The 115,343-nt window shown below is 34.8% G+C and carries 120 protein-coding genes, 1 tRNA gene and 1 other annotated feature (2 of these 122 cut by a window edge); of the genes, 107 read left to right on the top strand and 14 right to left on the bottom strand.

The genetic code is table 11. The features are described from left to right. From purF to spoVAE, 9 genes are all read left to right on the top strand, one after another. Nucleotides 1–451, top strand: the end of a protein-coding gene (gene purF / locus PBV87_RS20440) for an amidophosphoribosyltransferase (RefSeq protein ID WP_271013537.1). The gene continues 950 nt to the left of window position 1, outside the view; only the last 451 of its 1,401 coding nucleotides appear in the window; its start codon lies beyond the left edge, outside the window; the stop codon is at nucleotides 449–451. A gap of 23 nt (nucleotides 452–474) precedes the next feature. Beyond that, nucleotides 475–1,503 carry a phosphoribosylformylglycinamidine cyclo-ligase gene (gene purM / locus PBV87_RS20435; protein WP_334291896.1) on the top strand — a complete coding sequence of 343 codons (1,029 nt, stop codon included), beginning with the start codon at nucleotides 475–477 and terminating at the stop codon, nucleotides 1,501–1,503. Beyond that, on the top strand, nucleotides 1,491–2,069 hold the full coding sequence (purN, locus tag PBV87_RS20430; RefSeq protein ID WP_271013536.1) for a phosphoribosylglycinamide formyltransferase: 579 nt from the start codon (nucleotides 1,491–1,493) through the stop codon (nucleotides 2,067–2,069). Before purM ends, purN begins: the two co-directional genes overlap by 13 nt. Before the next feature lies 1 nt (nucleotide 2,070). After that, entirely contained in the window at nucleotides 2,071–3,327 is a 1,257-nt protein-coding gene (gene purD, locus PBV87_RS20425) for a phosphoribosylamine--glycine ligase (protein ID WP_271013535.1), read from the top strand. Nucleotides 3,328–3,441: 114 nt separating this feature from the next. Continuing rightward, nucleotides 3,442–4,068, top strand: coding sequence for a stage V sporulation protein AA (locus PBV87_RS20420; protein WP_053985489.1), 627 nt, complete (start codon nucleotides 3,442–3,444; stop codon nucleotides 4,066–4,068). Next, on the top strand, nucleotides 4,065–4,496 hold the full coding sequence (locus tag PBV87_RS20415; protein ID WP_053985488.1) for a stage V sporulation protein AB: 432 nt from the start codon (nucleotides 4,065–4,067) through the stop codon (nucleotides 4,494–4,496). Before PBV87_RS20420 ends, PBV87_RS20415 begins: the two co-directional genes overlap by 4 nt. 18 nt (nucleotides 4,497–4,514) lie before the next feature. Continuing rightward, nucleotides 4,515–4,958, top strand: a complete 444-nt coding sequence (gene spoVAC, locus PBV87_RS20410) for a stage V sporulation protein AC (protein WP_053985487.1) — start codon at nucleotides 4,515–4,517, stop codon at nucleotides 4,956–4,958. Nucleotides 4,959–4,968: 10 nt separating this feature from the next. After that, nucleotides 4,969–5,976: a stage V sporulation protein AD gene (gene spoVAD / locus PBV87_RS20405; protein WP_053985486.1), complete on the top strand. Its 1,008-nt coding sequence runs from the start codon at nucleotides 4,969–4,971 to the stop codon at nucleotides 5,974–5,976. Between the two features lie 13 nt (nucleotides 5,977–5,989). Beyond that, entirely contained in the window at nucleotides 5,990–6,355 is a 366-nt protein-coding gene (spoVAE, locus tag PBV87_RS20400; RefSeq protein WP_053985485.1) for a stage V sporulation protein AE, read from the top strand. A 198-nt stretch (nucleotides 6,356–6,553) separates the two neighbouring features. Here spoVAE and PBV87_RS20395 read toward each other — a convergent pair whose 3' ends face one another. Then, complete coding sequence (locus tag PBV87_RS20395; protein WP_271013534.1) at nucleotides 6,554–7,375, bottom strand: pentapeptide repeat-containing protein; 822 nt, start codon at nucleotides 7,373–7,375, stop codon at nucleotides 6,554–6,556. Between the two features lie 338 nt (nucleotides 7,376–7,713). Here PBV87_RS20395 and PBV87_RS20390 point away from each other — a divergent pair, with 338 nt between their 5' ends. Beyond that, entirely contained in the window at nucleotides 7,714–8,199 is a 486-nt protein-coding gene (locus PBV87_RS20390) for an Lrp/AsnC family transcriptional regulator (protein ID WP_053985483.1), read from the top strand. Nucleotides 8,200–8,201: 2 nt separating this feature from the next. Beyond that, complete coding sequence (locus tag PBV87_RS20385; protein ID WP_271013591.1) at nucleotides 8,202–9,362, top strand: pyridoxal phosphate-dependent aminotransferase; 1,161 nt, start codon at nucleotides 8,202–8,204, stop codon at nucleotides 9,360–9,362. Between the two features lie 59 nt (nucleotides 9,363–9,421). Here the strand turns inward: PBV87_RS20385 and perR are convergent, their stop codons facing one another. Further along, entirely contained in the window at nucleotides 9,422–9,841 is a 420-nt protein-coding gene (gene perR, locus PBV87_RS20380; RefSeq protein WP_053985481.1) for a transcriptional regulator PerR, read from the bottom strand. A gap of 131 nt (nucleotides 9,842–9,972) precedes the next feature. On the opposite strand from perR, the gene PBV87_RS20375 reads away from it, so the two are divergent. Continuing rightward, nucleotides 9,973–10,293 (top strand): hypothetical protein, encoded by a 321-nt coding sequence (locus tag PBV87_RS20375; protein ID WP_053985480.1) that lies wholly within the window; start codon nucleotides 9,973–9,975, stop codon nucleotides 10,291–10,293. A 66-nt stretch (nucleotides 10,294–10,359) separates the two neighbouring features. On the opposite strand, the gene PBV87_RS20370 is transcribed toward PBV87_RS20375, so the two are convergent. Beyond that, a complete protein-coding gene (locus PBV87_RS20370) occupies nucleotides 10,360–10,920 on the bottom strand; it encodes a hypothetical protein (RefSeq protein ID WP_271013533.1) in 561 nt (186 codons plus the stop codon). 228 nt (nucleotides 10,921–11,148) lie between these two features. On the opposite strand from PBV87_RS20370, the gene PBV87_RS20365 reads away from it, so the two are divergent. Beyond that, nucleotides 11,149–12,480 carry a DUF4340 domain-containing protein gene (locus tag PBV87_RS20365; RefSeq protein WP_271013532.1) on the top strand — a complete coding sequence of 444 codons (1,332 nt, stop codon included), beginning with the start codon at nucleotides 11,149–11,151 and terminating at the stop codon, nucleotides 12,478–12,480. 97 nt (nucleotides 12,481–12,577) lie between these two features. On the opposite strand, the gene PBV87_RS20360 is transcribed toward PBV87_RS20365, so the two are convergent. Then, complete coding sequence (locus PBV87_RS20360; RefSeq protein WP_053985477.1) at nucleotides 12,578–13,675, bottom strand: hypothetical protein; 1,098 nt, start codon at nucleotides 13,673–13,675, stop codon at nucleotides 12,578–12,580. Nucleotides 13,676–13,748: 73 nt separating this feature from the next. Here PBV87_RS20360 and PBV87_RS20355 point away from each other — a divergent pair, with 73 nt between their 5' ends. Genes PBV87_RS20355 through PBV87_RS20345 form a run of 3 tightly spaced genes read left to right on the top strand, consistent with a single transcriptional unit; the run spans nucleotide 13,749 to nucleotide 15,555 of the window. Further along, a complete protein-coding gene (locus PBV87_RS20355) occupies nucleotides 13,749–13,997 on the top strand; it encodes a GIY-YIG nuclease family protein (protein ID WP_053985476.1) in 249 nt (82 codons plus the stop codon). 10 nt (nucleotides 13,998–14,007) lie between these two features. Then, entirely contained in the window at nucleotides 14,008–14,865 is an 858-nt protein-coding gene (locus PBV87_RS20350; protein WP_053985475.1) for a YitT family protein, read from the top strand. A 12-nt stretch (nucleotides 14,866–14,877) separates the two neighbouring features. After that, nucleotides 14,878–15,555, top strand: coding sequence for a uracil-DNA glycosylase (locus tag PBV87_RS20345; RefSeq protein WP_271013531.1), 678 nt, complete (start codon nucleotides 14,878–14,880; stop codon nucleotides 15,553–15,555). A 758-nt stretch (nucleotides 15,556–16,313) separates the two neighbouring features. Here the strand turns inward: PBV87_RS20345 and PBV87_RS20340 are convergent. After that, nucleotides 16,314–16,925 carry a TetR/AcrR family transcriptional regulator gene (locus PBV87_RS20340; RefSeq protein ID WP_053985473.1) on the bottom strand — a complete coding sequence of 204 codons (612 nt, stop codon included), beginning with the start codon at nucleotides 16,923–16,925 and terminating at the stop codon, nucleotides 16,314–16,316. A 238-nt stretch (nucleotides 16,926–17,163) separates the two neighbouring features. Between PBV87_RS20340 and PBV87_RS20335 the strand changes: the two genes are divergently transcribed. From PBV87_RS20335 to PBV87_RS20325, 3 genes are all read left to right on the top strand, one after another. Beyond that, nucleotides 17,164–17,889, top strand: coding sequence for a GntR family transcriptional regulator (locus PBV87_RS20335; protein WP_271013530.1), 726 nt, complete (start codon nucleotides 17,164–17,166; stop codon nucleotides 17,887–17,889). A 57-nt stretch (nucleotides 17,890–17,946) separates the two neighbouring features. Then, nucleotides 17,947–18,173 (top strand) — a binding site (T-box leader). Between the two features lie 54 nt (nucleotides 18,174–18,227). Then, nucleotides 18,228–19,235 (top strand): aspartate--ammonia ligase, encoded by a 1,008-nt coding sequence (asnA, locus tag PBV87_RS20330; protein ID WP_053985471.1) that lies wholly within the window; start codon nucleotides 18,228–18,230, stop codon nucleotides 19,233–19,235. A gap of 95 nt (nucleotides 19,236–19,330) precedes the next feature. Further along, nucleotides 19,331–19,759: a DMT family transporter gene (locus tag PBV87_RS20325; RefSeq protein ID WP_271013529.1), complete on the top strand. Its 429-nt coding sequence runs from the start codon at nucleotides 19,331–19,333 to the stop codon at nucleotides 19,757–19,759. A gap of 852 nt (nucleotides 19,760–20,611) precedes the next feature. On the opposite strand, the gene nrdG is transcribed toward PBV87_RS20325, so the two are convergent. Further along, nucleotides 20,612–21,124 (bottom strand): anaerobic ribonucleoside-triphosphate reductase activating protein, encoded by a 513-nt coding sequence (gene nrdG / locus PBV87_RS20320; protein WP_271013528.1) that lies wholly within the window; start codon nucleotides 21,122–21,124, stop codon nucleotides 20,612–20,614. Further along, the gene (gene nrdD / locus PBV87_RS20315; protein ID WP_271013527.1) at nucleotides 21,118–23,235 is read right to left on the bottom strand and encodes an anaerobic ribonucleoside-triphosphate reductase; all 2,118 of its coding nucleotides are present in this window, start codon (nucleotides 23,233–23,235) and stop codon (nucleotides 21,118–21,120) included. The genes nrdG and nrdD overlap by 7 nt, the downstream gene beginning before the upstream one ends. A 238-nt stretch (nucleotides 23,236–23,473) precedes the next feature. Here nrdD and PBV87_RS20310 point away from each other — a divergent pair, with 238 nt between their 5' ends. The 9 genes from PBV87_RS20310 (at nucleotide 23,474) to PBV87_RS20270 (ending at nucleotide 34,933) form a co-directional block, all read left to right on the top strand. After that, nucleotides 23,474–24,178, top strand: coding sequence for a 3'-5' exonuclease (locus PBV87_RS20310; protein WP_271013526.1), 705 nt, complete (start codon nucleotides 23,474–23,476; stop codon nucleotides 24,176–24,178). 20 nt (nucleotides 24,179–24,198) lie between these two features. Continuing rightward, nucleotides 24,199–25,041, top strand: a complete 843-nt coding sequence (locus tag PBV87_RS20305) for an alpha/beta hydrolase (RefSeq protein ID WP_271013525.1) — start codon at nucleotides 24,199–24,201, stop codon at nucleotides 25,039–25,041. Nucleotides 25,042–25,138: 97 nt separating this feature from the next. Then, nucleotides 25,139–26,803 (top strand): S8 family peptidase, encoded by a 1,665-nt coding sequence (locus tag PBV87_RS20300; protein ID WP_271013524.1) that lies wholly within the window; start codon nucleotides 25,139–25,141, stop codon nucleotides 26,801–26,803. An 11-nt stretch (nucleotides 26,804–26,814) separates the two neighbouring features. Further along, nucleotides 26,815–28,596: a S8 family serine peptidase gene (locus PBV87_RS20295; RefSeq protein WP_271013523.1), complete on the top strand. Its 1,782-nt coding sequence runs from the start codon at nucleotides 26,815–26,817 to the stop codon at nucleotides 28,594–28,596. A gap of 14 nt (nucleotides 28,597–28,610) precedes the next feature. Next, the gene (locus PBV87_RS20290; RefSeq protein WP_271013522.1) at nucleotides 28,611–30,347 is read left to right on the top strand and encodes a S8 family peptidase; all 1,737 of its coding nucleotides are present in this window, start codon (nucleotides 28,611–28,613) and stop codon (nucleotides 30,345–30,347) included. 15 nt (nucleotides 30,348–30,362) lie between these two features. After that, nucleotides 30,363–30,503 (top strand): hypothetical protein, encoded by a 141-nt coding sequence (locus tag PBV87_RS20285; RefSeq protein WP_271013521.1) that lies wholly within the window; start codon nucleotides 30,363–30,365, stop codon nucleotides 30,501–30,503. Nucleotides 30,504–30,572: 69 nt separating this feature from the next. Then, nucleotides 30,573–31,253, top strand: coding sequence for an ABC transporter ATP-binding protein (locus PBV87_RS20280; RefSeq protein ID WP_271013590.1), 681 nt, complete (start codon nucleotides 30,573–30,575; stop codon nucleotides 31,251–31,253). Beyond that, nucleotides 31,237–33,591 (top strand): COG1361 S-layer family protein, encoded by a 2,355-nt coding sequence (locus PBV87_RS20275; RefSeq protein WP_271013520.1) that lies wholly within the window; start codon nucleotides 31,237–31,239, stop codon nucleotides 33,589–33,591. The genes PBV87_RS20280 and PBV87_RS20275 overlap by 17 nt, the downstream gene beginning before the upstream one ends. Next, nucleotides 33,581–34,933: an ABC transporter permease gene (locus tag PBV87_RS20270; protein WP_271013519.1), complete on the top strand. Its 1,353-nt coding sequence runs from the start codon at nucleotides 33,581–33,583 to the stop codon at nucleotides 34,931–34,933. The genes PBV87_RS20275 and PBV87_RS20270 overlap by 11 nt, the downstream gene beginning before the upstream one ends. 112 nt (nucleotides 34,934–35,045) lie before the next feature. Here the strand turns inward: PBV87_RS20270 and PBV87_RS20265 are convergent, their stop codons facing one another. From PBV87_RS20265 to PBV87_RS20255, 3 genes are all read right to left on the bottom strand, one after another. After that, nucleotides 35,046–36,023 (bottom strand): nucleoid-associated protein, encoded by a 978-nt coding sequence (locus PBV87_RS20265; RefSeq protein WP_053985461.1) that lies wholly within the window; start codon nucleotides 36,021–36,023, stop codon nucleotides 35,046–35,048. 93 nt (nucleotides 36,024–36,116) lie between these two features. Next, complete coding sequence (locus PBV87_RS20260; protein ID WP_271013518.1) at nucleotides 36,117–37,433, bottom strand: peptidoglycan-binding domain-containing protein; 1,317 nt, start codon at nucleotides 37,431–37,433, stop codon at nucleotides 36,117–36,119. 108 nt (nucleotides 37,434–37,541) lie between these two features. Continuing rightward, complete coding sequence (locus PBV87_RS20255) at nucleotides 37,542–38,408, bottom strand: aldose 1-epimerase family protein (RefSeq protein WP_271013517.1); 867 nt, start codon at nucleotides 38,406–38,408, stop codon at nucleotides 37,542–37,544. Nucleotides 38,409–38,539: 131 nt separating this feature from the next. Here PBV87_RS20255 and PBV87_RS20250 point away from each other — a divergent pair, with 131 nt between their 5' ends. The 58 genes from PBV87_RS20250 (at nucleotide 38,540) to PBV87_RS19965 (ending at nucleotide 89,840) form a co-directional block, all read left to right on the top strand. Continuing rightward, a complete protein-coding gene (locus PBV87_RS20250) occupies nucleotides 38,540–41,326 on the top strand; it encodes an insulinase family protein (RefSeq protein WP_271013516.1) in 2,787 nt (928 codons plus the stop codon). Between the two features lie 125 nt (nucleotides 41,327–41,451). Next, entirely contained in the window at nucleotides 41,452–42,522 is a 1,071-nt protein-coding gene (locus PBV87_RS20245) for a metal ABC transporter substrate-binding protein (RefSeq protein WP_271013515.1), read from the top strand. Next, on the top strand, nucleotides 42,515–43,264 hold the full coding sequence (locus tag PBV87_RS20240) for a metal ABC transporter ATP-binding protein (protein WP_271013514.1): 750 nt from the start codon (nucleotides 42,515–42,517) through the stop codon (nucleotides 43,262–43,264). The genes PBV87_RS20245 and PBV87_RS20240 overlap by 8 nt, the downstream gene beginning before the upstream one ends. Beyond that, on the top strand, nucleotides 43,248–44,087 hold the full coding sequence (locus tag PBV87_RS20235; protein ID WP_271013513.1) for a metal ABC transporter permease: 840 nt from the start codon (nucleotides 43,248–43,250) through the stop codon (nucleotides 44,085–44,087). Before PBV87_RS20240 ends, PBV87_RS20235 begins: the two co-directional genes overlap by 17 nt. Before the next feature lie 94 nt (nucleotides 44,088–44,181). Beyond that, complete coding sequence (locus PBV87_RS20230; protein ID WP_053985453.1) at nucleotides 44,182–44,874, top strand: iron-sulfur cluster assembly scaffold protein; 693 nt, start codon at nucleotides 44,182–44,184, stop codon at nucleotides 44,872–44,874. A gap of 17 nt (nucleotides 44,875–44,891) precedes the next feature. After that, on the top strand, nucleotides 44,892–45,893 hold the full coding sequence (locus PBV87_RS20225) for a GGGtGRT protein (RefSeq protein WP_271013512.1): 1,002 nt from the start codon (nucleotides 44,892–44,894) through the stop codon (nucleotides 45,891–45,893). Between the two features lie 309 nt (nucleotides 45,894–46,202). Beyond that, complete coding sequence (locus PBV87_RS20220) at nucleotides 46,203–47,264, top strand: collagen-like domain-containing protein (protein WP_271013511.1); 1,062 nt, start codon at nucleotides 46,203–46,205, stop codon at nucleotides 47,262–47,264. Nucleotides 47,265–47,619: 355 nt separating this feature from the next. Then, a complete protein-coding gene (locus tag PBV87_RS20215; protein ID WP_271013510.1) occupies nucleotides 47,620–49,629 on the top strand; it encodes a methyl-accepting chemotaxis protein in 2,010 nt (669 codons plus the stop codon). 182 nt (nucleotides 49,630–49,811) lie between these two features. Further along, on the top strand, nucleotides 49,812–51,005 hold the full coding sequence (locus tag PBV87_RS20210) for a type II secretion system F family protein (protein WP_271013509.1): 1,194 nt from the start codon (nucleotides 49,812–49,814) through the stop codon (nucleotides 51,003–51,005). Nucleotides 51,006–51,031: 26 nt separating this feature from the next. Further along, a complete protein-coding gene (gene pilM / locus PBV87_RS20205) occupies nucleotides 51,032–52,036 on the top strand; it encodes a pilus assembly protein PilM (RefSeq protein WP_271013508.1) in 1,005 nt (334 codons plus the stop codon). Nucleotides 52,037–52,046: 10 nt separating this feature from the next. Beyond that, nucleotides 52,047–52,613 (top strand): PilN domain-containing protein, encoded by a 567-nt coding sequence (locus PBV87_RS20200; protein ID WP_271013507.1) that lies wholly within the window; start codon nucleotides 52,047–52,049, stop codon nucleotides 52,611–52,613. A gap of 1 nt (nucleotide 52,614) precedes the next feature. After that, nucleotides 52,615–53,313 (top strand): type 4a pilus biogenesis protein PilO, encoded by a 699-nt coding sequence (pilO, locus tag PBV87_RS20195; RefSeq protein WP_271013506.1) that lies wholly within the window; start codon nucleotides 52,615–52,617, stop codon nucleotides 53,311–53,313. A gap of 15 nt (nucleotides 53,314–53,328) precedes the next feature. Beyond that, nucleotides 53,329–53,661: a type IV pilus modification PilV family protein gene (locus tag PBV87_RS20190; protein WP_271013589.1), complete on the top strand. Its 333-nt coding sequence runs from the start codon at nucleotides 53,329–53,331 to the stop codon at nucleotides 53,659–53,661. Nucleotides 53,662–53,675: 14 nt separating this feature from the next. Then, nucleotides 53,676–54,848: a hypothetical protein gene (locus PBV87_RS20185; protein WP_271013505.1), complete on the top strand. Its 1,173-nt coding sequence runs from the start codon at nucleotides 53,676–53,678 to the stop codon at nucleotides 54,846–54,848. Continuing rightward, the gene (locus tag PBV87_RS20180) at nucleotides 54,849–55,427 is read left to right on the top strand and encodes a prepilin-type N-terminal cleavage/methylation domain-containing protein (protein WP_330680499.1); all 579 of its coding nucleotides are present in this window, start codon (nucleotides 54,849–54,851) and stop codon (nucleotides 55,425–55,427) included. 20 nt (nucleotides 55,428–55,447) lie between these two features. Next, the gene (locus PBV87_RS20175; protein ID WP_271013504.1) at nucleotides 55,448–57,139 is read left to right on the top strand and encodes a GspE/PulE family protein; all 1,692 of its coding nucleotides are present in this window, start codon (nucleotides 55,448–55,450) and stop codon (nucleotides 57,137–57,139) included. Nucleotides 57,140–57,149: 10 nt separating this feature from the next. After that, nucleotides 57,150–58,211, top strand: coding sequence for a type IV pilus twitching motility protein PilT (locus PBV87_RS20170; protein ID WP_271013503.1), 1,062 nt, complete (start codon nucleotides 57,150–57,152; stop codon nucleotides 58,209–58,211). Between the two features lie 103 nt (nucleotides 58,212–58,314). Next, complete coding sequence (locus PBV87_RS20165; RefSeq protein ID WP_271013502.1) at nucleotides 58,315–58,779, top strand: type II secretion system protein; 465 nt, start codon at nucleotides 58,315–58,317, stop codon at nucleotides 58,777–58,779. Between the two features lie 153 nt (nucleotides 58,780–58,932). Further along, nucleotides 58,933–59,712: a prepilin peptidase gene (locus PBV87_RS20160; protein ID WP_271013501.1), complete on the top strand. Its 780-nt coding sequence runs from the start codon at nucleotides 58,933–58,935 to the stop codon at nucleotides 59,710–59,712. After that, nucleotides 59,703–60,236, top strand: a complete 534-nt coding sequence (locus PBV87_RS20155; protein WP_271013500.1) for a PulJ/GspJ family protein — start codon at nucleotides 59,703–59,705, stop codon at nucleotides 60,234–60,236. The genes PBV87_RS20160 and PBV87_RS20155 overlap by 10 nt, the downstream gene beginning before the upstream one ends. Before the next feature lie 101 nt (nucleotides 60,237–60,337). Further along, the gene (locus PBV87_RS20150; protein ID WP_271013499.1) at nucleotides 60,338–61,228 is read left to right on the top strand and encodes a hypothetical protein; all 891 of its coding nucleotides are present in this window, start codon (nucleotides 60,338–60,340) and stop codon (nucleotides 61,226–61,228) included. Continuing rightward, the gene (locus tag PBV87_RS20145; RefSeq protein ID WP_271013498.1) at nucleotides 61,225–61,773 is read left to right on the top strand and encodes a hypothetical protein; all 549 of its coding nucleotides are present in this window, start codon (nucleotides 61,225–61,227) and stop codon (nucleotides 61,771–61,773) included. The genes PBV87_RS20150 and PBV87_RS20145 overlap by 4 nt, the downstream gene beginning before the upstream one ends. Next, nucleotides 61,757–62,323 carry a hypothetical protein gene (locus PBV87_RS20140; protein ID WP_271013497.1) on the top strand — a complete coding sequence of 189 codons (567 nt, stop codon included), beginning with the start codon at nucleotides 61,757–61,759 and terminating at the stop codon, nucleotides 62,321–62,323. Before PBV87_RS20145 ends, PBV87_RS20140 begins: the two co-directional genes overlap by 17 nt. 3 nt (nucleotides 62,324–62,326) lie before the next feature. After that, entirely contained in the window at nucleotides 62,327–62,887 is a 561-nt protein-coding gene (locus PBV87_RS20135) for a PilW family protein (RefSeq protein ID WP_271013496.1), read from the top strand. After that, a complete protein-coding gene (locus tag PBV87_RS20130) occupies nucleotides 62,874–63,671 on the top strand; it encodes a hypothetical protein (protein ID WP_271013495.1) in 798 nt (265 codons plus the stop codon). Before PBV87_RS20135 ends, PBV87_RS20130 begins: the two co-directional genes overlap by 14 nt. 105 nt (nucleotides 63,672–63,776) lie before the next feature. Beyond that, entirely contained in the window at nucleotides 63,777–64,277 is a 501-nt protein-coding gene (locus PBV87_RS20125; protein ID WP_053985432.1) for a YqeG family HAD IIIA-type phosphatase, read from the top strand. Continuing rightward, nucleotides 64,258–65,112, top strand: coding sequence for a shikimate dehydrogenase (aroE, locus tag PBV87_RS20120; RefSeq protein ID WP_271013494.1), 855 nt, complete (start codon nucleotides 64,258–64,260; stop codon nucleotides 65,110–65,112). Before PBV87_RS20125 ends, aroE begins: the two co-directional genes overlap by 20 nt. 6 nt (nucleotides 65,113–65,118) lie before the next feature. Continuing rightward, the gene (locus PBV87_RS20115; protein WP_053985430.1) at nucleotides 65,119–65,601 is read left to right on the top strand and encodes a prepilin-type N-terminal cleavage/methylation domain-containing protein; all 483 of its coding nucleotides are present in this window, start codon (nucleotides 65,119–65,121) and stop codon (nucleotides 65,599–65,601) included. Then, nucleotides 65,598–66,095, top strand: a complete 498-nt coding sequence (locus PBV87_RS20110) for a shikimate kinase (protein WP_053985429.1) — start codon at nucleotides 65,598–65,600, stop codon at nucleotides 66,093–66,095. Before PBV87_RS20115 ends, PBV87_RS20110 begins: the two co-directional genes overlap by 4 nt. 27 nt (nucleotides 66,096–66,122) lie before the next feature. Beyond that, on the top strand, nucleotides 66,123–66,563 hold the full coding sequence (aroQ, locus tag PBV87_RS20105) for a type II 3-dehydroquinate dehydratase (protein ID WP_271013493.1): 441 nt from the start codon (nucleotides 66,123–66,125) through the stop codon (nucleotides 66,561–66,563). 86 nt (nucleotides 66,564–66,649) lie between these two features. Then, on the top strand, nucleotides 66,650–67,732 hold the full coding sequence (locus PBV87_RS20100; RefSeq protein ID WP_271013492.1) for a M24 family metallopeptidase: 1,083 nt from the start codon (nucleotides 66,650–66,652) through the stop codon (nucleotides 67,730–67,732). Nucleotides 67,733–67,805: 73 nt separating this feature from the next. After that, nucleotides 67,806–68,366, top strand: a complete 561-nt coding sequence (efp, locus tag PBV87_RS20095) for an elongation factor P (RefSeq protein ID WP_053985426.1) — start codon at nucleotides 67,806–67,808, stop codon at nucleotides 68,364–68,366. A 133-nt stretch (nucleotides 68,367–68,499) separates the two neighbouring features. Then, complete coding sequence (gene spoIIIAA / locus PBV87_RS20090) at nucleotides 68,500–69,444, top strand: stage III sporulation protein AA (protein ID WP_053985425.1); 945 nt, start codon at nucleotides 68,500–68,502, stop codon at nucleotides 69,442–69,444. Then, nucleotides 69,438–69,956 carry a stage III sporulation protein AB gene (locus PBV87_RS20085; RefSeq protein ID WP_271013491.1) on the top strand — a complete coding sequence of 173 codons (519 nt, stop codon included), beginning with the start codon at nucleotides 69,438–69,440 and terminating at the stop codon, nucleotides 69,954–69,956. The genes spoIIIAA and PBV87_RS20085 overlap by 7 nt, the downstream gene beginning before the upstream one ends. Nucleotides 69,957–69,969: 13 nt before the next feature. Further along, nucleotides 69,970–70,167, top strand: coding sequence for a stage III sporulation AC/AD family protein (locus tag PBV87_RS20080; RefSeq protein WP_053985423.1), 198 nt, complete (start codon nucleotides 69,970–69,972; stop codon nucleotides 70,165–70,167). Between the two features lie 9 nt (nucleotides 70,168–70,176). Next, nucleotides 70,177–70,560 carry a stage III sporulation protein AD gene (gene spoIIIAD, locus PBV87_RS20075; RefSeq protein WP_053985422.1) on the top strand — a complete coding sequence of 128 codons (384 nt, stop codon included), beginning with the start codon at nucleotides 70,177–70,179 and terminating at the stop codon, nucleotides 70,558–70,560. A 15-nt stretch (nucleotides 70,561–70,575) separates the two neighbouring features. Next, the gene (locus PBV87_RS20070; RefSeq protein WP_271013490.1) at nucleotides 70,576–71,892 is read left to right on the top strand and encodes a stage III sporulation protein AE; all 1,317 of its coding nucleotides are present in this window, start codon (nucleotides 70,576–70,578) and stop codon (nucleotides 71,890–71,892) included. Between the two features lie 11 nt (nucleotides 71,893–71,903). Continuing rightward, a complete protein-coding gene (locus tag PBV87_RS20065) occupies nucleotides 71,904–72,476 on the top strand; it encodes a stage III sporulation protein AF (RefSeq protein ID WP_271013489.1) in 573 nt (190 codons plus the stop codon). Nucleotides 72,477–72,494: 18 nt separating this feature from the next. After that, the gene (locus PBV87_RS20060; protein WP_053985419.1) at nucleotides 72,495–73,208 is read left to right on the top strand and encodes a hypothetical protein; all 714 of its coding nucleotides are present in this window, start codon (nucleotides 72,495–72,497) and stop codon (nucleotides 73,206–73,208) included. Between the two features lie 16 nt (nucleotides 73,209–73,224). Continuing rightward, on the top strand, nucleotides 73,225–73,935 hold the full coding sequence (locus tag PBV87_RS20055; RefSeq protein ID WP_053985418.1) for a SpoIIIAH-like family protein: 711 nt from the start codon (nucleotides 73,225–73,227) through the stop codon (nucleotides 73,933–73,935). 183 nt (nucleotides 73,936–74,118) lie between these two features. Continuing rightward, nucleotides 74,119–74,529: an Asp23/Gls24 family envelope stress response protein gene (locus PBV87_RS20050; RefSeq protein ID WP_053985417.1), complete on the top strand. Its 411-nt coding sequence runs from the start codon at nucleotides 74,119–74,121 to the stop codon at nucleotides 74,527–74,529. A gap of 51 nt (nucleotides 74,530–74,580) precedes the next feature. After that, complete coding sequence (gene nusB, locus PBV87_RS20045) at nucleotides 74,581–74,982, top strand: transcription antitermination factor NusB (RefSeq protein ID WP_053985416.1); 402 nt, start codon at nucleotides 74,581–74,583, stop codon at nucleotides 74,980–74,982. A gap of 2 nt (nucleotides 74,983–74,984) precedes the next feature. Then, nucleotides 74,985–76,184, top strand: a complete 1,200-nt coding sequence (gene xseA, locus PBV87_RS20040; protein ID WP_271013488.1) for an exodeoxyribonuclease VII large subunit — start codon at nucleotides 74,985–74,987, stop codon at nucleotides 76,182–76,184. A gap of 4 nt (nucleotides 76,185–76,188) precedes the next feature. Next, a complete protein-coding gene (gene xseB, locus PBV87_RS20035; protein ID WP_053985414.1) occupies nucleotides 76,189–76,422 on the top strand; it encodes an exodeoxyribonuclease VII small subunit in 234 nt (77 codons plus the stop codon). After that, a complete protein-coding gene (locus PBV87_RS20030; RefSeq protein WP_271013487.1) occupies nucleotides 76,412–77,287 on the top strand; it encodes a polyprenyl synthetase family protein in 876 nt (291 codons plus the stop codon). The genes xseB and PBV87_RS20030 overlap by 11 nt, the downstream gene beginning before the upstream one ends. An 11-nt stretch (nucleotides 77,288–77,298) precedes the next feature. Further along, complete coding sequence (locus PBV87_RS20025; protein WP_053985413.1) at nucleotides 77,299–77,745, top strand: divergent PAP2 family protein; 447 nt, start codon at nucleotides 77,299–77,301, stop codon at nucleotides 77,743–77,745. Further along, the gene (gene dxs, locus PBV87_RS20020; protein ID WP_271013486.1) at nucleotides 77,746–79,701 is read left to right on the top strand and encodes a 1-deoxy-D-xylulose-5-phosphate synthase; all 1,956 of its coding nucleotides are present in this window, start codon (nucleotides 77,746–77,748) and stop codon (nucleotides 79,699–79,701) included. Continuing rightward, nucleotides 79,701–80,507, top strand: a complete 807-nt coding sequence (locus tag PBV87_RS20015; RefSeq protein ID WP_053985412.1) for a TlyA family RNA methyltransferase — start codon at nucleotides 79,701–79,703, stop codon at nucleotides 80,505–80,507. Before dxs ends, PBV87_RS20015 begins: the two co-directional genes overlap by 1 nt. A gap of 13 nt (nucleotides 80,508–80,520) precedes the next feature. Next, complete coding sequence (locus PBV87_RS20010; protein WP_053985411.1) at nucleotides 80,521–81,381, top strand: NAD(+)/NADH kinase; 861 nt, start codon at nucleotides 80,521–80,523, stop codon at nucleotides 81,379–81,381. 9 nt (nucleotides 81,382–81,390) lie between these two features. Beyond that, nucleotides 81,391–81,843 (top strand): arginine repressor, encoded by a 453-nt coding sequence (gene argR / locus PBV87_RS20005; RefSeq protein WP_053986354.1) that lies wholly within the window; start codon nucleotides 81,391–81,393, stop codon nucleotides 81,841–81,843. 14 nt (nucleotides 81,844–81,857) lie between these two features. Continuing rightward, a complete protein-coding gene (recN, locus tag PBV87_RS20000; RefSeq protein ID WP_271013485.1) occupies nucleotides 81,858–83,552 on the top strand; it encodes a DNA repair protein RecN in 1,695 nt (564 codons plus the stop codon). Between the two features lie 118 nt (nucleotides 83,553–83,670). Next, nucleotides 83,671–84,849, top strand: a complete 1,179-nt coding sequence (spoIVB, locus tag PBV87_RS19995) for a SpoIVB peptidase (RefSeq protein ID WP_271013484.1) — start codon at nucleotides 83,671–83,673, stop codon at nucleotides 84,847–84,849. Nucleotides 84,850–84,970: 121 nt separating this feature from the next. Then, nucleotides 84,971–85,837: a sporulation transcription factor Spo0A gene (spo0A, locus tag PBV87_RS19990; protein WP_053985408.1), complete on the top strand. Its 867-nt coding sequence runs from the start codon at nucleotides 84,971–84,973 to the stop codon at nucleotides 85,835–85,837. A 367-nt stretch (nucleotides 85,838–86,204) separates the two neighbouring features. Further along, nucleotides 86,205–86,768, top strand: coding sequence for a TetR/AcrR family transcriptional regulator C-terminal domain-containing protein (locus PBV87_RS19985; RefSeq protein ID WP_271013483.1), 564 nt, complete (start codon nucleotides 86,205–86,207; stop codon nucleotides 86,766–86,768). Between the two features lie 184 nt (nucleotides 86,769–86,952). Next, complete coding sequence (locus tag PBV87_RS19980; RefSeq protein ID WP_271013482.1) at nucleotides 86,953–87,525, top strand: manganese efflux pump; 573 nt, start codon at nucleotides 86,953–86,955, stop codon at nucleotides 87,523–87,525. A 24-nt stretch (nucleotides 87,526–87,549) separates the two neighbouring features. After that, nucleotides 87,550–88,932, top strand: a complete 1,383-nt coding sequence (locus PBV87_RS19975) for a radical SAM/SPASM domain-containing protein (protein WP_271013481.1) — start codon at nucleotides 87,550–87,552, stop codon at nucleotides 88,930–88,932. Between the two features lie 202 nt (nucleotides 88,933–89,134). Next, a complete protein-coding gene (locus PBV87_RS19970; protein WP_154668845.1) occupies nucleotides 89,135–89,287 on the top strand; it encodes a hypothetical protein in 153 nt (50 codons plus the stop codon). Further along, on the top strand, nucleotides 89,268–89,840 hold the full coding sequence (locus PBV87_RS19965) for a TIGR03943 family putative permease subunit (RefSeq protein WP_198524933.1): 573 nt from the start codon (nucleotides 89,268–89,270) through the stop codon (nucleotides 89,838–89,840). Before PBV87_RS19970 ends, PBV87_RS19965 begins: the two co-directional genes overlap by 20 nt. A gap of 93 nt (nucleotides 89,841–89,933) precedes the next feature. Here the strand turns inward: PBV87_RS19965 and PBV87_RS19960 are convergent, their stop codons facing one another. Then, a complete protein-coding gene (locus PBV87_RS19960; RefSeq protein WP_301335136.1) occupies nucleotides 89,934–91,109 on the bottom strand; it encodes an SAM-dependent methyltransferase in 1,176 nt (391 codons plus the stop codon). A 216-nt stretch (nucleotides 91,110–91,325) separates the two neighbouring features. On the opposite strand from PBV87_RS19960, the gene PBV87_RS19955 reads away from it, so the two are divergent. The 8 genes from PBV87_RS19955 to PBV87_RS19920 all read left to right on the top strand — a co-directional run bounded on the left by PBV87_RS19955 (nucleotide 91,326) and on the right by PBV87_RS19920 (nucleotide 100,464). Beyond that, on the top strand, nucleotides 91,326–92,690 hold the full coding sequence (locus tag PBV87_RS19955; RefSeq protein WP_271013480.1) for an MATE family efflux transporter: 1,365 nt from the start codon (nucleotides 91,326–91,328) through the stop codon (nucleotides 92,688–92,690). A 200-nt stretch (nucleotides 92,691–92,890) separates the two neighbouring features. Continuing rightward, nucleotides 92,891–93,586, top strand: a complete 696-nt coding sequence (gene sfsA, locus PBV87_RS19950) for a DNA/RNA nuclease SfsA (RefSeq protein WP_271013479.1) — start codon at nucleotides 92,891–92,893, stop codon at nucleotides 93,584–93,586. 89 nt (nucleotides 93,587–93,675) lie between these two features. Further along, nucleotides 93,676–95,028 (top strand): [Fe-Fe] hydrogenase large subunit C-terminal domain-containing protein, encoded by a 1,353-nt coding sequence (locus tag PBV87_RS19945; RefSeq protein ID WP_271013478.1) that lies wholly within the window; start codon nucleotides 93,676–93,678, stop codon nucleotides 95,026–95,028. A gap of 89 nt (nucleotides 95,029–95,117) precedes the next feature. Then, a complete protein-coding gene (locus PBV87_RS19940) occupies nucleotides 95,118–95,810 on the top strand; it encodes a response regulator transcription factor (protein WP_053985397.1) in 693 nt (230 codons plus the stop codon). 180 nt (nucleotides 95,811–95,990) lie between these two features. Further along, on the top strand, nucleotides 95,991–97,004 hold the full coding sequence (locus PBV87_RS19935) for an ABC transporter ATP-binding protein (protein WP_053985396.1): 1,014 nt from the start codon (nucleotides 95,991–95,993) through the stop codon (nucleotides 97,002–97,004). Next, nucleotides 96,988–97,692, top strand: a complete 705-nt coding sequence (locus PBV87_RS19930) for an ABC transporter permease (protein ID WP_271013477.1) — start codon at nucleotides 96,988–96,990, stop codon at nucleotides 97,690–97,692. The genes PBV87_RS19935 and PBV87_RS19930 overlap by 17 nt, the downstream gene beginning before the upstream one ends. Before the next feature lie 11 nt (nucleotides 97,693–97,703). Then, on the top strand, nucleotides 97,704–99,128 hold the full coding sequence (locus tag PBV87_RS19925) for a GldG family protein (protein WP_271013476.1): 1,425 nt from the start codon (nucleotides 97,704–97,706) through the stop codon (nucleotides 99,126–99,128). Nucleotide 99,129: 1 nt separating this feature from the next. Next, nucleotides 99,130–100,464 carry a DUF4340 domain-containing protein gene (locus PBV87_RS19920; protein WP_271013475.1) on the top strand — a complete coding sequence of 445 codons (1,335 nt, stop codon included), beginning with the start codon at nucleotides 99,130–99,132 and terminating at the stop codon, nucleotides 100,462–100,464. A gap of 102 nt (nucleotides 100,465–100,566) precedes the next feature. On the opposite strand, the gene PBV87_RS19915 is transcribed toward PBV87_RS19920, so the two are convergent. Beyond that, a tRNA-Pro gene (locus PBV87_RS19915) sits at nucleotides 100,567–100,639 on the bottom strand. 282 nt (nucleotides 100,640–100,921) lie between these two features. Between PBV87_RS19915 and PBV87_RS19910 the strand changes: the two genes are divergently transcribed. The 12 genes from PBV87_RS19910 (at nucleotide 100,922) to PBV87_RS19855 (ending at nucleotide 112,244) form a co-directional block, all read left to right on the top strand. Beyond that, nucleotides 100,922–101,593 (top strand): ATP-binding cassette domain-containing protein, encoded by a 672-nt coding sequence (locus PBV87_RS19910; RefSeq protein WP_053985392.1) that lies wholly within the window; start codon nucleotides 100,922–100,924, stop codon nucleotides 101,591–101,593. Then, nucleotides 101,590–102,300, top strand: a complete 711-nt coding sequence (locus tag PBV87_RS19905) for a hypothetical protein (protein WP_271013474.1) — start codon at nucleotides 101,590–101,592, stop codon at nucleotides 102,298–102,300. Before PBV87_RS19910 ends, PBV87_RS19905 begins: the two co-directional genes overlap by 4 nt. Continuing rightward, nucleotides 102,288–103,061, top strand: a complete 774-nt coding sequence (locus PBV87_RS19900) for a hypothetical protein (RefSeq protein WP_271013473.1) — start codon at nucleotides 102,288–102,290, stop codon at nucleotides 103,059–103,061. The genes PBV87_RS19905 and PBV87_RS19900 overlap by 13 nt, the downstream gene beginning before the upstream one ends. Nucleotides 103,062–103,074: 13 nt before the next feature. Further along, on the top strand, nucleotides 103,075–104,253 hold the full coding sequence (locus PBV87_RS19895; RefSeq protein WP_271013472.1) for a hypothetical protein: 1,179 nt from the start codon (nucleotides 103,075–103,077) through the stop codon (nucleotides 104,251–104,253). An 11-nt stretch (nucleotides 104,254–104,264) separates the two neighbouring features. Further along, entirely contained in the window at nucleotides 104,265–105,116 is an 852-nt protein-coding gene (locus PBV87_RS19890) for an amidohydrolase family protein (RefSeq protein WP_271013471.1), read from the top strand. Between the two features lie 78 nt (nucleotides 105,117–105,194). Continuing rightward, entirely contained in the window at nucleotides 105,195–105,737 is a 543-nt protein-coding gene (locus PBV87_RS19885; protein ID WP_053985387.1) for a hypothetical protein, read from the top strand. Nucleotides 105,738–105,815: 78 nt separating this feature from the next. After that, a complete protein-coding gene (gene pyrE / locus PBV87_RS19880) occupies nucleotides 105,816–106,487 on the top strand; it encodes an orotate phosphoribosyltransferase (protein WP_053985386.1) in 672 nt (223 codons plus the stop codon). A 1,155-nt stretch (nucleotides 106,488–107,642) separates the two neighbouring features. Beyond that, complete coding sequence (locus PBV87_RS19875; RefSeq protein ID WP_053985385.1) at nucleotides 107,643–107,858, top strand: hypothetical protein; 216 nt, start codon at nucleotides 107,643–107,645, stop codon at nucleotides 107,856–107,858. A 449-nt stretch (nucleotides 107,859–108,307) separates the two neighbouring features. Next, on the top strand, nucleotides 108,308–109,867 hold the full coding sequence (locus tag PBV87_RS19870; protein WP_242847687.1) for a DEAD/DEAH box helicase: 1,560 nt from the start codon (nucleotides 108,308–108,310) through the stop codon (nucleotides 109,865–109,867). Between the two features lie 254 nt (nucleotides 109,868–110,121). Then, on the top strand, nucleotides 110,122–110,319 hold the full coding sequence (locus PBV87_RS19865; protein ID WP_053985383.1) for a cold-shock protein: 198 nt from the start codon (nucleotides 110,122–110,124) through the stop codon (nucleotides 110,317–110,319). A 54-nt stretch (nucleotides 110,320–110,373) separates the two neighbouring features. Next, nucleotides 110,374–110,889 (top strand): CarD family transcriptional regulator, encoded by a 516-nt coding sequence (locus PBV87_RS19860; protein WP_082238831.1) that lies wholly within the window; start codon nucleotides 110,374–110,376, stop codon nucleotides 110,887–110,889. A 143-nt stretch (nucleotides 110,890–111,032) separates the two neighbouring features. Next, the gene (locus PBV87_RS19855) at nucleotides 111,033–112,244 is read left to right on the top strand and encodes a GNAT family N-acetyltransferase (protein WP_053985381.1); all 1,212 of its coding nucleotides are present in this window, start codon (nucleotides 111,033–111,035) and stop codon (nucleotides 112,242–112,244) included. Between the two features lie 69 nt (nucleotides 112,245–112,313). Here PBV87_RS19855 and PBV87_RS19850 read toward each other — a convergent pair whose 3' ends face one another. Next, nucleotides 112,314–113,210: a stalk domain-containing protein gene (locus PBV87_RS19850; RefSeq protein WP_271013470.1), complete on the bottom strand. Its 897-nt coding sequence runs from the start codon at nucleotides 113,208–113,210 to the stop codon at nucleotides 112,314–112,316. Nucleotides 113,211–113,411: 201 nt separating this feature from the next. Here PBV87_RS19850 and PBV87_RS19845 point away from each other — a divergent pair, with 201 nt between their 5' ends. Further along, on the top strand, nucleotides 113,412–115,115 hold the full coding sequence (locus PBV87_RS19845) for an ABC transporter ATP-binding protein (RefSeq protein WP_330680485.1): 1,704 nt from the start codon (nucleotides 113,412–113,414) through the stop codon (nucleotides 115,113–115,115). A 76-nt stretch (nucleotides 115,116–115,191) separates the two neighbouring features. Here the strand turns inward: PBV87_RS19845 and PBV87_RS19840 are convergent, their stop codons facing one another. Next, nucleotides 115,192–115,343, bottom strand: partial view of a lysophospholipid acyltransferase family protein gene (locus tag PBV87_RS19840; RefSeq protein ID WP_053985378.1) — the 3' end only. It continues 592 nt past the right edge of the window; the window shows 152 of its 744 coding nt (coding positions 593–744); its start codon lies off the right edge, out of view; it ends in the stop codon at nucleotides 115,192–115,194.

Below are 115,343 nucleotides of genomic sequence, written 5' to 3'. Positions count from 1 at the left end.
AAAAAACCGCTACATCGGTAGAACATTTATCCAACCAACGCAAGCGATGCGTGAAAATGCAGTAAGAATTAAACTTAATCCACTTAAACATAACATTGAAGGCAAGCGCGTTGTGATGACAGATGACTCAATTGTTCGTGGTACAACATGTAAGCGTATTGTAGAACAAGTACGTAAGGCAGGAGCAAGTGAAGTACATGTATGTATTACATCACCTCCAGTTAAATACGGTTGCTACTTTGGTATAGATACACCAGATCGTGAAAAGCTAGTAGGCGCAATGATGTCTGTTGAAGAAATTCGCGATTACATTGGTGCAGATTCATTAACTTACCTTTCATTAGATGGACTTAAAGAGGCTTGTGGTGGAAGTAGTGATTTCTGCCGTGCTTGTTTTAACGGAAACTACCCAATGGAAGTTCCATTACATGAGATTAGTGAAGAAAAATAGGAGGAAATAAGATGTCAACTAAAATTACATATAAAGATGCAGGTGTTGATGTACACCGTGGTTACGAAGCTGTTAAACAAATGAAGGAACATGTTAAGTCTACTTTTACAGATGGGGTATTAACAGACATTGGTAGCTTTGGTGGTTCTTATTCAATTGGTAAATACATGGGCATGGAAGAACCAGTTCTTGTATCAGGTACAGACGGTGTAGGTACAAAACTTAAACTTGCTTTTGATATGAATAGACATGACACCATTGGGATTGACTGTGTAGCTATGTGCGTTAATGATATCCTTTGTGTAGGTGCCATTCCTTTATTCTTCTTAGACTATATTGCAACAGGTCTTATCACTCCAGAGCAAATTGCAGATATCGTTAAAGGTATCGCTACAGGCTGTAAAGAAAGTATGTGTGCACTTGTAGGTGGAGAAACAGCAGAAATGCCTGGTTTCTACAAAGATGGTGAATACGATGTAGCTGGATTTGCAGTAGGGATTGTAGATCGTGCAAAAATGATTGATGGTACAAGAATTAAGGCAGGAGATGCAATTATTGGTCTTCCATCATCAGGGGTGCATAGCAATGGTTACTCACTTGTGCGTAAAATCATTGATACTTATGGGTTAGATCTTGATGCTTATTGTGAAACATTAGGTGAAACTTATGGTGAAGCTTTCCTTAAACCAACTAAACTTTATGTAAAAGCAGCGATGGCAGCAAAAGAAGCTGGAGATATTAAAGGAATTGCTCATATTACAGGTGGTGGATTTATTGAAAACGTACCACGTATGTTACCAGAAGGTGTAAGTGCTAAACTTAACATTAATACAATCGTTGAGCCTAAAGTATATAGTGTGCTTCGTGAATTAAGTGGCTTAGAAGTAAATGAACTTTACAACACATTCAACATGGGTATTGGGATGATGATGGTTGTAAGTCAGGAAGAAAAAGAACAAGTAGTAGCGGCTCTTAAAGAAGCAGGTGAAGAAGCTTACGTTATTGGTGAAATTGTAGAAGGCAATGAAGGAGTTATTTTATGCGAGAACTAAGAATCGCCGTATTGGTTTCAGGTTCAGGTTCTAACCTTCAAAGCATAATAGATGCAGTAGAAAACCACACACTTACAAGTCAAATTGTAAGTGTGATTTCTAATAAAGAGGATGCTTTTGGGTTAGAGCGTGCAAAAACACATCATATTCCAGCCTATTTTATTAATCCAAAAGAAGAAGGATATGACGAAAAACTCTTAGTAAGATTACAAGAAGATCAGGTAGACTTAGTTGTACTTGCAGGTTACTTAAAGATTGTTGATGCCAATCTTATAAAGGCTTATAGAGGAAGAATTATCAATATTCACCCCTCTCTTTTACCTAAGTTTGGTGGCAAAGGCTACTATGGCATTCGAGTACATGAAGCAGTACTTGCAGCTGGTGAAAGTGAAAGTGGTGCAACCGTTCATTTTGTAGATGAAGGTGTAGATACTGGTAAAACCATTTTACAAAAGACTGTACCTGTATATGAAACAGATACGCCGCAGTTACTTCAACAACGTGTACTTCATGAGGTAGAACATAAAATACTTGTAGAAGCAATCAAAAAGCTTGAGGAGGCATAACATGAATATTCTTGTTATAGGAAATGGTGGACGTGAATCTGCTATTTGCGATACAATCAAACGCTTTAGACCAGAAGCAAAACTTTATGTAGCACCAGGTAATGGTGGAACAGCTGTTAAATATACAAATGTAGAAATCGGTGTAAACGAAATCAATAAGCTTGTAAGCTTCGCAAAAGACAATGACATTGACTTAACAGTTGTAGGTCCAGAAGAGCCACTTGTATTAGGTGTAGTAGATGCCTTCCAAAAAGAAGGTTTAAAAGTATTTGGACCAAATGAAGCTTGTGCTACATTTGAGGGGAGCAAAGACTTTACAAAGATTTTCTTAACCAAGTACAATGTTCCAACAGCTAAATACTTAACTTTTACAAAAGAAGAAGAAATGGCAGCAAAAGAAGCTGTACAGAGCTTTAGCTTACCTGTTGTTATTAAAGCAGATGGGCTTGCAGCAGGTAAAGGTGTACTTATTTGTGAATCTTACAAGGACGCAGAAGAGGCGATTAGCGAAATCTTCAGTGGTAAGTTCCAAGAAGCAGGAGATAAAATTGTTATTGAAGAGTTTTTAACAGGGATTGAAGCGTCACTTCTTTGCTTAGTGGATGGCAAGACCATTGTTCCACTTGAAACAGCAAGAGATTATAAACGTGCTTTAGATAACGATGGTGGCCTCAATACAGGAGGAATGGGCGGTTTCTCACCAAACCCAATTATTACACCACAAGTGAAAGCGCAAATTGAAACGGAAATCTTAAATCCAATTATTGAAGGATTTAAAACAGAAGGACTTGACTATCATGGGATTTTATTTATTGGTCTTATGATTGAAGAGGGTAAAGCAAAAGTATTAGAATTCAACGTGCGTTTTGGTGATCCAGAAACACAAAGCATTCTTTCTCGTTTGGAAACAGACTTAGTAGAAGTATTTGAAGCATGTATGAATGGTACACTTGCAGAGCTTAATTTAAAATGGAGTACAAAACCAAGTGTAACGGTTGTACTAGCTAGCCGTGGCTATCCAGAAACAAGTGAAAAAGGTGTGCCGATTTATGGGCTAGATACATTAGAAGTGGATACATATCTTTACCACGCAGGAACAAAGTTAGAAGACGATATCATCAAAACAAATGGTGGACGCGTGCTTGCAGTTACACGCATAGGTGAAACATTAGAAGAAGCACGTTTAGCAGCATATAAAGAAGTAGAGAAAATCAAATTCGATGGCATGCAATATAGAACAGATATCGCAAAAATGTAAAGAGGCTTAGGCCTCTTTTTTTTATTTGTTTGAAAAGAATAATTTTTCATCTCTTAACCATAATAAGGGTATGTATCAATAAATTTTCCATGTGTGATGAAAAGAGGTGAGAACATGCAAGAAGTGTATATAAAACCTTATAAAAGTAATAAAATGGAAGGTAAAAAGCAAATCTTAATTAAAGATATTGCAAGAATAAGTGCACCAAAGAATTTACAAAATGGTATTGAAAATATTTGTTTGATCAAACCTCAAGTAACTAAGGTAACACATTTTGCTGTAAGTGCATTGAAGATTATCGAAGCGATTCAAAAAGAATATCCTGATGTCTCCATACAAAATGTGGGTGAAATAGACTGTATGATCGAATTTAATCCAGTAAAGGCTGAGCCACATCCTGTTTGGGAATGGGTTAAACTTGCTGGTATTTGCGTTATTGTCTTTGCAGGTGCAACGGTAGCCATCATGGCCTATAACACAGACGTTTCCATGGCAAAGACTTTTACCACTTTATATAAGGTCTTAACAGGTGAAGTCAATGAAAGTCCTGCCTGGATTACTATTCCTTATGCAATAGGTATGCCAATAGGTGTTATCGGATTTTATAATCACTTTGGTACGAAGAAAATTACTGAGGACCCTACACCTATACAAGTTGAAATTAATGCATATGAAAAAGAAGTGGAAGATACCATTATTGATACACTAACAGCTGAGAAGAGGGGGCAATATGAGGAATGAAAATACTTATGTTGGGTGTAAGTATCCTATGGGGATTTGCTAGTGGCATTATTATTGCAACAGGTATTCTCGCTTTTATTACTGCCATTGGAGTTATTCCAAGATTGGCAATGAAGTTACAAGTGAAAACCCATTATTTTGCTATAGCCAATGCTTCAGCATTAGGAATTGTAGTAGGAAACATTTTTTATTTGTGGGATGATTTTATTTGTATAGGACTTCCCAAAGTGCTTATAGCTGGTTTTGGCTTGGCTGATGGTATTTTTATTGGCTGTTTAGCTATGGCATTAGCAGAAGTCCTAGATGTTATGCCTATTACAAAAAGTAGACTGAAACTAAAAAGAGGTATGTATATCCTTGTAGTGGCTTTTTCTATAGGGAAAATGGTTGGGACACTATTTTATTACTTATATCCAGGATTTCTTTAAAAATAAGGAGATGATTAAATGGCAGACGTAAACACTCTTAAGAAAGACTATAAAAATATAGTCGATGAACATTCACCTAAAAATAAAGTTGTTCAAAACTCTTTTAAAGCTTTTTGGGTAGGTGGAACCATATGCACAATCGGGCAACTTTTAACCGATGGATTTATCTATATTGGATTTTCGAAAGATGAATCAAGTATGCTTTGTACTATTTTTCTTATTTTAGCAAGTGCGGTACTTACAGCGCTTAACGTATATGACAAAATTGGTAACTATGCAGGTGCAGGAAGTATTATCCCAATTACTGGTTTTGCCAATTCTATGGTAAGTGCTGCTATGGAATTTAAAGCAGAAGGCTACATCTTTGGGATGGGTGCAAAACTCTTTTCTGTAGCAGGGCCTGTTATTGTATTCGGGACTATTTCGAGCGTTGTAGTAGGTATACTTTATTACTTCTTGTAGGAGGCAACTTATGGGACACGTAGGTAGACAAACAATTATATTTGAAAAACAACCAGTTATTCTAGAAACATATAGTACAGTAGGACCAAAAGAAGGACAAGGTCCTATGGGAGGCTGTTTCCATGAGGTATTAGAAGATGAGCTTCTTGGTGAAAAAACATGGGAAAAAGCTGAAGGTATGATGATTAAACGTACTGTACAAGGGTTACTCAATAAATCTGGTAAAAAGCCAGAAGATGTGGATTATATTTTATGTGGTGACTTAGAAAATCAAATCAATAGTACACAGATGGCTATTAAGGATTTTAATATTCCTTTCTTTGGCTTATATGGTGCATGCTCAACAATGGGCGAATCTATGAGTTTAGGTGCTATATTAATTGGTTCAGGTTATGCAAAGCATGTTATTACAGGTGCAAGTAGCCATAACTGTACAGCCGAAAAACAATTCCGCTATCCAATGGAGTATGGTGGGCAAAGGCCGCTTACGCAACAATGGACTGTAACAGGAAGTGGTTATGTACTTTTAGGTGAATCAGGTGCAGGACCTAAGATTCATAGTATTACTACAGGTAAAGTAGTCGATTTTGAAACCAAAGATGTCTTTAATATGGGAGCAGTTATGGCACCAGCTGCAGCAGATACGATCTTAGCTCATCTAAAAGAAACTAATCAAAAACCAGAAGATTACGATGCCATTATTACAGGTGACTTAGGCCAATGTGGTACAGATATACTTTTAGATTTAACAGCTAAATTAGGAACAGATATCTCTAAAGTGCACCAAGATTGTGGGCTTCTTATTTTTGATAATGAGGCACAAGATACCCACTCAGGTGGTAGTGGATGCGGATGTAGTGCTTCAGTGTTTGCAGGGCATTTTTATAAAGCGCTAAAGGATAAAAAACTTAAGAAGGTTTTACTTGTTCCAACGGGAGCATTAATGAGCTTATGTTCCACACAACAAGGTGAAAATATTACAGGCATTGCACATGCTGTAAGTATTTGTGCAGAGTAAAGGAGGAGGTAAAATGGAAATATTATTAAATCTAATTAAAGCCTTTGTAGTGGGAGGCTTATTGTGTGCAATAGGACAAGTATTAATGGATAGAACAAAGCTTATGACAGCACGTATTATGGTTGTATTCTTAGTAGCAGGTGCTATTTTAACAGCTATAGGTGTGTATGAGCCAATTGTTGAATTTGCAGGTGCAGGTGCAACCGTTCCTATTATCGGATTTGGTTATGCATTAGCAAAAGGTGCTATGGATGAAGTGGCAAAAGAAGGCTATATGGGTATTTTAACAGGTGGGTTAAAAGCAACTGCTGCAGGTATTACAGCTGCTATTACCTTTGGTTATTTAGCAGCCTTATTATCACGTCCTAAAAGTAAATAAATGTTGTTGTTATATAAATAGTAGTCAGTATCAATAAAAATAAAGGTTCTATGAATGAGTCATGCTAAACTCATTTTATAGAACCTTTAAATCTAGAAGATATAGGATTCAATTTTTAAGGGGTAATACATTTTAAGATGGTTATTACATAGCAGTAGGAAAAATGTTCAGTTAAAAGTATGTTTAGGAAAACATGATCTAAAGCCAAGTACATGGTTGTGTAAGGTAAGATGGAAGTAGAGTATTATGATTTCCTTTTGCAGAGTTAATTTGCATCTGAGTTAAAAAGAGACTTTCTCTTAGATCAGTATTTTTAAAATTGGCATCTCTTAAATCCGCACTCAAGAAGTTTGTGCCACGAAGGCTACAGTTTTCTAAATTTGCGGCAATAAGTAAAGACATACTAAAATCTTGATGATCTAGATTTTTACCTTTAAAGCTTTTGCCAAGGTACATTTTATTTTGATTATTTGAAGATTTAGAGATCTGTTCAATGATACATTTAAGTATTTTATTTACTTGATTACGGTAGTGATCTATATCATAACTCAAAAGGGTATAAGGCTTTTTGGTTGTTAAAGTAGTTGCTTCTTCTATAAGCCTAGCAATTTCTTGCTTGAATTTTGCACAGGCATCAAGCGTGGAAGCTTGAATAAGGTACCAGAGCATTTGATGTAATTGGAATACGACTAAAAAAGTTTCAAAAATATGTTGGCGTTGTTGCGGATGGGTTTGCCAAGTATGATCTAAGCCATACATCTGAGTAACTTTTTGGCCAGCACCAAAACATTCATAGGTCATGCAACCTTTCATATTTTTTCGAGATAGGTCTTGATGCATATCACATTGAAAATTGGATTGAAGATGCTGACAAGGGATACCAGCCTCCTTATTTTCAGGAAATCCATCTACTTTGGAGCAATATAATGCCACACAGCATAGGCCGCTACAGTTTGTACAATCTATCTTTAAATCATTTAGTAAATTTAAATAGTCATTTTGTTTATCTTGAATAGGCATATTTATTTCTCCTTGGTTCTTTTGAAATGAGTGTATTAGGTTTATTTCTTAATTTGAAAGCGATAAAAAGGCCTGAGAAGTTAAGATATTTCGGCATATTACTAATAAGTATAAGACGAGACTAGATTATTGTACACCTACAATGGACTATTTTATGAATAAAGATACATTAAATAAAGATTACAGATAGATATTATATAAATATATGGTATAATAATAAAATATTAAAATAAATGAATTTAAATTTATTAATAAATTCAAATTTGTACTAGTAATTAAGTTATTCAGTGAGAAAAGAGGTCATCCTCTTAATCCCTATATACAAGGAGGAAAAAGAAATGAGAACAAAAATTCTTGAACTTTTAGAGGAAAATAGTAGATACAGTGTGGCCGACATGGCCCTTATGTTAGGTCTAACTGAAGAGGAAGTCGCGAGCACCATAAAGGCCTTAGAGGATGAAAAAGTTATTTGTGGATATAAAACCCTTATTAATTGGGAAAAAGTAGATCATAAAGAAATGGTAACAGCTTTAATTGAGGTAAAAGTAACACCTCAGCGTGGAGAAGGTTTTGATAAAATAGCAGAACGTATTTATCGATTTAGTGAAGTTAAAGCGGTTTATCTTATGTCAGGTGGCTTTGATTTAACAGTTATTATTGAAGGTAGAACAATGAAAGAAGTTGCACTTTTTGTAGGTCAAAAATTAGCACCTCTTGAGGCTGTACTTAGTACAGGCACTCATTTTGTACTCAAAAAATATAAAGACCATGGAGTTATTTTTGAAGAAATGAAAAAGGATGAGAGGATGATTGTTTCGCCATGAGAATAGAAGAGTTGATTGCTAAGAAGGTTAGCGACATGCCACCTTCAGGAATAAGAAAGTTTTTTGATGTTGCCAATGAAATAGGAGACGCGATTTCTCTAGGGGTTGGTGAACCAGATTTTGATACACCATGGCATATTAGAGAAGAAGGTATTTATTCTCTTGAAAAAGGCAAAACAGTTTATTCAGCGAATGCAGGGCTTTTAGAGCTTAGACAGGAGATTTGTCGCTATACACAAAGAAGATTTGACCTCATTTATTCACCAACCAAGCAATGTCTTGTAACCGTTGGAGGAAGTGAAGGAATCGATTTAGCTATGCGTACCTTATTAGAGCCAGGAGAAGAAGTACTTGTTCCTGAGCCTTCCTTTGTATCTTACAAACCATGTGTTGTACTTGCAGGAGGGGTAGCAGTACCTATTCCAACAAGAGAAGAAGATAATTTTAAATTGACAGCAGAGGAACTAGAAAAAGCGATTACATCTAAGACTAAAATTTTAGTGTTGCCTTTTCCTAATAATCCGACTGGCGCTATTATGGACAGAGAAGATTTAGTGAAAATTGCAGAAGTTTTAAAGGATAAGAACATTATTGTTTTATCTGATGAAATCTATGCAGAGCTTACATATGGTAAAAACCATGTTTCTATTGCTAATATTCCTGGAATGTATGAACGTACCATTGTACTTAATGGATTTTCAAAGAGTTTTTCTATGACAGGGTGGCGCTTAGGCTATGCATTAGGACCAGAACCTATTATTAGTATGATGACTAAAGTGCATCAATATGCCCTTATGTGTGCACCTACCACAAGCCAATATGCAGGTATTGAAGCCATGCGTAATGGGGACGAAGATGTACGTCTAATGCGAGAAGCCTATGATAGACGTAGAAGAGTTATGGTTGAAGGGTTTAGAAGTATGGGACTTTCTTGCTTTGAGCCAGAAGGTGCATTTTATGTATTTCCTAATATTTCAGCAACAGGCATGACCAGCGAAGCATTCTGTGAGAAGTTACTTATGGACCAACGTGTTGTTGTTGTACCAGGAACGGCTTTTGGTGAAAGTGGAGAAGGATTTGTACGTGCATCTTATGCCTATTCTATAGAGGCAATTAAAGAAGCTTTATCACGTATAGAAATTTTTGTAAGTAAACATATTTAGTAAAATAAAAGAGGGCTTAAGTAAAATTTATATCTTACTTAAGCCCTCTTTTTCACATCTTAATGTATTTCAGATTGACAATCTGGACATGTACCATAAAAATAAAGTTGTTCATGTGACAGCCTAAAATGTGTTTTTTCAGCTACAAGTGCTTTAAGATCTGGTAGTTCATCAGTTTCTAAATCATATACTTGATGACAGTGCGTGCAAATGATGTGTGGGTGTGAATCTGTATTTGCATCATATCTAAAAGCATCCTCCCCTACATTGATTTGTTGAATCAATGAAGCTTTTACTAGTGCATCTAAAGTCTTATATACCGTAGCAAGGCTCATAGTAGGATGGGTTTCTCGTAAGCTATTATAGATCATCTCAGCGCTTGGATGAGACTTTGTGTTTGACAACATATGAAAGATAGCTAATCGTTGTGGTGTTACTTTAAGACGATGCTCTCTTAATTGTCCTGCTGCTAATAGCATAAAATCACTCCTAAATGATAATAAATATTACATCTACATTTTATTATACTTTCAGAAGAATTGCAACTATAAAAGGTATATTTAATGTAGAGAGATAATAGATATACATTAAGATAGGAGGAGGGATTGAGATGCCAGATATTAGTGAACTCATGAATTTTAGTTTTGCAGAAGATGTTGAAGCTGAATGGGATATGTATATGGAGGAAGGAGATAGCATTGAAGATGCCACCACACAGATCCTTGATCAGTATATGGGAATGCTTGATGAAAAGGAGAGCGTAGAGCTATATGTAGCCTTAGCATTGATTCAAATGTCTTTAGAAGAGATGGATGATCGTGTCAAAAAAGAAGTAAGTGAGATGATTGGCACGAAAACTTTAGAAGGATGTTTTGATAAAGATGTTAATATACGCCCTTATTTACAGAAACTTAAAAAAGCATGCAGATAAAAGATTGAAAAAAGAGTGAAATTTATAGACAGAGACTATCTATAAATTTCACTCTTTAAATTTTTATTAATTTGTTTGTGATTTACCGGTTAAGTATTGAACAAGCTGAGACACTTCTTTAATAAAACTTTCTGCATTGGTTACTTTAAATAGTGTAGGCAATAGAGTTTCGTCATGAAAATTTGAGTAAACAAGTCTTTTTTGTAGGTGTAAGAAAGAACGATTTAAATGGAATACCTCTTGGGTTGCATGTACTTTTTTTAGTTTAATAAATTGTTTAGAATAAGTAGTATAAAGCATAGGAAATGTCAACTTATATTTACAGGTAGAGTAATATTGAGCACCTTCGGGGTAGAGAGAGGTTTCAAGTCTATAAAGTTGTGATGGAGCAATGCATTCGTAAGGTACTTGTTCAGTAAATGCAAAGTTATTAAGTTTTTGAATGTTTTTAGGATTGTCTTCGTAAAGAAATAAAAAAGATTGTAATGTACGAACAAAAGATTTGTGCGGGATAGAAGTAGGATCTTTAATAAAACGGATATAGTGGTCAATAACTGAAAAGTATGTATACGTAAGAGGGTAAGAAAGTAAGTCGAGTGGATGGCTGGAATACAAAGCAGAATACATAAATACCTCCCCTATGAACAAATTTAATTCTCTATTTTTATTGTATTATAGATTATAACCGGTAACAATAATATATGATGAAAATAATTCTATAATTACAAATTATAATTGCCAAAATGAGAAATTTTATATATCATATATAAAGTTATAGTAATCATTTGAGATAAACAATATATTATGGACTTCAGATAAACAGATGGTAACCATCAGATAAAAGGAGACAAAAATATGAAGAAGAAGACGATTATAGGTGTAGTCACAGCAATTCTTATTCTAGGAGCAGGTTTTGGGTTTTATAAATGGTATCAATTAAGCCAAGTAGAAGCGTTAGATTTAGTGCAACAAAAATTATGTGACTTAACAGTAGAAGCAATTAAGGAGATTAAGATTGAAGGGGAAACGCCTCAAACATTTATAAAAAAGGATAACAATTGGGAAAATGAGAAACATCCTACAGTTTCTTATAACCAAGGTCTAATAAATAATATTGCCTATCAAATTAGTCATTTAGACTCCTATAAAATGGCTAAGAACGTAAAAGATATCACCACTTATGGAATTGATGAAAATTCAAAAAAAGTACGTGTTTTAGATGAAGCGGGTACAAGTGCAACCTACTGGTTAGGACACCGCGTGTTAGAAGAAAATGCAACATTTGTATGGTATGAAGAAAAAGATGAGTTAGCATTAGTATTAGATATAGACTTAGCAAGTGTTATGGTACCCACAAGTGAGATGATAGAACCTCATGTAATAGTACCTTCAGTGGAAGAAATTACGAAAGTAGAGCTTAAACAAAAAGGTGAAACTCAAGTATTACTTACTAAGCAAGATTCATGGATCATGGAAGCGCCTTTTAGTAAGGCTCATAGGGTACAAGCTGAACAAGTTGAGCAAATTGAAACTTACCTACAGGTTTTAGAAACATTAAGAAAAGAGAAATTAGTAGAAGATGAAAATCTTAATTTAGAAAATTATGGCCTTCAAGTGCCAGAATCTCAGATTATATTAAATGATCAATATATATTTGATTTTGGAAATAAGATTGGAAGTAATATCTATTTCAAAATGAATGGTTCGGACGAAGTATTTGAAATTCAAGGTAGTGTAGAAAGTGCACTTCAAGCGATTACACCTTTTGAATGGATTGATAAGCAACTATATAGTTTTGATAGAAAACAAGTGAGCTATATAGAAGTACAATACTTAGAGGATGTTTACCGTTTACAACTTAAAGAAGCAGAGCAAGTACCTACATTAAATGGACAATTAATAGAGCCATCCGTTAAAGAAGAAATTCTTAAACAAGTAGAGGCATTACAAATTGCTAAGAACTTAAAAAATGCCAAGTTTGAAGAAACTAATCCTAGAGCAGCAGAACTTATTATAAGGATTGGTTATTTAGGGGGAGAAGAAGGTAGTACTGAATTTGTTCCTTATGATCCAAGCTTTGATTTAATACGTGAAGATGGTGTTATTGAATTTGCAGCAGAGAAAAAACCACTTTTAGCTTTAGTAGACTACTTAAAAGCACAAGTGAAAGAAGCAAGTAATTCCTAGAACGTAAAAAAGCTATTAGACTCATACTCAGGTATTTAGTCTAATAGCTTTTTTGTTTTAATTAATACATATTTAGGGGTATATTAATTATTCTTACTTATTCTTGTGGTGGAAATAAGGTTTCTATCATTGTATCAAATAAGGTATCTATACGGTTAAAATCAATAGAGCCAACATAGTATTTTTCAAGCTCATCATGAATCTTCTTGGCAGTTGCAATAGTGTTACATCCTTTATCTAATAAATCTGTAAAGCGACGTTTGTCACGCTCAAGATCAATTTCTATAGGTTTTAAGATAGAGTAGTCAAGTAGAGCAGTAAAATCGAAAATAGAAGTTGGGAAAATGCGAGGTTTGTGTAAGAGATGACTTGTTGTAATGGCAAGATCCAGTTCTGGAATCATAATATCTTCGATTTTATCCGTATCTACAGGAGAATGATAACATTCTATATGATAACCTTTTGCAACAGCAGTGTCTGCAATCTTTATCATCAATTCTTTACTATTACAACCTAAGGTTTCTTTAAAGAAATAAATGTTTTTGGTTGTACCTACAATAGTATGGATGTAATCTAAAATACCTTCGCCAGTGATAGCTGTGCTAAATAGGTGGCGTATGGAACCAGGCTCTTCTTTATCTTTAACATTAGCAAAAAGTTGAAACAGGATTTGCTTTTCTAACTTAAATTTTTGAGAAGTATTAATAGCTTTACTTTCTGTAAACACATAAGCATCATAAAGGTTTTTAGCTGCAGCAAGATACATATAAGCTTTAGCAAATTGATCTTTAATACGTGAATTGATAGACATAATATCTTCTTTATAAGGAATTAATTTGTCAGGATCCCAGTTGTTACCGAAGTTTAAAATTTGATCGGTTACACCTGGAGTAATAGGATCTACAACATGAGGTGCTGTACCATCTAGAAAAGCAATTTTGAGACTTGGGATAACAAGGGCATCTAAAGACCCTGGGTCAGAAGAACAATGGAAGAATTCTACATCCAAGCCTTGTTCGGTTGCATAATTACCAACACGTTTCATAAAAGAAGATTTACCAGTACCAGGTCCGCCTTTAATAATATATAGTTGCTTAGCTTCTGTTTGTGGTAAAATATAGTTAAAGAATGAGTGAAAACCATGAGGAGTATTACTTGCAGGGAAAACATGTTTAATAGTACCAGTTTGAGTCATGGAATGACCTCCTTTAGTAACAATTACTTCTTTATTCTATGTGTCAAATTTAAAAATATGAGAGGGGACAAACGTGCATTTTGTATATATTGTAAAATGTTGTGATGAAACTTACTATACAGGCTATACCAATAACATAGAAAAACGATTAAAAGCACATAATGAAGGAAAAGGTGCAAAATATACACGTGCAAGGTTACCTGTAACACTGGTTTATCAAGAAGAGTATGAAGATAAAAGAGAAGCATTAAAAAGAGAATATGCCATTAAGCAATTGACGAGGAAGGGTAAAGAAATACTTATTAAAACAAAAGATAAATGAGGTGATTAAGATGAACCATCAAGTTAAATCGTATATGAAAATTATTTTAGGGTCTATTGCAGTTGCAGTGGGAATTTACTTTTTTTGGGCACCAGCACAGTTTGCAGCAGGTGGTATAAGTGGTTTGGCGATTGTACTTCAATCCATCTTGACTCAAGTGCCTATTAGTGTTTTAGTGTTCTGTTTAGATATTTTAATGTTTATTATTGGGTTTGTTGTGCTAGGAGCAGGGTTTGGCGTAAAGAGTATTACTTCAAGTTTGTCTATAGCGCTTACTATGAGAATATTTGAATATGTGGTGCCAGAAGTAGCTATGCTGAGTCAAGATCATCTTGTGATCCTTATTTTTGGTGCATTATTTATTGCTTTTGGACAGGCAATTATTTTTAACCAAGAAGCCTCATCTGGAGGAACAGATATTATTGCTAAAATTATTTCAAAGTATACACATATCAATATAGCAACAAGCTTACTCATTGCGGATATGGTGGTAGTACTTCTTGCTATTAGCCAATTTGGTATTGAAAAGGGACTCTATGCTGCGCTAGGGGTGCTCATTACAACAACGCTCATTGATTACTTTATTTCTGGTTTCAGTGTAGAAAAATATGTAGTGATTATCCCAAGTGAAGAAAAGCTTATTCAGCCTATAACAGCTTATATTCTAGATAAGCTAGAAAGAGGAGCCACCAAGTACGATGCAGAAGGTGCTTATAGTAATAACCGCAAGACTGTCATTACTACAGTAGTAGATCGAAGACAATTTGTCATGCTCAAAGAATATGTGAGTGAGGTTGATGAAAATGCCTTTGTTACAGTTCAAAATTTACACGAAGTAATGGGAGAAGGCTTTAAAGTAAAAAGTTAAGGAGAAAACATCATGGTAAACTTAAATAACGATTGGGATGCAAAACTAAAGGAAGAATTTGAAAAACCTTATTATCAAGCATTAAGACAATTTTTAATACAAGAATATAATAATTATACTGTTTATCCACCTAAAGAAGATCTATTTAATGCACTACGTGTGACTTCATTTGCAGACACAAAAGTGGTTATCTTAGGACAAGACCCTTATCATGGGCCAAATCAAGCCCATGGAATGGCATTTTCAGTTAACCCAGGTATTCAGACACCACCATCTCTTCAAAACATCTACAAAGAACTACAAGAGTCTTTAGGATGCTTTATACCAGATAATGGGTATTTAATGCACTGGGCACAGCAAGGTGTTTTACTTTTAAATACTGTTTTAACAGTAAGAGCAGGTACACCACAATCCCATCAAAATCAAGGTTGGGAACAGCTTACAGACCGTATTATACAGCTACTCAATGAAAAAGACGAAACAGTAATCTTTTTATTATGGGGTACACCAGCTAAGAAAAAGCAAAGCTTAATTACAAATCCTAAACATGTTGTATTAACAGCTGTACATCCAAGTCCACTTTCAGCATATCGTGGCTTCTTTGGATGTGGTCACTTCAAAAAGGTAAACGAAATTTTAGAAAGCCAAGGTAGGGTACCTATTGATTGGCAGATTCCGAATTTAAAATAAATATTTTATGGAGTGAAAACTTAGTAGTTGAGATAGACCGGTCGGCACTACGTGTGTGCTCTCCCTTTCGCTTTTGCTCAAATGGACTAAGAATGTGTAAACTCATACTCAGTCAGAATGTGCGAAAACTCGCTATCGCTCAAACACTCGCACAAACCCATTCCTTCCTATTCGTTAACCCATTCTAAGTCCATTCTCGAAAAAAGCTCCATGGAGGTCACCCACGCATCACCGCCCTTTTCTACTGAGAAAGTTAAGTTTTCACTTCCAGTGACACGCCGTGGAGAGGAAAGAAGAGCAAACATCTCTTCTTTGGAAAGAAAACTTCCAAGTATTTGATAAGACTTCTTCGTAGTTTGTTCCTGAGTTAAGTAAGATACGCTTTGTAGAATTAATAGTACTTTTGATCTAAACTCGGAAATGATTAGGCACTTTTACATGAAGGATGTTTAGAAAATGGGTCATGTAGTTTTGCTAGTCCTCTACCGGAAGGGTCTATAATGTGATGGGCTGTAAGGTGAGTTATTGTATGGAAACTTTCTCCGCAGACTTTTTAGAGAGGCTTAGTGAGTAGAATCAAACTGGTTTTAGGGAAATGTTTAAAGAAAAGTGCACTTCTTTTCTGAGTTTTGACCGTTAGTTTGATGAAATGAGCTTAGCCTGTCTTAAAAGTCGAGGACTAGAAGTTGGAAGACAATAAGCTTGCCTACATGCCCTCACACCTAACCAAACATTTATTCTAATGAGAAAAGACCATGCTACATAGCATGGTCTTTTAAATAGACTTTTTTTAAAGTTGTATCAACGTGCATGGAGTTATAAAAGAAATCTTGAATAAAGTGTAGGTTATCTTCACGCTCATGAGGATATGAAGCGATTGCATTTTGAATTTGAGTAATGAGAGATTTAGCTAGTCTAATATCTAGTGTTTCTGTACTGCAAGAAAAACTTTTCTTTTCAAAGCTTTCAAATAGACGTTCTAGTTGGAAGAAGATCGTATGGAATAGGTCAATCATTTCAGCTTCTTCCACCATTTGTCGTGCTAAAACTTTATAAATGAGTTTTCCCATTCCTTTACGGTGGGCAATATCATCATAAAGCACTTCGATGCTTTGGGAAAGCTTTTCTTCAGGTGTTAAATCCATAGCATAGATACGGTCTAAAGTATGGGATGTTTCACTCCAACTACACTCTAAAACATGAATAAAAAGTTGCTTTTTATTAGGATAGTAGTTATAAAGTGTACCAACAGCGATATGACATTTCTTTGCGATCATTTTCATATCTACTTGATTATAATCATAAGCGTTAAAGAGTTCGATAGCACTTTGTTCGATCCGTTTATTTAAGTCATGTATAATTTTAGGCATATGGACCTCCTTTTCTATTCTTATTATAGCAAATATCAGATGTATAACAAAGGTTATCTAACGATTAGTAAATGTAATATTATAAGTTGTATAGGTTGATAGTGGTAGATACAAAATATTTATGTAGCTATTTGTATAACCTGCATAGAGGTACAGAATAATTACATTAAAGAAATTTATTTATAAAAAATATGAAAAAATATTATATTTTAGTTAGAAAATTTGGTATAATGTTCCTATGAGTAGCAAATTATATGCGTTAGGTAAGATACAAAATTTCAAAAATATGCCAGATCTTATTGCGGAAGCTTTAAAGGATGCTATATTGCATGGTGAGTACAAGGGGGGGATACAGCTTAAACAGGACGAAATTGCTAAACAATTTGATGTAAGTTTGATTCCTACGAGAGAGGCACTTATTCAAGTAGAGACAAAGGGATTAGTGAAATGTGTACGTAATAAAGGTGCTATTGTAACCTATATGAGTTTTAAGGAAATGCAAGAGGTATTTCAAGTACGCAGGGTTTTTGAAACAGGCTGTATTGGATTGATGCAGCATACCAAAGACGAAGAGGTCTTGCATAAATTAAAATATATTGTAGAGAAGATGGCAGAAAATGAAGGACCAGAAGTTTATTGCAGACATTATCGCTTATTTTATCAATTGTTTTGTGATTTTGCTCATAATGAGGAACTAAGTAAAATGTATGAAGAGTGTTTTGTACGTGTAGAAAGATATCTCATGTATATCTATCATTTAGTTCCTGAGTTAATGAAAGGACACTCTCACCAAGAGGAGATAGTAGAGGCTTTACAAGCTGAAGATAAGAACAAACTTGTACAACTCGTAACGGAACATATTAACCTTATTGAAAGTACCTTTGTAGATTGGTTACATAAAGAAGGAATAAGAGAAGATTTCGATTGGAATAGATTTTTGCCATTTTATAAAGTTGAAGATTAAAAAATATATAGTATTGACAATAAGAATAAAGTTATATATAATTCAAAACATATTATTTGAAAAGCGATGATAAGAAGAGTAAGCTAAGTACAATGTCTACAGAGAGCTGGGATAGGTGAAAGCCAGCGACCTTTGTTTTAGCCGAAGAACATCTTGGAGCTGCTAACCGAAAGCGTAAGTGAGTAGGCTTAGACGGGGTAGACCGTTATATCTAGAGCGTATCGAGAATTCCGTACGTGTATGAATGTAATAGGGTGGCGCGAATTATAACCTTCGTCCCTTTCATAATTTATGAATGGGATGAAGGTTTTTTTATTATTTTAGAAAGGGTGAAGAATATGGATTTATTTTTAAAAGAAGGTTATACTTCTCAACTAGATTTAAGAGAAACTGAGGTAGCAATTAAAAAACTGAAAGATTACTTTGAAACAGCATTAGCTTATGAACTATGCTTAACACGTGTATCTGCACCTTTGTTTGTTAAACCAGAGACAGGACTTAATGATAACTTAAACGGGACTGAAAGACCAGTAAGTTTTGATGTATTAGATGATCATGGAGCAGTTGTAGAGATTGTACATTCTCTTGCCAAATGGAAACGTATGGCACTAGCACGTTATCACTTTGAAGTAGGTGAAGGTCTTTATACAGATATGAATGCTATAAGACGTGATGAAGAAGTAGATAACTTACATTCTATCTATGTAGATCAATGGGACTGGGAAAAGGTCATTACAAAAGAAATGCGTACGGTAGATTACTTAAAAGATACAGTTAGAAGAATATATAATGCTTTTGCTAAAACAGAAAACTATATTATTCATGAGTACCCAATGTTAGAGAGATGGTTACCTGAAGAAATTACTTTTATTACCTCAGAAGAACTCTTACAACTGTACCCTGAATTAAGTCCAAAAGAAAGAGAAAATGCAATTTGTAAAGAAAAGAAAGCAGTATTCATTATGCAAATTGGTGATGTGCTTTCAAATGGAGAAAGACATGATGGACGTGCACCAGACTATGATGATTGGAGTTTAAATGGTGACATTATGTTTTGGAATCCAATTCTTGAAAGTGGATTCGAACTTTCTTCAATGGGTATACGTGTGGATGAAGAGGCATTAGAACGTCAATTAGAGCTTGCAAATTGTAAAGAGCGTAAAGCCTTAGAATTCCATAGCTTATTACTAGATAAAAAATTACCTTATACAATTGGTGGTGGTATTGGGCAGTCACGTATCTGTATGTTCTTCCTTCATAAGATCCATGTTGGCGAAGTACAGGCATCAAGCTGGCCAGATGAAATGATTGAAACATGTGAAAAACATGGTATTCATCTTTTATAGAAGAAGATAAGTGTATAAAAAGTTCATGTTTTCCTCAAACTAACTCAGAATGACAAATACGAGTCATCGGACAAAAGGTTAGTGGAGGCGAAGATGTGGCGAGTATAGTTGCAATAATATCCGGTCTTTTAATGAGTATTCAAGGTGTTTTTAATACACGTGTAAATGAAAAGGCCGGTCTATGGTTTACTAATGCTATTGTAAATGCAATAGGACTTTTAACTTCTTTAATCGTACTTGCATTTGTAAGAGATGCAGATTTAAGTGGATTAAAAAGTGTGAATAAGTTTTACTTATTAGGGGGTGTACTTGGAGCAGGTATTGTGTACACCGTTATTTTATCCATATCAAAGATGGGACCAGCCGGAGCAACAATGCTTATTCTAATTGCTCAATTAGTCGGTTCATACCTTATTGAACTATTAGGATGGTTTGGCACAGAGAAGGCGGACTTCCAATGGACAAAGCTACTTGCTGTAGGTATTATTATAGTAGGTATTGTATTGTTTAAATGGAAAAAATAGAAAAAGGTTATGTAATGGCTTAATCAAGCAATTACATAACCTTTTTCTATTAAAGCATTTATTTTCCCAGGAAAAGCAACACAAGCCAGCCTAAATCTTCCTTCCCCCTGAATAAATATAGGTAGACTTAGGCTGGGTTTATGCTGTTGTGGCAAGTGTATAGATACATGAAGAAAGTCCTATTCATAAGGAAATACCTTAGGATGTCGTATATATTAGATTAGGCTTAAGGTCAGTATACCTGTATTGGGGTTCCATAGGTGAAAGCGCTATTTAGATAGTTATCACGGCAGGTTGCCAAGTTGGTTGGCTGCATTAAGGCATATCATAACAGACGATAATCTATAGAGGCATAATCTAATTGAATATGGCTATAAAAATAATGTATATACAAGATAGATGAACTAACCCAAGAAGTTGCCACCACTTAAAGGGCTAGTACCTAAAAATAAATTCATTCACATTTATCAGAGGGAGGAGTAAAAGTTGCAAAACTTATTTTTAGTGGTACAGCGAGAAGACTTGCCTAGTATGGGTATTCAAGCTGCACTTTTATATTGGTTATAAGATAGTTATACAACAGAATAAAAATCATGTATAGAGATAAAAGTTTACAAAAATAAAACTATTCAATGCGCCAAAAAACTGTATTTTTCGACCAGTTTTCTTCTAGAAATAAAAAAAGTGAATTTCTAAGAAATGAGAAAAATAAAAGAAAATTTGTATAAGATAAATAAAATGGAAAGTATAATTGAGCAAGATGTATAATAAAAACAAAGTAGTAGGTTCAAGTGAAATTGGTTAATATTTCACTTGAACCTACTACTTTAATAGAATAAAAGAAAAATTATATTAGAAGCAGAGTTCTTCTTGAATAGATCCATCTAGAAGTTTTAAAATACGTTGATTAGAGGAGCCGATGTATTTTTTTGTATCTGTTTTATAAGCTTCTTCAAAACGCCCATCAACCAACACATCTATATAGGGAAGTAGTTGACTAAAAGATTCGTTTTCAAGAAGTTGGTCGTAAGTGTAACCGGTATAAAACCAAATAGTAAGTCCAAGTGACTTAATGTTTTCTAAAAGAGGAACCAGTCTTTCACTTTGTTCAAAAGGATCTCCACCTGAGAAAGTTACCCCATTGATAAGTGGTGCATTCTTTTTTATTTTTTCAAAAACGTCTTTGGAGGAAAGTGTATCTCCATAATTAAAGCTTTGCATACTTAAGTTGTGGCAGCCAGGGCAATGGTGATTACAGCCGGAGAGAAAGACAACGCTCCTAAAGCCTTCACCATTAACAAAAGAATGGTCTAAGAAGCCAGCTACTTGTAAAGTAGGGCCGGCTTCTTGAAGTAAATTTAGCATACGGTATAAGTATGTCTTTGGCTACCATCGTGAGCAATACGATCATGACGTTCAGCAGATTTACCAGTGCCAAAACGTTCATCTAAGCTTAAGTAGCCCGTAACACGGCTGATGCCTTGAATATCCGTACTGCCACAATCCGGACATGCTTTAACACCATCATTAATTGTGTTACCACAGTTTTTGCAATAACGTAAGTGGAAGTTAATACCGATATAACTAATATTTGATTCAGAGTATGCGTAATGGATAATACGTTCAATAGTTTCTCCATCTGGATAACCATCTACCTCAATATAACTAATATGTCCTGCATTACACATTTGATGGAATGGTGCCTCGATTTGAATCTTATCAATAATAGATACAGGATAGTTTACCGGTACATGGAAGCTGTTGGTATAGTACTCTTTATCAGTTACACCTTCAATACTACCAAAGCGTGCTAAGTCTTGGGCAATAAAACGTCCGCTTAGCCCCTCGGCAGGTGTAGCATAACAACTCCAGTTAAGATGTGTATCTAGTGTTGCTTTATCTGTAAAGTTACGTATACGCTGAATAATGCGATAACCTAGCTCACGTGCTTGTTCACTTTCGCCATGATGAGAACCAACAAGTGCAGTAAGTGTTTCTGCAAGACCGATAAAGCCAATAGACCATGTACCGTTCTTTAAAATTGGATCGATAGAATCATTAGGTGAAAGGCCTTCAGAACCAAGCATAAGACCTTGACCAGCTACAAAAGGTAAGTCTTTGACTTTAAGGTGTTTTAAGATTTCATAGCGATGCATTAAAGATTCACGTGCTTGGTGAAGACGTTCATCTAAGAGTTGCCAGAAATGGTCTAAGTCTTTATTTGCTAATATACCAAGGCGTGGGAGGTTGATCGTTGTCGGTGCATTGTTACCACGTCTATTTGGACCTTCAGGACCATTGACATTAGAACATACGTAAGTACGGCATCCCATTGTAGCTGGTAAAATGCCTTTCTCGTAATAGTGAAGATTAAAGTCTGCATCAATGTTCATGAAAGTTGGATTCATACGAGATGCTGCTACGCGGCAAGCCAACTTAAAGAGATAGTAATAAGGATCATTCACTTCTCTATTCACACCTTTTTTAACACGGAAGATAATATTTGGGAAAATAGGCTGTTCGTTTTTGCCTAGTCCTTTTTCATATTCGAGTAGAAAGGCCTCACATACAAGTGCTGCATCACTAGAGTCAGGAATACCAATATTTAAGCTGCTAAAAGGTACTTGTGAACCTGCACGTGAATGCATAGTGTTTAAGTTATAAACAATACCTTGCATGGCTTGATGAACTCGTGTATTCAGCTTTTTCTCTACAAAGTTTTTAAAGGCATCTTCATTCATAATATCCAGTAATGGTTTGTATTCTTCAATAATTTCAGTACGTGTATAGTCTACATAAGGTGCCATATCATTGTCGAAATTAACATGGGATTGCCCACCAAACATATCATTTTGTGAAGATTGTAAAAGTATACAGCTTAGTTCAGCAGCGGTTTCAATACGTTTTGGTTTTTTTATAGTGCCATATCCAGTGTTAAAGCCTTGTTCAAACATTGCACCTGTATCAATGTGAAGGCAGTTAGTGGTTAAGTTGTAGCTATCTAAATCGTGATAATATAAATCCCCCAGTTCGTGTAGCTTTGCTAAATGTTTTGGCATAGTAGATAGGTTATGCCATTTGTTTGTTTCACTAGCAATACGTAAGAGTTTAGAAGAGAAGTTGTTACCTACATTTGCATTGTCGCGGTCTGTTTCAATTCCTATCGCATGAACTGTATCCATAAGCTCAGATTTTAAATCTCTGATACGTGTACGTTCTTTGCGGTAGTTGGCATATGTATTTTTTACTGTACTAAGTTCAAGATCATCTAAAGTTTGTTCGATAAGGTCTTGAATTTGTTCTACAGTAATTTCATAGCAACTTGAATCGTAGATACGTTTTTCGACTTCGTTAGTGATTTTTTCAACATCTAGGACTAAGTTTGAGTCAGATGCAGAACGCCTAATAGCATTTTGAATCTTGTCGCGGCAATAACTTGCCTTTCTTCCATCTCTTTTAATTACGTAATACTCCATGATAATCCCCCTTAAGTTATTTCCAGTTATACCCTGTTTAGTACTATATATATGATTTTTATGTTCAGTATATACTATATCTTGCATATTAAAAAAATGCAATTAAGTCTATTTAAAGATTTTTGTCAATAAAATAATCAAAAATAATTGGTGCAAATTTACTGGATGTCATTTTCAATTTGCATTCTAATGAAAATAGAGTAAAATAGACTAAGAAATGACTGTAAGGAGAACGAGGATGAAAAACTACATTGTTTTAGATATAGAAACAACAGGGACAAAACCATTAGAAAGTGATATTATCGAAATTGGTGCTGTATATGTAGAAAATGGACAACCAAAAGAAAAATTTAGTACATTGGTAAAACCTAATGAAACAATTTCAGAATATATTACATCTATTACGGGGATTACAAATGAAATGGTAGAAGATGCTAGAACTATAGAAGAAGTCATGCCAGAATTTATTAACTTTTGTCGTGATTTACCTTTAGTAGGACATAATATAGATTTATTTGATTATAGAATGTTGAAAGTAAAGGCTGAGCGATTAGGCTTAAAATTTAATTATCATACAGTAGATACATTAATTATTTCCAGACAGGTTTTAGCAGATTTACCAAGTAGAAAATTAGGTGATCTTTGCAATCATTATAGTATAGATTTAGTCAATGCACACAGAGCTTATGACGATGCTTACGCAACTTATGAACTTCTTAGAAATTTACAAGAAGGATTTATAGATCAAGCACCACACTTATTTATACCGAAAGTTAATGATTGGAAAGTACCTAAACATTCTCCAATTACAGCAAAACAAAAAAACTACTTATTAAATTTGTGTAAAACACATAAAATAGCATTAGAAAAAGATATTGAAGCTTTTTCTAAATCAGAAGCAAGCAAGATGATCGATTGTATATTAAGAGAGTACAGTAAGTAGAGGGTGAAAAGATGAACCTAATGGAAAGTTATATTTATGGAAAAGATGATGTAAAGATTTTTTGTAGAAAGGATATTCCTTCTAGCTGTAAGGCAATTATTATTATTGCACATGGCTTTATGGAACACTCAGGAAGGTATATAGATTTTGCGAAATTTTTGATTGAGCATAATTATGGTGTATGTGTCATTGACCATAGAGGGAATGGCTTTTCAGAAGGAGATAAGGGAGATATAGAGGACTTTTTTGATTTTGTAGAAGATCTACATTATTTAGTCAAGTCATTGAAGCGCGTTTATAATAAGCCTATTATTACTTATGGACATTCAATGGGGGGATTGATAACTTTTATTTTTGGACTTAAATATGGGAAAGAAGTAGAAGGACAGATTTTAGCATCTCCAGCCTTAGGTGTACCCGTTGGGATGAAAAATTTCCCTGGTGTTTTTTATGAAAGTCTTGGGTTAGTAGCAGGAGACTTAAAGGTTCATCGTATAGGAGAAAGCTTAGCAACAAGAAATGAGATTTATAGAGAATTGTTCAAAGATGATAAAATCAGTAACTCCTTTGCAACGATGCGTTTTATGGATCAGTTTTTACGTATTGGTGTAGATTATGCTAAAGCACATGCACCGGAATATCATGTCCCTTGTCTCTTTTTATTAGGAACGGAAGATCATGTGATTCCTATTAGTAGAAATAGGGAGATTGTACAGATCATTCCGTTTGAAGATAAAGTAATCAAGGAATATGAAGGATGTATGCATGACTTACTTCATGATTTAGATGATGAAGTGAAAAAAATCCAAGAAGATTTGTTAGAATGGCTAGAAAACTTAATGAAAAAAATAATAAAAGAATAAACCTTGTCATATGAATAGTAAGAGATAGCACTTGAGACTGCCTGAAAGTTTTAATATTAAAGCTTGCAGGCAGTTTTTTTGTAGGTGAGGTGAATGAATGGAAGAATATAAAGATTATTTAATAGAAACACCTATTTCTATTGAAAATTTCAAACAGCGCTACCCTAATTTAATTTTTGCGCCCATAAGTTCTAGTCTTATTATTCTAAGTGTACCAGAAAGTGCACAAAATGAATTTGAAGCATTACAACAAGAGATAGGTTCAATCTATTTACCCATATTGCTTGGTTTAAATGCCATTGATGCTGTAGAGCAAAGTAACATTTCAACTTTCCATAATTATCCGTTTGGTGAACTAAGAGGAACGGGTGTATTAATAGGATTTATAGATACAGGGATACAATATACAAATCCTCTCTTTACATATGAAGACAATACAACACGTATTGTAAGTATTTGGGATCAAAGTATACCTGGAACAGGTGGCCCCATATATGATTATGGAACCATTTATACAGAAGAGCAGATTAATCAAGCTTTAAAATCGAATGATCCATTAAGTATTGTTCCAAGTACTGATGAAAATGGACATGGGACCATGCTTGCAGCTATAGCAGCAGGCAATGAAAGAGGTGTACCTGGTGGATATGTAGGTGGAGCCCCAGATGCTTCATTAGCAGTAGTAAAGTTAAAGCCTGCTAAACAGTATTTAAGAGACATATACCTCATTAAGGAAGGAGCAGTAGCCTATCAAGATGATGATTATTTAACAGGGGTAAATTACTTATTAAATCTAGCTAAAGATCTTAATATGCCTATTGCTATTTGCACTGCAATAGGAAGTAATCAAGGTGGGCATGACGGTGATACGGTTTCAGAAAGATATTTACAAACTGCAAGTACTTTTGAAAATGTTATTTTTACTATATCAGGTGGGAATGAAGCAAATCAAGGACATCACTATAGTGGCAAAGTTACACAAGGAGGAAGTAGTCTATTTGAAGTGAATGTAGGAGCAGATGAGAAAGGATTTGTTATGTACTTATGGGCTACATCTCCAGATAAGCTAACGGTTTCAGTTCGCACGCCTTTAGGAGGAAGTACAGGCAAAATTCCAGTTAATAATATTCAAGTTCAAGCATATACCTTTCCATTAGAAAATGCTAGGTTAGAGGTAGAGTATGTTGTTTCAGATGTTACATCAGGAGATCAAAATATACGCTTTAGGTTCTCAAATCCTACGCTTGGGATTTGGTCTATTACAGTATATGGGGAAAGTGTAGTAGCAGGAGATTATAATGTATGGCTTCCTAGACAAGGATTCGTGGGAGAAGATACGAGGTTTTTGCAACCCGATGTCAATATGACGATTACAACACCAGGGAATGCCTATGAGAGTCTGATTGTAGGTGCTTATAATGGAACAGACCAGAGTATTTATGCAGGGTCCAGTAGAGGTCCAACACGTAATATGGTGATACTGCCTACTTTAATAGCACCAGGAGTAAATGTTTTAGCACCTAATTTAGCAGGTGGATATAGTAGGTATAGTGGTACAGGTGTATCTACAGCTGTAACATCGTCAGCATGTGCCTTATTACTAGAATGGGCTATTTTAAAAAAGAATTTTTTCCCGATGAATACCCGTATTGCAAAGACCATTCTTATTAGAGGAGCGAGACGTAGTCCAAATCAAGTTTATCCCAATAACATAGAGGGGTATGGTAAATTGGATTTTCAAAATAGTTTAATACTTGTATAAAGGAGGAGCATATGAATCTTAATAAGCTTAGTCCGCTTTTGCAACTGGTTTTACTGTATGAGCAATATGTTTCTGTAGAGGCTTTTGAGGAAGTGACAGGACAAAATATTTTAGAACAGGAATGGACAGTAATTGTTCAGTACTTTGAACAACTTTCAGAAGTTAATAGCAGGATACCTTTTAGCTATAATGAAATTAGCGATCGATTTGCTTTTGTTAAAATTAATAAAGACTATATAGATGCTTTATCCAATGAGAATAGTGTGTTTTATATTGAATTGCCACGTGTGATGCAATATATTGCTATTGAAAATTCCAATGCAGTTTGTGCCCCTTATAGTATTCATAGGCCTCAAAGTTATAATGTAACAGGCAAGGGTGTACTTCTTGCAGTTATTGATTCGGGGATAGACTATAGCCATCTAGATTTTAGAAATGCAGATGGAACGACACGTATTTTAGCATTATGGGATCAAAGTATAGAGGGAACCCCGCCACAAGGCTTTTCTATAGGAGCCTATTATAGTAACAAGCAAATTGATGAAGCATTGCAACAAGATAGTATAATAGAGCGGTTAGAAATTGTGCCCAGTGTAGATGTATTAGGACATGGAACAGCTGTGGCAGGTGTAGCATCAGGTAATGGGAGAGCTTCAGGTGGGCAGAACATAGGTATAGCTCCGGAGGCAGATTTACTTATTGTTAAGATGAATAGTAGAGGGACTACATTGGAAGATTTTAGAGGGCCAACCAATGCAGATGTTATGAGAGGTATTGCTTTTGCTATCACAGAGGCAACTAGGCTCAATATGCCGTTAAGTTTAGTGGCAGGTGTAGGGCTCAATGAAGGTGGTCATGTTGGATCAAGTAGTTTGGAAGTTTTTATGAATCAGATGAGTTTAGTATGGCCTAGTAATATGACAGTTGGTACAGGAAATGAAGCCAATAAAGAAAGACATACGAGTGGAAGGGTTAGGCAAGGTGAGATAAAAAACGTGCAGATAGCTATTGATGCTGGGCAAAGATTTTATACATCTAATTTATATAAAAATTATGTAGATGGGATGTCCTTTGTAATTATTGCTCCAAATGGAGAAAAAACAGATATTATACCAGATATGAATGGAAATGTAGCTTATGTATTTGGTAATACTTCAGTACTTATTAATATATCTACAGATCCTTTTACTGCACAAGTACAAACGTTGGTTCTTTTATTAGAAGGTTTTGGAACGGCCACAGTGGATTCAGGTATATGGACGATACAAATTATAGGAGATAACATTATTGATGGTCGTTATAATATTTGGTCTACAGTAACCAACCCTGTTATAAGGACAGCTCGCTTTTTAGAACCAGATCCTTTTACAACACTTACAATTCCTTCAACAGCAGAACTTATTACAAGTGTAGCCTCCATTAATGGCAAGACACTACAAATTTTAAATGCTTCTGGTAGAGGATTCACGGCAGATGAAAGAGTTAAACCAGATGTGGCAGCACCTGGATTAAATGTGATGGTGCCAGAGGCAGGAACAGAAGATAAGTATACTTTTTATTCAGGCAGTAGTATAGCAAGTGGATTTGTGTGCGGAGCCTATGCATTGTTTATGCAATATGGGTTGCGTGTGAATCCACAAAGTTACCTTTATGGGGAGGCTTTAAAGGGACTTGTTATTAAATATGCGAAAAGACCGACACAATTTGATAGCTACCCCAACCCAGCTTATGGCTATGGAATATTATGTGTGAGTGCTGTACTAGAGGCACTTAAAACGATTTATAACCAATAAGGGGGAAGATAGCTATGGAACCGAAAACCGATGCCGAACTTAACATACTTTTTACCATGTCAGATGAAGATAGAAACCAGTTACTAGCAAATAGAGACCAGCGGCTCATTGTAAAATATCACGGAGATATTGAAAGAGTTGCTGCCCAGGTAGGTGCATTAGTACAGATAATAAATGAGCAAATTGCTATTATTGTATTGCCATTAGATAAAGCAAAGATTTTGTTAAGTTATCCAGAAATTGAATATATGGAAGCACCAAAAGATTTTGTCTATAATTTAGAACAAAGCTTAAAAGCAAGTTGCATAACAACAGTTCAAAATAATTTACCTTATCAGCTAAAGGGGAATGGTGTATTACTTGGAATTGTAGATTCGGGTATTAACTATGCCCATCCAGATTTTCGTAATGATGATGGAACAACAAGAATAGTAAGTATATGGGATCAAACAATAGAAGGAGAGCCTCCAGCAGGATATTTAGAGGGTAGTGAATATAGCCAAGTACGTATCAATGAAGCACTTAGGGCACCTACACAAGCAGAAAGGTTGCGTATTGTTCCTAGTCAAGATAGTTTAGGGCATGGTACTCATGTAGCTGGAATAGCTGGCGGTAATGGAAGAAGCTCAGGTGGGCGCATTATAGGTGTAGCACCAGAAGCTGAGTTTGTGATTGTGAAGTTAGGAAACCCATCAGTCACCAACTTAGTACGTACAGCAGATATTATGTTAGGCATTCGTTATGTGATTGAGAAAGCTAGACAGTTAAATAAACCTATTGCAATTAATTTAAGCCTTGGCATGAATGAAGGGCCTCATAATGGAACTTCGCTTATAGAAATCTATTTAAATGATGCGGCACAAGAATGGAAAAATAATATTGCAGTTGGATCAGGAAATGAAGGTCTTTCACGCAATCATGTAGGTGGAAAAGTGCAACAAGGGGAAATTCAAACCATTAGTTTTCAAATGGGTCCCAATAAAAGAACTTATAATTTTTCTGTATGGCAAAACTCTGTAGATCAATTATCTTTTCAACTTATTGGACCTGATGGGAAAAGTACACCACGTATTTCTTATTCAACACCAGTTAAAAGATATGTGCTAGGAAATAGTAGAGTATATCCAGCCTTTGCAGGGCCATCCCCACTTAATGGTAATATAGAATTTGCAGTATTTATGGGGGGATTAGAAGATGGATATATTATGCCAGGTATATGGCAGTTGAGAATTATTGGTGATAACGTTATAGATGGAGAATTCAGTGTTTGGGGGCAAACAATTGCTTCTTCTGGAAATGAGACATTCTTTTTAAGTAATACACCAGACCGTACATTGACTACACCTTCTACAGCAAACTATGTGATAACAGTAGGTGCATATGACAGTGTGAAAAATCAAATTGCTCCATTTTCAGGGAGAGGTTATACAAGATCACCTGTTCAGATAAAGCCTGATATCGTAGCACCTGGGGTGAATATAACGGCAGCAAGTTACACAGGGGGATATCAAGCACTATCGGGAACAAGTATGGCTACGCCTCATGTAACAGGTGCAGTAGCTTTAATGATGGAATGGGGCATTATAAATAATAATAATCCATTTTTATATGGGGAAAGTATACGGACTTACTTGTTACGGGGGGCTAATAGAGATGTGGAAGGCGTAAGTTTTCCTGATCCTAGTTGGGGGTATGGGAAACTTTGTTTAAAAAATAGTTTAGATATAGCAAGAAGATCATCTTTTGTATAAAGAAAATAATGGAATATGAAACCAAATGCAAAGGTTATACGTCTAATACAGAGGTATGGCCTTTTAGTTATTTCAAATTACAAAAATGAAAGATTAAGATTTGGGCATTTTGTAGAAAGTAATAAGTATTTGTACTATACTGTAGCTATGCCATAAAATAATTAAAGAAGGAGGGATAAAGTGGGGAAAATCATAGAAGTACAAGGCTTACGCAAAGTCTACCGTATGGGAAAAGAAAAGATTGTAGCCTTAGATAATCTAGACCTTGAGATAGAAGAAGGGGAAATCTGTTGTTTGTTTGGAACATCAGGTTCAGGAAAGTCGACATTACTCAATATGTTGGCAGGTCTTGAAAAGCCAACGCGTGGTACTATAAAAATAAAAAATAAGCGCGTAGAGATGCTTAATGAAACGCAACTTGCAACATTTAGGCAAAAGTACATAGGGTTTGTTTTTCAGTCCTACAATCTGATACCATCTTTAACAGCACTAGAAAATGTATCATTACCCCTTATTTTTCAAGGTATGCCTAAAGTTAAGAGGGACAAGCGAGCTAAAGAAATGCTAAAAGCAGTTGGACTAGAAAAACGTCTTCATCATAAACCAAAAGAAATGAGTGGGGGACAACAGCAAAGGGTAAGTATTGCAAGGGCATTTGTTAATCGTCCTAAAATATTATTTGCTGATGAGCCAACAGGAAACTTAGATACACATACAACACTTGAAGTAATGGATATGATTAGAGATATGGCTAAGAAATATAATCAAACACTGATTATTGTATCTCATGACCCTGAAATTGCAGATTATGCAGATCGTATTATTACTGTAATTGATGGTAACATACATAAAATAGAATTGAAAAAAGAGAATGAGAGGGAAGTTATCTATGAAAGGAAAGAGTAAATTTGCAAGCTTATTGATGGCAGGGATTATCGCTTCATCCTGTGTCTATCCAATAGGAGGGAATGTATGGGCAATAGAAGCAAACCCAGGTGATCAACAAACAGACCCATCTTTAACACTGACAGCAAATGAGGTAACAAAAACATTAGAAAAAGGCGATAAGTTTAATCTATTTATTACAGCAAAAAGTGTAAATACAAACAAAGAACTTAGAGAATTCATTCAATATATTGAACTATCAGGTAGCACAAGCCAAAGTGTAGATAAAAATACAGTTCAGATTAACGGAGATGGTACAATCATTATCATGGACTTAGTATACAATGGTAATGGGAAGAGTGTTAAAGTAGAGATTGGTTATGAAGGAATGAAAAATGGTCCAGCAACAGTAGAGATTCCTTTAACTAATGCGAGTTCAGCTATTAGTGGAGCAGATGGGCTTACTTTAGCTCAAAGTACAATTAATGTAGTCGCAGGAGAAAGCCAGCAAATCATTTTAACAGTTAAAAATGATAGTAAATCTAATGTTAAAGAAAGTAAAATGAAGTTAAAAATTAAGGACTCAACTTCAGCTAAAGGTATTGCTTTAAAGAAAAAAGAGATGACACTTTCAGCAATGGATAAAGGTGCTACAAAAGATTACTATATTACAGTAGACATTGATAAAGATGTAGCACGTGGTATCCATGAGATGATCGTAGATATTGATGGTAAAGAGCATACAGTTAAACTTAAAGTCGATAGTAACTTTATGCCACCTTCACTTGAAGTATCTGTAAGCAATACCTCTGCATTTGAGCAAAATGTAGCAAAAAGTATTCAGGTAGCCATCAAAAATGTAGGACATGTTGCGGCTAAAAATGTTAAGCTTGAAATTGTTCCAAACGAAAAAGTATTTGTAGCAGATGGCAGTAATGTAAAATACGTAGAAAACATTGATAGTGGTAAGACACAAACGATCCCTGTAAGTTTAATTGTAGGGGATACAACAAGTTTTAACTTACCAGTGGAAATGAAATTAAGTTACATAGATGATTTAGGTGAGACACAAACAAGTAGTCAAGTTGTATATTTAAGCACTAAAGGTAGCGTAGCTCAAAAAGAATTAGAACTTTCAACAACAGCAGAACCACAAGGTATTAAGCAAATTGGAGATGTGTTTACAGTTGGATTTAAGGTAACAGCACCTGATGAAGCAAAAAATGTTAAACTCAGTGTCAAGAGTACAGACGGTATTGTTTCAAAGTCAAAAAGTATGTTTATTGAACCTAAATTTACAAAAGGTCAAACAAAAAGCTATATTGTAGACTTTGTAGCAACACAAAGTGTAACAACAGGTACTTATCCAATTGAAATTATTGCAGAATACACTTTAAATGGAAAAGAAGTAGCGATCAAACAATATGCGACAGTATCTATTGACAATAAAGAAGAAACTGAAGAAGAAAAAGGCAAAGGTAAACCAAAAGTTATTGTTGGAACCTATAGCTCTAATCCAGTGGTTGTAAAAGCTGGAGAAGAATTTGAACTCGAAATTGGTTTCCTTAATACACACCAAGATAAAACAGTTAAAAATTTAAAAGCTAACTTAACTGTTAAAGAACAAGGTGAAAATGATACAGGTAGCGTTTTCACACCTGTTAATGCAAGTAATACATTCTTTATTAGTGAACTTACTCCAGGTCAAATGGATGTGAAGAATATTCGTCTTTATACCATTCCAAGTGCAAAACCAAAGACTTATGATATTACACTTGAAATGGAATATGAAGATGCCAATGGCGAAGCCATTACAGCAACAGAACATTTTGGTATTCCAGTTGAGCAAGTGACAAAACTTGAAGTAGCAGAAGTGCAAGTGGAAACAGTAGAAGTAGGTATGCCAGCAGAGCTTACCGCAACCATCTACAATACAGGTAAAACAAGTATTAGTAATGTACGTATTAAAACTATTGGTGAAGGTTTTGAAGTACAAGATAACAGCTTGATTATTGGACAACTTGATAAAGGAAATTCAAAAACATATAACCCAACAATTATTCCACTTCAAGGTGGGGCCTTAACAGGACAAATCCAAATTGAATATGAAGATGTAACAGGTCAAATTCAAACCTATACCCATGACTTCCAAATGGATGTTATGGAGAGTATGATGCCACCAGACGACTTTAATCCTATGCCAGATGATATGATGCCTCCTATGGAAGATGAAAAGCCAGCAAAATGGCCAACAATACTTGGTATGATACTTGGTATGGGAATTGCCGCAGGTATCACAGCATTTGTGATGAAAAAACGCCAACGCAAATTAGAAGAGATGGATTTAGATGAGGATTAATGATTTAATTATGATGAGCGTACGAAGTTTATGGCGGCGTAAACTTCGTACCTTCCTCACCATATTAGGTGTTGTTATTGGTGCAAGTTCCATTATCCTTATGCTTTCTCTAGGGATTGCAATGGATAGCAACTTTAAAGAGCAAATGCAAAATATGCAATCGTTAACTTTAATAGAGGTTTCTCCAAATAACTGGGAGGATCCTAACGCCCCTAAGCTAGATGATAAAGCATTAGAAGCTATGGAAAAAATAGAAGGCGTACAAATGGCTATTCCTATTAGAAGTATTAATGCCTATCTAGAGTTTGGAAAGTATCGTACAAGCTGGCAAGTTGAAGTACGTGGACTTTCAGCAGAAGAAATGCAGATTTTAGGTTATAAAGTAGGTGAAGGTACACTCTTTGGGCCTACTGATACCAATGCAATCTTACTTGGGAAAGAACTTTGCAGAGAATTTGTTAAAAAGGGTCAAGAGATTAACTGGCGTAATCCACCACCTCCAATGGAGTTTGAAGTAGGTGAAGATGTACTCAAAGTAGATATTGGTGAGTATGCTTGGGATACCAATGAACCTGCAAGTGATCAAGATGGTAATCAAATAGAAGTACCAAAGGCAGCCAGAGTTACTGTAATGGGAATGTTCCCAGATGAAGACTGGGAAAACAACTATTCTTGTATTATTCCAGTAGAATTATTTGATAAGTTGAAAGAAGAACAAGAAAAGTATCAGAAAAAGCTTTATGGCGAACAAGGCAATGGTCGTTATGATGATGGAAATAAGTATCGTAATGTACGTGTAAAAGTTATTGATGAAGATCATGTTTTAAGCGTTCAACAAGCTTTAAATGATGCAGGTTATCGCGCTTATAGTCCAATGGAATACTTAGAAGAGATGAAAAAGGCTTCAAATAGTATTCAAGTGATGCTAGGTGGTATTGGTGCGATTTCATTAGTAGTAGCAGCTATTGGTATTACCAATACAATGATGATGTCTATTTATGAACGTACAAAAGAAATTGGTGTTATGAAAGTTATTGGTGCCAAGCTTACAGATATTAAGAAAATGTTCTTAGTAGAAGCCCTTTTAATTGGAGCTATTGGAGGTGCAGTCGGGGTAGCCTTTTCCTATGGATTATCCTACTTACTCAATAAGTTTGGTCCACAAATTGCGGGAGAAATGTTCTCAATGCTAGGAAGTGGAGGAACGAATGTATCCATTATTCCACCATGGTTAGCATTAGCAGCTTTAATCTTCTCAACGATTATAGGACTGATTTCAGGATACTTCCCAGCAAGACGTGCTATGGGACTTTCAGCACTATCAGCTATTCGTACAGAATAATTGATTAAGGTCATGATTCTTAAAAAAGAAGAGACTTAAAGTAGAGGTAGATAAAGTTATTATATATAAAAGGAGTAGTTACAAAATAAAATGTAACTACTCCTTTTATGTTTTATTTATTAATAACGGAACCAATATTTTTGAGAATGATAGAAAGTGTACCATCTACATTGTTGATAAATTCGATTTTATCTGGATCGTTGAGCATTTCAGTTGGTAATTTAAGCTCAATCCCAGTATTAGTTTTAATTTTATGTGAAGTATATTTCTTACCTACTTTTTCAGCATGAGGAATTTCAATTGCTTCTTCTGTGATCCCTTGTTCTTCAAAAACAGCACGACAGGCTTCTTTAATAGGTTCATGGTCAGCAAAAGTTTCATCTAAGACATCGTTAACACGAATGGTACTTGTATGGTCAATACTTTTTGCAATGTTTGTCTTAGCAAAAGAAAGGGCCTCTAATTTATTATCAAAGTTTTCTTCAATAGCGCCTGTAATCACTTGTTCTACAATCTTAATTTTTTGTTTTGTAGAAAGAGAAGTGGTTGTACCAAGTAAGTTGTGTAGATAGTGTTCTTTATGTCCATCTAGTAGAAGAATTTCACAAGTTTCTAAATTAATAATAGCAGCTTCTTGGATTTTGCTTGAAGTCTCAGGGAAAATGGTTTTATGCTTGATAATTTGGTTAACTGGACCTGTCCCATCTTGATCCACAACGTGAGTATAGGCTTCTTTGTAATTCAGCTTAAAGAAAGCAATATAAGGAATTTGATCACGTTTAAACTTTGTAACAATCAAATCTCCATTAGGAATGTTTTCTAAAGTCTGCATATAGGCATAAAATTGTCCTGCCAGTTCACAAGAAAAAGTATAGAAGTCTGGAATGCCTGCACGAATAGTTTCAGCCCAAGATGAAGTTTCTTCAAAAATAGCATGAGAAACACTATGGCTATCAAATAAGTCTGTTAAGTAAGTTGTAATATAAGCTTCAATTTCATCTTTAAGTACAAGCGGTTTAGAGGACATAATAGGTACTCCGTGGCCAAGGTCTAAAAGATGAATAATCGTTTGATCAAATAATATACTCATAAATTTTACTACCCCTTCTAAATTGTCATACACTCTATTATGCTAAACTTTGAGATAAAAGTAAACCCTTCCAGCGTACTGGAAGGGAGCTTTTTAAGGCATAAGTTCAGCGATTTTAGTAACAGCTACGTAAATTTGAGAGATTTTATACCAAGTATCCTTACCTACAATGCCATCTGGATTGAGATGGAAAATCTGTTGGAAGGTCTTAACTGCTTCTTGTGTTGCCTCATCAAAATTACCTGTTGTACGTACTTTGGGAATAAGTGGATAGTTATTAGAAATACGGTTAAGTTGCTCTTGAATCGTACGTACTGCTGGGCCACTATCACCTAGTCTAAGAGGTGTACCAGGATAAGATTCAGGTACACCAGATACAACAGGTGCTTGTGGGAATGTAATATCTGAACCATAATAATAACGTAAGATTTCCTCATAACTTCTACCTTCATCACCAAGTGCTTTACTACCCCATTGGGTCATCCAGTTTGGACAGGTGGATTTTGCGCCATCACAATACTGTGTCAGGAGAGGTTGCTCTACACCTGGACGTTTTACATAGGTATCAAAAATACGGTCAACTTGAAGTGAGATGGTATCAAAAATATCTCGCCCATAGAAGAAGGCATGGTCAAAAGCAGTTGAGTTTGTAATCGTAAAATTCTTCCCTTGATTTCTATACCATTCTGTATAAACACGATTGAGCGTAAAAGATATAATTGCAACAACATTGGCACGGATCGTTTCTAGTGGCCAAGTTGGATAAATCTCAGATGAAGCGACGTTCTTGATATAATCTTTAAAGAGAACGGAGTAGTTAGGCGCACTATTGTTACTTGGTGTACCTGTATGGACGATAACGAATTCAGGCACAACAACTTCAGGTAGTACAACAAATCCGGGAGACGAAGTATCTTTGATAGAGGATTCTGGGATCTTAGGTGGATAGTCACCGTATAGTGTAGGTGGACCAATGGTGATTTCATCAGTTTGTTGCCTCATATACTTTGAACGGTTTGCTGTAAAGAGAATAGGTTGTTCACTACTAATGAGTTGAATAGGTTGAATAGAACGGATATTAGCAAAAATCTGAGTACCATTTACGACTGTAGAAATATATTCTGGTGCATTCACTTCAACAATAAAAGACGAAAATGGTGTCTCAATGGTTTGAGGCGACTGCGTAAGTTCTTCGGAGGGTGCATTAAGCGATAATGGAGGTGTTTGGCCATTAGCATTTGTCTTTAGCTGTGCAATAATACGTTCACCTGTTGAAGTTTGTTGTTTAATAGTAACTGGCACATCTGATATAGGACGTAAAGCAGTTAGTGTAGGATCAGTTGTAACATCTACAACTAAAGTACCAGTAGATTGTCTCGACATGATGGGGGGGTAACGAAAATTTCTCATCTTTATACCTCCTTCAATAAAAAGCATAAGGGTTACTACCTATAATATATGACAGCATTTTATAAAACTATGAATAAAGACAAAAATAAGGACAGCCAAAAGCTGTCCTTATTTGATAGTAATTGTATGGGTACATGTAAAAGTTTTATGAGGCATAAGATGATTTAAATCTGATTTTGTACTGAGTTCACTTGTTTCATCTTCAAAGTCTGCATGGCCATACCATGGTTCAATACATACAAATGGTGAAGGTGAAAGTGGTGACCAAATCCCTAAGAATGGGAAGCCATCAAAACCAACTTCAATTTGTTTATTATGTTTCTTACTTGCTAAGGTTACATATTTACTTGTATAGTCCCCATAAACAAGGGCATCCTTTGCAAAAAGTTCTGTAGAAAGTTCAAGTGGAGTAGTCACACATTTTTGTACATCTCTTTTGAAATAGCCTTCAGGTGTAAGGGGCATGAAAGTGACTTCTTCTTCTTTATCAAAGGTAATGGTGTAGTCTTCCATTGTTTCGTCTTCAAAAAGTGGACATCTAAAGCCAGGGTGTGCACCGATTTTGAAGAACATTTCTTTAGTATCTTCATTAATTACTTCATAGCCAATAGATAATGTTTTATATTCCAGCGTATAAGTTACTTTTAAAGTGAAATTAAATGGGAAAAGTGTTTTAGTTTTTTCATCACTACGAAGAACAAAAGTAATTGCTGAAGTAGTTTGGTGATCTACGTCAAATACAAGGTCACGTGCAAAACCATGTTGTCCAACTGTAAATTCATTACCTTCTACAGTATATTTATTGTTAGTTACTTTTCCAACTAAAGGGAAAAGTATAGGGGTATGTCTGCCCCAATATGTAGGATCAGCAGTCCAAATATATTGTACATGATCTTGATCAATAAGCTCAGTAAGCTCAGCACCAGCATCTTTGATGATGGCAGTTAAATAGTCATTTTGTATACGAAAGTTCACGATATCACATCCTTAAAAAGTCTTTATTAGCATTATAGTATATTCTTATAGGATTCGCTAGTGTGAAATGAGGAGTATGAATGCCAAAAAGTTGCATAAGCTATGAAGTATACTAGAAGGAGATGAATGACATGCCAAAGAAAAATACAAGAAGGATGCTCTATGTAATACTTATCATTTATCTGTTTAGTACGATTTTAGTAAGTGCAAAACCAAGTGCATTTATTGTTACAAATGAAATCGTATGTGGAGAAGAGACACTTCATGAATACAAACATGTATCTAGCGGATTAAGTGTAGTATGGATAGAAAATAAAGATCCTAATAAAAGTTTTACACTAGGTGTAAAGACGCCTACAACAGATAATACAGGGGTTAATCACATTATTGAACATACTATTTTTACAGGGTCCAAGAAGTATCCATCTTCTACCTTATTTTTTGATGCAAGTAGTAAATATCCTAATTTATTTATGAATGCTATGACAAGTTCAGATATGACGGTATTTCCTTTTGCGACATCTCATAATGCTTGTTTTGATACCTTAATGTCAATTTATTTAGATAGTATATTAAATCCTAATATGACATTAGATGCTTCGAGCTTCTATGAGGAATCTTTTCACTACAATCCTACAACGAAGCAGTATGGTGGGGTAGTATATAATGAAATGAAGGGTGCAAATAACGATAAAAATAGACAAGTGTTTAGAGCAATAAGAGGTGGCCTCTATGAAGGGACACACTATGCTAATGATAGTGGTGGTGACCCAAGCTTTATACCAGACTTATCTTATGAACAATTTATAGAAACATATAAAGGTTTTTATTATCCTAGTAATATGATGATTGTTTTATATGGAGATTTACCAATCAATCATGTTTTAGAATTGATTGATGAAGCGTTTAAAGATATTCCATTATCAGATAAACAGATAGATGTAAATGTTAAACCTATACTTGAACAACAAGAAAAGACACTTTATTTCAATCAAAATGGTGGTGGAAGCTATCTTATTAAAAGTTTTGTAATTGAAAAAGATTTGACCAGTGATGAAATGCTGGATATGGATCTTTGGGTAAGTGCTTATTTAGTAGATGAAAATTCTTACTTTATGAAAGAACTCAAAAGACAAGGTATACCACATGTACAAGTGATTAAAGACAGTTATGTTAAGTATCCATCTTACTCCATTGTAGTAGGTGAAATTGAAAAGAGTAAGATAGAATCAACTAAAGCAATTTTGGAATGTGTTTTAAAAGAACTAGAGAGTCAAACAATAGATATTGAGACAGAACGCAATATTATTGCTAAAAACCAACTTGTAGCATGTAGTGAAGAATTATCATCAACTAGAGGAATAGAGATTGCACAAAGTTATTTAGATGCATGGGCACATGACAAGTCTGGAGACTACTATTTTACAGATAAAGCCCATATAAATAGAATAAATCAAGTACCTGAAAGCTGTAGAGAAATTCTACTAAACAGCCCTTCTATGACTATCAAACTGTTACCTAAAAAAGCTGATGTTATACAACAAGACCAAGGAAGATTAGAAGGTGAATGGAGTGAACGTCTAGAGAAAATGGCAGTTTGGCAAAAAGAAACGAAACATTTGCCACTTCCAGACATAAACTTTAAAGATTTAATGGTTCATAAGACTGTACCCTATCAAATTAAAGAAAAAGATGGTATTAAATATGTAATGACTAAAAATGATGGACCATTAAAATGTACTTCATTTTATATACCGACAGGACATATTAAGCAAGAAGATTTACCGAATCTTTTCTTATATGGACAATTTCTAAAAAAGGTATCTGCTGAAAAAACACCTTTTGAGACCATTATGAATGCAGAAATTGTGGCAAGTGGCAATGAGGGGATAGAGCCTTATTTAAAGATTACTATATTAAGCAATAAAAATTTTGATCCATTAGTTACTTATGAAGAAGCAAGGCAAAAGTTGCTTTCAAAAGATAATGAGTGGTTTGATGAACAATTACAAAACTTTATGGGGCAATTTAAAGATAACTTTACACAAGATATGTTAGGAACTTTGAAGTGGCTCAATGCATCGGGGCAAAAGGGGTATAAACGCTATTTATTTGAACAACATTATCCGCTGTATACCTATGCTAGAAAAATTAGAACTTCAAAAGATATAACTTATATTGATAAAATTAAGCAACTAAACCTTCCACTTTCAGAGGGAATGCTTATAGGTATCCAAGGTGATCAAGCATTCCAAAAGGCAACTTTAGCTCATGTTCAAGAGTATTTCAAAGAACATAAGATAGCAAGGCCTGAACAAGTAACTTATGATTTTACTCAATATGCTTCTATTAACGTATACTATAAAGATACTCCTGTAGATTATGTCGTATTTAGTTATGATAAAGAGGAAGACCTCATAGAAGGTTCGGATTATGTTATGGCTTCTTATATGACGAATCAGTATTTGCGACCAGTGTTACGTGCGGAGCATGGGGCATATGGAAGTAGTATGTTTGCGAAATATCCAAGTAGCTTAATTGTATATACTTATAGAGACCCTAATTTTTTAGAATCCATTAAAGGTATTCAATCAGCTCCTGGTATTTTGCGTGAAAATCTAAATAAAGAAGCCCTAGAAGTAGCTAAGCTGGATGCACTAGCAGAGTACCAACGTCAAATGAATCTAGTAGGAAATGCATTTGAGAAAGGCAGCTTTATAGAAAGTTGTATCTTAAGAGGAATAAAACCTGAATCTTTATTAAAAATTCAACGAGAAATTCTTGATACAAGCCAAAAAGATTTAGATGAAAAATTAAGCTTATTACCATATTTATTAGGTAATGGACAATTAGGGATTTGTACAGGAAATAAACAAATTCAAGCGCAAAAACAAATGAATATATATAGAGAGAAATAGACATAAAAGAGACAGAATAACAAGACATAAAAGTTCAGAATGATAAAGATTCTGAACTTTTATATTGAATTTTGTTCTCAATTAGCTATAATAGAAGGGAGTAAAAATTAGAAAGAAGTGATAAAATGAAGAAGAAAACATGGCTTATTTTAGTGTTAGTAGTTGCTTATATAGGATTTATTTTATATAAACATAATGAACGTAGTATGTTAATGGAGCAGGCAGAAAAAGAACAGTTAGAAGTTGTGACCTCTTTTTATCCTATGTATGTACATACAAGTGCGATTATGCAAGGAACACCTCATAAAGTGATTAATATGGCAGATCAGACAGTAGGGTGTTTACATGATTATCAGTTAACTGTTCAAGATACTAAGAAGTTATATGAAGCAGATATTCTTGTAATTAATGGATTAGGGAGTGAAACATTTATTGAAAAAGCTTATAAGCAAAATCCAAACTTACAAGTTATAGATTCTAGTCGTCTAGTAGAAGAATATTTGCATGAAGATGAAGAAAATATAGATGAAGCAGAAAATCATATTCATGAGGATGAAGACCACGATCATGAAGATGAAAATGCTATACATGAAGAAGATGTTTTACATGATGAGGAAATTGGGCATACTCATGAAACAGGCGAAGCAGAGGATGGACATCACCATGAGAATGATCATATTTGGTTAAGTTTAGAAGGGACTATTGCTCAGGTTCAGGAGATCACTAATAGACTTTGTGAACTAGATCCAGCTTATAATGAAATTTATAGAAACAATGCAAACAACTATATTGCAGAAATTCAGGCACTTAGTCAGGTTGCTAATCATGAAATGGAAATGCTAAAAGATAAAAAAGCAGTAACTGTACACGATGCATTTTATTACTTAGCGAAGGACCTTGATATAGAAGTAGTCGAGAATATACCAGAAGGCAGTTATGAGAATGCTTCTGCGAGACAAATTGAAAAGCTAATCAACCACATGAAAGAAGAAGAGGTAGAGGTTATTTTTACAGAAGCAAGAAATCAAGATTTAGCGATTCTAAAAACGATTCAGAGTGAACTCTCATGTAGGGTTTATGTGTTAGATGCATTAGTTACAGAACCAGATGAGATAGTACAACAAGGGACCTTTGAATATGTAGAACGAATGAGAAGAAATATTGAAACAATTAGAGAGGCGTTTAAAAATGAGTGAGTGTAAATTTTGTTGTACAGAAATGAAAGGTGTATCAGTAAGTAAAGAAGGTAATAGTTTATTACAAGACATTAATGTACATTTTCATTGTAATGAAATTACAGCAATTGTTGGTCCTAATGGGGCGGGGAAGACAACATTATTTAGAACCTTGTTAGGTGAGATGCCTTATACAGGTGAAATTAAACATCATATGCATGAGTATGAAAAAAGAATGCATAATCCTATTATTGGATATGTTCCTCAACATTTGAACTTTGATAAGACAACGCCTATAACAACGTTTGATCTCTTTTCAGCTTGTATGCAAAAACGTCCAATTTGGACGAGAATGAGGACCTCTTTGCGTAAAGAAGTAGAAAAAGCACTTGCAGAAGTGAAGTTAGATTATGCCATTGATCGTAAGATTGGTATGTTATCTGGGGGGGAACTTCAACGCGTACTCTTAGCATTAGCTTTGCAACCTAAACCAGATTTACTTTTACTAGATGAACCTATATCTGGTGTAGATGTTAATGGACAGAAATTATTTTATGAAACTGTGCAAGAACTTAAACATAAGTATCATATGGCAATTGTACTTATTACCCATGAAATTGGGCAGCTAGAACTTATTTGTGACAATGCTATCTTACTTAATAAAAAGATATTAGCAATGGGAGACCCTCTTACAGTAAGGCAAGAAGCGGTTAGACAAAAACAATTTCAAGTAGGGGGTGGATTAAATGGAAGTACTTTATAGTATAGTAGATTTTTTATTCCCTTTTGATTTTTTACAGATGGCTTTTATGAAAAATGCTTTTATAGGCGTACTCATTGCAGCCCCTATGTTAGGTCTACTTAGTACAATGGTTGTAAGTCAGAAAATGGCCTTTTTCTCTGATGCAATAGGTCATAGTGCTCTTACAGGTATTGGGATTGGTGTTATTTTAGGTTTTTTAAGTCCGACGGCTTCCATGCTGATTTTTGCAATCATATTAGGTCTCTTGATTGCCTACTTTAGCTATAAGCATCAAGAGACCACCGATACGATTATTGGTATTTTCTCAGCAGGAACAGTGGCATTAGGAACTATGTTACTTTCTAAAAATGGGAACTTTAATCAATATACCAGATACTTGATAGGAGATTTATTAAGTATTAGAGGTGAAGACTTAGCTGTATTACTGATTGTAAGTTTAATTGTACTTGGTATATGGTATTTTATTTTTAATGATTTAGTAGTAACAAGTTTAAATATATCATTAGCAAATAGTAGATCTATTCATACACTACTTTTACAAATGGTCTTTACATGTGTAGTGGCTGTAGTTGTAGTATTATGTATTCCATGGATTGGGGTAATGTTGATCAATGCTTTTCTTATTTTGCCAGGTGCTATTAGTAGAAATATAGCAGGGAATATGCGACAATATCATTTTTATTCTGTATTTTTTGCACTTTTTAGTGGCGTTCTTGGGCTATGGCTTGCTTATATCTTAGGGACATCAGCAGGTGCAACCATTGTCGTAATTATGACCTGTTGTTATATTGCGACTTCTCTTCTAAAAAGACTAACATATTGACATCTTTCTTCTACAATTATACAATAGGGATGGTTGTTAAAAATTTAATTTAAAGATAGTCTTTAAATTGTTTGAGTAGAAAGGAGTCATAGCGATGATGTACTCACATGAAGTAGAACAAATGTGTCCTCTTGCAAAAGGACCTAATCACGGACCAGCTCCAATTCCACAAGAAGGAAGATGGGTTCAGTCTAAAGAAGTTACAGATATAAGCGGTCTTACACACGGTGTAGGCTGGTGTGCTCCACAACAAGGTGCTTGTAAATTAACATTAAATGTTAAAAACGGTATCATTGAAGAAGCATTAGTAGAAACAATCGGTTGTTCTGGTATGACACACTCTGCAGCGATGGCAGCAGAAATCTTAACAGGTAAAACTATCTTAGAAGCATTAAATACTGACTTAGTATGTGATGCAATCAATACAGCAATGAGAGAATTATTCCTTCAAATCGTATACGGAAGAACTCAAACTGCTTTCTCAGAAGGTGGTCTTCCAATCGGTGCTGGTCTTGAAGACTTAGGAAAAGGACTTCGTAGCCAAGTTGGTACAATGTACGCAACAGTAGCTAAAGGACCAAGATACCTTGAAATGGCTGAAGGTTATGTAACAAAAATCGGTGTTGATGAAAACAACGAGATTATCGGTTACCAATTCATCCACTTTGGTAAAATGATGGATATGATCAAAAAAGGTATGGAACCAGCAGAAGCAATGCAAAAAGCTACAGGTCAATACGGAAGATTTGATGACGCAGCTCGTCAAATCGACCCAAGACACGAGTAAGAAGGAGGTGCAGTAATATGCCATTATTTGAATCTTATGATAGAAGAATTAACCAAATCAATGCTGTATTAAATCAATACGGTATTAAAGACTTAGATGAAGCAAAAGCTATTTGTGATGAAAAAGGTGTAGACGCTTACAACCTTACAAAAGAAATCCAACCAATCGCTTTTGAAAATGCATGTTGGGCTTACGTAGTAGGTGCAGCTATCGCAATCAAAAAAGGTTGTACTTTAGCAGCTGATGCAGCTGAAGCAATCGGTGAAGGTCTTCAAGCTTTCTGTATCCCAGGCTCAGTAGCTGACGATCGTAAAGTAGGTCTTGGACACGGTAACTTAGGAGCTATGCTTCTTAGAGAAGAAACTAAATGTTTCGCATTCTTAGCAGGTCACGAATCATTCGCTGCTGCTGAAGGTGCTATCGGTATCGCTAGATCTGCAAACAAAGTTCGTAAAGAAGATTTAAGAGTTATCTTAAATGGTCTTGGAAAAGATGCAGCTCAAATCATCTCTCGTATTAACGGATTTACATACGTTCAAACACAATTTGACTATGCTACAGGTAAAGTAAGCATCGTTAAAGAAATCGCTTACTCAAATGGCGAAAGAGCAAAAGTTCGTTGTTACGGTGCTGACGATGTTCGTGAAGGTGTTGCAATCATGCATATGGAAGGCGTAGACGTATCTATCACAGGTAACTCTACAAATCCAACACGTTTCCAACATCCAGTAGCTGGAACATACAAAAAAGAATGTGTTGAACAAGGCAAAAAATACTTCTCAGTAGCTTCAGGTGGTGGTACTGGACGTACACTTCACCCAGATAACATGGGTGCAGGTCCAGCTTCATACGGTATGACAGATACAATGGGAAGAATGCATTCAGATGCACAATTCGCAGGTTCTTCATCAGTACCAGCTCACGTTGAAATGATGGGACTTATCGGTATGGGTAATAACCCAATGGTAGGTGCTACAGTAGCAGTAGCTGTTGCTATCCAAGAAGCAATGCACAAATAAGAACTGAACCTAATATTTTAAATGATTACAGATTATATTATCTGATAATCTAAATGTAAAATAGGTAATCAATTCATAAATTATTACAAAAATGAGTTAGCCACGTCATTTTAAGCAAAATGCTTATGACGTGGCTAATTTTTTATAACAAAATAGTTCCCTTGTTTAATTACTGATAGAGTTATGACTAAAAAATAAGTTTATGTACGAAAAGTATAAAGTATACTTTTTAAGATAATTTTGTATAAGCAATCACTTTTTCGACTTTTTTCATATAATATATCAGTATAAAAAAAGGGGGAGTAAATAATGATAAGAAATAGGTATAATAGATCTTCTGATACATGTTGTAATACTTATTGTTGCTGTGACTGTTATTCTTACTGGGAATCACCTTGTAGGTGTCCGGGGGGCATAACAGGAGCCACGGGAGCCACGGGCCCAACAGGCCCAGCAGGAGCAAATGGAAAAGACGGTGCCACAGGAGCGACAGGTGCAACAGGAGCAGCCGGAAAAGATGGAGCCACAGGAGCCACAGGAGCAGCCGGAAAAGATGGAGCCACGGGAGCAACAGGAGCAGCCGGAAAAGATGGAGCCACGGGAGCAACAGGAGCAGCCGGAAAAGATGGAGCGACAGGAGCAATAGGAGCAGCCGGAAAAGATGGAGCTAATGGAGCCACGGGCCCAACCGGACCAGCAGGAGCGAATGGAAAAGACGGTGCCACAGGAGCCACAGGTGCAACGGGAGTAGCCGGAAAAGATGGAGCAACCGGAGCCACGGGAGCAGCCGGAAAGGATGGAGCCACAGGAGCAACCGGAGCCACGGGAGCGGCCGGAAAGGATGGAACCACGGGAGCAACCGGAGCCACGGGAGCGACCGGTGCTACAGGGGCTGAACCACTTATTCCTACAAAACAATTTCGTTCAGTTGGAGCGCCAGATACAACCAATCAAGAAATTAGTGTTGAAGCACCACCTAAACAATTCCCAGTTGAATTTACAAATCTTTATTCAGCAGAAGGAACAGATATTACAGGTGGTCCAAATACAGTAAGTAATACTCCATCAACACCTTTTACAACACTCTCATTAGCTGGTGGACATAGTTATCTTATTAATTTCTGTCTTAAGGTTACATTTAATACGACGTCTACAGCGACCGTAATAGGTGAGATATCAGCTGGTTTGTATATTGGTACACAAGTCTTATATGCTTCTGATGTTTCTAACACAGGGCAACACGAAGTTTCTGTATCTGGTACGGCTATTGCAACGATTACAACTACTTCTAACTTACAACTTCTAGCGAGAGCAAATTCACATGACTGTAATGTTATTAATGCCAGTCTTACTGTAGTGGAAGTTTCTTAAAGATATCCTTTAGAGTGTTGAGAAAATAACCATATATAAGTTATTTTAGGGTATACATTCATGTATAAAACATCACATATACTAAAAAAATGATAACTAAATAATTAATTGATGCAATAGTTTACAAGAAAGTACAAGATAGATTTATATGGGTAATAAGTAGTTATTATTTAAAGTAATGTAAAAATAGTAAAAATTATACAAAGAGGTCTGGTGTAGATCTCTTTTTTTTGTTGAAATGACCAAGAAAGTGCATAAAACAACAAGAAAATTATATGTGAATTGTAGTATAATATAAAATCATAATATAGTTTACATATCGTGATAATTTCGCTTAATTCAAGGGGGAAGAATTATGAAGAAAATAGGTATGAGGGCTAAACTTATTAGCGTATTTTTGCTTATAAGTATGTTACCTATTCTGGTCATTGGAAGTATTGCACTTTCGAAGTCCATAGAGACTATCCAAAATGAAGTAGGGTTTTATTCAAATAAGACAGTTACTTTAATGGGGAAAAATATTGATATGATGGTTGGTGAAGTGGAGAAGGATCTAGTATCGTTAATGAGTGATCAAACAGTACTGCAGGCAGGGAGAGTGCCTGGTTTCCAAAATGAATACACAACTACACAAACTATTAAAAATGCATTAGTCAAAATATGTCAAAGTAATCCTTATATCAAAGACAATATTTTTGCAACATCGGGAGGAAATATTGTAAATGGGAGTTTTAAAAACTTAAATGACTTTAGTTGGGAGTCATTGAGAGAAGAAGGTATTTTAGGTGAAGTACTTGAAGAGAATAATACATTGTGGGTAAAAGGATATAAAAGTGAAAATGATTTATTTGCGTTTAGGCATATTATTGACCCTTCAACAGGAAAAAGTTTAGGTATTGCAATTTTTAAAATTAATACAGCTGAATTCCAAAAACATTTAGGCGTTATTCAAGAAGAGGGAGATGATACACAAATTTTTATTATTGACAATGCCCATACGGTATTAGTGGACAAGAATGGAGCAAACATAGGAATTAAGGCTGAGGAAGCGTATCCAACACTTTTTGATACAACAGAAGGATACTTATTTAATACACCGAATACATCTAACTTTGGTAACGAAAACTTTACAGTGTATACAGCATGTAATAGTGGAAAGTGGAAAGTAATTTTAACCAGCTCTGTAGAGAGTATTTTAAAGGGTACACATACTATTCAATTTAGTATAGTTGCAGTATGTATCATTAGTGTTTGTTTAGCAATTATCATTGCTGTAATTATATCAGGTGGCATTGCTAAACCTATTTATAACATGGTTCGACATATGAGACATGCAGAAAAGGGAGAACTCAATTTTGAAGTTAGACTAGAAGGTGATAAAGATATTAGAAATCTTGGAAGTTCCTTTAAGAATATGATCCAACATATTAGTGGATTAATTAAAGAGACAATGCAAGTAGTTGGTCTAGTGAATACAAATGCCTTAGATGTTAAGGCTATGGCGAGCAGTACAAAGGAAAGTGCAAGTAAAGTTTCCCACGCAGTTCATGACATTGCAGCAGGGGCAAATAGTCAGGCCGATGAAGTACAATATTCCATGGAACGCATGCAAAATTTGACAGGATCTATTGAGGGTGTTGTCCTTAAAATTGATAGTATTACGCAAGTGACAAAACAAACAGCTCATATTAGTCATCTTACAACTGAAACACTTAAAGAACTTAATGAACAAACAGAGAGATCAAGAAAGATTACGACAGGGATTGAAGAAGATATAGAACAATTAGATGATGATGCAAAACAGATTATAGAAGTGATTCATCTAATTGAAGGAATAAGTGAGCAAACAAACTTACTTTCTTTAAATGCGGCAATTGAAGCCGCACGTGCAGGAAATTATGGCAAAGGCTTTAGTGTTGTAGCAGATGAGGTAAGAAAGTTGGCTATTCAGTCAAAAGAAGCAACGAAGAAGATTCGAACCATTATTAGCAATGTTGAAAATCAAGTAGAACAGACAGTAGAGGGTGCAAGAAAGGCATCATTAGTATTTGATTATCAAAGGACCATCGTTCAAAAGACTACATTAGCTTTTACAGAGATTATAAAAGCCATGAATGAGATTTATAGTCAAATGGAATCCATGCATGGTTCTATTGGCAAAATGGACCAAGATAAAGATGAAGTAGTTGCTTCTGTTACACGTATTCAAACGGTAGTGCAAGAAGTGGTAGCCATCACAGAAGAGTTACTTGAGGCTAGCGCAAGACAAAATGAGGATTCTGATAAAATGAATAAATGTGCGGATGCACTTACAGGAAATGTCCATAACCTACAAAAAACGATTGCGACATTTAAAATTGGCTAAATTAGAAAAGGACACTTTTAGATTATAAAGTGTCCTTTTTATATTATTTACAACACCAAAGTAAGTGCAAAATGCCAGAAAAAAACATGAAATGCCAAAAATATATATGTATATAATAATTTTAATTTAGTAAAATTTTATATATAAGTATAAAGGTTATGAAAGAGAATGGGGGAGTATTCTTGGCAACTTTTACATACATTGCGAAAGATATTGAGGGAAATGTTCAAAAGGGTAAAATGGAAGCGGAGCATAAAGAGGATTTTTTTAGCATACTTAAACAAAAACAGCTTTATTGTATAGATTTTAAGGAGTTTAGTGAAAAAAAGGCTGTCAAAGGCTCAAAGATACCAATGAAACAGTTAGTGGTTTTGTGTAGACAGTTTGCAACGATGTTAACATCAGGTGTTTCTCTCATAAAATGTATTGATATTTTATATCAGCAAGCAGAAGATAAAAAATTAAAAGATACCTTATTAAATGTATATGAAGATGTTCAAAAAGGCAATGCATTGTCAAGAAGCTTAAAAGCACAAGGAAAATGTTTTCCTAATCTATTTATTAGTATGGTTGAGTGTGGAGAAGAGAGTGGTACGTTGGATCAGACACTTTTAAGAATGGCAACGCACTATGAAAGTGAAAATAAACTTCAAAATAAGGTAAAGAATGCTATGATCTATCCTATTATTTTAGGGATCGTTTCTTTTGGGGTAGTATTACTTTTATTATTATTTGTAGTACCCACATTTGCAGAGATGTTTGCAGATTATGGTGAACTACCAGCAGTAACGCAACTTTTGCTTGATATGAGTGAGGGATTGCAACAGTATTGGTTAGCAACCATTTTTATTGGAATACTGATTGGTTTTAGCTTATATTTACTGTTTAAAACAGTAGCATTTAAAAAGGGATTTGATAAGGTTAAAATCACGATGCCTGTTGTGGGTAAGCTAAACAAAATTATATTAAGTGCTAGGTTTGCCGAGACAACAGCAACCCTTTATGCATCAGGGATGTCTTTAATAAATGTTTTAGAGATTACTCAGAGCGTTATTCATAATACATATATAGATGAAGGATTTATCAAAGCAAAGGAAGATGTAAGTAAAGGAATTGCTTTGTCAGAAGCTATGAGGCAAATTGGTATTTTTCCACCAATGCTCTCAAATATGATTCTGATAGGAGAAGAATCGGGACGTTTAGAAGAAATACTTGATAAAACAGCAGCTTTTTATCATGAAGAAGCAGATGCTGCAGTACAGAAAATGGTGTCATTATTAGAACCAGCTATGATTATTATTTTAGGAATAATGGTTGCATTCATTGTAGGTGCTATTTTACCACCGATGTATGAAATGATGGGGAATATTGGTTAAGAGAAAGGTAGAAAGAGGGGGAAGGCATGTTATTAGCAATAGATATAGGAAGCCGAAATATTCATATTGTAGAAGGTGAGTACCATGCAAAGCGTTTTAAAATTGGGCGAACAGTTACGACTTTAACACCTGAAGGAGCTGTAGTAGATGGTGAAATTGTAAATGTAAATGAAATAATTACGAAATTACGTAATACGTTGCAAAAGAATAAATTAAGTAGTAAGAATGTTGTGTTTACAGTTAATCCAGGGAATATGATGAGTCGTAAATTTATTATACCTAATGTGAAGAAAACAGAGACTATCCCTATTTTGCAAAATGAAATGGAATCGCTAATGAATTTTTCAGAACCACATATTGTAGATTATACAGACGTCGAGCGCACAGAAGAAGGAACCTTTAGTATAGAAACAGTAGCGCTTTCTAAAGAAACCATTAAACAATATTTTCATATTGCTAAAGCATTAAAACTAAGGCCCAAAGCATTAGATATTCATCAGAATGCAGTCTATAAATTTGTTTTAACATGTAATGAAATTGATTATAAAAATATTATTGTTGCAGACATAGGTAATAGTTATATGAACACCTATTTGTTCAGAGATCGTACAAGAGTTTTTGCAAGGCGTATGTTGATTAATACAGAACAATATGAACGGACACTTGTATCATTAGGAAAATTAAGGGCGCTCAATCACGATTTTTCATTACTAGATTTATCACCAAAGACATTAAGTGAAGATCCAGTATTAGAGAATACAATTACTTTATATTTATCCAACATTGTAGACCAGCTTCAAAGAGTTATGCAGTTTCATATGAGTATGGGGACTAAAGGGCAAGTAAGTCAAGTAAGTAATATTTATTTAAGTGGGGCCATGGCAAATATGAAAGGTATTACAGAATATATTCAGTCTTATATGGATATACCAGTAGAAAAAATTGATGATATTGCGGATCCACGAGTTTGTAAGATGGATAGATTACCACAGTATCTCAATGCAGTTGGGGCATTAATAAGACTGGATTAGGGGGGAAAGCATGCTTATTAAAGATATTAACTTTTTTGAACGGTATATGGAAGAAAAGAAAAGAGCTAAAAATATTTCAAAAAAGGCTATAGGGCAAATTTTAACGGTGTCGAGTATTGTAATTGGGACAATTGTTACTGCATCTATTATGCAAGTAGTAAATGGAGACTTACAAAGCAATATAGATCATATTAATACCTATATTCATTCGGAAGATGTAGCAAGACAAAGTGCAGATGTAGCTGCTAAAGAAGCCATTTTGAATAATGCAGTTGAATACTTTAATGCAATAGAAACTGCTAATCAAAAACTTGCAACAATTATCAAACCAGATCGAGAGTTGATTACAAATCTGACATCTCTATTACCGAATGGGACAAGCATTACCAGTTTTTCAATAAGTGGAGGAAATATTCTGTTACAATGTGCAAGTGATCAAGAAAGTACGTTAGCAACGTATGTACATAACCTGAGAAGTTTGAAATCTGTTTTTAGCGTTAATTATAGTGGTTATCAAAAAAATGAAAGTAAGTATACAACCTCTATCCAAATCACTTTAAATCCAGGAGGTGAGTAAGATGCAGTTATCCAATAAAGAGAAAAATCTTTTGTTTGTATTAGCATTGGTAACAGTATGTGTTGTTTGCTTAAGGTTTGTTCTACTTCCAATGTTTGAGAAGAATAGTGATTTGAAAGTTCAGTTAGAACAAGCAGAACAAAATCAGCATGAGGTACAAATACGTCTAAGTAAGCTGAATACCATTGATGAAGAAGTAGAAAAGGTACTTGAAGAAACAATGATTGCAACGAAGCCATTTTTTACAGTTGTAGAGACAGAGTATCTGCATAAATGGGCGGTAAAAGTTGCCCAACAAGCTAATTTGCAAGTACAATCTCTGGCGATAGGAGGGAAAAACATCAGTGCTGTTAGCTCGTATAGTATAGAAAATAGTAATCAATCTTATCCTATAGGCGATTTTTATCACAACATGGTAAATTCAACAACTACAGAAGACCCAAGTATAGAACAGGATCAAGGGATGAATGGAGACGGGAAAGATGCAGTCGTACAAATGCCTATTCAACTTAATGTTAAAGGGACAAAAAGTCAGTTGATACAGTTTGCTACCAATATGGCTAGTATGGATAAGCATGTAGTATTACAAGGATTGGATTTACAGAATTTTGATAAAGATGAAGAACGAGATGTGACCTTGAGTATGGTATTGTATAGTATTCATAAAGAAGATGATGGGGTGTTAAATTATCAATTTTAAAGTTAGGTGAAAATAATGGATAAAGACCAAAAAGGCTTCACATTAGTAGAAGTTTTAGTGAGTATGGGGATATTTATGTTGGTACTGATAGCTTTTGGAAGTTTATTACAAATTAATTTATTGATGAACCGTAGAAGTTTAGATATTGTACAAAATAGTACTAACATATCAAATGACTTATTAGAAGGAAACACAGCAACGTCATCAGTGCCCTCTTTTTTGATTGCTTTTAGCAATGGTAAGGTAATAAGTGTTGAAGGTTATAATGAAAAAATTAATGTAGAGACAGATACGGTACCGGATTTATATCAAAACTTTAAAACAACTAAAGTAGAGTCTAGACCATAGAAAGAGGGGATAGCTTGAAAAGGAGTCAACAAGGAAATATTTTATTTGTTGTAATTATTGTATTTGCAGTAGTCCTCTTATTAGGAACAGGATTATTGACGATTACAACAGCTACTCACAAAGATGCTATAAGATATGTAGATAAGAAACAAGCAAGTAACATGGCAAAATCTGCACTAGAGATACTGGTATATTATTTTGAGAATGAACCGAAACATGCAAAAGAATTATTACCTGATGATACATTTACACTTATAACAAGCGATAAATTTCAACTAAAGGATAATAGTGATAGGAAATGGGAAAATCAGTTAACACTCCAAGGAATAGGGAATGATCAATTTAAGATAACGGCATATGTCAAACTGGATGATTCAAATAAAATGATAGAAGACAGTCAATCAGTAATTATTCAGGGGGTTAGATCTGGTGGTGTCAGTGGGATTAGTGGAAATTATGTGGAAACAGTTGGAAGCTTTACAGGCTTTACAAAAGGTAATATCTTTGCAAAAGATAAGCTTATAATTAAAGATACTGCAACGGGTCAAGATATTGATATGAATAAAATAGCTTCATTAGGAGGTATTTTAGTTGAGGGAATTAGATGTAAGTTTAATGTAGAAGAGGTTTATTCTGAAGGTGATATAACAATTGATAACTGTCATATGCAAGGATATAGTCAAATAAAAACGATTAAGTTTTCATTAGATGCTTATGACTATAAAGTAGTAGGAAGCAGTGGAATGAGTGATCCTAACACTATTAAAAAGCAACAAAATATGCCAGGTTGGGTAACGGAAGCGATAGATCAGGTTGATGGAATAGAAGCACCTTCATGGGTAACAACGTATGGGGGTGATACAGCTGAAATAGTAAAAGTAACTACAGACACAATTTATGATAGCAGTAGTAGCTTGCCAAATAAAATTTTTACAGATCAAGACAATATTACAATAACTATACAAAATATTTCGGGTGTAACCAAAAATTTAGAGATTTATAATCCTAAAGGAAATGTGATACTGCAGTGGAATGGTAATCCGAATCAGACTATTTTCAAGGGGGGCATTACGGCTAATAAAATTCATCTTAAGAATAATCATAAACTTATATTTGATTGTGAACCGAGTGAGAATGTAGTAAATGGAGGATTTAAGAAATTTGAAGTTTTGCAATATATGGACTAAATAGTCTGGAGGGAGAGAATAATAATAAATAGAAAAGGCATGACATTAATAGAAGTACTTATTGTGATAGTGATTATAGGGATTATAATAGGGCCTGTTTTTGGGACAATCCACAGTAGTAGCCAAATACTAGCGAAAACAGAGCAATCTGCAAATGCTAAAATGATTGCAAACAATATATTTCAATACATAGAGAATAAGGTCAAGTATGCGAATGTAATCTTGATAGGTGATATACGGATTCCTAAGTTAGAATCAACATTAGGAGATGCGACGACAAATAAAGATGCACTAACTTTAATAGTAGAAGGGGAGGAACTTAAGTATTATCAGTCTGCAGTAGGAAGTGCAGAAGTCATTTTTAACAAGAATTATATGGGAAGAATGACCCTCGAAACAAAATACAGAAAAGTAGATGTGAATACGATAAGCGTAGAAGTAGTAATGAAAAAAGAGGGTGAAAAAATACATGTCCTTGGACCTAATAAAATTAAGCTTGAAAATATTAATACTGCAATTAGGACAGGGGATAGAATTGATGGAACAGAAGGAAATATAATTAATTATATTATGCCATAGGGTAAGTATAAGGAGAAAAAATGAGAAAAAACTTAAAAATAGGAGATATTCTTGTAGAAGAAGGTTTGATTACAGAAGAACAGTTGCAAAATGTCTTGCGTATACAGAAGACGACTTATCCAGATAAGCGTATAGGTGACCTTTTAGTAAATCTTAACTATATTACAGAAGAACAATTAACACAATCTCTTTCTAAGCGTCTAAGAGTACCTTTCATTAGTTTAAAGAGTTATCCCATTCAAAATGAGGTCGTGAATATACTGGATGAGAAAATAGCAAGAAAATATCTTGCTATACCTATTGGAAAAAATGGAAATATATTAACAATAGGTATGAATGATCCTCTCAATCTCTATGCCATAGAAGAAATACGTTTAGCGACACGATTAGAAATCAATGCGGTTATTTGTACAAAGGAAGACATTAATAATGTTATAGAACGTTGCTATAGCGGGAGACAAGCCTTTGTAGCAGCTAAGCAGTTGCAACAGGAGTTTAATACGAGAGAAATTATTAATGTAGGTGCTGCTGTAGATAGTAATGGGGTTATTGAAAATGCGCCAGTTGTTAAAATGGTTAATTCTATAGTCGAGCAAGGGGTTAAGCTAGGGGCAAGTGATATACATATAGAAGCAGGGAGTGAAATGACTAGAGTACGTATGCGTATAGATGGGGAGTTGCAAGAACAGATGAAGATCAATCGTGCAGCTCATGATGCGATTGTGACAAGGCTTAAAATTATGTCCAATATGAACATTGCTGAGAAAAGGGCTCCACAAGATGGACGTTTTGAATTAATACATAATGGCTATCAAATAGATGTGCGTGTTTCAGTATTGCCCACAACCTATGGTGAAAAAGTAGTTATAAGAATTTTAAATACTCAAGATAATGCAGTTGCAACAGTTAAAGAACTTGGTCTTACAGCGCATAATAAAAGTTTGTTTGATAAAATTGTTAAAAGTCCTAATGGAATTATTCTGGTAACAGGGCCAACGGGAAGTGGTAAGTCTACAACTTTATATGCCGTATTAAGTGAGCGTAATAAAACTACAGATAATATTATTACCCTTGAAGATCCAGTGGAAAAGAAGCTTGAAGGAATTAATCAAGTACAGATTAATAACAAGGCAGGTTTAACCTTTGCAAGTGGATTAAGATCCATTTTGCGCCAAGATCCAGATGTGATTATGCTAGGAGAAATACGTGATGCTGAAACAGCATCCATTGCGATTCGTGCAGCAATTACTGGGCATTTAGTGTTTAGTACACTGCATACCAATGATGCTGCAAGTACTATTGTACGTCTCGTAGATATGGGAATTGAACCTTATATGGTATCCTCAGCATTAGTAGGGGTTATTGCACAGCGTCTAGCGAGAAAAGTATGCCCATATTGCAAGAAGCCACATGAAAGTACACAGGAGGAAATGGATCTTCTGAAGCTAGGAGAACCTGTTACCTTTTATCGGGGTGAAGGATGTCAGTATTGTAATTTTACCGGTTATAAAGGAAGGACAGCAGTGCATGAGATTATTGTTGTAAACTCAGAGATTAAACAAATGATTAATAGAGGGGCTAAAGCAGAAGAGATACGTGAATATGCACAAGCACATGATACAATGCTTCTTCAAGATAATATGAGACAGTTAGTTTTAGAAGGGATTACGACACCAGAAGAGTATGTGAAGATTACATATAGTATTGATTAGGGGGAAGACAATGCTAAGTTATACAGTTGAAGATATATTGAGAGAGGCTGCAATGAAAGGGGCTTCAGACTTACATTTAACAGTAGGTGTACCACCTATGATTCGCGTTAATGGAAGTGTATTGACATTAGGTGATTACCCTAAAGTAAATCAAGAGATAGCTAAAAGTTTAGTGTACTCTATTGTAAATGAGGAGCGAGCAAAGACTTTAGAAAAGGAAGGAGATGTAGATTTTTCTTTTATTTTAGAGGGCATTGGACGGTTTCGTGTAAATGCGTTTAAACAAAGGAATAGTTACTGCTTAGCTATAAGGCTACTTGTCAATCGTATACCGACTATGGATGAACTAGGGTTGCCACTTGTTCTAAAAGAATTAGCAGCTAAACCTAGAGGGCTTGTTTTAGTAACAGGTCCAACTGGAAGTGGTAAGTCTACAACACTTGCTTCTATGATTGATTTTGTCAATAAAACAAGGCGTGCACATGTGATTACAATAGAAGACCCTATTGAGTATCTTTATAAACATGGAAATTGTATTATTAATCAAAGAGAAGTGGGAGATGATACAAGTAGTTTCTCAAGAGCACTTCGTTCTGCTATGCGTGAAGATCCCGATGTTATTTTAGTAGGAGAGATGCGTGATCTTGAAACGATTCAGGCGGCTATTACAGCAGCAGAGACGGGACATTTAGTTTTTTCTACCCTTCATACGAAAGGGGCAGCTAGTACAGTAGATCGTATGATCGATGTATTTCCACCAGAGCAGCAACGCCAGATACGTATTCAGTTATCCAATGTACTAGAAGGTGTTATTACACAGAACTTAGTATTGCGTGCAGACGCTAAAGGACGTGCTTTGGCAATGGAAATCATGGTAGTCAATGATGCCATACGTAATATGATTCGAGATGAGAAGGTACATCAGATTAACTCTGCTATTCAGACTAATGCTAAGCTAGGAATGCAAACACTAGATGCTCATTTGGCACTATTAGTTAAGCAAGGTATTATTGCATTACAAGAGGCAATAAATAGCTGTATTAATCTTGAGGATTTAAAAAGATATTTGTAAAAACAAAATTAAAAAAATAGTTGAAATATTCAACCAAAAGTTGTATGATAAGTATAAATAAAACATTTTGTTTTATAACATCAAATTAAAGGGGGAGATTCAAATGAAGAAAAGTTTGAAGAAGAACAAAAAGGGTTTTACCTTAGTTGAAATGATTGTTGTTATAGCAATCATTGGAGTACTTGCTGCAATGATGGTACCAGCATTATTAGGATTTGTAGATAAGGCACACGAATCCAATAAAAATGCAGTGGCATCAGGATTAGGAAGAGGTATAGAGGCAGTATTATTTGAGCCTAAATGGGATGGGAAATCAGATGGGACATATACAGGAATAGTAGCAACTAAGAAAGCAACATTTTCAGATAATGCTAGTACCAATACTGAGTTTGCAGCGGAGCTTTCCAAAATAGCTGGAGAAGGATATGAGAATGGTGCAAAGATTACCGTAGTGATTACTAGTGGAAAATTAGATTCTGTAGTTTATGATGAGAAACCAGCATCTGGATCAAGTTATGTACCACCTACTACATCAGGCAAAACGGTTGGGATTTATACACCACAATAGTGAAAAAACTCAAAGAATGATATTACATAGATGGAAGTTTGGATGCAATTTGAGTATTACAAATAGCTAAAGTGAATAGAGGGCTTCAAGGCGTATGGGAGATGCGTTTTGAAGCCCTTTTGTATAGAAGAGATTAGATGAGGAGGAGAGCTTGTGGAAGTTGTATATTGGATATTCGTTTTTTGTTTTGGATTAATCATTGGTAGTTTTCTAAACGTTTGTATCTACCGTATACCATTAGGCGAAAGTATTAACTATCCACCATCCCATTGCCAGCATTGCCAGTATCGATTAGGTGCATTAGATTTAGTGCCAGTATTAAGTTACTTATGCCTTAAAGGTAAGTGTCGTTATTGTGGAGAAAAGATTAGTCCTCTATATGCTTGTATTGAATTGCTCAATGGGGTGGGTTGGGTTTATAGTTTTTATCATTTTGGCTTTACCATTGAAGCTGTGTTAGCTTGTATTTTTATATCGGTGGTCATTGTTCTAACTTTGATTGACTGGCGTCATATGATTTTGCCAACGGGGGTGATTATTTGTGGTAGTATTATGGCAATACTTGGGAAAGGTGCATTAAGCTTCCTGCATCATGATGCCTCTATTTTTATTAAGAGTTTGGCAGGTGGTGCATTGGGATATGGTATTGTAGCTCTAGTTTTCTACATAGCTATATGGGCTATGAAAAAGGAAGGTATGGGTTATGGGGATGTAAGGTATCTAGGAATGATCGGTTTATTCACATCACCCTCCTTAGTCTTTTTAACCTTGCTGATTGGTTCTATAGTAGGATCTATTTATGGAATGATACTTTATATGAAGCATAAGGAAAGTCTAGAATTTCCCTTTGGGCCCTTTTTAAGTATTGGTGCACTGGTTAGTTTATTTTATGGAGAGCAGTTGATCGAATGGTATTTAGGATTATGGATGTAAAGAAGAGCCAAGGAATACGAGGCAACAAGGGAATGACATTAATAGAGGTTATACTGGCACTTGCAGTCAGTAGCCTCTTTTTTTGTTGTATTTTAGATTTAACGGGTAGAGGCATAATGATGAATCAGAAGATTCAAGAGGAAAATAACTTAAGACGTGAGATGAATCGTATTAGACTTTTTGTAGAAGAGCAGTTTGATCAAGCTAAGAAGTTAACAGTATATGATCAAGAGGATAGGATAATTTTTTCTACAGAAAGAAACTATATAATTGATGAAGAGAAAGTCTTAAAGTCTATGATTTTTGAGGAAAAATTAGAGCGGCATGAAATAAAATGGCTAAAATATCAAAAAAATAATAAACAGCTGTTTAAAATGACGTATGGTGGGCAAACTCTAACAGAGAATATTCAGAATATAACTATTGTACAGCGGGAACAATGGCTTTTTATAACCTGTACTTTAGTTGGAAAGGTAGGGACTTCTTTGACGGAGGAGATACTTCTTAGTTTGGTTTATAAGTAAGTATACTTAATAATCAAGTGAAAGTATAAGGAATAATTAGAGCGTTGAAGAAGGATATAAAAGAGAACATTGAATAAGAACGTATGAGAAGGGAGAATAAAGTGTTTAAGTATTTAGGACTAGAAATTGAGGAGGATCAAATTCTCATTCTATATGCCAAGTGGCACAAGAAGCACATTAAAATTCTTGCGAGTACATGCATACACTTACTAGATACTAAAGAAGAGAGACAGAATGATGACGGAACATTCTTAGAGAGCAAGCTAAGAGCATTTATGAAACAGACAAAAGCGAGACCTAATGAGACAGGCATATGTATTCATCCTAGAGAAGTATGGAGGAGAGAAATACAAATGCCTATTTTTATGGAAAAACATATGGAAACGTATTTACCAACACAAGTAGAAGGATGGGCACACGAAGACAGGAGTACTTATACTTTTACAGGAATCCAATTAATAAGAAATAAGAAGAAAGATAAAAGATTAGAACCAAAAGAAAGTGTACCATATTGTATTATGGCATGTAAAAAGGAGAAGGTATTGGCGCCTTATCAGTTACTAGAGCATTTACATTGTACACCTAAGTGTGTCACAACAATTATGGATACTTTACCAACCTATACACTATTAAAAGGACATCCTAACCATTATATGATGGTTTTAGAAAAGAAGCTGAGTTGGTATGTAGGTTTTTATCAAGACAATGTCTGTACATTTGTACAAGTTATACCTAAACATCCTGACCAAGAGTTAGGCTTTGAACTCAATAAGTTAGTGAATTTCTATGGCGTGAATCATAACCAATTACAGGTAGAGCAACTTTATTTATTGGGGTTAGTAGGGACAAATGAAGCATTGGAACAAGAGCTAAAAGAATATCTAGAAATAGAGATTGTAAGTCTTGAAATGGATCCAAGTAATGAAACAAATTATAGCGGTATAATCAGTTTGTTCCAGTATATGCATCAAATGAGGAGGTGTAAGAGATGAATCTAATTCCTCCAGTATATCAAAAGAATCAAAGGTATAAGCAATGGCTAGGATATAGTCTGGCATGTTGTACTTTAATGGGATTTATAGGCATTAGTGCAACATGTTTAATGCCTCTTGAAATTCTAGCTTTAGAACAAGATATTGAGCGTATTCAAAAAGCAGAAGTTTTTAGATTGATGGAAGAAAGAGACAAGTTGCAGTTTGAAACGGAACAAATAGCAAAACAAGTCAACGTATTAGATGAACAGTATAGTTACATGCAACGTGAGAAAGAAATATTTAAAGGTATTCTAGGTGATTTATTAATGCCTCCACTTAGTTTTTCAAATATAGTGGAAATCGCATTTGAGAGTGAAACCAAGGTTTGGCATGTGATAGGTAACCATTCAGAGCTTAAAGTACTTATTGAATATGAAAAGTTACTCAAGCAAAAGTATGGAGAAAATCAAATTGTATTACAAATTGAGCCTAAAGATAAAATATGGTGTTTCTCATTAAGATTATCATTAGAGGGAGAAAATGAAGATGATTCAGCTATTTAAAGGAATAAAAGATGAAATGAGAAGACTATCTACTTTACAAGTATTACTCATTTTATTAGTAGTTATGATGAGTATCTATGGAAGTTTTACTTTTCCTAGTTATTTAAGAGAAAGAAAACAACTTACTGATACAAAAGGTCAATTGCTGATGGAAAAGCAAGGCTTAGAAGCCTATCAAGCAGGTCAAGTCCAGTGGCAGGAACAGAAAGATAATCTAGAAGAGCAAATAAAGGCATTTGAACAACTCTTTCCTTATTATGAAGGCGATTATGGTGGGTTAGAACAGTTGAAAAATAAGATAGAACCGTACCCTATTTCTAATTTGCAAGTTAGCTTTAATAAAACAGATCAAATGATACCTTTTTATTATTCAACCTATAATCTTACCTATACAACCAGTAGTGCAACAGCAAAACACATGATCTATGATGTGATAAGGTCTTGGGGAGGTACGAGGATTTCTAAACTTGAATGGCGTACAGGAGAAAATGGTCAAGTGGACATACAGATAATGCTAGAAGTGGTAACAAGGTGTAAGGAGGAAGTATAGCAATTGAAGAAAAAGGGGAACGAGGGCTTTAGTTTTGTAGAAGTACTTGTCAGTTTTATGATAGGGATGATTGTGATAGAAATCTTAATGGGGACTTTCATATGTACAAAAAAGATACAAATACGTGAAACGAGGCAACAAGAAGCCATTAAATATGGCCAAGAGATGATACAGTATGTATGGAATGAGAGAAATAAAGGGAAAGAGATTACACAAGCAACATTGACAGCATACTTAAGTCAAAGGACAGAGACAATGAATGACTATACCTATAGTTTTGTATGGATTCCATTTGCACAAAGTGAACATACAGTAGAAGGAATTGAGTTAGAAGGTGCTACCAAGTGTTCAACAGAGGAAAGGTTTGATTGGAGTGGAGTAAGTGGGGCAATAGATGATGGAAGTATTGTATTAAAAACGCCTAAGCAAAAGGCAGGATTAAATGTGGGAAGTGAACTGGGGGTAACCTATATAGAAGAAGCACATTGGCTTGTTGGTATTGTATCTTATAAAAATAATGAAAGGGATAAAGCACATGAGGAGTATTTCATTGCCTACCAATAAATCAGAAAAGGGCTATGTATTAAGTATCACATTACTTATGATGTCTCTAAGTCTCTTGATTATTGCAGGCTTACTTAAATGTCAAATCTTTACCTCTGCGTATCATGCTATTTGGAAAGAAACTTCATCTGTTAAGCTGATGACTGAAAATAAGGCCATGCAAGAACAAATGGAGGTCAGTCGCATGTTCGAGCAACTACAAGGGGCATTGTATAATCAATATCACAATTTATATTCTGAAGATGTAGCTGCTAATAAGGAAGCTTTTCAAATATTAAGTGCTGCACAAGCTTATCTTTTAACAACACAAACCTTCTTTCACAAAGACTCAGGTGATGGTTATTTATATAGTACTCATTTGGTAGAAGAAAGTCTGGAAGTGCGTATGCCTTATATGCAAACAGAGGCGCTTATGAAGGTTAAGTGTAAAAAATATACAGGTAATGTACACTTTGCCACTAACCCTTCAAAAGATCAGTTAGTGCGTTATGACGAAGTGAAAAAACATATTAAAAAAATAGAAGAATCCCTACAAAAGGGTGATTCTATCCAAGCACAAATAACAAGGATAGAGGCATTAAAAACGGAAATGATAAGTCGACCAATTTATGAAATAGGTGTAACAACGCAATTAGTACATGAAGCAAAGGGGGTCCTAAGTAAACAACAGGTTTATGTAAGATTAAAGTTAGTAGAAAATCATTTAGGAGAGGGAAATTCACAAGATGAGCTAGCGTATGCATTGCAATTAGAGGATTATCAAATGATGTCTGTTGTAAATTAAAAAATTTTGAAATTCAAAATAAGAGTGGCAAGAGGTGTTGCGTCAAAAGAAGAATGGGGTATACTATACGTAAGACTATTTTAGACACTAGAAAGGAAGAAACAAATGATAAAACGACTTTATCCAAATCTCTATTTAAATTCAATCAATGAGATTGATACAGTAGCCTTAAAACAAGAAGGCATAAAAGGTATTATTTTTGATATAGACAATACACTTGTTCCTTATGATGTATTAGATCCAACAGATGAAATTATAAGTTTCTTTGAACGCCTTAAAAGTGAAGGGTTTCAAATTTGTCTTGCGTCTAATAATACAGAAGACCGTGTTGTACGCTTCAACAAAGGTCTAAAAGTATTTGCTATTCATAAATCAGGTAAGCCAAGTACAAAAAGCTTCAAACGCGCTTTAGAACTGATGCATTTAACCTCTAATCAAGCAGTTATTGTAGGGGATCAAATCTTTACGGATGTGTTTGGAGGGAATCGTGCTAACCTTAAGACCATTTTGGTAAAGCCAGTAAGTGAAAAAGATGAATGGATTACAAAAGTGAAAAGAGGGATTGAAAGGAAAGTGATTGCACATTATGAAAAGCATAACAGGTAAAACGAAAGTATGTGGTGTGATAGGGAAACCTATAGATCACACCCTTTCTCCTCTTATTCATCATACCATTGCAGCATTCACTCATGAAAATTTAGCTTATGTACCTTTTCTAGTTGAAGAAAATAGAGTAGAAGATGCTCTAAAAGGTGCTCATGCATTAGGGATAAAAGGGCTCAATGTAACGATGCCACATAAAAAAGCAGTTATGCCTTGTTGTGTAGAAATTGATTCACTAGCTCAGCAAGTGGATGCAGTGAATACGCTTGTTTGGACACCAGAAGGCTACAAAGGTTATAATACGGATGCAATGGGATTAAGAAGGGCACTCAAGCATCAGGGGATACCATTTGAGGGGCAAAATGTTGCGATTATCGGAAGTGGTGGTGCAAGTTATGCCACGGTCGTAAGTGTAATGGAAGAGGCAAGAAGTATTCATATTTTTAATCGTACTAAAGAAAATGCGAGAGTGCTTCAAGCACATTTTAAAGAGACATGCCCAGTTCCAATTATAATTTATGAAATGGAAGAAAAGCCAAAAGTAAACATAGATGTAGTCATTCAAACAACAGGTGTTGGTATGGGAAACTTAAAAGGGCAAATGCCAAAAGGGGCAAGTGAACTTTTAGAACAGGCAAATGCTGCTGTAGATCTGATCTATAATCCTAGTGAAACCGTATTTTTAAAAGAAGCTAGGCATAGAGACTTGAAAAGAATGAATGGATTTGATATGTTATTTTATCAAGCGATTATTGCCTATGAACTGATGCATCATGTTACTATAGATGAAAGTAGCATTCAAGCCATTTACATGGAATTGATGAAAGAGATAGGATGATTATAGGTGAAAGTAGGAAAAGGTTTTACACTCATGGAAATGGTTGTGGTGATAGCAATCATTGGGATAATGAGTATAGGTGTTGTAAGTGGTAGCCAGATTTTATATAAGAGGCAAATGGAGGATGTAGCGAAAGAAGTTCAACTTATTGTGGAGGTCATGCAACAAGAGGCAGCACTTCGTAACATTCAATGTAGACTTATGAAAACGGCACGAGCGTCGCAAGATGTATTACTAGTAGAAGCAGAGGGCAGAATAGAAAAAGAATATGTTATTCCCAGTCCCATTAAACTGTATATTGGTACAGAGAGCAATCCTTTTGCATCAGGAAAGGTCATAAGTTTTAATCAAGATTTGTCCCCTTCAAATTCTGGTACAATTACCATTAGGCATCAAACTTTTCCTTATAAATTAAAAATGACAGTACGCCCCGTAACAGGGCTTGTGACAATTTATCCTTTTGAAAAGGATGAAGGGGGAATAAGATGAAAAATATTTATTTTATAGGGTTTATGGGATGTGGCAAGACAACCGTTGCAAGCACTTTAGCAAGAAGTATTCAAAGAGAATGGATTGACTTAGATGAGTGGATTGTAAGAGAAGAAAAGATGCCTATTCCTCATATTTTCGAACAAAAAGGTGAAGTCTATTTTAGAGCGTTAGAAAGTCGGTTACTTCAAGAAACACTTACACTTTCGGGTAAAGTTGTTTCGACAGGTGGAGGCATCATAGGAAAGGAAATCAATAGAACATGTCTTAACCAAGAAACATGTATTTATTTAGATTGGCCTTTTGAAGAACTCTATAGAAGAATTGATGGAGACACTTCTAGACCTCTTGTAAAGAGTTATGAACAGCTTAAGGCACTTTATGAGGCTCGTAGACCACTTTATGAAGCAAGTTGTACGCTTCAAGTAAAATGTGAAGGACATACACCTTATAGTCTTACGAATTATTTAGTGGATGTACTTAAACTTAAATAAAGATTAGAGCGTAGGGAGGGACGAAAGATGAAGATTGCAATAATGAACGGGCCCAATTTAAATTTTTTAGGCATACGTGAACCAGGTATTTACGGAAGTGGCACTTTAAAAGATTTAGAAACTTCATTAACAGAAGTGGCAAAAAAATATAAGGATATAGAGCTTATTTTCTTTCAGTCAAATGGAGAAGGTGAACTTATAGACTTTATGCAAAAATGTTATCATGAACAAGTAGCAGGTATTGTATTTAATCCAGGTGCCTATACGCATTATAGTTATGCACTTGCAGATGCAATCAAAAGTATTTCATTACCTGTTGTAGAAGTACATATCTCTAATATTCATGCAAGAGAAAGTTTTAGAAGTCACTCAGTAACAGCTGCAAACTGTATTGGGATTATTGGTGGATTTGGTTTTAAGGGATATGAGATGGGACTTGATGGTTTAATCAACCATATTGGGCAATAATTATAAATAGACAATAAAAGCTATTATGAATTTTTATAAGGCGGCATAATTAAAGGATTACTTAATACGGAGAGAGAGGCTAGAACATGGATCAACGTTTACAAAAGTTACGTGCACAAATGGCAGCGTTAAAATTAGAAAGTATGATGGTAGCAAATTTGACTAACATCCGCTATATAAGTGGATTTGCAGGGTCAAATGCACTTTTACTTGTAACAACCGAAAAACAATATTTAATCACTGATTTTAGATATATTGAACAAGCGACAGGACAATGCCCAAACTTTGAGATTGTCAACCAAGAACAAAAAGGTACACTTGGAAAGGCAATGGAAATTGCTGAACATGACGGAATCAAGAATATTGGTTTTGAAAGTGATTATACTAACTATAGTACGTATGTAGAGTATGAAAAATATAATCATTTCACATTTGTACCCACAAAAGACGTTGTTGAAAACTTAAGACAAATTAAAGATGCAGAAGAAATTAAAAAGCTTGAAGAAGCAGAACGTATTGGTGATCTAGCCTTTTCAAAGATTATTTCACTCATTACAATGGAGTACAAAAACGGTTTAACAGAGACTGATATTGCATTAGAACTTGAACGCATCATGCGTATGAATGGCGCAAGTGGGACTTCTTTTAGCTCCATTGTAGCTGCCGGTGCCAAGTCTTCTCTTTGCCATGCAGTACCAGGTCGTGAGACATTAAATGTAGGTGATTTTGTTGTTATGGACTTTGGATGTCGCTATGAAGGCTATTGCTCAGATATGACAAGAACCATTGTGATTGGCAAACCAAACGAAAAACATCAAAAAATTTATCAAACTGTACTAAAAGCTCAACTAGCAGCACTTGATGCGATTAAACCAGGATTAAAAGGAAAAGAAGTAGATGCAATCGCACGTAATATTATAAAAGATGCAGGTTATGGCGAATACTTTGGACATGGACTTGGACACAGCGTAGGCCTTGATATCCATGAGAATCCACGTTTTTCAAGTGCTGAAGAGAAAGTTATTGAGCCAGGAATGGTGCTTACAGTAGAACCAGGTATCTATGTACCAGGATTTGGTGGCGTGCGTATTGAGGATATGGTTGTTGTAACTAAGACAGGAATTAAGAACTTAACCCACTCACCAAAAGAACTTATTGTTATAGAATGATGTAAAAAATCGTTGAAAAAACTAATAATCTAGTTTACACTATATTAGGAAAAACATATTAGGAGGAAAACCCATGATTCAAGCAGGCGATTTTAGAAATGGTGTTACCATTGAATTTGAAGGTAACTTATATCAAATTATTGAATTCCAACACGTAAAACCAGGTAAAGGTGCGGCGTTTGTACGTTGTAAAATTAAAAACATAAAAACAGGTGGTGTAGTTGAAAGAACATTCCGTCCATCTGAAAAAGTACCAAAAGCTCATATCGACCGTAGAGATATGCAATATTTATATGCAGATGGTGAGTTATTCCACTTCATGGATTTAGATACTTACGATCAAATTGCTGTAAATGCATCTTCAGTAGGAGATTCTTTAAAATTCGTTAAAGAAAACGAAATGGTTAAAGTTATTTCTCATGAAGGTAACGTATTTGGTGTAGAACCACCAATCAACGTTGACCTTGAAATTACTGAAACAGAACCAGGTCTTAAAGGTGATACAGCACAAGGTGCTACAAAACCAGCTATCGTTGAAACAGGTGCAAGAGTTATGGTACCTTTATTCATCGAACAAGGCGAAATTATTCGTATTGATACACGTACTGGCGAATACATGGGTCGTGCAAACTAATCCTCATTCGAGCGTGAACTTAGGACGTATAAGATGAAAATCTTATACGTCTTTTTTTTATGCCTAAAAAAGTTCTAGGGGGACAAGTACTTGCATATAGTTAAGTAATCAAACTGTACAAAGGAGGAAAACGATGATTCCAAAAAGTATTCTTGATATTATGCCAAGAGGCATCAAAGAATCACTTGCAAGGTTAACTACACTTAATGCTGGTATTGTGCAAGAAATTAGAATAAGGACATTTAAACCTTTAATCATTGTTATGAATAACGAGGAGTATGGACTCACAGACAGAGGACTTGAAGAGATTGCTAAAAGTCATATCGTTACCTATGAAGAGGTACAAGCTATCTTGCAATTTTTAAGTGGCTATTCGCTTTATGCTTTAGAAGATGAGATTAGGCAAGGCTATGTGACGGTTGAAGGTGGGCATCGTATAGGAATTGTAGGGAAAGCTGTTGTAGAAGACAAGAAGGTTAAAACACTTAAATATATTAGTGGATTTAATATAAGACTTTCACATGAAGTATTAGGATGTGGGAGTAAGGTATTACCCTATATGCTTTCTAGGGACAAAGTATATCATACCCTTATTGTATCACCACCTAAATGTGGTAAGACAACTTTGCTAAGAGATTTGATTAGAAATTTAAGCAATGGATACAGTGGATATGGGCCCTATACTGTAGGTGTAGTAGATGAAAGATCTGAAATTGCAGGATGCTATATGGGAATTCCACAAAATGATGTGGGTATGCGAACAGATGTATTAGATGGTTGCCCGAAAGTAGAAGGTATGCGTATGTTATTACGTTCTATGGCACCAGATATTATTGCAGTAGATGAGATTGGAAGTAAGGAAGATCTAGAAGCTATCGAAGAAGTATTAGGTGCTGGAGTAAGTATTCTTTGTACAACCCATGGGAAAGACTTAGAAGATTGTATGAAAAAACCTCAGCTTAAGACAATGATTGAAAATGGATGGTTTGAAAAGATGGTTATTTTATCTAATCGTAATGGGCCTTGCACTATTGAAACCATACAAGACTTAAGAAGAAATCAGGTGAAAGTATGCTGAAAATAATGGGGATCTTAATGATTTTTACAGGATGTAGTTTGACTGGAATATGCATTGATATGAAATACCGTAAACGTATTAAGGAATTAGAGTATTTGATTTATGCCTTTGAATATTTGAAGGGGGAAATTAACTATAGATTAACGCCACTTCATGAAGCATGTTTTAGAGTAGGAAAGGACTGTAGGCACGAAATTGGTCAAATTTTTATTACTTTTTCTACGTTACTTCAAGCGAGAGATGCAGAAGATGGTGGTGCACTTTGGAGACAAGCTTTAGAAAATGAAAAACATCGTTATCATTTAAATGATGAAGACTATGAACTCATTTATGAGTTTGGAAGGGGTCTTGGTCATGTAGATAAACAGATGCAACAAGGGAACATTGAAATGATGCAAGAGAAGCTGAAGATGACATTAAATATGGCACAAAAAGAGCAAGAGAAATCAGGGAAACTTAGAACAGGTATGGGCATCTTAATTGGTGCGTGTATCAGTATACTCATTATTTAGGGGGAGATAAGAAATGGATCAAATGATGGAGCTTTTAAAAATAGGTGGACTTTCTATGGCAGTAATGTTCATGAGCATTATTTTAAAGCAGGCAGGTAAGGATAGTTATGCGAACATGGTGTCTATAGGTGGGATTACGCTTATTCTCTTGATTATAGCATCCTATATCTTACAACTCTTTGAAGTTGTAGAAACTATGTTTATGTTTTAGGAGGCGGCTATGGATATTATCAAATTAACAGGATTTGCCTTAGCGGCAGTGATCCTGGCACTTTTTGTAGGGGAGAACCATAAGACAGCAGGTAATCTGATTCGTATTTTTGCTTGTACGTTACTCTTGATTTTAATATTGCCCCAACTAAGTGTAATCTTTTCAATTATTACTGATTTATCAACTAAGATGAGTTTAGAAGATACTTATCTTAAGATTATTTTTAAAATTGTAGGGATTGCCTATATTGCAGAGTTTGGTTATCAACTTTGTAAAGATGCAGGGGAGTCAGCCATTGCAAGTAAAGTTCAACTTGCTGGGAAAGTATTAATACTGGTTCTTGCATCTCCTATTATTTTGGCACTGATTGAACTGATTACACAATTAATTTAAAAGGTGGGGTAAAAGATGCTAAAGAAAATAAGAATACCGGTATTGGTACTTCTCTTGTTCTTTTGCTTCACAATGCCGATACAAGCTTTCTCAGATGAGGTAGATGAAGAGAGTTGGATCAGTCAGCAAGAGGAAGCATTTAAGATAGAAGATCCTTTTACACAAGAGGAAGTAGAGGCGGTTGAAGAAAAAGGACAAGAAAAAGCAGCACAAGGTAGCGTGGAGATTGTAGAAACTTTTAGTGAAGAGCAGATTCAAAGTGTGCTGAAGCAACAATTTGACATTTTAAATTGGGGAGAAATCGAGAGCCTAGAAGAAGAATTAAAACAATCTGTTCCTTATTTAGAGGATTTTGATTTGAGTAGCCAAGTACTCAAGCTGATTTCTGGAGAAGAGCGTTTTTCAATCCAAGAGGTGATGGCACAAATAGGACAACTTTTCGTCAATGAATTTAATACATACTTTAAGATCATTATAAGGTTTATTTTAATTGTTATATTATGTAGTATTCTACAAATTTTAAGTAAGTCTTTTCAGTCACAAAATACTGCAAAGGCAGCCTACCTAGTATGCTATATTTTAGTTATTTTTACATTATCTCAGTCTTTAATGATGCTTGTACAAGTTGCTCAGAAGACCATTACTCAGCTGTATGAGATTATGCAGGTCACATTGCCAACTTTACTCGCCTTTATGGCTGTATCAGGGTATATTACATCCTCAAGTGCCCTTGCACCTGTTATTATAGGAACCTTTAACATTATGACTTTTATTATTCAAAAACTTGTTTTGCCAATGCTTGTAGCAGTAATTGTCTTACATGTAGTCAGCACAATGAGTGAAGAGATTAAAGTCGATAAGTTTATAGATCTATTCTATAAAGGAATTAGATGGGGATTAAGAGGCATTATCGTAATCAGTGTAGCTATTATGGGTATTTACAAAATGACCTTGCCTTATATAGATGTAGCACTTAAGAAGGGGGCCATTAATGTATCTACAGCCTTTTTGCCCATTATTGGTGATGCAAGTAAAGGGGCTATAGAGTTTATTTTATCTTGTAGTGCATTAATTAAGAATGCGTTTGCTATAGGAGTTATTATTTGGGTTGTTTTAATAGCAGCAATTCCACTTATGAAAATATTTATACATGTCATTATGTATAATGTTGTAGGGGCTTTAATACAGCCTTTAGGAGATAAGAAGATGACAGAAATAGCAGGGGTGCTTGCTAAAGGGTGTGAATTTATTCTAAGTGCAGTAGGTGTAGTTGTGGTGTTAACCATTGCTTCTATGATTATTTGTGCAAGTATTGGAATGAGTATGACTTAAAGGAGGAGGCCATGAGAAATTATTTGCTAACGATTATTTGGACAATGCTTTTTGTTGTCATTGTTGAGATGATCTTTCCAGTATCAGAGCTTAAAAAGTATTTGAAACTGGTATTAGGGTTTATTGTGCTTGTGGTGATAGCGAGTCCTTTGATTACGTTGATATCTAGTCAAGAGTGGATTCAAGGAACACCTCCTAGCGAGTATATTACCTTTTACCAAAAGCAATTTGAAGATGGAGAGTATATTCCTTATCAAGAAGAGAAAAAGAAACAAGAAGAATCTGTAAAGCAAGTTTATCAAGAACAAATAGAAAAACAACTCACAGCATTATTAGAAGCACAACTACCTGTATCAGTAGAGTCTCTAAGTAGTGAAGTGACACTAAAAGGCAGCCATATGAGCATACAAGAAATGAAAATAGAAGTCATACCACACACATCAGAATCCTTTATTACGATTGGAAATAAGAATGAAAGTGTGGTACTTAACCAAGCGTATTTAGAAAATGAAATAAAAAAATGCATAAAAGACTTCTATAATGTGGACAACGCTAATATATATATTATAGTACAAGATAGTTAATGTTGGGAGGAAAGTGCAGTGTCAGGTAATGAAGATGAAAAAAGACAATTTACCATCAATGTGAACAACGTAACCAGACCCGAAGGTACAATCAGAGATAAGCTTGAAGAAAAAGAAACAGTTAAGAAGCAGGAACCTAAAAGTGATCCGAAACTGGGGGATCTGCTAGGACAAGTGGGAAAGAAGGTTAAGGTTCCCGTAGCCGCTATACTTTTTGCACTTATTGTAGGTGGCATTCTACTCACTTATTTGCCCCAAAAGCCAAATGCACAGCCTGTTATGAGTGAAGGGAATGAAGTGGTAGAAGCAAGTACTCGAACAGCAAATACAACGAGTACGATGACTTATGAAGAGCTCCTTGAGATGAGAATGGAGACAATCCTGACAAGTCTTGATGGAGCAGGTGTAACAAAAGTAATGGTTACAACTTCTAGTTCCACAGAAAAAGTACTGGCTGAAGAAATTACACAAAATAGCCTAGATATAGATGAACTTACCCAATCAGGCAATAAAAAAACAAGTGAAAAACAAGATGTTGAAAGGAAAATCGTAAAAGAAAAAGGGGACACACCTTTCGTCATCAAAGAAAATAAACCACAAGTTGAAGGGGTTTTAGTATTAGCAGAAGGAGCTGATGATGTGAATATTAAAAATGCTATTATACAATCTGTATCATCACTTCTAGATGTCCCAGTACATAAAATTGCAGTTTATAAAATGGTTAATAACTAATTAGGGGGTCAATTGTATGTTCCAGTTTAAGAGAAATCAAGTTATTGTAACAGTTCTAGTATTCATGATAGCCATTGCGGCTTACTTAAGTTTGACAGAAGCACCAAGCAGTTTAACCGTACCAGAAGTAGCTGAAAATGAAGCAACAATCGATATTGCAGATGCAGAATTTGACCGTGATTTCTTTGATGAATTTGGTGTAATGGAAACATTACCTCCAGATTCAGAAGATGGTTTAATTGCTGTTGAAGTATCTAATCCAGATGCAACAGTAGGTCAAAAAGAAGTTGTAATTGCTAAAAAAGATTCAGAACAACAAAACGTAACAACAGTAGATAGTAAAAATGTAGATGTAAGTTATTTTGCAGAAGAAAAAATGCTTAGAGAACAAGCAAGAGCAAAACAAATTGAAGCTTTAAATGAATACGTAGCAGATCCAAACTTAGACAAAGATGCAAAATCAAAAGCTGCTAATGATCTTTTAACGATTCAAGAACGTATTGAAAAAGAAACAGGTGCTGAATCTCTTCTTCGTGCAAAAGGTTTCAAAGATGTATTTGTAAGAATGGATGAAGATACAGTAGATGTAGTCGTAAATAAAGAAGAAGCTTTAACAGATGCAGAAATTGCTCAAATCGAAGAAATCGTTCAAAGAAAAACGGGTTACACAGTAGGACAAATCAAAATTTCTTGTCTTAAAGTAAATAACCAAACAGCCAATAAATAAAAGTTATAAAGAGCCGGTACACTAATGGTGTACCGGTTTTTCTTTTTTTAAAGAATCTAATTTGCAACTTTGGTATATTTTGATATAATAAGGATAAAAGTAAGTATCTTTTAGAAAGCCAACATGTATAAATGATTGTAAGTTGGGTATTTCTATAATAAAGAAAAATGGGAGGCAATTACTGTGGAAGAAAATAAAGTGATTGATTTAGACATTAATGTAGATGGAGATACAGAATATAAAGAGGCAGGCGAAGTACAAATCGCTGATGATGTTATTGCAGTTATTACAGAAATCGCTACATTAGAAGTAGATGGCGTATGTGCTATTGCAGGTGCAAAAAATGATATCGTTCAAACTATTCGTGGTAAAAAAGCATCTAAAGGTATTAAAATTGAAGTAAATGCTGATGAAGTGCACGCAGCCCTTGCTATTATTGTAAAATATGGTATTAAAATTCAAGATACTTGTTTAAAAGTACAAGAAAAAGTTAAAAATTCTATTGAAACAATGACAGGACTTAACGTACAATCAGTAGATGTGCATGTTGTTGGGGTAGACTTTTCACAAACAAAACCTCAAGAAGAACACTAATTTGGTGAGCTAACCTTAAGAGGTTAGCTTTCGTTAATAAGGAGATAAATAATGACAAGACGTGAAGCTAGAGAACTAATTATGAAAATGCTCTATGAAGTGAGCTTTCAACCAGAAAAGGATACAGACACAATCCTTAACAATTATTTAAATGATGTAAAAGGCAAAATAAAGACTTTTATCATAGACGAATTTAAGGGCATTTTAGAACATCAAACAGAGTTAGACGAAATGATTACAAATAGTCTTGAAAACTGGTCAATCGATCGTATGGCTAAAGTAGATCATATGCTTCTTCGTATGGCAACTTATGAACTTAAATGGGGTGAAGATATCCCTGAAAAAGTTGCAATCAATGAAGCAATTGAAATTGCAAAAGTATATAGTACAGATAAATCACCACAATTTATTAATGGTATCTTAGGTAATATCGTAAAAAAAATTGAGGCATAGATATGAAAAGAAAAATTGTAGCTGTTTCAGAGATTAACCGTTATGTAAGTCGTTTATTAGAAGAAGATTATCTATTATCTGATGTATGGCTTTCAGGAGAAGTTTCTAACTGCAAATATCATCAATCAGGTCATATTTATTTTACGATTAAAGATCCATTTGGAAGTTTAAATGCGGTCATGTTCGCTAAGGATGCAGCTACATTAGATTTTATACTTAAAGAAGGCTTGAAAGTGTATGTAAGAGGGCGCATTGCGCTCTACGAGAAGACAGGACAGTTTCAGTGCTATGTATGGGAAATTGAAAAGCAAGGTCAAGGTACACTATACGAGCAGTTTGAAAGACTCAAAGGTAAACTTAGTGATGAAGGACTTTTCGACCCACATTATAAAAAAGCTATTCCAACTTATCCTAGCAAAGTAGGTATTATTACATCAGCAACAGGTGCGGCTATACAAGATATCTTAAATGTTGCCAAAAGAAGAAATAATGCCATTCCACTTTATATTTATCCAACACATGTACAAGGAGAGTATGCAACTTTAGAACTTATTGCAGCCATTGAAAGAGCCAATAAGGAAAAACTAGTAGATGTGCTTATAGTAGGGCGTGGAGGAGGTTCTATAGAAGATTTGTGGTGTTTTAACGATGAACGTTTAGCACGCTGTATCTTTGCTTCTGAAATTCCTATTGTTTCAGCTGTTGGACATGAAATTGACTTTACAATATCAGACTTTGTAAGTGACTTAAGGGCACCAACGCCCTCTGCAGCGGCAGAGTTGGTTATCCCAGATAAAGAAGCCTATCTGATGAAGTTAGAAAGAAGTCGTTCGCTGCTTAAACATCATGTTGAAAAACATTTACAAGATGAGAAAATAAGGCTTGAACGCTTACTTTCTCGTCCTGTGTATAAAAATAAAGAGAAATATTTTGCAGACCTTAGGATTACATTAGATTATAAGGTAGAAGCATTAACAAAAGGATTTGAAAAGAAATTAGCAACATACAATACCACATTAAATACACGTATTGGACAATTAGAGAAGCTTTCACCCCTTTTAACTTTAAAAAGAGGCTATAGTTTTACAACAACTGAAAATGGCAAAGTTCTTACTTCTATTGAACAAGTAGAAATAGGAAATGCTATTCATGTTGAGGTAACCGATGGCGTACTTTATGCAAAGGTAGAAAAGAAAGGATAAGAGCATGGCTAAAAAAACAACCAAGCATTTTGAAAGTGCAATGGAAGAACTTGAACAGCTCATTTATGCGTTGGAAGAAGGGAAGCTTTCATTAGATGAGAGTATAAAGAGCTATAAAAAAGGGATAGATTTAGCAGCTTTTTGTACTGAAATGTTACAACAAGCTGAACAAGAAGTTTATATTTTAGACCAGAATAAATGGAATAAGATGAATGGGGAAGAAAAAGATGAAAAATAATTTTGAAGTTTATAGAGAGCAAATCGAAAAGCATTTGAAAACAGCACTTCCAGAAAAAAGTGCAAACTTTCAAGTGCTTTATGATGCGATGCGTTATAGTCTATACGCTGGGGGAAAGCGTATAAGACCTACTCTTATGCAACTGAGCTTTGAAGCTGTAGGTGGAGAAGGAGAGATTGTACCGTACTTATGTGCAATTGAGATGATCCATACTTATTCTTTAATACATGATGATTTACCAGCTATGGATGATGATGACTTAAGACGTGGCAAACCAACTAATCATAAAGTATTTGGGGAAGCTACAGCTATCTTAGCAGGTGATGCTCTTCTTAATGAAGCCTTCACTTGGATGCTACAAGATGCTCTAGAACATGATGATATGCGTAGAGTACAGGCTGCTCATGTACTAGCAGAGGCAAGCGGTAGCGAAGGTATGATTGGCGGACAAATTTTAGATATGCAAAGTGAGAACAAAGTAATCACTTTAGAAGAACTTCAAAATATCCATATACATAAGACAGGTGCATTAATTGCAGCAGCTGTGAAAATGGGAGCAATCCTTGGAGGTGGAAGCCCAGAGGAAGTGATGGCACTTACGTTTTATGGGAAATATCTAGGTCAAGTATTCCAAATAGTAGATGATGTTTTAGACAAAACATCAACTGATGAAGAACTTGGGAAACCAGTTAAAAGTGATGTGAAAAACAACAAAAATACGTATCTTTCTTTTTATGATGTAGAGACTTGTTATAAAATTGCTGAAGAACTAACAGCTAAAGCAATTAAATGTCTTGAACGTGTACAGGGAGATACACAGTTGCTAGAAGAATTAGCAACAAGTTTAGTGCACAGGAAAAATTAAGGGGGGTATAAATGAGACAATTTACTGAAATAATGGACAACAGAATTTTATTTGCAGCACTCCTGAGTTGGCTTGTGGCACAGGTACTAAAAGTTGTTTTAACACTAGTTAATGAGCATCGCTTAGATTTTCATAAGCTGATTTCTTCAGGCGGAATGCCAAGTTCACATAGTGCAATATCTACTTCTTTGGCAATTGGAGTAGGTCAGCTTTATGGTTATGATAGTGCTTTGTTTGCAATAGCTGCTGTACTCAGTTTTATTGTAATGTATGATGCAGCCAATGTACGCCTTGAAGCAGGTAAACAAGCAGCACTCTTAAATCGTATTATTGATGTCATGCAAGACCCAAATGTTACAATGGAAGTACGTCTTAAAGAACTTCTTGGACATACACCGCTTCAAGTGGCAGCTGGTGCAGTGTTGGGAATAGTAGTGGCCTTAATTTTGATTCCTTAAATGAAAGAGTGGCGTATGCCACTCTTTTACACTATTAAATTAAATTTAAAATTAAATTTAGAAAAACGGATGGATGGAAAAATGTTGAAAACATTAGATAAAATTAAAAGTGTAGAAGATTTGAAAGCGCTAGATCTAGATGAACTTCAAGTCTTAGCAAAAGAGATTAGACAGTTTCTTGTTCAATCATTAGCTCGTACAGGAGGACATTTAGCTTCTAATTTAGGTGTTGTAGAACTCACTTTAGCGCTCCATTACATCTTTGATTCACCAAAAGATAAGATGGTGTGGGATGTAGGTCACCAGGCTTATGTACACAAGATCTTAACTGGTAGAAGAAAAGGGTTTAAAACATTACGAAAGATAGATGGGATGAGTGGATTCCCAAAACGTAAAGAAAGTGAGCACGATGCCTTTGAAACAGGTCATAGCTCAACTTCTATTTCAGCAGCTCTAGGGATGGCTGTTGCAAGGGATTTAAAAGGGGAAGATAGTCATGTCATTGCTATTATTGGAGATGGTGCCTTAACAGGAGGCATGGCTTATGAAGCAATGAATAATGCAGGGCGTGGGCATACAAACTTAATTGTTATTCTTAATGATAATGAAATGAGTATTTCAGAAAATGTAGGTGGAATGAGTAGACATCTTAATCACCTCCGTTCAAATAAAGACTATTTGCGTGCAAAAGAAGATATTGAAGGTCTACTGAATAAAGTGCCAGTGGTAGGTAGCCAACTTGTAGATGTAGTTCGTAAAACTAAAGAAGGTGTTAAAACAGTTCTTGTTGAGAATACTTTATTTGAAGAAATGGGCTTCACTTATCTTGGACCGATTGATGGGCATAATATGAATGACCTTATAGAAATTCTTAATAATGCAAAAGCTATGGAAGGACCAGTACTCATTCATGTAAAAACACTTAAGGGAAAGGGTTATAGACCAGCAGTAGAAAATCCAAGTGCTTATCATGGAGTAGGGCCTTTTGACTTTAAATCAGGTGAATTACCTAAAAAATCTAATGCATATACTTTCTCAGATGCTTTTGGCTATGCCATGGTAAGCTTAGGAGAAAAGGATGACCATATATTAGGAATTACAGCAGCCATGTCAGATGGGACAGGGTTGAGTCACTTTGAAAGACAATTTCCAAAACGTTTCTTTGACGTAGGGATTGCGGAACAACATGCAGTAACGTTTGCTGCAGGTCTTGCATCAAGTGGTTATAAACCAGTATTTGCAGTGTATTCTTCATTTTTACAACGTGCCTATGACCAAGTGTTACATGATGTAGCCCTTCAAAACTTACCCGTTGTTTTTGGAATTGACCGTGCAGGCTTAGTTGGAGAAGATGGTGCCACACACCAAGGAATTTTTGATATTGCTTTTTTAAGTAATATTCCTAATATGACTATTTTATCGGTTAAAATGCCAGAAGAAATGGAATCAGCACTTAAGTATGCTTTTAGTTTAAATTCGCCGGTAGCGATTCGTTACCCGCGTGGTACAGTAACCCTTGATAAAAAATATCAATTACCTTATACAGATGGTAAAATGGTAACCTTAGAAGAAGGAGAGAAGATCGCTCTTCTTGCTACAGGGAAAATGGTAGCACAAGCTTTAGAAATGAAAAAGTTATTAGAAGAAGAAGGCATAAATGTAGCTGTTATAGAAGCACCTTGTATTGTTCCAGTAGATGAACAAGGACTTGAAAGTATTACAAGTCAGTATCCAACGATCTTTACAATGGAAGACCATGTACTTAAAGATGGCTTTGGTGCACAAATTGCACAGTGGATGATGTTACATGGTAAAAATAATGTATTCTATAGTTTTGCGTATGAGACAGGTATTGTAGAACATGGTGATATTCCTTCACTTCTTGAGAAAGAAAAACTATCAAATCATCATATGATTACTAAAATTAAAGAAATGACAAAGAAAGAGAGAGCATAATGGCAGATAAAGAAAGACTAGATGTGCTTATTGCAAACCGTGGACTTGCGGAATCAAGAGAACGTGCAAAAGCTTATATTATGGCAGGCGTTGTATACGTTAATGGACAAAAAGAAGATAAAGCAGGATTAAAAGTAGATGTGACTGCGCAAATAGAAGTACGTGAAAAAATGCGTTACGTAAGCCGTGGTGGCTTTAAACTTGAAAAAGCTATGGCTCAGTTTCCTATTACACTCACTGATAAAATCTGTATGGACGTTGGAGCATCAACAGGTGGATTTACAGACTGTATGCTTCAAAATGGCGCCCAAAAAGTATATTCTATTGACGTAGGATATGGGCAACTTGCATGGAAGCTTCGTGAAGATCCACGTGTTGTGTGTATGGAAAAAACGAATATGCGTTATGTAACACATGAAGAAGTACCAGATGAGATTGATTTTAGTTCAATCGACGTTTCTTTTATTTCTTTGACAAAAATATTACTTCCTGTATATAATTTACTTAAAGACGGTGGAGAAGTAGGGGCACTTATTAAGCCTCAATTTGAAGCTGGTCGTGAGCAAGTTGAAAAGCATGGCGTAGTCAAAGATCCAAAAGTACACAAGCAAGTTATTATAAAAGTATGGGAATATGCTTTAAGTATTGGATTTAGTGTACATGGTCTTGATTTCTCACCAATTAAAGGGCCTGAAGGAAATATTGAATATTTAATTTACTTGAGAAAAGATGCACAAGCAGAAAGTAGCTTAGATATGGAAGGATTAGCAGAACAGGTTGTAAAAGCATCACATGATTCATTATAGGTAGGTGAGGTGAATGAAACGTATAGGGATTGTTCCAAATCTCTTAAAAGATAAAGATCTAGAAACAACCAAGTGTGTAATAGAATGGCTGCTTGAGCATGAAGCAGAAGTTTATATTGCACATCATATTGGGTGTTTGTTAGGTAAAGGTGTACACCTTGTAGAAGATGAGCAAATTTATGAAAAAAGTGAAGCCATCATTGCAATAGGTGGTGATGGTACCATTTTAAGTGTAACACAAAAAGCGTGCTTATATGATTTACCCATAATGGGAATCAATTTAGGGCGTTTAGGCTTTTTAGCAGATGTAGAAATCTCAGAAGTACAAGAGTTATTACCTAAATTAATACAAGATACTTACTCTATTGATGAACGTATGATGCTGACAGTAAAAGTGACACTCCCCTCAGGAGAAACCCATAAGTTTCAGGCTTTAAATGATATTTATGTGGCTCGAGGAAGCTCTTCTAGAATATCCGAATTTGAAATTCAAGTGAATGAACAATTTTTAGATATCTATCCTGCAGACGGTATTATTTTTGCAACACCAACAGGTTCTACAGCCTATAATCTTTCAGCAGGAGGGCCTATTGTGGCACCAAATGCACGTCAAATTATGATTACACCAATATGTCCACACTCTATTTATTCACGTGCTGTTATTGTATCAGATACAGATCGTATCCAAATTAAAACGAATAATTACGATGGTACCACTTTAGAACTGGTAGTAGATGGACAAATGAAAATGAACATTACCCCTATGCATTGTATAGAAATACAAAAGGCACCTTACACAACAAAGCTGATTAAACTTTCTGAATTGCATTTTTTTGAGATATTAAGAAAAAAAATAGTTGAGAGGCGTAAATAATCTATGGGAATGAAAGAACAAAGACAATCTAAGATTTTAAGTCTTATTCAAAAACAAGAAATAGAAACACAAGAAGAATTAGCAGAAAACCTAGAAAAAGCTGGTTTTAAAGTTACTCAAGCGACTGTATCACGTGATATTCGAGAGCTTAGATTAACAAAAGTAGCTGGCAAGAATAATGCACAAAAATATGTAGCACTTGCAAACTATGAAAACCAGATTTCTGAAAAAGTGATTCGCGTTTTCAAGGCAGGTTTTGTGTCTATGGATATCGCACAAAACATTTTAGTTATAAGAACCTTAACAGGAATGGGCAATGCAGTAGCAGCAGCTATTGATGCCTTTAAGCATGAAGAGATTGTAGGAACATTAGCTGGTGATGATACAATCTTTTGTGCAATTCGTGATATTGAAGAGATGGAAAGCGTGATTAACAAATTCCAGGAAGTTTTAAACTCTTAATAAGGAGAGATAAGATGCTTACTTGTTTACACGTAAGAAATATTGCACTTATTGAAGAGATTACACTAGAGTTTCATCCTCACCTTAATATTTTTACAGGTGAGACAGGAGCTGGAAAGTCTATGTTGATTGACTCTATTCAATTTGCAATAGGAAATAGAACCTCTAAACAAATCATTCGTAAAGGTGAGCAATGCGCTTATGTAAGGCTTACTTTTGAAGATGAAAAGGGGTTTGGAATAAGTTATTTAGAAGGTGAAGGGTATCCTTATACAGGGACTACAATAGAACTAGAACGTATTCTATATATTTCAGGACGTACAGTATATAAAATTAATGGTGTAACCTGTACAAGACAAGCTGTTAAAGAACTAGCAGCACTTCTTATTGATGTACATGGACAGCATGAGCCACAATCTTTGTTAGATGTATCTACACATATAGAAATGTTAGATAGCTTTGGAGATGAATCCTTCCATACATTAAAGGAAGAATATAAAATCCAATATATGCATCTTGTAGAGGTTAAAGCAGAGTTAGAACATATTAGCACAGATGATAGAAAAAAACTACAACTTCAAGATATGTTAGAATTTCAAATTAATGAAATTGCAGCATGTAACTTAAAAGTGGATGAAGAAGAAAACTTAAAAAGTCAATATGATATTTTGTCTCATGCAGAAAAGATTTTAATGCAATGTCAAAAAGCTTATGATGCACTTGAAGCTTCAGAAGGGCATCAAGTAGGTGCATTAGAACTTGTTGGCCGTGCTACACAACATATTCAAGATGTAAGTAACATCAATGAAGAACTGAGCAGTTTGCATACAAGGCTTCTAGCAGCAGAAGCTGAGGTGCAAGATATTACTTATCAAATGAGACGATTTGTAGATCAAATTGAATACTCACCAGAACTTTTACAAGAAATACAAACAAGATTAGATACCATTTATCGCTTAAAGCAAAAATATGGAAGTTCTATTGCTGAAATTTTATCCTATCAAGCTAGCTGTCAGAAAGAGTTAGAAGAACTACTTGGCAGTACAGAGAATAAGGAAAAACTTGAAAAGGAAGTGGATAGATTAGAGCAAGCCTTAGGCCAATTATCTAGCAAGCTCACCACTAAGCGAAATGATATTGCTAGAACGATAGAAGTTCAAATTAATGAGCATCTTCATGATCTTCAAATGCCTCATGCAGAATTTAAGGTAGCAATAGAACCTATTTCTAGCTTTAATCGCAATGGACAAGATAGTGTGGAATTCTTGATTCGTACAAATTTAGGAGAAGATATGCACGGGCTTGCTAAAATTGCATCAGGTGGAGAAATCTCTCGTGTAATGCTTGCAATTAAAACTGTTCTTGTGTTAGGAGATACTATTGAGACAGTAATCTTTGATGAAATTGATACAGGTATTAGTGGACTTGCAGCACAAAAAGTAGGTGAGAAACTTGCTGTGATTTCAAGAATGCGTCAAGTTATTTGTATTACCCATTTACCTCAAATTGCAGCTATGGGTGATCAAAATTATCTTATTGAAAAAACGGTAGTAGATAATCATACTAAAACACATTTAACAACTATTGATCAAGAAGTACTTCAAAAAGAGCTTTGTAGATTGATGGGTGGATTAATAACAGAAAGTACCTTAAATAGTGCAAAAGAATTAAAAGAGACAGCAAATACTTATAAACAAGGCATCGTATAAGCGATGTCTTTTTTTATACAAATCTTACCTTATAATAACTGAATAAATGTATTTGGAAAGGGAGAATTTAAAGATATGACAGCTTAATTGCAAAGACAGGATGTGGCATAGAATGAAAATGGACAGACAAAATAAAAAATGGGTAAGTTTTACACTACTAATCTTATGTATTGTGCTAAGTAGCCCGTTTTTGCTTTCTCATGTATTACCTAACCATATTCAACTTGCGCAAGGTTCTTCCTATGAAAAAATAGTAGAGTGGCCGTTTTGTGCAAAGCAAGCTACAAATGATAATCTTGAAATTTCTCTATTAGGTTATATACCACTTAAGACTGTGAATGTGAATGTAGTTAAAGCAAAAACAGTAGTGCCCTGTGGCCAACTTATAGGTGTTAAAGTTGATGCCAAGGGCATTTGTGTGCTTGGAACAAGTCCATTTACAGGGAAAGAGATAGAAGTATCTCCTTGTAAGAATAAGCTTATGAAGGGAGATATGATTCTTGAGGTAGATGGGATAGAGCTAGAATCTAAAGAACATTTAAAAGAACTGGTTGAGACATCTAAAGGTAAAGAAATGCAAATGAAAGTAAACAGAAAAGAAGAAATAGTTGACGTAAGCATCATTCCGGAGTATTGTGGTAGTGAAGAAGTGTACAAACTTGGTATTTGGGTTAAAGATAGTGCTCAAGGAATTGGTACATTAACTTACTATGACCCAGAGACAAATGTATTTGGTGCATTAGGACATGGTATTAATGATTCTGATATTAAAAAGTTATTACCTATTAAGTCAGGAGAGGTTACAAGAACAGCCATTACAGCAATTCATAAAGGTGAAAAAGGTGAACCAGGAGAATTAAAAGGAATTATAGAATATACACCTAAAAATATTTTAGGGAATATTGATAATAACACACCTCTTGGTATATTTGGAAGCCTTAATAAAAGAGGAGAAGATGTCTTTAAAAATACATCAATTCCTATTGCTTATCAAAATGAAATTGTGGAAGGTGAAGCCTATATCTTAAGTAATATTTTAGGTAATGAAGTAAGAAGCTATCAAGTAATGATCAAAAAGGTATCTAGATATACATCAGAACCAGCTAAAGGAATGGTGATTCAAATTACAGATCCTGCATTACTCGAAATGACTAATGGGATTATACAAGGTATGAGTGGAAGCCCAATTATACAAAATGGCAAACTTGTAGGTGCTGTAACCCATGTATTTATTCAAGATCCCACAAAAGGATATGGAATTTTCATTGAAAATATGATTAATAATGAAGTAAAATAGATATTAGTGTAAAAAAAATCAAGTATGTAAGAATATGGTATTGATTTAATTTTTATAATTAGATATAATATTATTAGATTTTGGTAAAATATTGTATTTATACGAAGTAGGGGGAGTCATTTTGCAAGAGAAAAAAATAAGAATCGTCTTAGCTGATGATAATAAAGACTTTAGTCAAATTTTAAAAGAATTTTTAAACAAACAAGAAGATATGGAAGTTGTTGGGGTAGCAGCAAATGGAATAGAAGCATGTGAACAAATTAAAGCTTTAGCACCAGATGTACTAATTCTAGATGTAATTATGCCATATTTAGATGGTATTGGTGTATTAGAAAACCTTCAAAGTATGGATCCAGATCAAAAGCCTTTAGTAGTAATGCTTTCAGCTGTAGGGCAAGATAAAATTACAGAACGTGCCTTGGCATTAGGTGCTGCTTACTATATTGTAAAACCATTTGATATGGATACATTGACAACACGTATTAGACAACTTAAAAATATGACGAGTAGCATCAGACAATCAAGTGAACCTACACCAGTAACAGCTACTTCAGCACATTCTTCATCTATTTTCCAAAATGCAGGAATTAATGTGAAGGCTCAAGCTCAACAATCACGTCCAGTAGTGACTGCACATAGCTTAGAAACTGAAGTAACAAATGTTATTCACGAGATTGGAATTCCAGCCCATATTAAAGGGTATCAATACTTACGTGATGCAATTATTATGGCGATTAACGATATGGATATTCTTAACTCTATTACAAAACAACTTTATCCAAATATCGCTAAGAACTATAATACAACACCAAGCCGTGTAGAACGTGCAATTCGTCATGCTATTGAAGTAGCATGGAGTAGAGGAAAAATGGATACTATTGATCAACTTTTTGGTTATACAGTAAACAATGGGAAAGGCAAACCTACAAATAGTGAATTTATCGCATTAATTGCTGATAGACTTCGCCTTGAACTTCAAGTAGGTTAAATAATTAAATTGATAATGACTGAAAACGTTAAAAATCCTTCTAATTTGTTGGGAAATATATTCCAATAATTAGAAGGATTTTTATTTTTAATTTAATTGACAAAAATAAAAGCATTATTATGTGAATGTTATAAAATTTAATAACATTACTTGGATTTAGTTGTATAATAGTGTAAAATAAGAGGTAAAAAAATATGAGGGAGATTCAATGATCTTAAAGGGGAAACTCTTAACTGGAGTTAGATAGTTACAAAAGAATATGAAATAAAGCATACGTCAAGTTAATTGTTAGAGGTAGAATTATCTGATCTATAGTGGTTAAGTAAAACTTTAAAATAGATACACTAAAAAGAATGGGGGCTGGCTAATGGGTGAAAAAAAGCAAGTTAAAGAGCAGCTAGCAGAAGGTTTTAGAACACTGATGCTAGAGTATCCATTTGAAAAAATTACAATTAAAATGATTACAGATAAGGCTGGGCTTATGCGTCCAACATTTTATAATCACTTTGCAGATAAGTATGAAGTACTAGAATGGATATGTAGAGAGGAACTTTTTAATGGAGCAGATTTATTGCTTAAAAATAAAATGCCAGATGCAGCCATGCAATTTTTATTTACAAAGCTAGAGAAAGAAAGGGAATTTTATTTAAGAGCTATTAAGACAGAAGGTCAGAATGGTTTTGAACAGATTTTCTGTGAAAATACACAGAGAGTGTTGCAAGAAGCTTTTGAACTCTATGCAGGAGAAGGCAAAAGTGGTGCAGGTATTTTTACAGCTGCAGGGATTGCGCAATACTATGCACAAGGTTTGACATTTATCATTAAAGAATGGTTTCATAAAGGTCTAACCTTAAGTGGGGAAGAGATGGCAAAAAACTATAGAATTCTCATTTCACATTCCTTAGTAGATATTGTAGAACAAATTATGTAATACATAGGAGTCACAAAGAAGTTTATTTATCCTTAAAATAGAGCATAGATAAGATATATTTTAAAAGCCACGACATTCGTGGCTTTTTGTATTTTCAACAAGACAATAAGGGTGGAGTGTATATGTTAAGAAGTAATAAAGGTGGCATATAATTAAACTAATTCAAGAGAAAGGAAGTGAGACGTTGAAACTATGGGAAGTCATTGTAGTAATTATTGGATTGGCATTAGAACCTTTCAATGAAGCTTTAAAAAAGGGAGCTAATCAATGGCATTTAAACAAGGTAACACTGTGCTTAGTAAGCCTTTTGTTTGCCATAATCCAAACCATTATGCTAGGCATAGGGATGATTACAATAAGTTTACTGATGGAAAATCTACATATAGAAGGCGGACTCACTTTTACTCCTTTTTTAGCAGCACTTACCTTAATTTTTTTAAGCATGAAGATGTTTCGACGTACCTTTAGAGAACATTCCTTTGTGGAAAAAAGAGAAGAAACGATGAATTATAAGGCTTTAGTAAAGTCAGCATGCATACTGGGAGTAGACGCATTAATACTAGGCATTTTACTAGCATTATTACAGCTTGCTATTATTAAAAATCTTGTACTTACTTTTTGTATTACAAGTGTATCTGTGGCACTTGGCCTTTGGATGGGCTATAGGTTAGGCATGAAATATCATGTTGTAGTGAATGGATGCAGTGGATGTATCTTATTAATTATTGCATTTAGATTAGTGATGAATTGTTTTTAAAACTATTTTTGGGAGGCGTATTTTATGCTCAATGTAAAATATCAAGTAGAAAAGACAATTTTAAAGCAAATGATTCATTATTTAAGAAAGAATCCGGAAGAAAACTTGTCAAATATTTTAAAGCTTGTACGTAAAGTGGATACAAAGTCCTACTACACAGAAATCTATGATGTACTAGAGGAACTCCTTAGTGAAGAAGATAATAATTGGATACAGCTTATGTCTAGGCTAGCAACAGAAGTGAATCCACATATATTAGAAACTGTATTCACTAATTTTTTATTAAATAGTTCAATCAAAGGATGGGAAGAGCTAGAAAAAAATCGTAAGAAATATGGTCATGATATTCCATTTACAATACTTATTGACCCCACAACAGCATGCAATAAGAAGTGTATTGGATGTTGGGCAGCTGATTATAATAAAGCATTGAATTTAAGTTGCGATGAATTAGATGATTTATTTACACAAGGTAAAGACTTAGGTATTTATTTCTATATTATGACAGGAGGAGAACCTCTTGTACGTAAAAAAGATATACTACGTTTAGCTGAAAAACATAATGACTGTGTCTTTATGATGTTTACGAATGGAACTTTAATTGATGATGCACTTTGTGAAGATTTTTGTAGGCTTGGGAATATTGTGCCAACGATTAGCGTAGAAGGTTTTGATGACGCCACAGATGGTAGACGTGGCGAAGGGTCTTGGAAAGACATTATGCGTGCAATGGATGTGATGAAGAGGCATCGTGTACCTTTTGGATTCTCAACATGCTTTACCAATCAGAATAGCGAAAGTGTACTATCAGATGCATTTATTGACCTTATGATTGATAAAGGGGCTTATTTCTCTTGGTATTTTACTTTTATGCCTATTGGATGTGGTACAGATACATCATTAATGGCAACACCGGATCAAAGGGAACAGCTTTATCGTACCATTCGTGAGTGGAGAGGGGAAAAAGCCATCTTCAATATGGATTTCTGGCATGATGCAGAATATGTTGGAGGCTGTGTAGCAGGTGGAAGAAGATACTGTCATATTAATGCTAATGGGGATGTAGAACCATGTGTATTTTGTCATTATTCCAATGCAAATATTAAAGAGGTATCACTTATTGAAGCTTTAGGTCAGCCACTTTTTATGGAATATCAAAAAAATCAACCGTTTAATTGTAACCAATTTAGACCATGTCCTATATTAGATAACTCACCAAAAATTGCAGAAATGGTTAAAAATGCTGGTGCCAAATCCACAGAGTATATTCAGCCAGAAGATGTAGAGGAGCTGGCAGCAAAGACAAAAGAGTATGGTGAGATATGGGCACAACGAGCAGAGCCATTATGGGCGGAAAATATACAACAAAAGGCGGCGAGAGAAGCTGCAAAACAAAAAGTAAAATAGATGGGAATAATGTGGAGGGCTATGTGGGGCTACTCTCTAGACAGTGTTTTAGAATATTCATGCGCACCTTCTAAAACAAGTTTTGAGAGTATTCTTATGTAGCTCTCCACTTATTAAATAGAAGACATATTGAGGTTCTACTATACAAAAAGAATGAGACAAGGTATAGTATAAGAGAAGCTTTTTGAAAGGAGTTATTAAAATGAATCAAGAAAATGAAAAAACAGTTCAACCGGAGACAGTAGAACCGATTACATACGATGAGGCGTTTAAAAAATTAGGTGCTTTTATTCAAAAGACTAGAAAAGAAGAGCGTGAACAAGAAGCAGTCAAAAGTGAGGACGATCATGCTTAAAATGAGCCATATGTTAAAGGGCATAGGATTAGCTGCCTGTGTTTTCTTCGTAGGGTGTGGCAACAATCAAGCAGATCTTAAACCTATACAGCAACAAGGACAAGTTTCAGATACAGTAGAAAGCACAACTGATGAAGACACTTCAAATACATCAAGTGAAAAACCATATCTTAATGATAATCAAGCACCAGAAGGTGTAGATTATGTGATAGGTGATGAGAACTTTGTAAATGATATGGATAAAATTTATATGGATCTCGATCAATATGTTGGTACTACATTGCAGTATGAAGGCATGGTAAAAGAAATGGATCCAGGACGTTATACGGTCATTCGTCTCTATGATATGGGACACGATGACCATGCACATGAAATTTATGTAGGATTAGATACCACTTATGATGGTGAATGGCCAGTAGATGATACGTGGGTAAGGGTTGTAGGTACCATTGGCGTTGGAGAACCAACTGAAGATGAGGAAGAAGCCTTCCCAGTTCTAAATGTAACAGAAGTAACTAAGATTTCTGCTGGACAAGCTAAGGTTAATAACTAGGACGTATATAGTATAGACTGGAGAAACAATCTTTAAATTATATAAAGTAAAAAGCTAACACCCAGTGTGTTAGCTTTTTACTTTGTTACGTATTTACTTAGTATACAGATAGTCACGAGTCATTGGAAGTTCATTGTTGACACCTTTAGTAAAGAGAATTTGATGTAAATCTACAACACCGTTATTGAAGCATGCTGCACATGAGGCAAGATACATACGCCACATGCGAATAAATTTTTCGCCAAACATTTTATGCACTTGTGGGAGGGCATTTTCAAAGTTATCTGCCCACATAAGGAGCGTTTGTGTATAGTGACGACGTAGACTTTCTATATCAATGATATAGTCGTGATAATTAGGGAGTAGACTAACAATTTCACGTAAGCTAGGAATGACCCCACCAGGAAAAATATATTTTTTAATCCAGGCATCACCAGGGGATTCAATTTGGCTACTGATGTAGTGGAGTAACACAAGTCCACCATCTTTTAATACATGATCAATACAACTCAGGAAAAGTTTATAGTGATTGCGGCCTACATGTTCTAGCATACCTACGCTTACAATACGATCAAAGCATAAATCTGAATTTGCAAGTTCTCTATAGTCCATAAGTTTAACTTCAAGATAATCTTGTAAGTTCTCTGCTTGAATACGTGCATTGAAACCATCATATTGCTCTTGACTGAGTGTAATACCTACACCATGGACTTTATAAAGTTTGGCTGCTTCAATAAGTAAATGTCCCCAGCCACATCCAATATCCAAAAGAGATTGCCCTTTTTGAAGATTCAATTTAGAAAGAATGTGATGGATTTTATTCATTTGAGCCTCATAGAGTGTATCCAGTGATGATTTAAAATAGGCACAAGAATAGCTCATAGTCTCATCTAGCCAAAGTTTATAAAAGTCATTTCCTAAATCATAGTGGCTACTTACTTGTTTCTTTTGATGGGAAGCAGAAGTAGAGGTATGAAAAAGTTCAGGTAGAAGATGAAAATGAGTATGGAAATGGTTTTTGAATTTTAGAATAGCATCTAAAGCCTCATACAAGTTACCTTCTATTTCTAAGTTACCATTCATATAGGCTTCACCAAAAGCTAATGTATAACTAAGTATAAAGTCTAATGTATGGATAGGTTCTTTTAAAATGACTTTAAAGTCTGAAGGGGTATTCCCTACTTGTACACATTCACCATCCCCAAATTGTAGTGTAAAGTTAATACCTTTAAAGTTAGAAATAAGTTCTTTAATCGGTGCTTTTTGCATGTTAATTCCTCCTTCATCTAGAAAGTATGACCGAGAATAGGAGATTTCATGCTTACATAGATAGACTTGTTATTGAAGATAGATATAATGTTATGCAGTAATAAAATAAAAAAGTTTACGAATGAAGTATATTTATATATAATGAAATAAAAGAGAGAGGCTGCCGCATTTAGGATCAATGTGCGACAGCCTCTTAGTATGAGAAAGAGGAAGATTATGGAGAGAAGAATTGACTTAACCGAAGGCCATATGGTTGGTAAGCTTATTAAGCTAGCCCTTCCTATTATGGGGACATCATTTATTCAAATGGCTTATAACATGACGGATATGATTTGGATCGGTCGTGTGGGAAGTAGTGCAGTAGCAGCAGTAGGAACAGCAGGTTTCTTTACTTGGCTTGCAATGGCATTTATTATGATTTCAAAAGTAGGAGCAGAGATTAAAGTTGCTCAAAGTATAGGGGAAAAAGATATAGAAGGAACAAAATCCTTTATTACAAGTGCAACACAACTCAACTGTGTACTTGCTATATTATATGGTATTGCTTTATTAATATTGGCGGACCCTCTTATTAGTTTCTTTAATTTAGGTGATGCACATATTATTGAAATGTCTAAAACCTATTTAATTGTTATGGCATTAGGGATGGTATTTTACTTTATGAATCCAGTCTTTACATCTATTTTTAATGGACTTGGAGATAGTAAGACACCATTTATCTTAAATACGATTGGGCTTGTTTTTAATATGATTTTTGACCCGCTTTTAATTTTAGGATTTGGTCCTATTCGAGCAATGGGTGTATTAGGTGCTGCACTTGCTACAGTTGCTGCACAAATTGTGGTAACTGTAGGTTTTATAATTGTACTGGCAAGAAGGAAAGAAAGTTACTTACATATTAATCTTTTTGCAAAAATTGATTGGCAAGCAATTAAAACATTATGTGTAATTGGATTCCCAGCAGCAATGCAAAGTGGACTCTTTACTGTATTTGCAATGGTTCTTGGACGTATTGTTGCAGTCTTTGGTCCAGTAGCTATTGCAGTTCAAAAAGTGGGTTCTCAAATTGAAGCCATTTCTTGGATGACAGCAGGTGGATTATCTACTGCTCTTGGTACCTTCACGGGACAAAATTATGGTGCAGAGAAGTATGATCGAATTGAAAAAGGCTACCGCATTACAATAGGTTTATCTATTGTACTTGGTATTTTTGCAACCATTTTACTTGTAGGCTTTGGAGGAAGTTTATTTAAAATCTTTATTCCAGAAGCTGATGCTATTGCTGGAGGAGAAGTATACTTGCGTATATTAGGTTACTCACAGTTGTTTATGTGCATTGAAATTACAACAACAGGTTTATTTAATGGACTTGGTAGAACGTATATTCCATCAATTATGGGTATTATACTAACAGGTGCACGTATTCCTATGGCTTATATTTTATCAAGACCGGATGTTTTAGGAATAGATGGGGTATGGTGGAGCATTACGATTAGTAGTATTCTAAAAGGTATTGTCATCGTAGGGATTTTAATTTATTTAGTAAAACGTAACAAACTTTATAGAGAAAAAATTAAATAAAAAGGGGGTGTTGAAAAAACATCCCCTTTTTGCTATATTCAAGGCAAGCCTACTTTTTTAGATAGGGTAAAAAGTTGATATGAACTTTTTTCTGTAATAGGGTAGCAGCAATAGAAAGTAACAGTATAATAGATAAGCAAGGAATAGATAAAAAATAAACAAAAACAAATAAAATATAAATAGAAAGTTAGAGTGTAAAAATGAAGTATTCAAATTGTATAAAGGCAACTTTTATAAGTCGCCCCAACCGTTTTATTGCTTATTGTGAAATAGAAGGGCAAGAAGTTAAGGTCCATGTGAAAAATACAGGGCGTTGTAAAGAACTATTAATTCCAGGTGTGACAGTATATCTAGAACATAGTGATAATCCAAATCGCAAAACAGCTTATTCATTGATTGCTGTACAAAAAGGTGAGCGGTTAATCAATATGGACTCTCAAGCACCCAATAAAGTCGTTTATGAAGCGTTGCAAAGTGGGGCACTATGTCTTCCTGGACTTGAAGGGGAAATGACGCTTATACAACCAGAAAAGACGTATAAAGAATCCAGATTTGATGTATATATTGAAACAGAAGTAGAGCGTGCGTTTGTAGAAGTTAAAGGGGTAACCCTTGAAGAAGATGGTGTTGTACGTTTTCCAGATGCACCTACAGAACGTGGGAAAAAGCATTTATATGAGTTAATGGATGCAGCCGCAAAGGGTTATAAGGCTTATGTAGTCTTTGTGATCCAAATGGAAGGAGTACTTTACTTTACACCAAATCGCATAACTCATGCGGCTTTTGCAGATGCTGTAGCCGAAGTAAGTAGAAAGGGAGTACAGATTTTGGCTTACGATTGTCAAGTAACGCCAGATACCTTAGTGCTCGGTCGGCCTGTACCTGTTAAAATTTAGTTAGAAATGAATAGAAGTGTGATAAATAGGTTATAAATAACTCAAAATGCCAGTAAGCTATAGATGCATAATGGAAGGGAGTTATTCTGATGAAAGAAAATTATTATCCACTTTTTAAACGATTAATTGAAGCTTACACAGAAGGTGATTTTAAGGAAACAGTTGATCAAATGCTTAAAGAAGAGTTTGAAGATGATCAACAAGGAAGAGAAGTTTTGGCTGCATTGTGTGGTATAGATATTAATACGCTAAATCCCGATGCATTTACTTATGAAATAGCAGATGCTATTACTAAAAATCAAGTTTATACAAAAATTGTTCAAAAGGTACATCATTGTGGTGAAGATTGTGAATGTATAGAAGGCCAATCTAAATGCCAAAGTGTATGTCCTTTTTCCGCTATTATGAAAGATCTTGATAGTGGTGATAAATGGATTGATTCTGAGCTTTGTATGAATTGTGGACGTTGTGTAACCGTCTGTGACAAAGGTAATTACATGGATTTGAAACAATTCTTGCCACTTTATGAATTATTAAAAACAGGTGAAAAAGTGATTGCAATAGTAGCACCAGCCATTGCAGGGCAGTTTGGAGAACAAGTGTCTCTCGATCAGCTCAGAGAGGCGTTTATTAAAATAGGTTTTACGGATATGATGGAGGTTGCAGTAGCTGCTGATGTACTAAGTTTGAAAGAAGCATTAGAATTTAGTGAACATGTTAAGACAAAAGATGATTTACTGATTACTTCTTGTTGCTGTCCAATATGGGTAGCAATGCTTAGAAAGGTTTATCAAGATTTAGTGAAGTATGTAAGCCCTTCAGTTTCTCCAATGGTTGCGATGGGAAGAATTATTAAAAAACTTAATCCAGATGCAAAGGTTGTCTTTATAGGCCCTTGTATTGCAAAGAAATCAGAGGCTAAGGAACCAGATATAGCAGATGCAGTAGATTATGTATTAACTTTCCAAGAAGTTGAGGTAATCTTTGACGCCTTTAAAATAGATGTTCATACTTTAGAAGGTGTACCAACCATTGACTATGCATCAAGAGGCGGGAGACTTTATGCACATACAGGTGGTGTTTCACAAGCTGTATATGAAATCGTAGAAGAAATTTTCCCTAAAAAGAAAGAACTTTTTAAAGCGATTCAAATAGATGGTGCTGCTAATTGTAAACAGTTTTTAAATAAATTTGAACAAAGTAATAACGATATTACTTTTGTAGAAGGTATGGGATGTATTGGTGGCTGTGTAGGTGGGCCTAAAGCTATTGTAAATAAAGAAATAGGTAAAGAGGCTGTAGATAAAGTGGCTTATGAATCAGCTATAAAAATACCTGTTCATAGTGAAGTATTAGTAAGGCTTTTTGAACAATTAGACATTCATAGTGTGGAGGATTTAAAAGCTAAATCTAGCTTATTTGAACGTAGTTTTGAATCATAAAGTTAAATTTTGTTAAAAATTGATAACAGTTTAATAATAAATTATTGCTACACTATCCTTAACAGTTTTTCGGTAAGTGAGGGTGGCGTATGCAGAAGAAAATTTATATTGCAGATGATGAACCAAATATCGCAGAGCTTATGTGTTGCTTCCTTGAAAAGGAAGGTTTTGTGGTAGAATGCTTTGAAAGTGGGGAAAGCTTGCTAGAAGTCTTTCAGACTAATCCATGTGACCTAATCATCTTAGACATTATGTTACCGGGAATAGATGGATTAAGTCTTTGTGCACTTTTGCGTCAAACGAGTAGTGTACCTATTATTATGGTTTCAGCTAGGGCAAGTGAATTAGACCGTGTAACAGGGATTACAATAGGAAGTGATGACTATATTGTCAAACCCTTTTCACCGCTTGAGTTGGTAGCGCGTGTTAAAGCATTATTTCGAAGAAACGAGCTTATTCTTGAACAAGGACATCAAAAGAGTGAAGCACTATATTATCGTTCACTTGTTCTAAATACTAAGCTTCGTACAGCTACAATAGGTGATACACCTATTTTGTTGACACCTACAGAATTTGATTTCCTTGCTTTTCTTGTACGCAAACAAGATCAGGCTGTAAGTAAGGCAGAGCTGCTCAAAGAACTTTGGAAAGTTGATTTTGATACAGATACTAGGGCAGCAGATGACTTAGTAAAGCGATTACGCAAAAAGTTAAAAGAGGTAGGGAAAATATCTATTGAAACGGTATGGGGGTTTGGATACCGTATTGGATGGAATGATTAAATGAATGAAAGATAAGGTGCTTTTGCCAAGTTCTAGACTATAGAACCACGGTAAAGGCACCTTTTTTATGTATGATTTGCCACAGTATTGCCACAAAGTTGCCACCTAAATTGGCTAGGAAGAAAGAGATAAACAAGCTATCCTAGAGTAAGCACAAGTATTTGAAGGAGGTTTTGCACAATGCTAGAGGTGTTAGAGGTAACGAAGCAGTATGGAAGAAAAGTTGCAGTTGATCATATTAGTTTTACTGTGAATCAAGGAGAGGTTGTAGGTTTCTTAGGAACTAATGGTGCAGGAAAGTCAACAACAATGAATATGATTACGGGTTATTTATCTTGTACAGAAGGAAAGATTACTGTTAATGGACATGATATATTGCATGAACCAGAAAAAGTAAAAAAGCAAATAGGCTATTTGCCAGAAATTCCACCCCTTTATCAGGATTTAACGGTATGGGAAAGTCTTAATTTTACATATGACTTAAAAAAAGTTAAAGTGAATAAAAAAGCCCATTTAGAAGAGATTTGTGAACTTGTGCAAATCAAAGAAGTAAAGAATAAATTAATCCAAAATTTATCTAAAGGCTATAAGCAACGTGTAGGGCTAGCAAATGCTTTAATAGGTAATCCACCGATTCTTATTTTGGATGAGCCTACAGTAGGACTGGACCCTAAACAAATTATAGAGATTAGAAAGCTAATTAGTGATTTAGCTAAGACAAGAACGGTTATTCTATCTTCACATATTTTGCAAGAAATTGAAGCAGTATGTGATCGGATTATCATTATCAATCAAGGTAAAATTGTGGCAGATGATACACCAGGTCATCTGGTACAAATGAGACAAAATGAAAGACGCTTAACGCTACAGGCTTTAGGAGAGGCAGAAAAAATAAAAGATGTACTTGCTTCTATGGAAGGTGTAGATCACGTAAGCTATGCAAAGACTGAGGATGAAGATATTTATGAATACTATATACAAACTGAAGAGGATGCGGTAAGGAGGAAGGTAAGTGGCATTTTAGCAGAAGCACATATTCCACTTTTAGAACTTCATCACAATAAACCTACATTAGAAGATGTCTTTATGTATTATACAACACCAACCTACGAAAAGCTGGAGGAAATAGACTTTGAAATAATAGAAGATGATGAAGAATATGTAGGAGGTCGTGAAGATGCTAGCAATTTATAAGAGGGATATACGTTCATATTTTGTCACACCGATAGGGTATGTTTTCTTAGCCATATTTTATGCCATTGCAAGTTATTACTTCTTTGGTTATCAATTATATAGTGGAAGTGCAGATTTTAGTTATTTGTTTAATGTACTTTTTTCAATTGTTATTTTTATATCTCCACTTCTTACGATGAAAATGTTTAGCGAGGAGAAAAGGCATAGGACAGACCAGGCTTTAATTACAGCACCTGTAAGTTTAATAGGTATAGTACTTGGAAAGTATTTTGCGACTTTAACAGTCTTTATACTTGCATTAACCATTAACTTTGTTTATTTAGGAATTGTTATGATGAATGGTGCAGTAGAGCTAGGAGTGTTTTTAGGACACTGCCTTGGACTCTTTCTAGTAGGTGCGAGCTTATGCGCAGCTGGTATGTTTGTGTCTGTTTTAACAGAAAGTCAAGTTATTGCAGCAATTGGGACCATTGGTGTTGGGATATTTTTCTTACTGATTGATTCAGTTGGAAATATGTTAGGTGGAAACCTACTTACAGAAGTTTGTAACTATTTATCTTTTTATATGCACTATCAAGATTTTGCAACAGGTCTGTTAAATATTGCAGATGTTATTTTCTTCTTATCTATTATAATCTTCTTTAACTTTTTAACCATTAGAGTATTAGAAAAAAGACGTTGGAGCTAGGGGGAAAGATGATGAAATTAACAGCACAAAAAAAGACAGGTCTTGTAAGTACAGCGATTACTATAGTTGTAATCCTATGTTTAGTTGTAACGAATATCGTTGCCTATGTGTTAACAGAAAAATATCCAATAACAATTGATCTGACTTCGAATAAAGCCTTTCAACTTAGTCAAGAATCTATTGATTATATCTCTAAATTAGAAAATGAAATAGAAATTACAGTGATGAATAGCCGAAATAGCTTTGCTAGTGGTGGAGAGTATTTTGAACAAGCAATGTCGGTTATTGAGCAGTACGAAAAGTATAATAGTAACATTACCTTGAAATTTGTAGACTTAGTAACAAATCCTACATGGGCTTCTCAATATGGAAACCTGGATGTAGATGTAAATGATATTGTTGTCTCAAGTGGAGAAAATACAGAAAAGCTTACAGTTTATGATATATTTAACGTTCAGCAATCTTGGTATGGTGCGAGTATTACCTCTTCTAATGCAGAAAATGCTATGACTGGAGCTATTATGAATGTAGTAACAGAGGATAAGCCAGTGGTTACTTTCTTAACAGGGCATGAAGAAAGTGAAGATAGTAACTTTGAAAGTATTCTTGAAAAGAACGGCTTTGAAGTGAAACAAATCATGCTACAAACAGAAGATGTACCAGAAGATACAGATATAATTGTATCTGTAGCACCGTTAAGGGATTATACGGAAGAAGATATAGTTAAACTAAATCAATTCATGAGACAAGATACAGAATCTACACCTGTTATCATGTATTTTGCATCTTCAGAACAATCAGATTTACCGGTTCTTGAAGAATGGCTTGCCACATGGGGAATTGGTGTTGGAAATGGATTAGTTGCAGAAACAAATTCAAATAAACTCATCAGTAATAATGCATTCTATGGCGTAGCAGATATTAAAGATTTAAGTTACACCGAGCATATGGCGCGTACAGATTTACCAATTGCTTTCCCATTCTCACGTCCGGTTGAGTTACTTTTTAGTACAAATATGGGCTATACAACAAGTGAAGTACTTAGCTATTCTGAGACATCAGGGTTGGTAGATGAAAATGTACAAAAAATAGAAGACATCGTATTAAGTGGGCCTATTACAGTAGCAGCACAGTCTGTTTATACTAAAGATGATATCCAGGCTAAATTAATTGTTTTTGGGTCAGATATGTTGACTTATGCTGATTTCTTAAATAGTAGTTCACTAATGAATATGGAATACATGCTTTCTTGCTTTAACACCTTAGCACAGAGAGAGAATGTCTTTAATATTGCACCAAAAGTATTAGGTGGTGGGTCATTTACATTGAATCAAGGAAGTCTATTAATGTATACCGTATTACTTGTTATTGTTATACCAGTTGTAGTACTTGCTGTAGGGCTTACTGTATGGGTGAGAAGAAAAAGGAGGCAGTAAGATGAGTAAGCAAATAAAAGGTTTAGTGATTGCACTTGTAGCACTTATGGCATTAGTTATAGGTGGCGTTGTGGTATGGAATATAGAGCCTACTGAAGAAGTAGCAGCTGAAACAACAAGTGAGAGTGTGTGGGAAGTAGCAGAAGAAGAGATAAAAAGTATAAAGTTAACAAGTTTAGGTGAGGAGATTGAATTCTTACGTAGTGGTGAAGTACTTCAAGTAAAAGGACTAGAAGATGCACCACGACTTGAAAGTATATATAGTCAATTTACAAGTCAGTGTATGAACATAGATGCGAAGCAAAAGTTAGAATTAGATGAAGGAGCAGGACTTGAACAATATGGATTATCTAATCCATGGTTACAACTTCAAATGATTACAAATGATGATACAATCTATGAGATAAAGATTGGTAATGAAGCGCCTTCTAGTATAGGATACTACGCACTTTTTAATAATCAGGTTTATATTGTGGAAAGGGCAGTAGCTAACAATCTAGAACATACACGCTATGATTTTGTAGATAAACAAATTGTACCCGGGCAGGATTCAGGTGAGCAGTTTGAAACACTTACATTACAAAATGAAGAGCAGGAGCAGATAGAACTTTTATATAGACCAGAAGAAAAGAAAGATGAAGAAATCACGGTTTTAGCGGCTTATGATATGCAAACACCTCTTAAAGCAAGCTTAGACACATATAATGTGACAAGCTGGGCAGATAGCTTGTGGGGGCTTACAGCAAGTGAGATTGCTGTTGTAGATGCCACAGAGGAGGAACAAGCCGGTTATGGATTTGAAAGACCGATTTCTACTCTTTCTTACACAACAACACAAGGAAAGTCAGATACCCTTACAGTAGCAAGACAAGGTGATGATTTCTATATGATGAATGGTCAGACGAGTATTATTTATAAAGTGATGAAGACTTCTTTGAATTGGTTAGAGATTACTCCAGAGACATTAATGCAAAGTATATTCTTGGATACAAAAGTAGAAGATGTTAAAAAGCTTCAAATAGAAGCAGAAGATGAAAAATTTGTGATTGAACTTGGTGAACAGTTAGAGCAAGAAAACTTTGATCGCATTGTAGGAAGTGTATTAGAAATGAGCCCTACATCCGTTGGAGTGGTAGAGACATTTGCATTCCCAAAAGTTGCTACAATCACAATAGATTATATAGATGGAACACAAAGCCAATTAGAACTTATTCCAACAGGAGATGGTGAACTTTATATGGTATTAGATGGGAAATGTAGTTATACAACCAGTGAATGGAGTCTGACTGGGCTTATAAGTTCTTGTCGTGCACTTAATGAAAGTGGAGAGTCTTAAAAGTAGAAAGATGAAAGGCATTGCTTAAGAAGCAATGTCTTTTTTGTATAAGAGTGTAAATAAAAAAGGAAACCGTTATTGATACGGTTTCCTTTTTTGGAATCGGAATGACCAGACTTGAACTGGCGACCTCCCGCCCCCCAGACGGGCGCCCTACCACCTGGGCCACATTCCGAAATAGTGGTGCGGGGGTTGGCATTTTTATATGAGAGTAGATACTGGGTAGGCATCTTTCCCTTTGAAATGTATATTAACATATTTGGCAGAATAATTCAATAATGAAGTTTGAAATTATGATTTAATTTAAAAAATAGCAATAAATTAAACAAGAAAAATATAAAAATATTGTGAAATGTGATATTAAAACTGTTATAAAATATTAATACAATCTCTATTATATATTCATATGTAAAGAGTAAAATTAAGGAGGCACATAGTATACCAAAGGAGGCAATTTATGGCGCACTATATTAAATTTAACCAAGTAAATAAATCTTTCAAATCAGAACAAGTTTTAAATGACGTAAGTTTTGAACTAGAAAAAGGAAAAATCTATGGATTTGTGGGACGTAATGGTTCCGGAAAGACAGTTATATTTAAACTTATATCAGGACTTATGCGTCCTACATCAGGTGAAATCTTCTTAGAAAATCAAAACATGACACATGCGAAGCAATTTCCAAAGTCAATTGGTGTACTGATTGAAACACCAGGTTTTATTCCTCATTATTCAGGTATGAAAAATTTAAAGATTTTAAATGGACTTTCTAGCTCACCGGCATCTATCGAAACTTTAGAAAAAAGCATGGAACTTGTAGGGCTTGATCCAAAAAACAAAAAGCCAGTACGCACTTATTCTTTAGGAATGCGACAAAAGCTAGGGATAGCTCAAGCCATTATGAATAGTCCAGAGCTCCTTATATTGGACGAGCCTATGAATGGCTTAGATGAAGAGAGTGTAAAGAAAATGCGAGTATTTTTTACTAATTTGAAGAAAGAAAAGAATGTAACAATTCTTTTAGCAAGCCACAATAAAGAAGATATTCAAGTTCTATGTGATGATTTATTTGAAATCTCTAAAGGAACTGTTAAACGTAGCAAACAATCTCAAGAAGAGGTGGTTGTATGAGATGGATGCTAACAGATTTTAAGAGAGGATTAGCTGAGCGGAGTTTTTTGTTTGCACTAGTATTAGGCTGTTTAGGAATGTTAGGAAGCTTAGTGGTATATATTTTACAAAATGAGACCTACACAGCTACAGAAGCATTTAAAGCAAGTCATTCACTAATCGTACCTTTTATTGCACCACTTTTAGCAGCATTACCCTATTCTAATATGACCATGTTAGAAGAGGATTGTGGTTACAAGAAACTTCTTATGCTACGTAATCAGGGAAGAGATTATACCTTGAAAAGATGGTGGGTAAACAATCTAATATCAGGGATTACTTTACTTATTCCAAGTTTATTGCTAATGGTAGCTTGTAGAAGTTTTTCAAGTTATGACTCATATAAAATGATTGGCGAGGTTGTAGTATTAAACTTTGTTTTTGGGGTAGTTTATGGATCACTTGCTTATAGTTTAACTTTTGTGAATCAAAAACGTTATATTCCACTGATTACACCTCAAGTATTATATTTACTCTTTATTTATGCGTTCCCTTATTTAAATTTAGAAAAGTATTTCCCACCACTTGCTTTCTCTCCATGGATTATGCCAAGTGTTGTAGAGGGACAGTTACTTATGATGCAATTAGGGATTACTTTTGCAGTATCATGTATGGTGATTTTAGCTGGAAGCTTATATAGAAAGGGTGTGGCAAAATGGTTACAGTGAAAATGTTGCGCTATAATATCTCAGAAAGTTTCAACGTAGTCAGATGGTGCCTCACTTTAGTGGCTTTTAGCTTTGTAGCTGTTGTCAGCGTGGCAAAGTATATTCAGTTATCTGATATGACGGCCATTACTTTTTCATCATTAGAGACAACTTATCTTATTCTTAATGATACGATGAGTGTGGTGTATATCTACTTACCTTTGTATTTGTTTTTAATGTGTGGCTTGATGTTTGACGATAACTTTGGGGCGTTAGAAGTGATTAAGTGTAAAAGTCGTGGAAAATGGTATTTGTGTAAATGGTTAACCTTGCTCTTCTATACGATTGTCTTTTTCATCTGTTTATTTGGAATGAACTTTTTAATATGTAATCAAGTATTCCCATATAGTACAAGCTGGAGTTCAGATTTCCTACATGTTCAAGTAATGCTTGGACAAAGTGCAAAGAACTTTTTCTATGGGCCTATTGAAACAATAGGGATGTCATTGATATCAGTATTCTTTTTATATGTAGTTGCAGGAATGATGAGTATGTTCTTCTCCATGATTACCAATAAGGAAGCGTATGCATTCTTTATTTCTCTTGTTTTAGGCATTTTAATTAGTGTAGCCTTTGTATATGGTATGAAACTTACAAGTCAGTTAAGCTTTGAAGCTTTTATGTGGCGTAATGGTATGCTGTTTGTAGGCGCATTCTTTATTGGTGTACTTGGCCTATGGCATACTTATCAAAAAGACTTTAAATTAGAGAGTAAAATTTAAGGAGGAGGACAAAATGAGAAATTTAATTAAATTAATTGTTATGTGTATCGTTGCAACCTGCTCCTTAAATACTGCAAGTGAAATCATTAATGATATGGTTATTGAAGTCAATAAGAGAGAAAAGACGATTGCAGATGCATTGATTGCACAACAAGTCAAAGAAATGTTTAAAGAAGCAGAAAAAGAAATTGCCAAAGCACAAGAAGAAGCTCAAGAAGAGATTAAAGTAGAGGAAGTGAAGATTAAACCACCTCTTCCACCTAAAGAAGAAAAACCTAAAAAAAAGGAACCTGTAAAAGAAGTAGTACAAGAAGAGATTAAAGCTGAAACAGAAGAGCCGATAGTAGCTGAAGAGGAGGTAGAAGATGCTGCAACCAATAGTCAAGTTGATATGGCTACATTAGCGACGCTAACAGTAGAAGATATGAACATAATTGGTGAGTACTTAGTGGAGCATTATTTCCTTTTTGGGTATGAGTATTACCAAAATGAAACAGATCCTACGCGTTATGAACGCAAAAAGTTAGCAAGTGATATGGAAGATCAAATTATTGCAAGTATACAAGATGGTTTTGGGTTGCTCAAAGATTTGAAAAGCCTTAATAGACAGACCTTTGTTACCATGCGTGAAAAGGCAACAGAACTGGCTAAAAACTTTAGTGAAAACTTTAAAAATGTAGGCGAAAAGGGAGAAGAATTTACGGCAATTTATGAAAGCGGGAATGCCTTCTTCACTACCTATATTGATACCTTACAAAAAGGTGAAGATACATATGCTATGGTTGAAGAAACTACAAATAAAGCGCTTATACTGCCTATTTTGTTAAAGCAAATGAATGAAAGCCTGTTACCTGGTTTTAAAGAAGTTTTAAATCAAGGCTTTACCTTAAAAGAAAAGACGAATAAAATCTATATTGAAGGTATTGATGCAAGTTTCCTTATTACACCAGAAGAAGTTATGAAGGTGATAGAGAATCCCTATAGCATCTTACCTCCAAAGCCAGAATTAGAACAAAATAGTGGGACTATTATACCAGATACACCACCAACAAAGGATGAAGGCACTGGACAAGAAGGAGCAGGTAATGAAACGACAGAACAAGTTCCAATTCCTGAAATAAGTACGCCTAGTACAAGTACATCTGAGACAAGTGGTCCAACATCAAGTGAAATAGTAGTACCACAAAATTAAGGAGAAAATTAATGAAAATAGATACCCATATTCATATTACTCCGCCTGAACTTATTCGTGATTGGAAAAAAATAGCTGAAAAAGAACCCTACTTCAAATTACTTTCAGAAACACCACATAATAAGTTTGCAACAGCAGAACAAGTAGTTGAACATTTGCAAAGTCATCAGTTTGATAAAGGTGTAGTGTTTGGGTTCTCATTTCAAGATATGGGCCTTTGCAGGTATGTGAATGATTATACAATGGAAATGGTCAAAAAGTATCCAGAAGAATTAATAGGGTTTATGACGTTTAGAGCAGGGCATAAGGATATGAATCAGGAAATTGAGCGTTGTTACAAAGGTGGTCTTAGAGGAATTGGTGAACTATTTCCACAAGGCCAACATATGGATCTTGAAAATCTCCATAAGACAGAGCTTAAGGAAGCTGCTATAGCGTATCAGCTCCCTATTTTGTTACATGCTAATGAACTTGTAGGACATGATTATGCAGGCAAAACAAGTATAGCACTTAAGAGTATTGAGAACTTTATTAGACATCATCAAGAAATTCCTATTATTCTTGCGCATTTTGGAGGTGGTTTAATCTTTTATGAACTCATGAAAGAACTTAAAGAAGCCTTTAAAAATGTGTATTATGATACAGCAGCAGGTGTATTTTTATATGATAGAGCTATCTATAAAGTCATAAGAGAAATAGGAGTATTAGAAAAAGTCTTTTTTGGAACAGATTATCCACTTTTGCCAATCTCACGATATGAGCCTAGTCTTGCTGATTTGACAAAAGAAGAGAAAGAACAGGTGATGGGACAAAATGCACAAAAATTATTTGAAAAATGTGGCATATTAAAATGGAAAAAATAGGAAAAACTCTTGTGGAATATTATACATGCGTTTAATATGTAATATATGTGTAATATTTTTTTTAGGGGGCGTCCAAATATGCTTAAAGAAGTACTTGGATTTTGGCAAAAGCAGTTTATTGAATGGAAGACAGAATTTTTTAGTGAGCCAACACCGCAAAATAATCCTTTTGCATTTGAACACGAAGAAGTTTTACAGGTTGCAAGTAGCTATTTAATGAGTTACATGGAAGAGGAGATAGATAAAGTCTTATATGAAAGACAGGCATTGATTTTTACTAATAATAGTAAAATGCCATTTAAGCGTGAAGATGAAGAAAAAGTCATTCATTTAAAAGCGTTACTTCATTTTATAGAAACCCACCTAGAGATGACTTTAGATGAATATGAAGTAGCCTATTTGACTTATATTTTTTATAATGATGTAGAAGAAGCAATTATGCATTCTATTTTATACCACACCCTGTTTAATACAATTCCTTATACCGAATGGAATATGTATATTGTTTTTGAAAAGTTAGGAACATTGTTGCAAGCAGGACAAGAAATTTTTATATCAGATTTACAAGAACTTTATGCTGCCTATAGTTGTAAAAAAATATGGCAGTATCATATGGGCTAAGGAATTTTTTGTAGTAAAAGCTAATATTTCATGCTATGATAAGTAGGACAAACCTATTTAAGAGCGGAGGCAACATAGATGAGTTACAAAAAAGAATTTATTGAATTTATGGTACGTTCTGGAGTACTTACTTTTGGAGATTTTACAACAAAAAGTGGACGTAAAACACCTTACTTTGTAAACACAGGAAACTATAAAACAGGTTACCAAGCTGCAAAACTTGGTGAGTTTTATGCAAAATGTATCCAAGAAAATATTAAAGAAGATGTGAATGCACTTTTTGGACCAGCTTATAAAGGTATTCCATTATCTGTAGCAACAGCAATTGCCCTTAATAACGAACATAATAAAGACGTAAACTACTGCTTCAACCGTAAAGAAGCAAAAGACCATGGTGAAGGTGGTACAATGGTAGGGTACAAACTTCAAGATGGTGACAAAGTACTTATTATTGAAGATGTTATTACAGCAGGGACAGCTATTCGTGAATGTTTCCCAATCTTAAAAGCAGCGGCAAATGTAGAACTTGCAGGATTAATCATCTCTGTTGACCGTATGGAAAGAGGACAATCTAATCGTACAGCAATTCAAGAGATTGAAGAAGAATTTGGTATTAAAACATACCCAATTGTAACAGTAAGAGAAATCATTGAAACACTTCACAACGTAGAAATTGATGGAAAAGTTGTAATCGATGATGAGATGCGTGCACGTATGGAAGCATACCTTGCTGAATACTGCGTAAAATAATTAATGATTTGAAAGACTTTTATAGAAGCTAAGCTTTTATAAAAGTCTTTTTTTGTTCTATAGAAATACTATAGTAAGGAAGAAACAGCAACTAAAATAAATATTTGGTTAAGTGTGAGGGCATGTAAGCAAGCTTATTGTATTCCAACTTCTAGTCCTCGCCTTTTAAGAGAGGCTAAGTTCATTCCATTAAACTAACGGTCAAAACTCAGAAAAGAAGTGCACTTTTCTTCAGACATTTCCCTAAAACCAGTTTGATTCCATTCTCTAAGCCTCTCTAAAAAGTCTGCGGAGAAAGTTTCCATACAATAACTCACCTTACAGCCCATCACATTATAGACCCTTCCGGTAGAGAGACAGCTAAACTACATAATCCATTTTCTAAACATCCTTCATGTGAAAGTGCCTAATCATTTCCGAGTTTAGATCAAAAGTACTATTAATTCTACAAAGTGTATCTTACTTAACTCAGTAACAAAAGATATTGAGACATGCAAGGCTTCACAGTAGCTTTGCTAACGCTCACCTTTTAGGATAGGTTGAGCTCAGGAACAAACTAGAAAGAAACCTTATCAAATACTTGGAAGTTTTCTTTCCAAAGAAGAGATGTTTTCTCTTCTTTCCTCTCCAGGGCGTGTCACTAGAAGTGAAAACTTACCTAACTGAGTAGAAGAGGGCGGTGATGCGTGGGTGACCTCCATGGAGCTTTTTTCGAGGATGGACTTAGAATATAAGCTACATGCAGTTTAGTAATCTCTCCGCCGGCGCAGTCCACAAAGTGAGGGAGGCATATTCGTAAACTTGATTCAGTGAGCTGGCTAGGTGCGTTCTCCGGAATCTGCCTACGTAGCTTTCAGATAAGAAATGTTCGAAATAAAAAAATAATGATTTTAGGTGTGCTGTTTGAGCGTAGCGAGTTCACACCGTTATTATTTTTGAATGAGTTACATTTCTCTGAAAGCGGAGTGTAGCAGGTGGAGGAGAATCCACCTAGCCAACTCACGTAAGTAGACTAAATATAAGCACCCCCTCACTTAAACAAATATTTATTTTACTAATTCGTGAGTATCTGTAAGTAACTTCCAAATATATAGCTGTATAGTTTATTTCATATTTGAAATATGATACGGTTATGTAAGTGGGAGGTGAATGAGAGTGGTCAAAGTGCACAATGCAAAAGGAGCATATGATTGTACAGGTATTATATGTGAAAACGATGTAAGACTGGTTTTCTATAGTTATGGAGTTGTGATGAATACAATTAATATTAAGGATTTTAAAGAAGCAAATAGAATGCAAGGTGAGTTTAGTCATTTTGTTACTGATACATTAAGACAATTTGCTGATGGAAAAGATATTTCTTTAGTATAAAATCAAGTATACATAGGGGGAAGACATTTACTTAAAAGTAGATGTCTTTTTTTATAAAAATGCATTGGTATACTACATATAAAAATATGTTTGTGCTTTATGTTATACTAAATTGAAGAGTGAATTGAACCTAAAAGCTTAAAAATTATACTTCAATAACGTGTAAAATAATGGTAAAAACATGGTTTTTAATAGAGTCTAAGTCCATATAAAAGTAGGTAGAAAAACGTTCTCTATGAAATAGTGTGAAAAGTAGCGTATTTTTAAGCTACTTTTTTAATTGGGTTCACACTTGTTATTTAAAATGAATTGTGATAACATGAAGTTTGCTAAGAAAAAGACAACGAATATGAAAACAAAATTAATAGATTGTAGAGGTATAGATTATAGAAACAAAATATTTTAGAGACCTAGATATATCAGACGAGATTAAAAGTGCAATTAGCGATATGAAATTTGAAGAGATGACACCTATTCAGGCGAAATCTATCGATCCAATTATGGCAGGTAAAGACGTTATCGCTCAAGCACCTACAGGAACGGGAAAAACATGTGCTTTTGGGATTCCAGTCATTGAAAATATTGATGCAAATTGTGATAAAGTACAAGCTTTAATCTTATGTCCAACAAGAGAGCTTGCAAACCAAATTGCAAATGAGTTCCGTTTACTTTGTAAATACAAACAAAATGTACGTACACTTGCTGTTTATGGTGGACAACCAATGGACAGACAAATTATGGCACTTAAGAAAAAACCACAAATCATCATCGGTACACCAGGTCGTGTGATGGACCACTTAAGAAGACGTACACTTAAATTAGATGACTTACGTATGCTTGCACTAGATGAAGCAGACGAAATGCTTAACATGGGCTTTAGGGAAGATATTGATACAATTCTTCAAAGCGCACCAGAAGAAAAGCAATTCATCCTTTTCTCAGCAACTTTACCAAAAGCAATTCAAGAGATTGCAGCTGAGTACCAAAAAGACGTAGAACGCATTAGCGTTGTTAAGAAAACAGTAACAGTAGACACCATTAAGCAATATTATATCGATGTAAATGAACGTTATAAAATTGAAATTCTTAGCCGTATGATGGAAGTTACTGCATTCAAACTTGGTGTGGTATTCTGTAACACAAAACGTGGCGTAGATGAAGTATGTGAAGCACTTCAACATAGAGGATTCTCAGCAGAAGCACTTCATGGAGATATGAAACAACTTCAAAGAGATAGCGTTATGGCTAAATTTAGAAAAGGTTTAGTAAACATCCTTGTTGCAACAGACGTAGCGGCTAGAGGGATTGACGTAGATGATATTGATGTTGTATTCAACTATGATATTCCAACAGATGAGGAATACTACGTACACCGTATCGGTCGTACAGGGCGTGCGATGAGACAAGGTCTTTCATACACACTTTGTACACCAAAAGATCGCTCAAAATTACGTTTTATCCAAAACTATACAAAATCAAAGATCGAGCAAGCTGAGATTCCAACAATCGAAGCAATTAAAGATCAACAAGCTACTAAACTTATTGATCAAATCAAAGATGAGATGGGTACAAAAATGCCACGTCGCTACAAAGAATGCTTAGATCGTTTAGTAGAAGAAGGATATGAGCAAGAGCAAATGATTGAAGCACTTTTCAAAATGGTTATGAAAAACCAAACAATGAGTGCAGATGATCGTATTAAATTAGAAGATATGCAACCTAGCCGTAATACCGGTCAAGTTGGTGATCATGTAAGATTATTTATCAACTTAGGTAAAAAAGATAAATTAAAAGATATCGACCTTATCAAAATGATTACAAGAGAAACTTCAACACCACGTAATGGTGTAAGAAGAGTAGACATTATGGAGAAATTCTCATTCTTCGAAGTACCAAATGGTTGTGAAGATGAAATCCTTGGTGTACTTACAAAACAAAAATACAAAGGTCGTAAGATCAATGTAGAAGTGGCACAAAGAAAAGGTGGCTCTTCAAGAAAAGGTAGATAAGTATATAGGGGGGCTGTTTAAGACAGCCTCTTTTTTATATCCAGTTATCCAGATATCTTTTAAAAAGTAAAAAAATTAAAATACCTCTTGCAAATAAGAGAAACATCATGTATAATAATAAATATATACAGTAAACATTTATAGATTTCACATGTAATTAGAGATTATATAGAAATTATATAATTTGTAATTACATGTGGATTTTTTAGTTTAATGCATATACAAAAAATTCATAAATAATAGGAGGTACCACAATGACAGGTACAGTTAAATGGTTTAACGCAGAAAAAGGTTTCGGATTTATTCAAACAGAAAACGGAAATGACGTATTCGTACATTTCTCAGCAATTCAAGGTGATGGATTCAAAACTCTTGAAGAAGGTCAAAAAGTAAACTTTGATGTAGTAAAAGGTGCTCGTGGAGAGCAAGCTGAAAACGTAACAAGAGCATAAGTTAGTAAAACAGATAGGACGCTAGTTCTATCTGTTTTTTTATAATAAAGACAAATGGATAGAGGTGAAATGGTGTTTGAAATTGGTGAAGTTGTTTTTTATCCTTTAAGAGGTAGTGGAGTTATTGAAGCAATAGAAGTAAAAACTATACTCAATGAATCAAAAGAACATGTAGTCATACAGATGAAAGATCCAAGCATGGTTATGATGATTCCTACTGACAGAATTGAAAACTCACGTTTTAGAAAAATAAGTGATAGGAAAGAAGTAGATAAAGTAGAGGCTATTTTATCTACAAAAGATATAGAACTTAATTATTCTACAGATATTAAGAAGAGGAGTAAAGAAAATCAAGAAAAGCTTTCTTTAGGTTCTTTTATAGGATGTAGTGAAGTGGTTAGAGAGTTAATGTGTATAGACAATATTAAACCTCTTAATAGTATGGAAAAAACAATGCTAGGGCAAGCGAAAAAACTTTTATTTGATGAGTTATCAATTATAGAGAATATTTCTGTAGAACAAGCTGAAGATAGTGTAAATAAACTTTTGGAATTATCTCAGATAGAATAAGTATTTTGGTAGAAGATAAAGAAAAACTCAATCAAATCCTATAAACAGAATAAAATACAATCTTTCTACATATATAATGCTTATACTAAATATTAAGATAGATTGTAATAATGGTAAGTTTGAAAGGATAAAAGTGAATTGATATGGCACGAAGAAAACAATTGAAAATGAAAAGAGTTGGTGTAGAGCATCTTGAGCAATATAATCAACTTTTAAGATATGTTTTTCAAGTAACCGATCAAGAATTGCAACAAATTGGTTGGGAAGAAAAAGAAATGATTAGGGCAAAGACGCCTACATTACAACAAGCAGATGTATGGGGCTGGTTCGATGGAGATAAGCTAGTTTCTCAAGTAGCTGTATACCCAATGAAGGTACGTATCTTTAATAGAACCTATGATATGGGAGGACTAACTGGTGTTGGGACTTATCCAGAATATGCAAATCAAGGGCTAATGCATAAGTTGCTAGACCAAGCCTTGAAGAATATGAAAGAAAAAAATCAGACAATTTCTTATTTATATCCTTATTCTATTCCTTATTATCGTAGAAAAGGTTGGGAGATTATATCAGATAAGATTACCTATGAAATTAATGATTATCAGTTGCCAAAGAGAAAGCAAGTTGCAGGAGAGGTTGAGAGAGTCGATGTGGAAAGTGATGAAGTAAGAGAAGCTTACAATCGATTCGCAATTCAAACTCATGGTGCATTGCTACGAGATAATTTAGCATGGAATGAATATTTACTTTGGGATTCAGATGATTTAATGGCTGCTGTTTACTATAATGAGCACAATGAGCCAGATGGTTATGTCTTATACTGGATTAGAGATGAAGTTTTTCATATTAAAGATATGATTTTTGTCAATGAAGAAGCACGTAGTGGTTTGTGGAATTTTATAAGTGCTCATTTTTCCATGATTACTAAGGTCATAGGTAATACTTATACAGATGAGCCTCTGGCCTTTTTGTTAGAGGATGCAGATATTAAAGAAAGTATTTCGCCGTACTTTATGGCACGTATTGTAGATTTAGAACAGTTTATTGCTCAGTATCCATTTAAGCCAGATACCGTTGAAAGGGAATGGACTTTTACAATGGATGATCCACTTATGGCTTGCAATCAAGGAACTTTCACTTTAACTATATCAAAAGATGGTAAGGGTAAGATTGTGCGTATAGCGGGCAAAAATCATGATAAAATAGATATTCAAACAATGACGACCATGCTTCTTGGATACAAGCGACCAGACTATCTTTATAAAATAGGGCGACTTTTATGTAGTACAGAAACACTAGATATGTTAGAGGATGCCATTGAGCAACAGACAGCTTATTTTTCTGATTATTTCTAGATTATAAAAATAAAATATAAAGTAAAAAAGTGGATCGACTAGATATCTAGTCGATCCACTTTTACTTTATTATTGTGCTAAGATTGTAATTTCGAATGCAGTTGTTTGACCTGGAAGAGATAATGTCATAATTGGTGAATGTTTTACAGTCACTTTCATACCCTTTTCAAGGTCTTCAGCTTTATAAATCATTTTATTTTTTTCATGATGAATAAGTGTATCATCATTTACATTTAAGATAGTTTGGTTTTCAGGATTCTCTGGATTTTCATTTTTTCCTACAGTTACTTGGTAACCAAAATTTGTTTTGTTTACTTCTACAACTTGAACATCTTCTAAAGTAATAGATTCAGGAAGTGTTTCACCTTCAGTAGTTGTTTTAGCTTCAACTGTGAAGGCTGGTGTTTGTGGTGGAAGAGAACGTGTCATCATTTGTGAGTGACTTACGCTAAGTTCCATACCAAGAGAAAGGTCTGCAAGTGTAGCTTCTTTACCATCTACAGTAATTGTTGTTTCTTCACTTAAGTTAAGGATAATCATATTAGCAGCTATATCTTCTTTGCCTGCTGGTAGGATAGTGAGTTGTGTACCATCTGCATCGATATCTTTAAGTGTAGCGGATTCAATTCGTACAGCTTCAAGAGCTGGTGTAGTTTCTGTAGCTTCAACTGATTCGCTACCTTTTGTACGTACTTCATTCATAGTAGTTTCTTCAGTTTCGATATAAACGACTTTATCTTTGTAGTTAATTTCAGCACCTAATTCTGTACCAATGGCACGTACTGGTAAATAAAGTGTATCATTATACATAAGTGCATTGCTGTCTTTCATTACTTGTTCACCATTTAAGTTGAAAGTAATAGTTGGATCAAGTTTAGCTGTAACATCTTTTACGATTGGTGCAGCAATAAGCGTTACACTTAATGTTCCCATTGCTGTTAATAACATTAATAATTTTTTGCTCATAGGAAGAGCCTCCTTTAGGTTGATAGTAAATAATTAGCATTATTAATTATACATAAAACTTAGACGTAAATAAACAAAAAGAGGTTCCAGGTTTTTAAAAGTTTTATAAGTTTTTTTATATGGGCGAAACATATGTTCTGTGATACAATAAAACAGAATGAATTTTTGACTAGAAAGGGTGATGATATGTTCAAAAAGTTCATGAGCTACTATAAACCTTACAAGAAATTATTCTTCTTAGATTTATTTGTAGCCTTTATTTTTGCAATGTGTGATCTTGTTTATCCGATGATGACAAGAGAACTGATTAATGAAAGTATACCGAATCAAGAGATGAGAATGATAGGTGTCTTCGCGGTAACCCTTCTCGTAATCTTTGCGATTAAATATGTATGTAGCTATTTTATGCAATATTGGGGACACGTAGTAGGGGTACGCATGCAAGCAGATATGCGTAGAGACATTTTCTTGCATCTACAAAAGTTACCTTGTAGCTTTTTTGATCGTACGAAGACGGGAGATGTAATGTCTCGTATTATTAATGATTTGATGGATATTTCAGAACTTGCGCACCATGGCCCAGAAGATTTATTTATTTCTGGTGTTATGATTATTGGTTCTTTCCTTGTGTTAGTGAATATTAATGTACCGCTTACATTGATTATCTTTGCTTTTATTCCACTTATTTTCTGGTTTACTTGGAAAAAACGTGACAAAATGAGTAAAGCTTTTACTGCAAGCCGTGTAGAAACAGGTAAGGTTAATGCAATTTTAGAAAATAGCATTGCAGGCATGCGTGTTTCAAAAAGTTTCTGTAGCAAGGACAAAGAAGTAGAAAAATTCCAAGCAGGTAATAATGACTTCAAAAATGCTAGAGAAAAAGCTTATAAAGTGATGGCTGAGTATTTTTCAGGTTCTACACTTTGTATTGATATGCTAGATTACGTATGTATGATAGCAGGTGGGCTTTTTACAATTAAAGGGATTATCACATTTGGTGATTTTATGGCTTACCTTCTCTATATTAAGATGTTTACCCAACCCATTAAGAAACTTGTAAACTTTATGGAACAGTACCAAAGTGGTATGACAGGTTATAAACGTTTTACAGAGTTAATGGATGAGTTAGAAGAAACAGATAAACAAGATGCTAAAACGCTTGAAAAAGTAGAAGGTGAAATTTGCTTTAAAAATGTAAGCTTCAAATATGAAGATGAATATATCTTGAATCAAATGGATTTGACTATTCCAAAAGGAAAGATGGTAGCTTTAGTAGGTCCATCTGGTGGTGGTAAGACAACCTTCTGTAACTTGATTCCAAGATTTTATGAAATTGATGGGGGAGATATCTTTATTGATGGTACAAGTATCTATGATCTTCAATTAGAGAGTCTTAGAAGTCATATTGGAATTGTATCTCAGGAAGTATTCCTCTTTACAGGAACAATCAAAGAAAATATTCTTTATGGTAATCCAAATGCGACAGATGAAGAAGTAGTAGAAGCAGCTAAGAAAGCTTACATTCATGAATTTGTAAGTGGGCTACCAAATGGTTATGATACTTACATAGGAGAGCGTGGTGTAAAACTGTCTGGTGGACAAAAACAACGTCTTTCTATTGCAAGAGTATTTCTTAAAGATCCATCCATCCTTATTTTGGATGAAGCAACCTCAGCACTTGATAATGCAACAGAGTTTATGATTAAACAAGCAATCGATGAAGTATGTAAAAATCGTACAACAATCGTAGTTGCTCATAGACTATCTACAATTCGTAATGCAGATGAGATTGTTGTATTAGGTAAGGAAGGTATTGAAGAAATAGGTAGTCATGATAAACTTCTTGAAAAAGAAGGTTTATATAAGACTTTATACGAAGCACAATTTGAAGGTCTTGTAAGTTAAATTTTAGATGTTAAAAAATCCCCTCTCACATAGGTTAATAAAACCTACGTGAGAGGGGATTTTTATTATAAGGAACTTATGCGTTAAGTTCACCTTGTCCATTGTTTGGGAGTTTAGAAGCAATGATTGCTTTGATACGTTCTGGAAGTTCTGCTTGTTCTTCTTTAGTTAGGTTAGCAGTCTCAACAGGTGGGTGAATATACATATTTACTGTTGCAGGTTTGATTT

The sequence above is a fragment of the Holtiella tumoricola genome, from assembly GCF_027857615.1.
In the GTDB taxonomy this organism is placed as follows: Bacteria; Bacillota; Clostridia; order Lachnospirales; family Cellulosilyticaceae; genus Holtiella; species Holtiella tumoricola.
The sequence above is the reverse complement of the archived record's forward strand: the minus strand, read 5'-3'. Positions and strand labels throughout refer to the sequence as shown.

Excerpts from the sequence above, each read along its gene's own strand:
- nrdG (WP_271013528.1), bottom strand. The coding sequence starts at position 21,124 with ATGCTAAATTTACTTCAAGAAGCCGGCCCTACTTTACAAGTAGCTGGC.
- PBV87_RS20225 (WP_271013512.1), top strand. The coding sequence starts at position 44,892 with ATGCCATTATTTGAATCTTATGATAGAAGAATTAACCAAATCAATGCT.
- PBV87_RS20125 (WP_053985432.1), top strand. The coding sequence starts at position 63,777 with ATGATAAAACGACTTTATCCAAATCTCTATTTAAATTCAATCAATGAG.
- PBV87_RS20370 (WP_271013533.1), bottom strand. The coding sequence starts at position 10,920 with ATGTATTCTGCTTTGTATTCCAGCCATCCACTCGACTTACTTTCTTAC.
- PBV87_RS20335 (WP_271013530.1), top strand. The coding sequence starts at position 17,164 with ATGAGTAGCAAATTATATGCGTTAGGTAAGATACAAAATTTCAAAAAT.
- PBV87_RS20350 (WP_053985475.1), top strand. The coding sequence starts at position 14,008 with ATGAACCATCAAGTTAAATCGTATATGAAAATTATTTTAGGGTCTATT.
- PBV87_RS19960 (WP_301335136.1), bottom strand. The coding sequence starts at position 91,109 with ATGCAAAAAGCACCGATTAAAGAACTTATTTCTAACTTTAAAGGTATT.
- PBV87_RS20010 (WP_053985411.1), top strand. The coding sequence starts at position 80,521 with ATGAAACGTATAGGGATTGTTCCAAATCTCTTAAAAGATAAAGATCTA.
- PBV87_RS20215 (WP_271013510.1), top strand. The coding sequence starts at position 47,620 with ATGAAGAAAATAGGTATGAGGGCTAAACTTATTAGCGTATTTTTGCTT.
- PBV87_RS19895 (WP_271013472.1), top strand. The coding sequence starts at position 103,075 with ATGAGAAATTTAATTAAATTAATTGTTATGTGTATCGTTGCAACCTGC.
- PBV87_RS20070 (WP_271013490.1), top strand. The coding sequence starts at position 70,576 with ATGCTAAAGAAAATAAGAATACCGGTATTGGTACTTCTCTTGTTCTTT.
- PBV87_RS20220 (WP_271013511.1), top strand. The coding sequence starts at position 46,203 with ATGATAAGAAATAGGTATAATAGATCTTCTGATACATGTTGTAATACT.
- perR (WP_053985481.1), bottom strand. The coding sequence starts at position 9,841 with ATGCTATTAGCAGCAGGACAATTAAGAGAGCATCGTCTTAAAGTAACA.
- asnA (WP_053985471.1), top strand. The coding sequence starts at position 18,228 with ATGGATTTATTTTTAAAAGAAGGTTATACTTCTCAACTAGATTTAAGA.
- spoVAE (WP_053985485.1), top strand. The coding sequence starts at position 5,990 with ATGGAAATATTATTAAATCTAATTAAAGCCTTTGTAGTGGGAGGCTTA.
- spoIIIAA (WP_053985425.1), top strand. The coding sequence starts at position 68,500 with ATGATTCCAAAAAGTATTCTTGATATTATGCCAAGAGGCATCAAAGAA.
- aroQ (WP_271013493.1), top strand. The coding sequence starts at position 66,123 with ATGAAGATTGCAATAATGAACGGGCCCAATTTAAATTTTTTAGGCATA.
- PBV87_RS20360 (WP_053985477.1), bottom strand. The coding sequence starts at position 13,675 with ATGACTCAAACTGGTACTATTAAACATGTTTTCCCTGCAAGTAATACT.
- PBV87_RS20260 (WP_271013518.1), bottom strand. The coding sequence starts at position 37,433 with ATGAGAAATTTTCGTTACCCCCCCATCATGTCGAGACAATCTACTGGT.
- PBV87_RS20340 (WP_053985473.1), bottom strand. The coding sequence starts at position 16,925 with ATGCCTAAAATTATACATGACTTAAATAAACGGATCGAACAAAGTGCT.
- PBV87_RS20055 (WP_053985418.1), top strand. The coding sequence starts at position 73,225 with ATGTTCCAGTTTAAGAGAAATCAAGTTATTGTAACAGTTCTAGTATTC.
- PBV87_RS19900 (WP_271013473.1), top strand. The coding sequence starts at position 102,288 with ATGGTTACAGTGAAAATGTTGCGCTATAATATCTCAGAAAGTTTCAAC.
- PBV87_RS20015 (WP_053985412.1), top strand. The coding sequence starts at position 79,701 with ATGGCAGATAAAGAAAGACTAGATGTGCTTATTGCAAACCGTGGACTT.
- PBV87_RS19905 (WP_271013474.1), top strand. The coding sequence starts at position 101,590 with ATGAGATGGATGCTAACAGATTTTAAGAGAGGATTAGCTGAGCGGAGT.
- PBV87_RS20290 (WP_271013522.1), top strand. The coding sequence starts at position 28,611 with ATGGAACCGAAAACCGATGCCGAACTTAACATACTTTTTACCATGTCA.
- PBV87_RS19865 (WP_053985383.1), top strand. The coding sequence starts at position 110,122 with ATGACAGGTACAGTTAAATGGTTTAACGCAGAAAAAGGTTTCGGATTT.
- sfsA (WP_271013479.1), top strand. The coding sequence starts at position 92,891 with ATGAAGTATTCAAATTGTATAAAGGCAACTTTTATAAGTCGCCCCAAC.
- nrdD (WP_271013527.1), bottom strand. The coding sequence starts at position 23,235 with ATGGAGTATTACGTAATTAAAAGAGATGGAAGAAAGGCAAGTTATTGC.
- PBV87_RS19985 (WP_271013483.1), top strand. The coding sequence starts at position 86,205 with ATGGGTGAAAAAAAGCAAGTTAAAGAGCAGCTAGCAGAAGGTTTTAGA.
- argR (WP_053986354.1), top strand. The coding sequence starts at position 81,391 with ATGAAAGAACAAAGACAATCTAAGATTTTAAGTCTTATTCAAAAACAA.
- PBV87_RS20375 (WP_053985480.1), top strand. The coding sequence starts at position 9,973 with ATGCCAGATATTAGTGAACTCATGAATTTTAGTTTTGCAGAAGATGTT.
- PBV87_RS19910 (WP_053985392.1), top strand. The coding sequence starts at position 100,922 with ATGGCGCACTATATTAAATTTAACCAAGTAAATAAATCTTTCAAATCA.
- PBV87_RS20250 (WP_271013516.1), top strand. The coding sequence starts at position 38,540 with ATGCCAAAGAAAAATACAAGAAGGATGCTCTATGTAATACTTATCATT.
- PBV87_RS20270 (WP_271013519.1), top strand. The coding sequence starts at position 33,581 with ATGAGGATTAATGATTTAATTATGATGAGCGTACGAAGTTTATGGCGG.
- PBV87_RS20310 (WP_271013526.1), top strand. The coding sequence starts at position 23,474 with ATGAAAAACTACATTGTTTTAGATATAGAAACAACAGGGACAAAACCA.
- xseB (WP_053985414.1), top strand. The coding sequence starts at position 76,189 with ATGGCTAAAAAAACAACCAAGCATTTTGAAAGTGCAATGGAAGAACTT.
- PBV87_RS20390 (WP_053985483.1), top strand. The coding sequence starts at position 7,714 with ATGAGAACAAAAATTCTTGAACTTTTAGAGGAAAATAGTAGATACAGT.
- PBV87_RS20170 (WP_271013503.1), top strand. The coding sequence starts at position 57,150 with ATGCTAAGTTATACAGTTGAAGATATATTGAGAGAGGCTGCAATGAAA.
- PBV87_RS20100 (WP_271013492.1), top strand. The coding sequence starts at position 66,650 with ATGGATCAACGTTTACAAAAGTTACGTGCACAAATGGCAGCGTTAAAA.
- PBV87_RS20190 (WP_271013589.1), top strand. The coding sequence starts at position 53,329 with ATGGATAAAGACCAAAAAGGCTTCACATTAGTAGAAGTTTTAGTGAGT.
- PBV87_RS19855 (WP_053985381.1), top strand. The coding sequence starts at position 111,033 with ATGGCACGAAGAAAACAATTGAAAATGAAAAGAGTTGGTGTAGAGCAT.
- PBV87_RS20245 (WP_271013515.1), top strand. The coding sequence starts at position 41,452 with ATGAAGAAGAAAACATGGCTTATTTTAGTGTTAGTAGTTGCTTATATA.
- PBV87_RS20200 (WP_271013507.1), top strand. The coding sequence starts at position 52,047 with ATGCTTATTAAAGATATTAACTTTTTTGAACGGTATATGGAAGAAAAG.
- PBV87_RS19920 (WP_271013475.1), top strand. The coding sequence starts at position 99,130 with ATGAGTAAGCAAATAAAAGGTTTAGTGATTGCACTTGTAGCACTTATG.
- PBV87_RS19850 (WP_271013470.1), bottom strand. The coding sequence starts at position 113,210 with ATGAGCAAAAAATTATTAATGTTATTAACAGCAATGGGAACATTAAGT.
- PBV87_RS19955 (WP_271013480.1), top strand. The coding sequence starts at position 91,326 with ATGGAGAGAAGAATTGACTTAACCGAAGGCCATATGGTTGGTAAGCTT.
- PBV87_RS20085 (WP_271013491.1), top strand. The coding sequence starts at position 69,438 with ATGCTGAAAATAATGGGGATCTTAATGATTTTTACAGGATGTAGTTTG.
- dxs (WP_271013486.1), top strand. The coding sequence starts at position 77,746 with ATGAAAGAGTGGCGTATGCCACTCTTTTACACTATTAAATTAAATTTA.
- PBV87_RS20235 (WP_271013513.1), top strand. The coding sequence starts at position 43,248 with ATGGAAGTACTTTATAGTATAGTAGATTTTTTATTCCCTTTTGATTTT.
- PBV87_RS19885 (WP_053985387.1), top strand. The coding sequence starts at position 105,195 with ATGCTTAAAGAAGTACTTGGATTTTGGCAAAAGCAGTTTATTGAATGG.
- PBV87_RS20155 (WP_271013500.1), top strand. The coding sequence starts at position 59,703 with ATGGATGTAAAGAAGAGCCAAGGAATACGAGGCAACAAGGGAATGACA.
- PBV87_RS19845 (WP_330680485.1), top strand. The coding sequence starts at position 113,412 with ATGAGCTACTATAAACCTTACAAGAAATTATTCTTCTTAGATTTATTT.
- PBV87_RS20285 (WP_271013521.1), top strand. The coding sequence starts at position 30,363 with ATGAAACCAAATGCAAAGGTTATACGTCTAATACAGAGGTATGGCCTT.
- PBV87_RS20280 (WP_271013590.1), top strand. The coding sequence starts at position 30,573 with ATGGGAAAAGAAAAGATTGTAGCCTTAGATAATCTAGACCTTGAGATA.
- spoVAC (WP_053985487.1), top strand. The coding sequence starts at position 4,515 with ATGGCAGACGTAAACACTCTTAAGAAAGACTATAAAAATATAGTCGAT.
- spoIVB (WP_271013484.1), top strand. The coding sequence starts at position 83,671 with ATGGACAGACAAAATAAAAAATGGGTAAGTTTTACACTACTAATCTTA.
- PBV87_RS19925 (WP_271013476.1), top strand. The coding sequence starts at position 97,704 with ATGAAATTAACAGCACAAAAAAAGACAGGTCTTGTAAGTACAGCGATT.
- PBV87_RS20365 (WP_271013532.1), top strand. The coding sequence starts at position 11,149 with ATGAAGAAGAAGACGATTATAGGTGTAGTCACAGCAATTCTTATTCTA.
- efp (WP_053985426.1), top strand. The coding sequence starts at position 67,806 with ATGATTCAAGCAGGCGATTTTAGAAATGGTGTTACCATTGAATTTGAA.
- PBV87_RS19975 (WP_271013481.1), top strand. The coding sequence starts at position 87,550 with ATGCTCAATGTAAAATATCAAGTAGAAAAGACAATTTTAAAGCAAATG.
- PBV87_RS20065 (WP_271013489.1), top strand. The coding sequence starts at position 71,904 with ATGAGAAATTATTTGCTAACGATTATTTGGACAATGCTTTTTGTTGTC.
- PBV87_RS20420 (WP_053985489.1), top strand. The coding sequence starts at position 3,442 with ATGCAAGAAGTGTATATAAAACCTTATAAAAGTAATAAAATGGAAGGT.
- purD (WP_271013535.1), top strand. The coding sequence starts at position 2,071 with ATGAATATTCTTGTTATAGGAAATGGTGGACGTGAATCTGCTATTTGC.
- PBV87_RS19870 (WP_242847687.1), top strand. The coding sequence starts at position 108,308 with ATGAAATTTGAAGAGATGACACCTATTCAGGCGAAATCTATCGATCCA.
- PBV87_RS20395 (WP_271013534.1), bottom strand. The coding sequence starts at position 7,375 with ATGCCTATTCAAGATAAACAAAATGACTATTTAAATTTACTAAATGAT.
- PBV87_RS19860 (WP_082238831.1), top strand. The coding sequence starts at position 110,374 with ATGGATAGAGGTGAAATGGTGTTTGAAATTGGTGAAGTTGTTTTTTAT.
- PBV87_RS20030 (WP_271013487.1), top strand. The coding sequence starts at position 76,412 with ATGAAAAATAATTTTGAAGTTTATAGAGAGCAAATCGAAAAGCATTTG.
- PBV87_RS20175 (WP_271013504.1), top strand. The coding sequence starts at position 55,448 with ATGAGAAAAAACTTAAAAATAGGAGATATTCTTGTAGAAGAAGGTTTG.
- PBV87_RS20240 (WP_271013514.1), top strand. The coding sequence starts at position 42,515 with ATGAGTGAGTGTAAATTTTGTTGTACAGAAATGAAAGGTGTATCAGTA.
- PBV87_RS20080 (WP_053985423.1), top strand. The coding sequence starts at position 69,970 with ATGGATCAAATGATGGAGCTTTTAAAAATAGGTGGACTTTCTATGGCA.
- PBV87_RS20305 (WP_271013525.1), top strand. The coding sequence starts at position 24,199 with ATGGAAAGTTATATTTATGGAAAAGATGATGTAAAGATTTTTTGTAGA.
- aroE (WP_271013494.1), top strand. The coding sequence starts at position 64,258 with ATGAAAAGCATAACAGGTAAAACGAAAGTATGTGGTGTGATAGGGAAA.
- PBV87_RS20415 (WP_053985488.1), top strand. The coding sequence starts at position 4,065 with ATGAAAATACTTATGTTGGGTGTAAGTATCCTATGGGGATTTGCTAGT.
- PBV87_RS19935 (WP_053985396.1), top strand. The coding sequence starts at position 95,991 with ATGCTAGAGGTGTTAGAGGTAACGAAGCAGTATGGAAGAAAAGTTGCA.
- PBV87_RS20300 (WP_271013524.1), top strand. The coding sequence starts at position 25,139 with ATGGAAGAATATAAAGATTATTTAATAGAAACACCTATTTCTATTGAA.
- pyrE (WP_053985386.1), top strand. The coding sequence starts at position 105,816 with ATGAGTTACAAAAAAGAATTTATTGAATTTATGGTACGTTCTGGAGTA.
- pilM (WP_271013508.1), top strand. The coding sequence starts at position 51,032 with ATGTTATTAGCAATAGATATAGGAAGCCGAAATATTCATATTGTAGAA.
- PBV87_RS19970 (WP_154668845.1), top strand. The coding sequence starts at position 89,135 with ATGAATCAAGAAAATGAAAAAACAGTTCAACCGGAGACAGTAGAACCG.
- PBV87_RS20110 (WP_053985429.1), top strand. The coding sequence starts at position 65,598 with ATGAAAAATATTTATTTTATAGGGTTTATGGGATGTGGCAAGACAACC.
- PBV87_RS20145 (WP_271013498.1), top strand. The coding sequence starts at position 61,225 with ATGAATCTAATTCCTCCAGTATATCAAAAGAATCAAAGGTATAAGCAA.
- xseA (WP_271013488.1), top strand. The coding sequence starts at position 74,985 with ATGAAAAGAAAAATTGTAGCTGTTTCAGAGATTAACCGTTATGTAAGT.
- PBV87_RS19930 (WP_271013477.1), top strand. The coding sequence starts at position 96,988 with ATGCTAGCAATTTATAAGAGGGATATACGTTCATATTTTGTCACACCG.
- PBV87_RS20025 (WP_053985413.1), top strand. The coding sequence starts at position 77,299 with ATGAGACAATTTACTGAAATAATGGACAACAGAATTTTATTTGCAGCA.
- PBV87_RS20345 (WP_271013531.1), top strand. The coding sequence starts at position 14,878 with ATGGTAAACTTAAATAACGATTGGGATGCAAAACTAAAGGAAGAATTT.
- PBV87_RS19890 (WP_271013471.1), top strand. The coding sequence starts at position 104,265 with ATGAAAATAGATACCCATATTCATATTACTCCGCCTGAACTTATTCGT.
- PBV87_RS20295 (WP_271013523.1), top strand. The coding sequence starts at position 26,815 with ATGAATCTTAATAAGCTTAGTCCGCTTTTGCAACTGGTTTTACTGTAT.
- nusB (WP_053985416.1), top strand. The coding sequence starts at position 74,581 with ATGACAAGACGTGAAGCTAGAGAACTAATTATGAAAATGCTCTATGAA.
- PBV87_RS20275 (WP_271013520.1), top strand. The coding sequence starts at position 31,237 with ATGAAAGGAAAGAGTAAATTTGCAAGCTTATTGATGGCAGGGATTATC.
- pilO (WP_271013506.1), top strand. The coding sequence starts at position 52,615 with ATGCAGTTATCCAATAAAGAGAAAAATCTTTTGTTTGTATTAGCATTG.
- PBV87_RS20265 (WP_053985461.1), bottom strand. The coding sequence starts at position 36,023 with ATGAGTATATTATTTGATCAAACGATTATTCATCTTTTAGACCTTGGC.
- PBV87_RS19940 (WP_053985397.1), top strand. The coding sequence starts at position 95,118 with ATGCAGAAGAAAATTTATATTGCAGATGATGAACCAAATATCGCAGAG.
- recN (WP_271013485.1), top strand. The coding sequence starts at position 81,858 with ATGCTTACTTGTTTACACGTAAGAAATATTGCACTTATTGAAGAGATT.
- PBV87_RS19945 (WP_271013478.1), top strand. The coding sequence starts at position 93,676 with ATGAAAGAAAATTATTATCCACTTTTTAAACGATTAATTGAAGCTTAC.
- PBV87_RS20140 (WP_271013497.1), top strand. The coding sequence starts at position 61,757 with ATGATTCAGCTATTTAAAGGAATAAAAGATGAAATGAGAAGACTATCT.
- PBV87_RS20230 (WP_053985453.1), top strand. The coding sequence starts at position 44,182 with ATGATGTACTCACATGAAGTAGAACAAATGTGTCCTCTTGCAAAAGGA.
- spoVAD (WP_053985486.1), top strand. The coding sequence starts at position 4,969 with ATGGGACACGTAGGTAGACAAACAATTATATTTGAAAAACAACCAGTT.
- spoIIIAD (WP_053985422.1), top strand. The coding sequence starts at position 70,177 with ATGGATATTATCAAATTAACAGGATTTGCCTTAGCGGCAGTGATCCTG.
- PBV87_RS20165 (WP_271013502.1), top strand. The coding sequence starts at position 58,315 with ATGAAGAAAAGTTTGAAGAAGAACAAAAAGGGTTTTACCTTAGTTGAA.
- purN (WP_271013536.1), top strand. The coding sequence starts at position 1,491 with ATGCGAGAACTAAGAATCGCCGTATTGGTTTCAGGTTCAGGTTCTAAC.